We start from the raw sequence: 115,343 nt of genomic DNA, 5'->3' as shown, positions 1-115,343 counted from the left end.
TGGTGATGCCTCCTACAAAGGTAAGATTAAAGTGAACAGAAAAGGGTCTAACTGATTTGGCTTAACTGGATATCGCTGAATGTTCGGCGATTTATGTGTCGTTCTAGTGCTGTGCACCAGGTGTTGAAAAGATCTAAAACAGCAGGCTGTGAGAGATCAACAGTGCCAGCATCGGGCTGATAGCACCAATGGTTACGTAAGTGAAAGTACAGCTCGACATCAAGGGATTGGGCATTATCGCTTTGATAAGAAAAACTGGCGATAAACGCCAAGGACCAAGGTGCTAGATCTTTATCTCTGCTTAATTGTATTTCGACAGGATGTAGTCCCACTCTAGATTGATAGTATGTCGGATCTCTAAAGTTGAATACTAGGCGCTTTGCATCATCAGGAACCTCGAAACGTGTCAATAGGTTATCTATCGTCTCACAGAAACTGATTGGCAACCGGATACCTCTGTAATCATCAATGATCATAGCAACCCCCTCTCAGCAAATGAGATGCAACTGTCTCCCACAACGAAATGGTCAAGCACTCGAATGTCCACCAGCGAGAGCGCTTCTTTTAAACGTTCAGTGATCCGTTTGTCCGATTGTGATGGTTCAGGATCGCCGGAAGGATGGTTATGGGCGAAGATCACCGCAGCGGCGTTAACGTGCAGCGCTTCTTTTACTACTTCGCGAGGATAAACACTTGCGGAATCAACCGTGCCACGAAACAGCTCTTTGAACTCAATCAAGCGGTGCTGATTGTCTAAGAACATGACCGCGAAAACTTCATGTTCATACCCTGCCAATTTAAAGCGTAAGTAATCTGAGGTTGCCGTGGGACTTGAAAAAGCATCACCACGAACATAACGATCTTTGAGTATTTCAGCGGCTTCTTCGAGCACTTGGTGCTCATATTCTTTTTGAGGTAACAAACTACCGTAACGGGGAAAATGGGACATATTCAGGCTTCCTGTATCAGTCATGGAATGGATTCACAGAGATGACATATACCTGAAGAATTTTTGATTATACGTACTCTACGCCGATGCCACTTTTTTTTACCGAACCTGCTTATCCCATGAGGACCACAGCTATAGGAGGACGTCCCATGAGATTTCTAAAACTAAAAGAAGTAATGGAAAAAACAGCATTAAGCCGTTCAGCGATTTACCGCAAAATGAATGATGGTGAGTTTCCAAAATCCATCAGTTTAGGTGATAGGGCCGTGGCTTGGGTGGAAGGTGAGGTAGATGAGTGGATGGAGGAGTGCTTGATGGGGCGTTAATTGGCTCCTTACCGCCAGATAATATTGTTACTTGAAGAACACGTCGCTAAAAAGCAGGTATTTGAATTATGTCCTAGAGGATAGTCTTTGAGATGTACTGCAATTGTGCAGTTCTAATCAAAGGAGATACATTATGACAAAAAGCAAAGGTAGTCGCGGTCCATCAAGCCACCCTGGTCCAGGAGGAAACTGGCCGTCAACAACAGGGAATAAATCAGGTGGTAATCGCGGTGTTGCACCAAGCAAAAAGTAATGCTCTATGGGTCAGTAACATGGCCCATTACGAATGAGGAATGAATAATGAAACCAAGCTTCCCCTCTATAGGTGAGGTAGTTAAAGCTATACTTGACTGTTCCGGGATAATTGTTGGTGGCCTAGAGGATGAGAGCGGTAGTAACAGGAAAAGCCAGCAGAAAATGTTATCCAGGTTGGCTAGAGAAGAAGGTGATCTAAATGGTAATCTCAAAGCTATTTTTGAGTTAGTGCGAGAGTATTTAAAGCTATATCTTACTGAGCCCAAAGTCATCGATACCATAATGCTCTGTTTTGAGGAACTGGTTGGAGAGTATCGACGAGTTCAAACAACAGAGGGAACGTATCTAAGTAAAAAAGGCACGATTAGATGGCTCATTAAAGCCAGATTTATAGATATTTTTGTATATTCATTCCATCGAAATAGTCATTTTTACAACGTATCTTCTTTAAGCCTGAACTTACCAAGTGGGGCTTGGTGGCTGCCAAGTTCAAATGAGAGCTCTCTCACTAAAGCATGGAATTGGATTTACCAAAGATTTGGTTTATCTCAAACGAAATTCCATGACCCAAGCTTATCTTTTGCTGAGGAGGCAAAGTTACCTCCCAAGCTTCATTCTCATAGACGGAAGCAAAATTTAGAAAACGCACAACGTTGGACATCTAGTAAAGCGTTACCCAGTTTATCAAGTCTGATCACAAACCTAGAGCAATCTATAGAGGTGCACAGGTTAGTGTCTGGTATACATGTTTCGAAGGTGGAACGAGAGTCATATCTCCTGGTCTTGATGATTGCACGGTTATCAACATCGGCTTTCGGGCGGATTAATAACGCGTACGGCATTGAATTTTCAAAAACTCTATCAAGACACTTTTATGGGCAAGATCGTCGCCTTAGAGAAGAGCTAAGTTATTTCGTCAAGAACGTGCAACAGCAGATTATTGATGAAAATGTCACTGATCCAGATAGTAAAGATTGGGTGTGGAAAAATGAGACGGACTCTTTTTGGCGTTGTCGAGCTTCATGGGTCAGGAGTGGTATTGCCGAACTAAAGTCAATGCATAGACAATATGGTCCACAACTTAGTACGAATGAATGGATAAGGGCATCGTGCAATAAAATAACTCCATTTGTAACTTTCTCGGAAATTCAAGCTACAAAGGAGACAAATAAAAATGTGCCCCCGGATGATTTTTTTGAAATGATGGAAACTGGGTTCAAGCTTAAAAAGCGAATTAACTCGAAAAAAGACATAGCTATTTATGCGGCAAAGATAGGCGATATGGGTTTAGCTCCTTACTTGGGATGGCTTGTTGATTGGTGTTATGCAACATGGTATTACAGACTCGAACAAGACGATTTAGCTTATCCATTTTACAAATCTGCTTATGAAAGTGCGAGATACTCAGTGGGCCAGTCTCATTATGCGTTGGTCAATCAATATATTGAGAGTTGTGCAAAAAACGGTAAACGGAGAGAATTTAACAAAGTGGTTGCTTGGGCATATTACTTGGGTCTCAAGGTTCGATGGATTCGAGATGACTATTATAAGGATCAGAAAAATGCTATTGAGTTCGGGTACCAAATGTTTTCTAGAATTAATGCAAGATATGCGATTATTTGACACAGTGCTGCCATTGCGGCAGCACTGTAGTTTTTTTGTAGTCAACACTTCAGCTGATTGAAGCGTAAAGTAAAAAACCTTCAGAAAACCAAATACTGTTTTAGTTCCTCAAAGTTCGCCACAATAATCTGCTGACCTTTAGGATTCGAATCCAATACATTAATATCGATATTATAGGCATCGAGAACATAGCGAACCAACGCAGCATTGGTTGGTATTGTTAGGGAGCCTTCTTCCATACCGTAATCATGGGCTAAGACATTGGCTTGAGCTTCCGTTAGTCGTGGGTCAGGCATTAAATCAACTGTTAGGGGAGTATTCCACAACACGTCATGCTCTCTTCCTTTTACTCTTTTGGCCTCAAGCATTGGAATACCGCGTATTCGACTAAGCACAAAATCTCGATATCCTTTTGAATGTTCACAATAAGCCCGAACATGCCAGCGTAGAGGTGTGCAAACGAGAGTATGTGGAGAGATAATCCGTTCAACTTCAATACCGTCTTTGAGGGATGTGTAGCTTATGTCGACACGTTTTTTCTCTCTAATAGCTTGAACTAAAGGACGCAAGACTTGTGGTGATATATTGCGAGTCACAGGGCGGATCATTGAAACATTCTCAAACCCCATATCGAGTTCTTTAAATGTGATAGTCATATCTTCACTTCTTGAAAGAATGTGCAAATATTCATCAGCATGACCTTTTGTTACTTGTGGGATAAAGCTATCACTAGGCTTGTAGCCTTTCAGTTGTTTATCATAAACAAGGTTTCCTGGAGCGATATCGGCTAGATAGGTGTTGATGTCTTTCGATGCTTGCTGTCTGCCAATACCAAAGCTCTTAATCAGATGATTGGTTGTTAACCGTCCTTCCCACAGTGCGATGACTTCTATCATTCTGTAGCGGAACAGTAGATCCCAACGTATTGGCCATTTGCTCATCATCTAACTCCTGTCTATTTATGCGACGTGTGTATGTAATCAGTATTTACCTGTCGTTATTAGCGTCATATTATTTTAGGGGCGGTTTTAGGTCAAGGATCATCCCGGAGATGTCTATGAGTGAAATTCATATCACGCGTGCAGTGTATAAAGATACAAATGAACTGGTATCTATAGATGTTGTTGAAAGTGGGCTTCAAGATAATGTTGTGTGTGCATGCTGTGGAGCTAAGCTTATTGCGAATAAAGGAAAGAAGAAGGCTTGGCATTTCTCTCACTATGTTGATGAATCCTGCGCACTGGCATATGAGACTCAATTACATCTTACAGCAAAAGAGTATTTTACTAGAGTAGGGGTAATACCGGTTCCTATGGATGCCGGTTGGGTAACGCCTGACAGCTGCTCCGAGCTGAAAATTTCCGGTGTGCAAGTCGAAGTCTATATGGATGGTCGTCGACCAGACTTAGTTGTTGAAGTTGGAAGTGAACAATATTGGATTGAAATAGCTAACAAACATAGATGTGGCGGAGACAAGATTTGGGAATGCCGAGCTAACAACAAAAATGTAATTGAAATTGATGTTTCAGATTGTGGTCATTTAGATCAGTTCAATTCGTTAGATAACTGCGTGATTAAGTTTCAATCGATAAACATTTGTAATGATTATCTTGATGAGATTGCGAGCAGAACAGCTAGTAAGCATGAAACGGTGAGAAGACAATTTGAAGCATTGATGCGTTCTCAAAAACAGCTAGAGAAGGAATCTGACGAGCAGAAAAAAAACGAAAAAACATTAGAAGAACGTGTTAAGGCTCAACAGCAAAAGTATGAAGAACGATTAGAGAAGATGAGAGTACGGGAAAGTGCTCAAGATGAAATATTAGCCGAATTAGAACAAGCGGTGGGAGCTATTGAAGCTAGAAAATTGAATCTGGAAAATGAGATCAATGAACTCATTCAAAATAAGCTAGTCCAGTTGGATGAACAAAACACAATCAAGTTAAGAGATCTCCAGAGGGAGTTGGAATCAGACTGGCAGCGTGAGTTAGTCAATAGGCGAGATAAACTAGAGCATACTTTAGCTGATGAATTTCAACGAAGATTTCAGGAACAATTAGATGTAATGAATCGCAGGCAAGTAGAACATCAAAAACTCTGTGATGAGTTAAAGGTTTTCGAGCATGATAAAGACTTCTTGAATGATGAAATAGAATCTTTATTAGCTCGTAAGCAACAGCTCCAAGATCAGCAAGCTAAGCAAATAGAAGAGGAACTTAAGCCTTTAGCTGAACAAAGAGACACTTTATACAAAGAAGTAGATCAATTGACCTCTATCGTTAAAGAAAAGCTTGTTGAGTTAGATCTTGTTGATACGTACGCAGGAAACATTGCTGAAGTTAAGGAGTTCTGCCTCGCCCGTTCTGATTATAGAGAAACACTTAATCAACGAATGCAAGACCTTAAGTCTATTAAAGACCAATGCCAGTCGCTCAGAACGGAATATGAAAAAAAATCTGAGCAGTTGGATATTATGGTCAAACTTTCAAATGATTTTGCGCAAGCCTTTAAGAGTAGTTTTGATTTGCTAAAGAGAAAAGAGCTTATGGAGATGCTGCCAGATGTTTTGGTTAAGAGAGTTAGTAAAAATGTTCTCTTGCTACCAAGAAATGCCAAAGAAGAATTGGACGATTACGAACGATTGAATTAACCGTGTATTTATAATTTTAGTGCTACAAGTTTTAGATATAGCAGTCAACAGGATTAATTCTACGCAATTGAGAATAAATTACGGACAAAAGAGAGTCAGTATATGATGTCCAAAATATCGCTTCTTACATCGGGCGCCAAATTAAACAACACAGAGTTATGTGAAGTCTTCGGTTGCAGCCCGCAAGGTGGGATGCGTCGCTCACATAAAACCAATACATTGGTCATTGTATCGAACCACATCAAGTCTATTTATGATGATCGTTGGGTAGGTGACGTTCTCCACTATACAGGCATGGGCTCTAAAGGCGATCAAAGCCTAACGTTTCAGCAGAATAAAACGCTATCTGAATCAATGACTAACGGTATCACTGTTCACTTGTTTGAGGTATTTACGGACCAAGAATACACCTATGTTGGCGAAGTCGTTCTCGGCGGTGAACCGTACTCGGAAACGCAAGATGATGAACAAGGTAATCCAAGAAGAGCATATATCTTCCCTCTAAAGCTTGTAACGGGTGAGCGCCAGGTTAGAAAAGAAGATCGCGATAACGTTGAGAGCGTTCGAGTTCGTAAGGCCAAGAAATTGACTCTTGAGGAGCTTCAGTCTTTGGCGACAAAAGGTGGAAAAACCGCTACACGGTACCAACAACAATCCACCAGCTATGAGCGAAATATTTGGGTAGCAGAACTGGCTAAACGCCTTGCTAAAGGTCAGTGCCAACTTTGTCTACAACCGGCGCCATTTAAAAATGCGAAAGGTGAGCCATATCTCGAGACACACCATATTGTTTGGCTCGCCAAAGGTGGAGACGATACGGCTGAAAATACAGTCGCATTATGCCCCAATTGCCACAAGAAAATGCATATCGTAGATGACGCAAAGGATGTTGAGGTTTTAAAATCTCGTAGCAATAAATTGTTAGAAGAGCTAAATCAATGAGTAAGAAACGCATTGAAGTCGTTGCGGCTGTACTGAAAAATGAAGGTGAATTCCTAGCCGTACAAAGAGCGCCATCAAAGCTAGATTATGTTAGCGAAAAATGGGAGTTTCCAGGAGGTAAAGTAGAAGCAGGCGAAACGCTTGTTGCAGCTATTACCAGGGAGTTAGATGAAGAGTTAAGAATTGCCGTTACTGACCCACAGTTTTTGTTGACGATTGAGCATAGCTACCCTGATTTTGATATCACCATGCATTGTTTTGTTATTGAGGTACCAACGCGCGAACTTGAGCTTACTGAGCATATTGACTCTCGCTGGTTATCCAAAGACCAACTTTGGGATGTTGATTGGGCTGCGGCTGATATACCGGCCGTTGAAAAACTCCAGTCTACGTTCTGAAGGATAACGAAAATGGACCTAAAAGCAGGCTGGGATGGGACTTGGCAAGACTTTCTTTCTACAGACAGAGCTAGTTTTCTAGGGTCGTTAGTATCTTTCCATCGTAGTTTGAGTTGGACGCAAGATCTCGATCCTGCGCAACGCTACGCTTGGGAAACTGAATACGATGTAATGACGTCTACCCTTAATCACGTTATTACAGAAACTCAAGTGGAACCAGAGAAGTGCTGGATAGCCTTTGAACAAGAATTGATTGGTGAAGGCGGAAAACGAGCGGCGGATGTTAACCTAGTTACTCCAGCTGGCGAATTGTTTGTAGTCGAGTTCAAACATAAGCAAGAAGCCTCTGAATACGAGATTCTTCGAGCAAACTCTGATTTGCAAACAATGCGACGCTATCACAGTGAATCTATCGACCTAGTCGGTCATGGCTTTGTTGTTCTCACCAAACCTGGTGCTAAGCCGTTCCAACACCCAAACGTTGTGTGTGACATCGCAGATGATGGTCTGGCTCCCCAGTTAGCTTCACAGCTTATAACGTCATTAAGTAAACCTAGTTACTATAATGTACTCCAGTGGGCAAAAGGTGAGTTTTATCGCCAGCCAAGCATATTGCATGGCACTGCTCAGGTCTTTTTCGACGCTAAAATACCTACGCTAAAAACCTCAGCCGGTGAAAATATTGACCAGGCACGTGCGGCACTTTTAAAGCTTTATCAGCATGCTAGGGATAAGCAGCAAAGATATGTTGTTGTCGTTCATGGGCGCCCTGGTGCCGGTAAGACTCTACTGGGCATTAGTTCTGTTGCGGAAATTGCACGTAGTGAGAGCGCAAAGCAGAGTGAACCTATTTTTCTTTCTGGCAATGGACCTCTCGTTCAGGTGCTACAACATACGTTAGATTATAGTGGTAAGCAGTCAGTTGGCCGAACAGGAGATAAGGTCATTGATGGTCGAGTGATGATCCAAGATCTGCTCCCGTTCAAGAAGGATCTGAAGCGCTCACTAACATCACGCAGAGAGACTTTTGTCGTATTTGATGAAGCACAACGAGCGTGGGACAAAGCAAGCCCTAGAGAATCACAATCACCGTCTGAGTTAATGTTGTTTTGTAACTGGCTTGCTTGTCAACCGTTTGGAGTGTTGGTGCTTTTGGTAGGAGATGGTCAAGCGATCCATCGCAATGAGATGCAGTTAGATCAGATGCTAGCAGACCTAGATGCAGCAATAAGAGCGCAAAACGGCAAAGTCATCCCTATTATGCCATCGCTGCACGCCAGTAAAATGCAACTCGTTACGCCAATTAAGAAAGACGTGTATAACCTTAAAACGCCCATTCGGCAGGCCTATACAGAGAGTTTAGACAAGTGGATTGAAGCGGTTCTGTCTAACAATTCTGACCAAGCTCAAAAAGTCGCTTTGGATATTCAGGCTTACTACCCATTGCGACTGACTCAAAACCAGCAAACGGCTGAAACTTATGCTCTGGGTGTACAACAAACTATGCACGAAGGAAACAAGCTTCAAGATGCCTTTAGAACTGGCTGGTTGATGTCCAGCCAAGGTGGCAAGTTTATTGAGGAAGTCCAGAAAGATAAATACAAACCAGGTAAACATATTGGCCCTTGGTACGTTGAGCCACCAAGTTCTGAAAATTCATGTTGTCAATTTGAAGCGGCTTGTACTGAGTTTAGTTGTCAAGGTTTAGAATTATCACTTGCTCTGTTTAACTGGGGGCAGGATATGGTCTATCGCAACGGAAAGCTGGTGGTTGAAGACCGGCGCCAGTACGAACATTACACAGAGGGTAGTTATAGAGTGTTGCTCAGTCGTGGGCGTAGTGGTTTGGTCATAAAGTGTGATGACAAGGAAACGTTCGAATACCTGAAACAATGTGGTATGCAGGAGCTTTAAGTGGCTGTTGCTAGATAAAAATTAATATAAAAATGTGAGTGAGTCGTGAGCCGACAAAAAAGTCTAATTGGCTGGATAGATTTTTCATCCACAGAGCGAGAGCGTGTATCTCAAGTCTTATCCATGTTACAAGAGAAAGGTACACTTGATGAGTTGGGTATAGGACAAATCAGGGATGCCTTTGCCGATCAGCTTTTTCCGGGTTTTTCTACTATCCAAACCCGCGCTAAGTACTTTGTCACTATCCCATATATCTTTCATGACTACCGTAAGTTAGAGCCTAATGAACGGCCTCTTCTAGCTGAATACATTAGCCAGCAAGAAGATAAATTAGCTAGGTGCTTAGTCGAAAACCATCGACATGATATGCCTGATGGGATCATTGGAAAAGAAAGCCTAGAGAAAGGAGTAGCTCGTAAGCCTTCTTCCGTCTACTGGAATGGACTGCGCCAGTTATCCATCGCTAAAACAGAACTGTCGTTAAGAGAGTTTGTTAATCAGTACCAAGAGCTAGCAAACAATAAGAGCGAAGCCCATATCGATGACGATGGACAGCATTCTGATATTGCGCAACTGATGACGAAACCCGATGGTTACTGTGAATCTTGGTTAAACCAAGTGTCAATAAAACTTACACGTAAAGAAGCTGATTACCTCAAAAATAAACTACAGCTATCGAGTAAGGTTGAACATAGTGTCCCCGCTCAGTTATTCAAGCACAACCTTGTTGGTGAAGCTTTGCAAGTGGCTAATATGGATGTCCATAATGGTTGGCAGGCCGAAGCCCTTTATGAAAAGTTAAAAGACTCTCCTATTGCCGAGCAAACGAAAACATGTTTTGAAAACGCGCTGGAATTTAGTTTTGTTCTTGAAGGCGCCCATATTCGTTACAACATCCTCATAGCCCAACGTGCCAAGAATATCGAAATGATTGAACAGTGGAATGAAGAGTTTGATGTTTGGTTGAATCAAGCTCATAAACAGTCGACGAGCTTTGAACAGCAGAGCATCGATAACTGGTATGAGTTTGCTTTCGGACCACATAAAAGCGCAAACAATCGCACACGTCAGTTTATCGAAAACTGGTGTAGCTTGATTCGCGAGAATGCCTCTGTAGATAAGTTGGATGCATGTGTTAAGCAGCAAGCGATAGCAAATAAAGGGGCAAGGTGTTTGCTGAAAAAAGCCCTCAGTGATAATCAAAAGTGGGTTGGAATGCGCAAACTGGAGTTTCGTTGGCCTTCTGCCAGAGTCATTTTACAAGATATCCAGGAGGGGCTTGATGTTAGTGCCGGATAAAAATCGCTTAGATTATGGCGAACAGCTTATCGCTCCTGAAGGTTATGAGCTCACTCATGCTATTGCCACGACGTATAGCTTGGACTTGAATACTTTACTGACAGTGCCTATTGCCATGTGTTTTGGCCATACATTAGAAGGTTCGGTTGAGCACATGAGAATTGCGCTATTGGAAGCGTTAGGAATGTTGGGAGATAAACTCACGGTTTTCTACCAACAAGGCAATATTAAGTTGCCAGATAAGTACAACAGCTTATTTGGCTTGTTGGAACGCAGCCTCGTGCCCGTAGTTCCAAACGCAGGAGAGTCAAATTCAGCGTTTTCGTCGTTTCACCCGAAATTGTGGTTACTGCGATTCGAAAGCCCAGATGAAAACAAAAATGTGAAATACCGTTTGATAGTGTTGTCACGTAACTTAACGTTTGACCGCAGTTGGGATCTCAGCGCTGTCATTAACGGAGAATCAAGAGGGAAGCGCAAGCCAGCCAATCGTCCATTGATTGACTTTTTTGATGAGGTTTACCGTGGTTCTTCAACGCTTTCATTTGGTGATGTAATTGAGCCAGAAGAGCTAGTTAGGGTGCATTGGGATAAACCAGATAACATCACTGAACTTGGTTTTCTCTCTACTGTTTTTGATGATGACAATAAACGACAGCATCCAATTCGTTTAGAGCATGATAATCAAGCCATGCTTGCTGTATCACCTTTTATTCGAGGAGGTGGCAAAGTAGGAGCTTTAGATTGGCTCAGTACCTTTGCTCCTGATGAACAACGTTACTTATTTAGCCGTAAAGAAGAGCTTGATATGGCGGGCGAGAAAGCGCTGGACGGTTGGCACTGCTACGCACTTAACGAACACCTCGTCGATGCGGAAGAAAATGAGGAAATGGACCAGTCCCCATTTGTAGAAAACGACCTCAACTTGCATGCAAAGTTATTGGTTGTCGACGAAAGTGATTCCACTACCAGCTGGCACCTTGGTTCTGCGAATACAACTCAAGCAGCGATGGGAGACGCCTCCAATAACCCGAGAAATAGTGAATTCATGCTTCGTTTAACGGGCTCCAAAGATCACATTGGTGTTCATTCACTGATCAAGCAATGGGTTAATGAGCATGGCACCGGCTTATTTACAAAACATGAGTTCAGCGAATTAGAAGAAACTGAAGGTGAAGACTCTGATCGAGCACTTCGTCTATTAGAGTTCAGCCTAATTAGTACAGATTGGAAGCTCGAAGTTGATTTATGTGGTGATGACGAATACCAACTGACCTTGAATGGGGCTTTGGTTGAAATCCCGCCGAGTTTTGACGTTAAGGTTTCGATATTGAGTGCGTCACAGCCCCGTGCCCTAGCTCGAGAGGTTATTTGGGATAGCCTTAAACTCTCCCAGATTAGTGCACTAATTCACTTCGAAATATCAGAAAGTGATTCAGTGGTTAAGAATTTAGTCGTTAAAGCTGAAATAACGAATGATTTTGAATTGGCTCGAGGCAAGGCAATTACTAATGAATTGCTCGAAAACCGCTCACAGTTTATGAGTTATATCTCGATGTTGTTACATATCGACCCAAGTAAGCAAGATCTAATGAACGGTGTGGGTAAGGGAGACGGTGAAGGGGCTGGTGGTGTGTTCTTCACCAAAGACAGTGTGATCTACGAAAAATTGATGCGAGCGGCTGCGTTAAGTCCGGATTTGTTAGAAAGAATTGATCGTTTACAGGCGCAAGTCGATGAAAAGATCATTCCAGATGAATTCAAGACGTTATGGGGCGTCTTCTCGTCATTTGTACCATCTAAATAGTACTTCAAAAAACGTCGAAATAATAAGATAACTAGATAATGACACAAGCGATCCTAGAGCAACTAAACGGTGTATTGACTGGCCTTAAAGATTTTCAAAAGGCAACGGTAGACCTAGTTATAGATAAGTATCAAATACCCGAACATAGCCACAGAATACTTGTAGCTGATGAAGTGGGGTTAGGAAAAACTATCGTCGCGAAAGGTGTCATCGCTCAATTACTGAAAAGACATGTAGGGTCCAACACGACTACACCGATGCGTGTCATCTATATCTGTTCCAACCTTGCATTGGCAGATGAGAATCGCCAAAAGCTGGCGCTATTTAATGGTGAAGATGCAAAGCGATGGGTGAAACCATCAACATTTGGGCGCTTGGTTGAACTGGCTCTAAAGCCGAAAAAATCTGAAATAAACGATGAGCACGTCATTGAAGTTTGTACGTTAACCCCTTCGACTTCTTTTACGTTGACTGCTGGTTCGGGTAACTGCCGGGAAAGAGCGATCTTAGCGGTTCTATTGTCTCAAACGACGAATTTATGTGAAGTCGTGAAGCCAGTTCGTGAGCTATTTAAAACCAACCAGATTACCAAAGAGGGTCGATGGGAAGATGAATTGATGTATCTGGATCAATATTTTGATACAGATCCGTTAGTCGTTTCTCAGCTTGAAAGAAGTTTGAGCAAGCCTTGTGAATCTGATGTGTTAAGAGAACACTTTTCATCGCTACAAGATGCGGCGCTCTACCTAGCTAATTGTTGGAACAAAGACTCAGGGGAAACCGATGAAACTAGCCATCTATTTTACCATTTTAGAGTGGAAATTCGTCGACTGGTGGCGCGCTGTTGTGCTGGAAGCTTGCAAGCAGACTTGTTCATCCTAGATGAGTTTCAACGCTTTCAGTCGTTAACAGATCAAAGTTCCGATTCCGAAGAGTCGTTAATTGCTAGACAGGTATTTAGTGATAAGGGCAAAGCCAAAAAAGCAAAATCCAAAGTACTTTTGTTGTCGGCAACGCCTTTTAAAGCGATGACGACAATTAACGATGAGGACGATGAAAGCAGTCATCATGAACAATTGCATAAGTTACTCGATTTTCTATCGCACTATGACTTGGACTTTGTTTCTCAATACGAAATGAATCGTAATCTGCTTCATGGGGATATGTTAACCCTGTCGTCCGGCAATGCAGATTTTGAGTCTATCAGCGATACCAATGCGCGTTCAGTCGAAAAGTTACTGCGAGAATACATTGCCAGAACTGAGCGGAGCCAAATTAGCAAAGGCTTTGAGCAGCTTATTCATTCCAATGAACTATGTTGTGGTTCTGACTTTAGTGTTGAAGAAGTCCAAGGTTACCGAGCGATCGAAGCATTAAACGCAGTGCTACCTAAAGGGCGTGGAGGTGTATCTCTTATCGAGTTCGCTAAGTCAGCTCCTTGGGCTATATCTTTCTTAAATGGTTATGCTTTTAAGGAACTGTACCACCGTAATATCAATAGCCCTGATGTACGAAAGTTGCTTAGAAAGTCTAAAAGTAGCGAGCAAGCTCAGGCTTGGCTCTCTCATGCTAACATCCAAAACTATAGATTGAACGTTGAACAAAGTGCCCCGAATGCAAAGATCAAAGCATTAAGTAAAGTGATTTTCGAAGGTTCGCCGGAGAACTTGCTTTGGTCCCCACCTTGCAAACCTTACTACCAATTTGACGGTGTATTTAAAGGGAATGAACATTTTACTAAGACGCTGCTATTTTCATCGTGGGCGCTTGTGCCAAAGGCTTTAAGTTGCCTGTGGTCTTATGAGGCCGAACGTCGAGTAATAAAAGGGAAGGGTAAGAGGCCGCAGTACCATAGTGATAAAAACGCTTCACCTTTACTTCGGTTTGAAGGGAAATCAACTCTCAACGTATGGCATTTACTTTATCCTTGTAAGTCGCTAGCCGATGTGTCGTATTTGGGTGGGAGCCTAGATGAGGTATTGGCTCAACAAACCATGTTAATCCAGAGTAAATTAGCTTGTTTAAAGCAATATGAAAGCGAAGAAAGGACCAATAGAGATTGGTACGTGCTTGCTCCTATGCTGCTGGATCGACAAGCTGGGAAGGCAGGACATTTCGATCAATGGTTAGAGGTGATAGAGTCTCGCTTAAACACAGAAGGCCGTATTAAGCATTTTGCCAAAATTAAGCAGTACTTTGAGGGGAGTGAGCCATTCTCTCTAGGTAAAATGCCTGATGATTTAGCCAAAGTACTGGCATATTCAAGCTTAGCTAACCCTGCTACCTGCGCAATGAGGACCATTCAAGCGCTGTGGTCAGAAGGCATATCTGAATTCGATTTGGTAAGTTACTCTGTTCAATTTGCAGAGCTTACAACCAGACTGTTCAATCATGAATACGCTATTCCCATTGTGAAACGTAACGTTAAACACACTCTGCTATCTGGACAGACGGCATCACCCGCTTGGTATAAGGTCTTGGTCTATTGCGCACATGGCAATTACCAATCAATGCTTGATGAATACTGCCACTTACTTGCGACATCAGGCAGCGATGTACATGCCGCAACAAGTAAGCTAGAGCATGCCATGGGAATACGAAGTTCATCCGAGCAGGTTCACTTCTGGGAGAATAGAACAAAAGCGAAAGATAACTGTTCATCGTCTATGCGTTGTCATTTTGCTGTTCCGCTCGGTAATCAAAAACTCAATGATGATAGCGGCTTGAAACGAGTAGTGAGCGTACGTGACGCGTTTAACTCCCCATTCCGACCATTTGTGTTGAGTTCTACATCGATTGGTCAAGAAGGGCTTGATTTTCATTGGTATTGCCGTCGAGTCGTTCATTGGAACTTACCCAACAACCCCATCGATATTGAGCAACGAGAAGGGCGGGTGAACAGGTATAAGTCGCTTGTTGTTCGTCAACGTATAGCAGAAAACCACACTCCAGATTTTGGCAACAAAGCGGATGTTTGGGAGCAGCTATTCGCACAAGCAGCCAATGATGATGCGAATAAAACGAGTGACTTAGAGCCGTACTGGTTTACTCCTAATGGCAAGGCTCAAATTGAGCGAATTGTGCCGACTTACCCGATGAGTAAGGAAGTTGCGAAATATGCTGAAGTGAAAAAAATACTAGTGCTCTATCGCTTAGCGTTTGGACAACCGAGACAGCAAGAGCTCTTGGAAAGCTTTACAGCCTGCGATATAGAAAGTGAAGAATTTAATCGAGTGAAGGACTCGTTGATCATCGACCTTGCCCCTTTGAATGCTATTTGATTTATCCCCACCAGCTTTCACTGGTGGGGATTTGTATTTTTTCTATGCACTCAGTCTTGTATTGAATTATCTCACATTGCTGATTCCCCGATTTTCCCATATTCTCTCACCATTAATTCTGATGAATAAAACCAACATGAGATAACACTCTGAATGGTAGACCAAATTTTAACCTTGAAAGAGGTGGCTGCTTACCTAAAGTTGGCCGAAAAAACAGCATATAGATTAGCAAGCGAAGGAAAGCTTCCTGGTTTCAAAGTCGGCGGTTCTTGGCGCTTCAAACGTGAAGACCTTGAAGCGTGGATAGAAGAGAATAAGAGCAAGCAATGACATTAATAAAACTCAAAGATTTAGAAGCGCATCTTTGGCATGCGGCCCACATTATTACGGGTCCAATTGACGCTTCAGACTACAAAACCTACATCTTCCCGATCCTATTCTTCAAGCGTATTTGTGATGTTTACGATGAAGAGTTCGCAGACGCGATGGAACAAGTGGGTGATGAAGAGCTTGCTAAGGGTGATATGTTTCACCGTATCCAGATTCCAGCAGATTGCCATTGGAAAGATGTTTTCGCTGAAACTAAAGACATCGGCCAAGCCCTAAAAGATTCATTCCGTGGCATTGAGCTAGAAAACCCACAGCTGCATGGTATTTTTGGTGATGCGAGCTGGACCAACAAAGAGCGTCTATCAGACGAACTGCTATCGACACTACTCAACCATTTCAACAAGGTTAACCTTGGTGTATCGAGTGTACGTAATGATGACATGGGCCGTGCTTACGAATATCTCATCAAGCGCTTTGCTGATAAAGCAAACAAGAAAGCAGGTGAGTTCTACACACCGCGTACCATTGTTCGTCTTATGGTTAATATTCTAGACCCACAAGCTAACGAAAGCGTTTATGACCCGGCTTGTGGTACAGGCGGTATGCTGCTTGAAACCATCCACCATGTTAAAGAGAGTGGCGGCGACCCACGTCTTCTAAAAATCAAAGGTCAAGAGAAGAACCTGACTACCGAAGCGATTGCTCGAATGAACTTGTTCCTACACGGACAAGAAGACTTTGAAATCGTACGTGGTGACACACTTCGTGATCCTAAGTTTTTGCAAAATGACCAACTAGAAAATTTTGACTGCGTAATCGCAAACCCTCCATTTAGCTTAAAAGAGTGGGGGCATGATTATTGGACAAGTGATCCATACGGTCGTGCTAACTTTGGCCTAGCACCAAAAACTAACGGGGATTTTGCTTGGGTTCAGCATATGTTTGCTTCATTGAATGATGAAGGGCGAATGGCGGTAGTGCTGCCACATGGTGTGCTTTTCCGTGGTGGTGCAGAAGGTAAAATCAGAACCAAGCTATTAAAAGAAAACCGCATCGTGGCGGTAATCGGCGTGGCTTCAAACTTGTTCTACGGTACAGGCATCCCGGCTTGTATTCTCGTGTTGCGTAAAGCGAGACCAGAAGAGCATAAAGACCATGTGCTGATTGTGAATGCGGAAGAAATCTTTACCAAAGGTCGCGCGCAAAACACCTTGTCAGAGCCTCAAGCCGATGAGATTTACGACATCTATCAGAAGATGCGCACCAAAGGGCCTAAAGCAGACGACATTGAAGGTGTCGCACGTTGGGTGCCACATAGCGAGATTGAAGAGAACGATTTCAACTTGAACATTGCTCGTTATGTACAAAAGCCGCTAGAAGAAGAAACCATTACCGTAGAAGAAGCGTTGAAAGATTTCCAGCAAAAATTAGCAGCCTTAGAGGTCGCTGAACAAGAGTTAGAAGCCTTGTTAATCAAAGAGGGCTTTGAGCTATGAATAAAAACAAACTAGAAGACCTACTGTGGGGCGCTGCGGAGTTCCTGCGTGGCCAAATTGATGCGTCTGATTACAAGCAGTACGTATTCCCACTGCTATTCTTTAAGCGTCTATCGGATGTATATCTAGAAGAGTATAACGAAGCACTCGAGCTGCACGAAGGTGATGCAGAATATGCAGCGATGTCGATGTACCACCGTTTCGATATTCCAGAAGAAGCTAGCTGGGAGAAAGTTCGCAACACGAGCAAAGACATTGGTGAGGCGATTCAAAATGCACTGCGTTTAATTGAAGCGAAGAATGAACGACTGCACGGTGTATTTGGTGATGCGCAGTGGACCAACAAAGAACGCTTACCAGATCACTTGCTATCAGACCTTATTCAGCATTTCAGCAAAATTCCACTAGGCATTAAGTCTGTTGCTCAAGATGACTTGGGGGAAGCTTACGAGTACTTGATCAAAAAGTTTGCGGATGACTCAGGTCATACAGCTGCCGAGTTCTATACCAATCGTACCGTTGTGCATTTGATGACCCGTATCATGAAGCTTAAGCCTGGCGAGAGTGCGTATGACCCAACCTGTGGTACGGGCGGAATGCTGCTTAATGCGGTGATGGACCTGCGTTCTCTAGGTGAAGAGTGGCGCGGCGTTCACTTGTATGGTCAAGAAGTAAACCTGCTAACCTCTGCAATCGCACGTATGAACATGTTCCTGCATGACATTGAAGAGTTTGATGTTATGCGTGGTGATACCCTAGGCGACCCTAAGTTTATCGAAAACGATCAGCTCAAACAGTTTGATGTCATTTTTGCTAACCCCCCGTATTCCATTAAAAAGTGGAACCGTGAAAAGTTTGCGGCCGACCCGTATGGCCGCAATATGTACGGTGTGCCACCACAAGGTTGTGCTGATTACGGCTTCTATACCCATATCATCAAAAGCTTAAAACCCGATACGGGCCGTGCAGCCATGCTTTGGCCTCATGGGGTGCTGTTCCGCGATTCTGAGCAAGCGATCCGCAAGCAGGTGATTGAGTCTGACATAATTGAAGCGGTGATAGGGCTTGGACCAAATCTGTTCTACAACTCGCCAATGGAATCGTGCGTAGTGGTGCTCAACTGTAATAAGCCAGTTGAGCGTAAAAATAAGATTCTCTTTATCAATGGTGTAGAACATGTAACCCGCGAGCGTGCTCATAGCCGTTTATCTGATGATGATTTAGATGTGCTTTGTGACGCTTATTTCCAACCAGGCAACCAAAGTGATATTACTGCGCTGGTTGATTTAGACACTATCAGTGAAAACCAATACAACTTATCTATTCCACTTTATGTGAAGGCAAAGAGTAGTGGGGAAGTACATGATATCGAACATGCTATTGAGTCATGGAAAATGAGCCGAGTACAACTTAAGAAGCAAACCAACAAACTATTTAATAGCCTCGCGAAGTTAGGTTACGAGGTAAAGAGCGATGACTGATAATCAAACTATAAAATTCGGTGATATCTGTAAAGAAGTAAAGCTGACGACTAAAGACCCGATTGGTGATGGCTATGAGCGTTACATCGGTCTTGAACACTTAGATTCTGGTTCTTTAAAGATAAAGCGTTGGGGAATGATTGCAGAAGATTCTCCAAGTTTTACGCGTGTATTCAAAAAAGGTCAGATCTTGTTTGGTAAACGCCGACCTTATCTAAAGAAGGCTGCAATTGCAGAGTTTGATGGGATTTGTTCTGGAGATATTATCGTTCTAGAAGCTATTGAGGGTACTATCAAACAAGAAGATCTACCTTATATAGTTCAAACTGATGTTTTGTGGAACTGGGCAGTGAAAACATCTAGTGGCTCTCTTTCCCCTCGCACTAAGTTTAAAGACTTAGCAGAGTGCGTTTTTGAGTTTGGGGCTGAGATTAGTGATGTTTGTGAGCTTTTTAAAGCAATGCATAAGGTTTCTGCTTGTAAAAATGATGCTTATCATTCTTTAGTCGCTTTAGAAGATGCCGTGATTAAAGACGTACTGACAAATAGTACTAATCAAGTATTGGAAATGACAGGACAAGAGCTGTTGGACAATGGCTACCTAACGCTTTTACAGGATGGCAATCATGGGGCCCAGTATCCAAGGAAAAATGAATTTGTAGATAGTGGGCTTCCATACCTTTCTGCTCAAAATATAGATGATATGGGGAATGTATACATTGATGAATGTCCTCGATTAACTGAAGAAAGAGCTAGCAAACTGCGGATAAAACCTGCTCTTGGGGGAGATGTAATTTTGACCCATAACGCTACAGTTGGGCGTGTGGCTGTTTTAGATAAAAACCTAGGAACTGTGATAGGCAGCACTTCTACTACTTATTACCGTGTGAATCCAGAAAAACTCTCGGCTAGATATCTCGCAGCTTTTATGAGGTCTTCATTCTTTCAAAATCAATTGGCGCGTTTAATGAAACAAAGCACACGAAACCAAGTGCCAATTACAACACAGAAAAAACTCACATTTTTATTGCCAGGAATAGAAGTTCAAGAATTGATTGAGAAGATGAACTCTTGTTTCGATTTTAAAAGACAGGTTGCTGATGATGCGTGCGAAACACGATTGAAACAATGTATCGAGAAAGAATATTTTTGAGTAGGTGAGTATGTTTAACGAACAAACAGTCACAGAAAATGGAATTATTGACCGTTTAAAAGGCTTAAGCGGATTAAAGTGGAATTACTGCCATGGTGAGAGTTTACCCAAGCAAACTCACGATATCTTTATCGATACTTGGCTTAAAGACGCGCTTTGTTCGTTAAACCCTGATATTGGTAACAATCCCGATTATGCTGATGAAGTGATATACAAACTTCGTGGCTTGATGTTGGAAGCCAAGCACACGGGCTTGGTGAAAGCGAACGAGAATTTTCATGAATGGTTAATGGCAGAGAAAAGCCTACCGTTTGGTGAGAACGGCGACCATATTACTATCAAGCTAATTGACTTTGATACCCCTGAAAACAACCACTTTGTTGTTGCGCAGCAGGTTCATTTCATTGCTGCAACAGAAGTGTTTTTCGATATAGTTCTTTACGTGAACGGTATCCCGCTGGTGGTGGGGGAAGTGAAATCTGCCACTCGTCCAAGTGTGACTTGGCAAGATGGCGCTGCTGATTTTATGGGTGGTCAAAAGCATTATTGGAAAAATGTTGAGCCTTTTTTTGTACCAAACCTTCTGTGTTTTGCTTCTGAAGGTCGCACTTTTGCTTATGGTGCGATTAATGCCCGAGTCAAAGATTGGGGGCCTTGGCATAAAACCGACCAGCGAGATGAAATTCCAGCAAGTTTAGCTACCGTACTTGATAGCTGTGAAGGCTTACTGAACCCAGAAACCTTGCTGCAAATGCTAGAGTCTTTCGCACTGTTTTCAACGGTGAAGACAGGTAAAGACACGCCGCCTAAACGCATTAAAATTTTACCGCGTTATCCGCAATTTGAAGCGGCAAAGCAAATTGTTGAGCGTGTTAAAAAAGGTTATCCGAAAAAAGGACTTATCTGGCACTTCCAAGGTTCGGGTAAGTCCTTGCTTATGCTCTATGCGGCTCGCATGCTTCGTGCTGATAACAAGTTAAAAAATCCTACAGTACTCATTGTGGTAGACCGTCGAGATCTCGATAGCCAAATCAATGAAACCTTTGGTGGGGCTGATGTTAAAAACCTCATCAAAGTACAAAGCTGTAGAAAGCTCGGCGAGCATATAGAACAAGATAGTCGCGGCATTTTGATCACCACCGTCTTCAAGTTTAAAGATGTTGAAATTGATGAGAGCAATGGAAACGGCCTAAACAGTCGTGACAACATTATCGTGCTGGTGGATGAAGCGCACCGTACTCAAGAAGGTTCGCTCGGCGACAAGATGCGCTGGGCTTTGCCTCATGCTCACTTCTATGGATTAACAGGCACGCCGATTTCTGGTATCGACCGCAACACCTTCAAACTCTTTGGTGCCGAAGAGGATGAAGGGCGTTATATGAACCGCTACAGCTATAAGCAATCTATACGAGATAAAGCAACCAATGCGGTCAAGTTCGAGCCACGTTTGGCTGAGCTTCGTGTGGATCGTGCCGCTATCGATGAAGCCTTTGAACAAATGGTCAAAGACAACGATCTGGATGATGATGAGAAAATGGCATTGTCTAAACGTGCTGGCCGCTTAGCTATTATGTTGAAGGCGCCAAAGCGCATGGCGGCGGTAAGTGAAGATATTGCCAACCACTTTGTAAGCCATGTAAAGCCAAAGCAGATGAAAGGCATGGTTGTAGTCTATGACCGAGACGCTTGTGTGCAGATGTATTACTTACTTGGTAAAAAACTAGGTTTTGATGCGGTAGAAGTGGTCATGAACGTCGACCAAGCACCAATCAAAGATGAAGATGCAAGTAAGAAAGGCAAGGTTAACAAGGACTGGCGTAAATGGAAGCAAGATCTTGAGCTGCCAATCAAAGAGTCCGACTTTGAACGTTGGCAAGAGATTGATGGTAATGACCAAAAGCAGAAGAGCCTGATTGAGGATTACAAAGATCCTAAACAACCACTTCAATTGCTGGTTGTGACTGCAAAACTGTTAACTGGTTTTGATGCACCTATCTGTTACTGCATGTACTTAGATAAGCCATTACGTGACCATACCTTGTTGCAGGCAATGTGCCGTACTAACCGTTTGTACGAGACGGACAATGTTAGCAAGCAAATGGGCCTCATCATTGATTACCTTGGCGTGTTTGAAAATCTACGTACCGCACTCGCGTATGATCCTGAAGAGATCGACGGTGTGGTAGAAGGTATCGAGGCCTTTAAAGAGCTACTGCCAGCTCAGCTAGATAAGTGTTTAAGCTTCTTCCCTAACGTCGACAGAACCATCGACGGCTTTGAAGGTATTATGGCAGCGCAAGCTTGCTTACCGACTAACGAAAAGCGCGATGAGTTTGCAGCCTCTTTTGGTGTGTTAGCTAAGTTATGGTCTGCGATTAACCCAGATGCGTTCTTAACGCCTTATCGAGCTGATTATAAGTGGTTGGTTCAAATCTATGAATCAGTTCGCCCTGTAGGGCAGACAGGCTCTCTTGTTTGGGCAGCGCTAGGTCCAGAAACTATCAAGATGATTCACGAGCATACCGATATTAATCGCATTCGTGATGATATTGATGAGTTGGTTATGGATGAGCACGCTATCTTCACCTTGACTGAGAAAGAACAAGAGAAGCGCGCAAGCCAGTTAGAAATCGATCTAATGGGCCGCTTACGTGGTAGCGGTAATCCGAAGTTTATTGCTCTTGGTGAGCGCTTAGAGAAATTACGCCAGGATTATGAAGCCGGCGTAATCAAAGCAATAGACTGGTTAAAAGGGCTGCTTGATACTGCCAAAGACACGGTACAAGCGGAGCGTGAAACGGGGGATTCACCAGTAACCCAAGAAGATAACAAACAAGCATTAACGAAGTTGTTCTTAGAAACTCGCCCAGAAAGCACACCAAAGCTTATCGGTGATGTTGTCGAGCAGATAGACAAGATTGTAAAAGCCAAACGCTTCAAAGGCTGGCAAAGCTCGAACAGTGGCCCACGAGAGATTCAAAAGGCACTGCTACTGACGCTTGCTCAGTTTGGTTTAGGAAAAGACAAAGAGCTGTTCGCCAAGGCGTATGGTTATATTGAAGAGCATTATTAATGGCAACTATTTCACTTCCTCTACCACCTAATGTTCTTTATAAAGAAGCACAGCAGATCGAGTTTGATAAAATTGCTACATTCATCGGTGGGAATGGCTCAGGGAAGTCAACGATATTAAAGTCTATATTTGATGAAAAACTTAAAGGCTCGTTATACGAAGACTTTAAGGTTGTGTGTTTTTCGTCTGGTCAAAATGAAAGTTACTCTGAGCGCTTTGCTCACTACTTAAATAATGAGCGTAAAGACAAAAGAGCACTAAGTTTGGATTGTTTTTACTATGATAAGTCGTTGGCAAAATTACTGGTTTTTTTATCTACTACTGGTAACCAAAACGGTTTGGTCCGCAAATTCTTACGTCACAATGACTATGTTGTTGAAAATGAATTTGAAGAAGATGGTTCAACAAAAATTACTTTTGATATTAAAGTTGATAAAGCATATGTGAGCTTAGTAGAGCAAGCTCAAAAAGAAGAAGCTCAAGGCAACAGCGATGTCATGATCAACAAGGCCTATCATCTAACCCTGAGCAACTTTATTAACACATTAGTGGATGATAGTTACGATTTTAGTCAACCTCTAGAACTGAAAACGATTCAGTTGACTCAAAGCGGGTTATCCAATGTATCCTTTGAGACCGATGAACATACCTCTTTTGATTCAAAAATCATGTTTTTCACACAGGCTGCAGATAATGATTATTTTGTAGTTAAAAAAAGTTTAAACCTTGAATTTTTGAAGGTGAATGGCTCCTCAGGTGAAGAAAGTAAACCACTACGTTTGGAAGATTTGAGCGATGGTGAGTACCAACTACTTTTTCTATATGCTTTAGTTGATCTTTTTGACAGAGAAAATACTTTGTTTTTGTTTGATGAAGCAGATTCACATCTCCATTATAAAAATATTGACCATCTATGGGCCACATTTAATAAGATAAGTGGTAGAGCCCTTACAACAACTCACTTAATAGATTCAATTTCTAAATCTGGCATGGATAAGCTTAAGGTAATTGATAAAGGTGAAATAAAATCTGGAGAAAAAATAAGCTATCTTGCCTCGCGACTTAAAGAATTGTCAGAAATCAATAATACACAACTTAAAGCAATGTCGATCGCAGAAAATATTGTTTTTATGGATGATGAAGATGATTGGATTATTTTTAAACAACTAGCTATAAGAAAACTAGCTGAAACAGAAGAAATAAAAGCACAGATGATGTCTTTTCTTAATAAGTTCATTGTTATAAAGCAAGAATCTGGTTTTGAAAAAGATACTCAAGTATTTGGTCATGCAAAAATAAAACGGCTTGATAACTTTGTAGGATATTTAGAAGGACATTTACATAATACAAAGAATGTGTACCTAATATGTGACAGGGATGAATATCTTCTGAATAATATTGGTACTGAAAAATGTAAATTGTTAGTTCAAAACAATGGTACTCGAAAGTTCAATAAGAACAAATTAACATCCCATTTGCTTTCTTGGAAAAGAAGAGAAATCAAGCACTACCTGGTTAGCCCAACAGCTCTTGCGACCACCATTGATGATCTTAATGAGATATTTGATCTAGGTAGAAAAACGGGGTTATCTAAAGGAAATCCAGGCGATTATGATACTACTGGAAAATATAACGACAAGTTGGCATCAATTGAGTCTAATTTGGTTAAAGATTTAGTAGACCCTTATGTTAAAGATGAGGTTGGCTTTTGTTCTAATAAGACGCAAGCGTTTGTTAATCGAATACCTAAAGAAGAAATTAGTGAAGATATTGTAGAAATGTACAATTATTTGGTGAAAACTAATGAATAATAAATTGATAAATATTATTGATCTCATTAGAAAGGATACGGGAATAAATAACGCTATTGATGCGGTTGAGCAATTAGCTTTATTACTATTAGTTAGGTATACTCACGAAGTGGCCTCAAATGAGATATCAAAAGAAAATCACATAGAGTCATTTAAGAACTTATTTTTCGATCTAAATAATTTTTCAAAAGATAGTTTAGTGATTGATTTTTATGCATTAAGAGATAAATTAAATCATATAGTAGTTACCAGTCGTTTTAGTGAAAATGAATTGTCTCATAGTGTTTTCTCTCGTGAAAACTGGAAAAAAATCGAAAACATTTTAGATCAGATACCTTTTCGAATTAGGTCAAAAAAAATCTTAGATTTGGTTATACATAGATTGGAAGAGTTGGACTTATCCGAAGGTATTGAAGTAGATTTTGACCGTTTATTGCTCAATATGGTGAAAGATTCAGGTTCATCAGGTGCATATTATTCTCCAAGACCATTGATTAAGGCAATGGTCAGTGTTTTAAACCCTAAACCACTAGCTACTGTTTACGATCCAGCTATGGGAACTGGTGGGGTTTTTGTTGAGGCAAAAATACACGCGAAGGATAGGGGCTGCTTTAATGGTTTAAGGTTTATTGGTAATGATTTAAGTCCATTCGCGAATTTGATAGGGGCGTTGAATTTGCTTCTAAACGATATCGATATTAGTGGCGTATCGATATCTGACTCATTGTTAGATAGAGATTATCAGCAATACGATTTTGTCATATCGGGAGTGCCGTTCGGAAAAGTTAACGAGTTAACTAAGTATGAATATTACTATCACGGTTATAGTGGCAGTCTTGAAGCAATGTTTCTTAAGCATACGATGGATAAGCTGGCAAAAGGGGGCCGGGCCGCAATAATTATTCCAGATGGCATTTTATTCGGTAATGCACCACATCTAGAAGAACTAAAGCGACAGCTGCTAACTCAATTTGATTTACATACGGTACTGAGCCTTCCCAAAGGTACGTTAGCGCCATACTCTGGAGTTAAAGTTAGTGTTTTGTTTTTTGATAATACCTTGTCGGATAAAGACATATGGTTTTATGAGCTAAGAACGGACAAGCCTTTGACTAAGTTAAACTCAATTACTGAGTCTGACTTTGAGGACTTTATGTCATTGTACGAACGTAGAGAAGTTAGTGAGCATTCTTGTTTAATCAGTAAGGAGCCTTTACTAAAGGATAAGACACTTAACCTTTCATTTTCTTTACCTAAGACAGAAGCGGGCCTGAAGTTCGACAAACAGGAAATGATCGCTTCATTAAAAAGCGAACAGTTATCTTTGGTGACATCAATTGAAAATCACTTCGACTATATGTCTCTAAACCTCGAGTGTAAGTATATACATCAGGTTAAGTTAAAAGATATTTGCAAACTTAGGTCTGGAGACAAACTCAATAAATCAGAAGTAATGGATAGTGGTGAGTTTCCTGTATACGGTGGTAACGGAGTAATAGGCTTTAACGTAGAACCAAATAGGCATGGAGACTCAATCGTCATTGGAAAGGTAGGAGCCCACTGCGGAAACATACACTTTTCAACTCAACCCTATTGGTTAACCAGTAATGCCATGAGTTTGGAATTATTGGATACCACTAAGGTATATTTACCCTACCTGGCTCATGTTTTAAAAAGCTTAGAATTAAACAATTTGGCAACAGGAACTGCACAAAAGTTCATCTCTATCAATAAATTATATGAAGTAGAAGTTTCTTTACCTAGTCTCGAAAAACAAAGGGAATTGAGTGAGTGGTTTACTTCTATTGAAGAAAGTAAGAGTAAGATACAAAGCCTGTTAGCCGATTTTAGCCGAAATCTTGGAACCATCTCAACGGAGTCAATTACTGAAAAGGCTCTTAAAGGATAGAAAGCTTTAGCTATTCATAACATGAAATACCAGGTTTAGGGTCGAGTAACTAGGCTTAAAAGTAATGGAAGGGTACTTTATCGATACCTTTCTATTCAATGGATTTCATTAAGTAATACCTGTAGTAATACTTTTAAATCTTAGATTTGTAATTTGTTTTTTAAATCAAGCTCTTGGTTCGCTAATCCTGCCGCCTCACTCCCGCCACATTCTAAGCCCCAGCAGAAATGCTGGGGCTTTTTCGTTGGATCTCATAAGAGAATAAAAGCAATTAAGCGTTGTGTAAGTAGAGGTACTGCGAATGTCCTCTCTACACCAATCAGCTTATAGATTTGAATCTCTCATCGAGCCTCTATGCGATTGAAACTCCTCCAGATCAATAAATTCATCTTGGTTGATGTCAATTCGCTCAAACATGCCGTCACTATTGGCTGAGTTTCTTAGTAGACGCCCTTCAGATCGACGAAGCTCCTGTCGCGCCTTTTGAAAGTCAGTAAATTCCTCTGCAGAGATTAACCCATCCATATTTGTATCGATATCCTCAAAAACAGGGGGTTGTTGCATACCTGCTCGGCCAGTTCCTTTTGTTGTCGCATCCACGGAAAGAGAAAGTGATAGGCAACCCAGTAGTATAGGAACAATACACTTATTCATAACTGCCTCCTTGTTACTAGTTCCCAACAAAATTATACGCCTTAAAAACCATGATAATTGTGTGGTTTTGGTTGGTGACAGGGAGAATATTCAAAATCCTAATCATGAGACTTAAAGTTAGTGGTAAATAAAGATACCGCCATTGCGGCGGTATCTATACAAATCCCAAGCCGGAACGTTTTAAACTTTAAAATACTTCAGCTGATCATTGAGGTGTTCTGCGGTGTTGGCCATGGCTTGGCTATCTTGTGCGAGCGATTGTGACGCTTGGAGCACTTCGTTTGCGGCGAGGTGGATGCCTGTCACGTTTTCATTCATCTCTGTGGCAACAGCGCTTTGCTGTTCTGAGGCGGCGGCGATTTGTGCCACCATATCGTTGGCGTTTTGCATTTCAACCACAATTAAATCTAACTGCTTACGAGTATTTTCTGACGATTCAACGCTTTGAGCGACATTTTCATTACTTGTTTGCATTGCTTCGAAGGTTTTGTTTGCTTGTTCAGTGAGTTTCTCGATGGTGTGCTGAACCTCATTGGTCGAGTTTTGCGTGCGGCTCGCGAGATTGCGGACTTCATCTGCGACAACGGCGAAACCTCGGCCTTGTTCACCTGCACGCGCCGCTTCAATCGCCGCATTGAGTGCGAGTAGGTTGGTTTGCTCAGAGACGTCACGGATGACTTCAACCACATTGCTGATTTCATTAACCCCTGCCTGCAAACCGCGAACCAAATCATTGGCGAGAGAGATGTTGTCAGAAACATGCGCAATCGACTTTGATGTAACCTTCATTGCTTCATCGTTGACTTGAACGTGGTTGACCACTTTACCTGTACTTTCTGAGGTGTTTTCAGCATTCGTCGCAACATCCGAAATTGTTGCGCTCATCTCGGTCATTGCGGTTGAGAGCAACTCTAGCTGGCTATGCTGAGAGTTGACGCTAGTGGCAGCTTCTTCACTGGCTTGAGCAATTTGACTCGCCATGGTACTTGATTGAATCGCCGAGTCATGGGCGGTGCTGAGGGTGGTTTGAAGCTTATCGAGCATCTTGTCCATTTGCTTACCCATATCACCTAACTCATCTTTACGTGTAAGGTTAAGACGACCTCGCAAATCACCATCGGCGATGTTGTGCATGTGGGTGATGAGTTTTTCTAGAGGGGTAAGGATATTATTTGAAATCACGTAACCCATCGCGAACAGAAGCCCAGTGAGGATAAGTGCTACGACGGTCTCTTTGATTGCCAGTGCGTAAAACGCCTCCTGAATGTCAGAGACCAGAATGCCAGAGCCAATAACCCACCCCCATTCAGGAAAAAGTTGCACGTAAGAGATCTTATCTTTCAGCGCGCCTTGAGGGCTTTTCCATTGATAGTCTAGGAAACCTTTCTGCGCTGGCCTGTTTGAAATGGCCACCATTTCCTGCCAGTGGTGCTTGCCCGCCCCATCGGTAAAGTCTTTGGCTGTTTGGCCATTCAACTCAGGTTTGAGCGGGTGCTGAACGACACGTGTTTGCTGGTCAACAATCCAGAAATAATTATTGCCATCGTATCGGATGGCTTCAATCGCTTTGAGCGCTTGCTGTTTAGCGGTCTCGTCTCCAAGGGTTTGACGTTGATTGTAGTAATGCTGAGTCAAACTGAGCACAGATTCGACCTGCGCTTGAAGTTTGTCTTGGCGCTCCAGCATCGAGGAGTCACGTTGTTGCAGTAGGTTGTAGGCGCAAGCCATCGCGATAAGAATTGCCGACAATAAGACAATCGATGCGAGTTTGGATTTTATTGTTAGGTTACTTAGTTTCATTATTGATCCGATATTATTGTTCTGACGTCACCGCGAACTTTAACAAGGATCCGTTTTCTTTGAGCGACTGAGTTCATAAAACCACACTGTTCATAAGTTTTCATATCAGTAAGGTGCATTTGATCAAACAATGCGCAAAATGAATAAAATACGGTAAATTTTCATGGTGTTAGGCACAATTTGCTTCGGTAGGAGGGCTGTGAGAGATGACTAAAAGATATGGTGAAGGAGAGTGCGGTAGGTTTGTTAGCGTCCGTTTGTACAACTGTCTAACGTCAGCGTGAATGTCATCCCTGACTCCGTGTTGAGCGAGGCGTGAATGGTGCCTCGCATGTCTCTGACATTATTGGCGGTGATGGCAAGACCCAAGCCAAGACCTTCGCCAATTTTTTTATTGGTTTGGAATGGTTCAAAGATGGAGCCCAGTTGGTCAGGGTCAATGCCGCAGCCATTATCGGAAACATCGAGAGTGACCTTATCACCGATGCGCTTGGCGTTGATGCTAATGGTTGGATTAGCGCGACCTTTGAGCGCATCAATCGCGTTGCGAATCAGGTTACCTAGCACTTGACGCAGGCGTACCTCTTCTCCCAACACCCAGTCCACATCTTGCGCCACCCGCACTCGAACATCGATTGATTTGAGGGCGTCTTGCTCTAGCCGCAGTACTTCTTCTAGGGCCAAGGTTAGAGAGACGGGTTCAGGCTTTTCCAGCTTCTGAAAGGCAAAGGATTTCAACTGAGAGGTCATGTTAGCCATCCGATCAATTAGGGTGTTGACCAGTTCTAAATTGGCTTGGGCGAGTTTCGTTTCACCCCGTTCGATAAGCAGTTGATTACTGGATAATAGCGTTCTCAATCCTGTCAGCGGCTGGTTGATCTCATGAGTAATCGCGCTCGACATTCGACCTAATGCTGCCAATTTACTGGTTTCGATAAGCTCCTTCTGCGCTTCCTCTAGCGCTTGGCTTCGCTCTTCAACTCGTTGTTGCAGCAGTCGGTTTGCCGATTCCAATGCGATTTCCGCCTTCTTACGTTTACTGATGTCCATGATGGTACATAAGTAGTAGGAGTGTGCATCCCAGCGGAACTGGCTGATTGAAAATAGGACCGGGAAATGACTGCCATCACTGCGTCGGGCGAAGGTTTCGACGCTACTCAATTCAGCGACTTCTCGATGTTGGGAAAGGTTTTTGAGCAACCTAAGTGTGGTTGAGTTTGGATTTCCCGTATCGAACAGCTGCCAAGCATCCACTGAACCAATCATGGAATCGGCGAGGTTAAAGTAGCGTTTTGCCATCGAGTTAATGTCGGTGATCAAGCCGTCTTTATTGACTAATAGGATCCCTACGTGGGTTTTGTTGATCATGGCATTGAGCCGCTTTTCAGACTCGACTAATAATTTCTGAATTCTCACTTGGCTCAAGGCTTTTTGATGCTTCTGATAGCGAATGATGAGTAGTAAACAGACCACCACACAAGCCGCGGCAATGCTCCAGCTTAACCAGGCAACATTGTTTTCCATTGTACTGATTGGGGTGAGATAGGTGAGCTCCCATTGCAGATCGTCTAGCAAGACAGATTGCGCGAGGTAACGCGTTTTACCGAGCGGCCAAATTGAAAAACGTGTGTCATCGAACAAAGTGGTTGGCTCGCTCATTTGTTGTTTGTCGAACGCATCATTAAACCAGTCAGCGGTGAAAGTCTTGCTACTAGAGAGAAAAACGTGGCTGTTGGGTTTCTCTGCCAAAATGATTTCTTCACTGGTAAGCCACTGTTCGGTGAGTAAGCTCAGATCGATCTGGACGACGACAATGCCAGCAATATCGAGCCCCAAGTACATCGGTGCGGCGAGGAAATACTCAGCAAAGGTTCCCTTGTTTTTGGTGACGACCGCCACGCCTTCACGCTGTCTATGGATTTGCTTAACAATGGATTCGATATCTGTGGGGGGGAGTTGGTATTGCTTTGAGCTTGATGCCAACACATCCCCGCTAGATGAGAGAATCGACCAACCGAGCGTATTGGCGGCTTTGTCGAGCTTGGCCAGTTGCTCTTCGATATCAGGTTGTAATGTTAGGTTGCCTTTGAGGTAGTCGAGGCTTTGCGAGTCGTTAGTCACAAGGTAAGGCAAATGGTAGAAACGTTGCAACGAGCGGCGAGCATCACCGATGTAGTCGAGCAAGCGCTGCTCGGTTTGGCTTTGAATTGCGCTTAAGCTCCATTGAGTGGCGATCTCTCTGCTGGCGATCTGAATGGCGCTGATGGCCGAGATCACGAGAATCAATAGCCAATAACGATGACCTCTACTCATTGGCGTTTCCTAACTCAAACGGATGGGCTTCTCATTGGTGTTACCGTCAACACGCTAGCAAATTCCCAATTTTTTGTTAAGAACTTGTAGATGAAAATTGGGAGCTAGCTCCTTTCCGTTGTTGACTTTTTCTCATACCGTTGCCGAAGGAGGAATACATCGTATGGAAGAAGTTATGGAAGCATGTGTCGCACTGGTGGAAGATGACGCCATTGTTCGTCAAGCGACCAGTCAGTGGCTGCAGCTCGCTGGGTTTGAAGTGAGCCCTTTTGATGATGGTGAGCAGTTGATGGCCTCGCTCCAGCACAGTGAATTTGACGTAATCGTCAGTGATGTAAGACTGCCCGGCATAGATGGCGTCGATCTGCTGAGCCAAGTTAAGCAGCGATTTCCAACTATTCCCGTGATATTGATTACCGGCCATGGTGATGTGGATATGGCGGTGAAAGCGCTGCAAATGGGCGCTTATGACTTTATAGAAAAGCCGTTTGATCCTCAGCGTTTGTCCGATACCGTGTTAGCCGCGGCTGCCCACTATCAACACGGCAAAGAGCGAGAAGATAGACGCTCTTATCTTGAGAGCGTCGACGGGATTGAAGAAATCATCATTGGTCGTAGTCAGGTGATGTGTGATCTACGGGAGCAAATCGCCAAAGTGGCGACCATCGATACCAATGTGATCATATACGGCGATACGGGATGTGGTAAGGAGTTGGTTGCGACATGTTTGCATCAGTTCAGTCGCCGGCAGAGTCATCCTTTCGTTCCCCTCAATTGCGGAGCGATTCCAGAAAACCTATTTGAGAGCGAGCTGTTTGGTCATGAGGCAGGGGCGTTTACAGGAGCGACCAAACGTCGCGTTGGAAAGCTGGAGTATGCCAACAAAGGGACCCTGTTTTTTGATGAAATCGAGAGTATGCCGCTCGCGATGCAAGTGAAAGTATTGCGCTCTTTGCAAGACCATATGGTTGAGCGAGTGGGAGGCAATCAGCCAATCTCAGTCGATTTGCGCGTTGTGGCCGCCGCCAAACACGATCTGATGAACCATCCTGATTTTCGCCAAGATCTTTACTATCGACTGAACGTCGCTCAGCTTTATCTTCCGCCCCTTTGCGAACGCGAAGATGACGCCTTGCTGCTGTTTGAGCACTTTTCCCATCAAGCCAATCAGAATACGCGTTTAGCCAGTGAAGCAGACAGGCAAGCCCTATTGACCTACTCGTGGCCTGGCAATGTTCGTGAACTGCGCAATGTCGCGATCCGGTTTGCACTCGATGAATCGGTCACGGTGGGTGAGATTCTCTCTTCTCGACCGAATACTTTAAGCGAAACCTCCAACGCCGGAATTCCGTTAGCGATTCAGGTCCAGAGCTTTGAACGTAAAGTGATTCATGATGCGCTGGTACGTCACAACGGCAAAATTACCCAAGTGATGCAAGAGCTGGATCTTCCACGGCGCACGCTCAACCAAAAAATGGCGCGCTATGCTTTGAATCGCAGTGACTATGTGAGTGGCGATTGAGACAAATTTGTGGCGGGATAAGCAAAATTTTGCTCACCACAAATTTGCTGCGGTTTGTTTGAATGATCACATTTCTTTAACTTTTGAGTCATTAACAAGGGGTATATGGCCAATATGACCCTGTGAAATGAGCCATTTTTTGCTCATCGCCCTCTTTGCAAATGAGCAAGATTTTGCTCATTTACGTCACCATATGAGTTTCTATCTAAATAATTCAATAACTTATGATTTGGCACCGCTTTTGCTCTTACAGATTTGATTTAACAAAATAATAACGTGAACAACTCTACATGGAGAGTAAAGATGAAATACAACAAACTGGTGAAAACCCTAGCGGTCGCGATGGCTTCTTTTGGTTTGGTATCGAATGCGGTAGCAGAAGATCGCAGCTACATCCTTGCAACGGCATCGACAGGGGGAACGTATTATCCAGTGGGGGTTGCTTTGGCGACCTTGAGCAAAGTGAAACTGGCACCTAAGCATCACTTCTCTTTGTCAGCGATCAGCTCAGCGGGATCTGGTGAGAACGTTAAGCTGCTGAATGAAAACGAAGCGCAATTTGCCATCCTTCAGGGGTTGTACGGCGCTTGGGCTTGGTCTGGTCAAGGTCCTTACGAGAAAAGTGGTCGCCAAGAAGGGCTACGCTCTGTGTCTATGCTTTGGCAAAACGTTGAGCACTTCATTGTCCGTTCAGACCTTGTGGAAAGTGGGACGGTAAGCGATCTGAACAATCTAGATGGCAAGAAGTTTTCCATCGGTAAGAAGAACTCAGGAACAGAGAATTCTGGTCGTCAAATTATGAAAGGCTTAGAGGTCGACCCAGACAAGTTTAATCTTGCGTACATGGGCTATGGCGGTAGTGCGAGTGCACTGCAAAATGGCACCATTGATGGCATGAACACGCCAGCGGGTGTTCCTGTCGGTGCGGTAACTCAAGCATTTGCCGCACTGGGTGATGATATCCAAATCCTGTCGTTTACCGATCAGCAGATCAAAATGGCGAATGGCAAATACAATCTTTGGACGAAATATGAAATCCCAGCCAACACCTACCCAGGTGTCGACAAGCCGATCACAACCATTGCTCAACCTAACTTCTTAGCGGTTCGACAAGACATTTCTGAAGAAGATGTTTACCAACTAACCAAAACGATTTACGAAAACCTACCATTCCTACAAGGCATTCACAAAGCAACAAAAGCGATGGCGATTGAAAAAGCGATCGCGGGTTTGCCACTTCCTCTTCATCCGGGAGCTGCTCGTTACTACAAAGAAGTGGGTGTCGAGATCCCGTCTGAACTATTGATCAACTGATCACCTGATAACGCGCACCCGATGAGCGGTGCGCGCTTCAATTATTATTTGTTTTGCTCTACTGAGAAGTTGGAGTGCGTTGGAGTGGATTATGAGCGATTCGATGCAAGAGGAATTGCAAAAATTTGAGCTACCTACCCGAACGGATTTTCCGTGGGTGGGCAAAGTCATTACCGCGTTTGGTGTGGTGCTATCGCTGTTACATATTTGGTTCAATACCTTGTCGACCTTACCCGAGTTATGGATTTCAGCAACGCACTTTGCGGGTTTTGCTGTGATTTGTGCGCTGTGGTACCCAGCACATATTTCGTTAAAAAAGAGTAAGTTCGCGCTTGGGGTCGATGTGCTGATTGCGATTGCGGCGCTTGCTTGTCTGGTGTACATCCCGTTTGCGGAAGATGCGCTGTATGAGCGAGGAGTTAAGTTTGTCGCCAGTGATTGGTTTTTTGCCATTCTTGCTATTGCTATTGTTATCGAATTGATTCGCCGAACCATGGGTTGGTTTATTCCCATGCTGATCTTGGTGTGTTTAAGCTACGTGGTGGTGTGGGGACAGTGGGCAACTGGCATTTTCCATTTCCCGGGTTTAAGCCTTGAAACTTTGCTGTACCGCAGCTTTTACTCTTCTGAAGGTATGTTTGGCTCGATTTCTCGGATCAGCTGGACCTTCGTTTTCATGTTCATCTTGTTTGGCGCCTTCTTAGTGCGTTCTGGGGTGGGCGATTACATTATTGATGTTGCTCGCGCGGCCGCGGGTAAAATCATTGGTGGCCCTGGGTTTATCGCCGTGATCGGCTCTGGTTTAATGGGGTCTGTCTCTGGCTCGAGTGTCGCGAACACAGTGTCTACTGGCGTTATTAGTATCCCTTTAATGCAAAAAGCGGGCTTTCCATCTCGATTTGCTGCAGGGGTTGAAGCCGCTGCATCCACTGGTGGGCAACTGATGCCTCCTGTTATGGGGGCGGGTGCCTTCATTATGGCCTCTTACACGCAGATTCCTTATGTCGACATCATCGCGGTGTCGTTTATTCCTGCGCTGATTTACTTTCTATCCGTAGCGTTTTTTGTCCGTATCGAAGCAAAGCGCAGCGGGGTACAAAAAGTAACGACGAGCGATGAGTCTCTGTTTAAGGTGCTGATTTCCGGTTGGCACAATCTGATTCCATTGGCTGTGTTAGTTACCTTGTTGGTGCAAGGCTTCACGCCCACCTATGCAGCTGGCCTGTCTATCATTTCAGTGGTTGTCGCGTCGTGGTTTTCCAAAAATCACAAAATGGGTCCTAGAGCGATCATTGAAGCGCTTTCCCAAGGGGCGAAAAACATGGCAACGACGGCGGTGTTACTGGTGGGAATTGGCTTGGTCATTAACGTTATCAGTACCACGGGGATCGGAAACACCTTCTCGCTTATGATTGATGGCTGGGCGAATGGTGATTTGTTTACCATGATCGTGTTGATTGCACTTGCTTCATTGGTACTCGGTATGGGGCTTCCTGTTACCGCAGCGTATATTGTGCTGGGTACGCTTTCTGCTCCAGCGTTGTACAAGTTGCTGGCTGAGAATCAGCTACTTGATCTGCTTGTGGCTGGTCAACTGCCTGAACAAGCTAAAGCGATCTTTATGCTCGCCGCGCCTGATAAGCTGGCGCTCTTGAGTGCACCTATGACCCTTGAAACGGCAAAAGAGATGATAGCGCTAGTCCCTGCCGATTTCATGGAAACGTTACTAGAGCAAAGCCTTGGTTTAGAAGCGGTTGGCCTTGCGCTGCTGTCGGCCCACTTAATCATTTTCTGGCTTTCTCAAGACAGTAACGTGACACCGCCAGTATGTTTGACCGCGTTTGCGGCGGCGACCATCGCTAAAACGCCACCAATGCGAACAGGCTTGATGGCATGGAAAATTGCCAAAGGGCTTTACTTGGTGCCTTTGCTGATTGCGTATACCGGATTGGTTAGTTGGGATGTGACGTCAGTGCTTGTCACGGGTGTGTTTGCCATTGTCGGCACTTACGCATTTATCGGCGCAATCGAAGGATACCTAGAGGGAGAGCTCAATGTGCTGGTTCGTATTGGGTTGGTTGCGATTGGTTTGGCGCTCGTTTGGCCTGATGTATCGATCTGGATCCGCTTAGTGTTAAGTGGGACGTTCATTGCGATTTTCCTTCACAGTGGTCGCCAATCTTCGACATTGAGCGAGAAGGGACCAGCGGACAAGGTGGCCAATTAACATGAATATGGAAAGAGTGTACGACTATGTGGTTGTAGGTGGCGGGATCGTCGGTGTGTCTACCGCTTGGCAACTCAAACAAGCCCAGCCAGATAAAACCATCCTATTGATTGAAAAAGAGTCGGGATTTGCCCATCACCAAACGGGGCATAACAGCGGTGTTATTCACGCGGGTGTCTATTATCAACCGGGAAGCCTCAAAGCTGAGTTTTGTAAACGAGGGGTAGAGCGGACGATCGATTTCTGCCGTCAACACAATATAGCGGTCGAGAACTGCGGTAAATTGTTGGTCGCGACAAATGATGTGGAGCTGCAACGGATGCATGCCCTCTACCAACGCTGTGATGAGAATGGGATTGAGGTTGAGCTGTTGGACCAAGCTCAGCTAAGTTTGGCTGAGCCGAATATCACAGGGCTTGGCGCCATTTACGTTAAATCGACCAGCATAGTGGATTACAAACAAGTCACCGCTCAGATGGCCAAGGCGTTTGTCGAACTCGGTGGAGAGGTGCAACTTGAATCGGAAGTGATTGCGGCTCAAGAGACCAGTGATGACATCTATCTCACTTGTATGAGCAAAGGCGAAAGCTCGGTGGTGGTGGGTAAGTTCTTAATCACGTGTTCAGGTCTGATGGCCGATCGAATGACCAAGATGCTATCTATTGAGACTGACTTTCAAATCGTGCCTTATCGCGGGGAGTATTATCGACTTGATTCCAAGCATAATGGCATAGTGAACCATCTTATATACCCCATTCCTGACCCTGATTTACCATTTCTTGGCGTGCACCTCACCAGAATGATTGATGGTTCGGTGACGGTGGGGCCTAATGCCGTTCAGGGTTGGAAGCGGGAAGGGTATGGGGCGGTCAATTTTAGCCTCAAAGACACTATGCAGATGCTGCGTTTCAGTGGCTTTTGGAAAGTGACGGCGAAACACCTCAAAACTGGGCTGGTGGAATTTAAAAACTCATGGTGGAAGCCCGGCTACTTGAAGTTGGTTAACAAATATTGTCCTAAGATAGAACTCGCAGATTTAAAGCCTTATCCTGCCGGCATTCGCGCTCAGGCGGTGATGAAAGACGGTACGCTCGTTCATGACTTTCTGTTTGCCGAAAGCCCTCGCAGTTTGCATGTTTGCAACGCACCATCTCCTGCTGCGACTTCAGCGATGCCTATTGGTGAATATATCTGCCAAAAGGTCATCGCGAAAGTGGGGTAAGTGAAGTTAAGGGGTTGGAATGGTGTTGAAGGTTGCGTCAAATACGCTTCTATCACCTTCTGACAACTTAGCCTGATAATTAACTGCTTGCTGGTAGTGCTCTGCGGCTTGCGCTTTGTGATCGGATATAGATAACGCGTGGCTTAATACCGCGTTGGTGAATGCTTGAATCCAGTCTGCTCCTTCGCCGTCAAAGTGTTCAAACGCGTTTTGGGCAAATGACAGGCTTAGCTCTGATCCGCTGATACAAAGCGCTCTAGCAACGGCGAGCTCAGCAAGATGAATGTTGTCTGCCGTGCCTACGCTTGACCAATGATAGAGCGACGAAAATGCAACCGTGAGTAATCGTTGCTGCTCTTGTGTTGTACTGGCTTTTTCAGACAAGCTCCAAAACTCATTATTACTTTCAATCGCGAAGTAGCGGTTTAGGCGAGTGATGTCATCCTGTGTCGGTTTTGCCATGAGACGTCCTTTTGTTATTTTTGGATTGATAGATATAGGCTGAACTTCCATGGTATTTATCATTAATTAAAAAGTACGATTGCAGAATAAGTTATTGGAAACACGTTAGGTTTTTAATGCAAGAGAGTTGCAAACGATGGAACGAAAAAAGCCCGAGCATCTATTTGCTCGGGCTTAGTTTGTATAGCTAAATTTAAGCTTGAATTAACTCTGCGGCTTTCTTCATTGCTTCTTTGGTTGAGCACTCAACCACGTTCGCGTTAGCAAAACGCTGTGCATCTTTGACTTGAATGTCGTGAGCGAGAACTACCAGCTTCGCGTTTGCAACATCTAGGTCAGTGATGCGGTTCTGGATACCGTTTTGACCTTGAGTTTCTACCTTTATCTTAATGCCTGCTGCGGCGCCTGCTTTCTCTAGCGCTTTCGCTGCCATGAAAGTGTGTGCTACGCCAGATGGGCAACACGTTACCGCTACTACGTCGTACTCGCCTTCGCCTGCTGCTGGAGCCGCTTGAGCTTGCACAGGTGCTGCTGGTTCGAGTTCTTCTTCTGATTCTTCAGCCACTGGTTTCCAGAAGCCTACGATAAGAGCAGTCGTTAGTGAGCCTAGCGCAATACCCACCACGTACATTGGTATGTTGCTTGATACTGGCGCCGTGATTAGACCACCCCATGGTGCATGTAGTAGAACGTCTGTAAGGAAGCCGAATACACAGCCCACGATACCACCGGCAACGATTGAAGGAAGTACGCGCACTGGGTCATTCGCTGCGAATGGAATCGCGCCTTCAGAGATACCGATAGAGCCCATGATTGCGGCAGCTTTACCTGCCTCTTGCTCTTGCTTAGTGAACTTCTTCTTGAATAGGAAGGTTGCTAGTGCCATGCCTAGAGGAGGCGTACAGATTGCGATGCCCACACCGCCCATTAGCCATGGTTGAGTGTCTACTTGAGTTTGAGCGAATAGCGTCGCGACTTTGTTGATTGGACCGCCCATATCGAACGCCGTCATACCACCAAGAATCGTACCTAGAACTACTTTAGACGCGCCAGCCATTGAAGCTAGGAACTCGTTCATAGACGCCATGAACAGTTTGATTGGCTCACCGATACCCCATAAAACGATACCTGCGGAGATAAGCGTACCGATAAGTGGGTAGATGAAATAAGCGCCGAGTGCCGTCATGTTAGCAGAAAGAGGGATTTTCTTAAGTTGGAAAACTACGCCACCAGCAATGAAACCTGCCACGATACAACCTAAGAAACCGCCGCCCATATCCGCCATAATGCCAGAAGAGATCATCGCTGGTGCAAGCGCTGGTTTGTCAGCGATAGAGTAACCAATGAAGCCGCCAAGGATGATAGGGAAAAGCACTAGGCCTTTAATACCGATATTGGAAATATCCGCCAGTAAGCCATCAGCCGGAACCGCACCTTTACCTGATGCCATTACCGCTAATGCTAGAAGTACACCACCCGCAACAATAAATGGAAGCATATGAGAAGTACCAAATAAAAGGTGTCCTTTCATGGTGCCGAGTAGTTTTTTAAAATCGCTATTGTTAGTAGCTTGAGTTGTTAGGGTACTCATAATTACTACGCCTTATGAATTAGTTAAAATATTAAGGATTTGTTGTTCGTCTTTTGCATTTTGGACCTCTTCAATAAACTCTTCGCTGAATTTTCCGAACAGTTCTTGAAGAACATAAATATGATGATCGGCGCCGTTATCCGGTGATGCGATCATAAAAAATAGGCTGGGTTTGATGCCGTCTTCATCGCCGTACTCAAGGCCTTCACGCTTTACGCCAACAGCAATGGCAGGGTTAGTGACGGCTTGGCTTTTGGCATGTGGGTAAGCAATGCCATCCATAGAGGTGACGCTTAAGGATTCACGCGTTTCAATATCATTCAAGAATGCGGATTTGTTATTAATACGCTCGTTGTTGAATAACATTTCTGCAAGCTCTTCGAAGGCTTCTTTTTTATTATTTGCTTGAAGGTTGACTTTAATTAAATTGACGTTGGTTAGTTCGGTAATCATTTATTTTACTCATCAGTGCTTATGCAATGGAGTTAATTTAATCCTTGCCGCTAAACTCGGAAATAGTAAAAAAAATCCAACTACTAGACTTTTGTATCCGCTAATTTTAAGTGTGATAGGCGTCATTTTTAGCCTGTGTTAACGGTCACAAAATAAACGCGAATCACGAAATAGAAAGAGATAAAAAAGCCCCGCATAAGCAGGGCAATAAACGAGTGCTGACCTTGGGGGAAGGCAGGAGCACAGTCGTTAACTGTATGCGCGAGCGACTCGACCTGCGCAGGCTATGGTGTATTGCTGAGCGTAAGCAGGAATAAATACCGACTTGCCCTTTTCGATGACGCACTGCTCACCGCAAATGTGGGTTAGGAGCATGGCTTCATCCAGAGGAAGCAGTATTTCAGCGCCTTGTGTTTTAATTTCTCGCCGTTCAGAGTGTTCAATAATCGCGAATTTAAAATCTTCGACCGGAATCGGGTATTCGAGCATACCGTTGTTTTGTGTCGGCTCTAACAACAGGCTATCGAGTCGCTTTTCGTTAAAGCGAGTGCAAGAAACCAGCTCTTTCACATCCATGTATTTTGGCGTGAGCCCGGCGCGCAGCACATTGTCGGAGTTTGCCATGATCTCAAGCCCAGTACCTTTGATATAGGCATGAGGCGTTTCGGCATCTAAATACATTGCTTGGCCAGGTTTTAAAACGATCACATTGAGGATCAATGGAGCAAATAGACCCACATCGCCCGGATACTGCTCTTCAAGCTCCACAATCAGGTTAAATAGTGGCGTTGGCGACTGCTTGGCTTTTATGATCAGCTTCATTAGTGCGACTTCTCTCTGCTCACCTTGCAGTGATAACAAGGCTGAGAAGAAGTTTGCTAAACCATTAGGGCTTTGATCGCCTGACAGATCGTTCACCAGCGAATTGAGTTCAGGAATATCAAGGTAGTTGAAATGGGCAAGGATCTCGTTAATCGGTCTAAAGCCATTCATCGCCGTGTAGTCGGTTAACGCGTAAACAAGCTCAGGTTTGTGGTTGGCATCTTTGTAGTTGCGCTGGCTTGCAGAAAGTGGAATACCTTGCTGCTCTTCGCGCTTAAACCCAAACTCCGCCTGATGTTTGTTCGGGTGGACTTGAATCGAGAGCGCTTTTTCGGCCGCGAGCACTTTAAACAGGTAAGGTAGTTCACCAAAGCGGCGAGCAATCTTATCACTCAAAAACAGATTAAGGTTTTGGCCGATTAGATTAGACAGTTTGGTCTGCTTGGTTCCAGTATCAACCAGTGAGCAGCCATTTGGGTGTGCGCCCATCCAGATCTCGGCTTGTGGCTCACCTGACGCGTTTGCAGTGCCGAACAGTTGAGTAAACGAAGATGGGCTGCCCCATGCGTAGTTTTGAATCACGTTTGTCATCGGGTAAAACACACGCTCAAACAACGATTCAGTATTGATAGGTAGTTCAGACATAGAGATCACCATAAAGAGAAAAGTGGCTTGGACGTGTTGCCCAAGCCAATATCAAAGGGAAGAGTTAAGCCGCAGCAGCGGTGTATTTCGCTTTGCGAAGGTTCTTTAAGGTGATGCAAGTTAGAGCGGTTACGCCCGCACCTGCTGCCATACAAACAAGGGCGAGCAGTGGGTAGTTCATTGCACCAAGCAGAGCGACAACTGGGCCACCGTGAGCAACGCTGTTCGTAATGCCGAATGAGAACGCCATCACGGCAGCAACCATAGAGCCCAATACATTGGCAGGAATTACCGACATAGGATCTTGCGCCGCAAATGGAATCGCACCTTCAGAGATACCAACTAAGCCCATTGCGCCTGCCGCTTTACCTGCTTCAATTTCAGAAGATTCAAACAGCTCAAACTTGCGACCAAGTACCGTTGCTAGAGCCATACCTAATGGCGCGACAGGGATTGCACATGCCATTGCACCCATAAATTGAGTTTGGCCGCTCGCAATCATGCCGACAGAGAATAGGAACGCGACCTTGTTAAATGGACCGCCCATATCAAAGCCAGCCATGCCGCCGAGTACGATACCCAGTAGAACCACGTTGCCTGTGCTCATGCTAGTAAGTAGTGCGGTCAAACTGTCCATCAATCCTGCGATTGGAGCGCCAATAACAAAGATAAACAGACCAGCAATAAACAGTGAGCCTGTGATCGGGGCGATCATGATTGGCACAAGAGGTTGAATGAACTTGTGGTAGTTAATGGAAGTAATGAACTTAACGAAGTAGCCCACTAGTAAACCTGCAACGATAGCACCAATAAAGCCTGTTCCAGCTTCAGCGCCATAAAATGATCCGTTGTTGGCAATCCAGCCACCAATCAGACCAGGTGCGAGTGCTGGGCGATCGGCAATGGCGTAGGCGATGTAACCGGCAAGAATCGGGATCATCAAGGTGAAGGCCACCACGCCGACCTCTAAGATTTGATTCCACATGCTGCCTGCAGGAATTGCCATACCCGCTTCGGTTGGTTCACCACCAACAGCGAGAGCAAGAGCAATTAGAAGACCACCCGTTACCACGAATGGGATCATGTGTGATACGCCGTTCATGAGGTACCGGTAAAGATCAGAACGTGCTTGAGACGCTTTATCAGAGACTGATTGCCCAGTGCTGGTGGCTTCGGCTTGGTAAGCTGGAGCATTCAGCGCTTGCGTAATCAAACCTTGCGCGTCACGAATCGGCGCTTTTACGTTCGTTTTGATGACTCGTTTACCAGCGAAGCGTGCCATATCCACTTGTTTATCACAGGCGACAACAATCGCATCCGCGCGAGCAATCTCTTCTTCGGTAGGGCTATTTTTCACGCCGATAGAGCCGTTGGTTTCGACTTTGACCTCAAAGCCCATAGCATGTGCGCCTTTTTCTAACGCTTCCGCTGCGAGGTAAGTGTGAGCAACGCCTGCGGGGCAGCCAGTGACGCCAATGATAAAGCCTTTGGAGTTATCTAAAGGTTGCGCCTGTTCGGTTTGCGGTTTTTGAAGCAGCAACTCAAGTGCTTGCTGAGGGGAGGTTGCATTGATAAAGCGTTCAACAAAGCCATCTTCAATCAGCTTGGATGAGAGTTCCGCCAACACTTGAATATGGTGATCATCGCCGCCATCAGGAGAAGCAATCATAAAAAAGAGTGTTGATGGCTGGCCGTCATCTGCGCCGTATTCGATACCTGCTTTGCGAACGCCGATAACGACGGCAGGTTCAAGCACGGCTGCACTTTTGGCGTGCGGGATGGCAATGCCTTCCTCAAAGCCCGTGTTACCCTCAGCTTCGCGTTTTAGAATGTCTGCCAAAAAATCGCTTTTATTGGAAATTCGACCTTGTTGGTATAGCACCTCGACAAGCTCTTCAAACACCTCTTGTTTTGAGGTGGCCTCAAGCTCAAGCTTAATTAGATTTTCATTGATTAATTTGGTGATCATAGTGGACCCCTAGTGCGTTTCTTGTTTTGTTAGGGGTATTTTGAAATCTATCAGCAGTGCTCTGTAGTGAAGAAAAAACGCATTTACTGGAGGATTGTTGCGTCCCTTTTAGAGTGTGATTTCGATCGTTTCAGAGTGGTGATTGGTAAGGGTGTTGACAGTAGTTAACCTTCCTTAATGCCTTTATTTATGGGGAGTTTGGCAAACTGTTTAGCTCGACTTCTTGTCGATTTAAGGCTTTTTAATACTGGAAATTTATTGCTATTACTGGATTTTTGTAACCCAGATCTCGAATTGTGATTTTGCTCAATAGCGCTACTCTTCACTAAAGAGTATACCTAGGCTTCCAGCACGCAGGGTGCAGTTTGAGTTGATGCTACGATGGTATTTCATGATTTAATTTCGTCCGTACTTAACGAGCGAGAGCCTTTCCACAACATCTGGTTTGCCGGAGATTTTCATACGCCTCCGGCGTTTAGCTATCAGGTTAACTTTCCGCGTTTAGAACTGGTGTTGGATGGGGAATACGTCAATGAAATGGAAACCCACGAACGTAAAGTGACGAACATTGTCGCGAAAGCGGGCGATGCGATTTTCATCCCGCCCAACTGCTGGAACAAGCCTGACTGGGATACCGACTGCTCGGTATTGAGTATGTTGTTTGGGCGGCGTCAGTTAGGGTTAAGTTTGGTCAGTAAACGCAAGGGAGAAGCGAGTTTTTATGATATTCAAAAACACAGCATTCAAACCCGATCAGGTTTTGCCATCGATAATATTTTAGAAGCGCTCAGTTCATTGGCGAGAGAGAACAATAAGAAGCCGATGGATGAGCTATTGCTACAAGCGTTGTTGCAATACAGCAAAACCATGCTTGATGCACCAATTGAGCAATCACACAGTCGTGTGCAAGATCTCTATCAGGGGATTTGTATCTATATCCAAGAGAACTTCCACCGCCAGATTACCCGAGACAGTATCGCGACACGCTTTAGTATCTCATCCAATCATCTTTCTCGACTGTTTCGCCAGCAAGGGCATATGACGTTGGCGGACTATATTACTTGGGTGCGTATTGACCGCGCTAAGTTCATGCTCAAAAAGTACAACTTTAAGCTCAATGAAGTCGCGATGCGCTGTGGTTTTAAAGACGTGAACTACTTCTGCCGCGTGTTTAAAAATCGAACCGGAAGAACCCCAACCGAGTATCGTGGCTCTGTTTGAGTTCAGGACAACAGTTGCGACATGGAGTACATCAGCAGCGCTTGAAGATCGACGCTGCTACGTGTCAGCCTTAGGCGTTGAGAAAGTTGATCACAAAGAAGATTACGAGTCAGATTGGTTGCGGCAATGATCTGCTCTCTCGTTGGTTTGGCAGGCATCACCAGTGCTATTGCAAGATGCACATTGCCCATTTGCGATGCCCAATCAATCGGGGTGTCACTGGCAATGACAGCAATAGCGATATGATCGATATCGTCAAACATGACATGAGGCAGCGCAATTCCCGGCGTGACACAGGTTGATGAGCGCTCTTCTCGTTTAATAAAGGCGAGGAGCAGTTCGTCTGGATGGTCGGGGTGGATTAGCTGGGCGAGCCCTTTTAAACATTCGAACTTGGTTAATTCAGTATGCGCTTTCGCATAGTGCCATTTGGTTTCACTGGCAGGGCAGAGCTGCGGCAATCGCGTCGCAAGTTCGCTAGAAAACTCATAGTTAATCTTCGAACCAATAAGCGTGTAGTGCTCCGCAATCACATCTTTGAGGACAAAGCAGGCAAGCTCAGCATCCATACCCATTGCGGTAATCTGGCACAGGTCACCCTCGACCAATCCGACCTGTAACATGGCGACCGCTTTGGTAAGGTCGGCGCGACGATCTCGGGTGATGTTAATGATTTGAAGGGTACTTTTGAACTTTTTGGCTAGCACCCGAAGCGGCTGTGCTGCGAGGGCGTTGGCGTCTGAATTTTCGACTAAGAAGGTCAGCTGGTATTCGTTCATAGGTACCTGTTGTTTTGTTTGAGGTTAAGAGCGACAGTGCAAGAGAAACACTTTGTCGACATTAACCAGTACATCCTCAATTGACACTCTAATCGCGTTGCAACCTTCAAAGCGAGCTGCTTGGTCAATTTCAATATCAGAGACGATAAGTACTCTATCGGCTAGGGTTATGTCTTGTGGTGTCAGTTGATTTTCAATCCCCATTGCGCCTTGGGTTTCGACTTTGATTTGGACCTGATATTTAGGGGCAGCTTTGATGAGTGCATCTGCTGCCATATAGGTATGTGCAATGCCTGTTGGACAGGCGGTGACAGCGACTATTTTCACGACGTTTCTCAGTTTATAACGTTGCAGACATTAGCACAGCATACGGGGGAATCAGTGATTTGGCATCAGGATTTGAAAGACGCGCTTCACAGTTTGCTTTGGATGTTACAATAATCCAGTTAATGGTGTTTTCGTCCTATATCTAACACCATGGTCGGTGGTTAATCTATGTTCGAGCGCGAATCATTCAAGGCAGAGAAAATGGACATTACGACTCTCATTGAGCCAGACACAATCTGTTTGGATCTAAAGGCAACCACCAAAGAGGGAGTGCTCAAAGAGTTGGTCGATATTCTTGACACGGCAGGAAAGCTCGCTGATAAGACGCAATTTCTCGACGATATCTGGCAACGCGAACAGATTGGGAATACCGGCTTTGAAGATGGTGTCGCGATCCCTCATGCAAAAAGTGATGCGGTCACAAAACCTGCGATCGTCGTAGGTATCAGTCGAACAGGTATCGATTATGGTGCCGAAGATGGGGAACTGTCCGATGTGTTTTTCATGTTGGCCTCACCGGATGGCGGCGATCATCATCACATTGAAGTGCTTGCCCAGCTCTCAACCAAGCTCATCGAAGAAGAGTTTATTAGCCAACTGAAAGCGGCGCAAAATATCGAAGAGGCACGCGCTCTGCTCACCGATATTCAACAACCCTCGCATGAATTTTGGGATGAGCCGTCTATACCTCACCCAACACCACTAAGCCCTTGGAAACTCCATCTCGCAAGGGCTAAAGAGCATCTGTTGTTTGGCACCTCTCACATGATTCCATTCATCGTTGCGGGAGGCGTCCTGCTTTCTCTCTCAGTGATGATCTCCGGCCATGGCGCCGTTCCAGAGACAGGAGTACTCGCGGATATCGCCAAAATGGGTATTGCAGGTTTGACTCTGTTTACCGCAGTGCTCGGTGGCTACATCGCGTATTCCATTGCCGACAAACCTGGATTAGCTCCGGGCATGATTGGTTCTTGGGTAGCAATAGAGCAATATCATACCGGTTTTTTAGGCGCGATTGTGGTGGGTTTTTTCGCGGGCATTGTCGTGCGGATGCTAAAGAAGATCCCGTTGCCAGATAGCATGACGTCGCTAGGTTCGATTTTTATCTATCCACTGGTTGGCACGTTTGCGACCTGTGGCTTAGTGATGTGGCTAATTGGCGCACCAATTTCCGCAGCCATGGCGGCGCTCAATGAATGGCTTACTGGTATGGCGGGAGCGAGTAAAGTGATGCTTGGTACGGTATTGGGCGCCATGACGGCGTTTGATATGGGGGGGCCAATTAATAAAGTGGCGACCTTATTTGCTCAAACTCAGGTCAATACTCAACCGTGGCTGATGGGCGGTGTTGGGATAGCCATCTGTACACCACCTCTGGGTTTAGCATTAGCAACCTTTTTGTCGCCGAAAAAGTTTAAACGGGACGAGCGTGAAGCGGGTAAAGCGGCAGGCATTATGGGCATGATTGGCATCAGTGAAGGTGCGATCCCGTTTGCTGCAGCCGACCCTGCCCGAGTATTACCGGCTATTGTGCTTGGTGGCATTGTCGGTAACGTTGTCGGTTTTATGTTTCATGTGATTAACCATGCCCCGTGGGGAGGCTGGATTGTTCTTCCGGTCGTCGATGGCAAAATTGGCTACATCATTGGAACGCTCGCAGGAGCGCTGACCACCGCATTAGTGGTTATTCTCCTAAAGAAAAATGTCCTTGATGAAGAACAAGAGGCGGCACTTGCGCGGGCTTATCACGCGATGGAAGGCGAGGGGGAGGCGGAAATACTTGCTGTCACGTCTTGCCCTTCTGGCGTAGCACACACCTTTTTAGCAGCAAAATCGCTAGAGAAAGCCGCCTATACCATGGGTGTAAAAATCAAAGTCGAGACCCAAGGTGCAAACGGGATAAACAACCGATTGACCGAGAAGGACATTCAACATGCCAGGCTGGTGATATTTGCCCACGATGTGGCGATTAAAGAGCCTGAACGCTTCAAAGGGTTAACGGTCATTGATGTACCCACCCGAGATGCGATATTGAACCCACGCGCTGTGCTTTACAGTCGCAAATAGTGTGATTTGTTGGCGTGTTTGCATTGCCTTAATCGCTAATACTCATCTTAATTAATCATCAGAGAACTCACTGGCGATTTTAATAAAGAGATCTTCCTGCGCGAGAAACGCTTCAATCACTAGCGGATCGAAATGCTGGCCATCGCCTTCCAATATGATGCTTTTTGCCTCTTCGTGAGTCATTGCGTCTTTATAAACCCTTTTACAGATAAGCGCATCATACACGTCTGCCACCGCCATTAAACGAGCACTGAGCGGAATATCATCGCCTGCATAGCCATTTGGGTAGCCAGAACCGTCCCATTTTTCATGATGCCCGTATGCGATCTCTTTTGCGGCGCTGATCAGATCGTTATGCGCCCCTGAGAGTTGTTCCGCCCGCTCAAGCGCCTGCAATCCCAAGGTAGTGTGAGATTTCATGATCTCAAACTCCTCTTTAGTCAGTTTTCCAGGTTTAAGTAAGATCGAATCGATGATGCCGACTTTGCCAATATCGTGCAGTGGCGCAGCTTTGAAGTAAGTATCGATCTTTTTCGGGGTGAGTAACTCGCGGTACTTTTCATTTTCGGCCAAGTATTCAGCAAGCAGCTTCACGTAATGTTGAGTCCGCAATATGTGGTTGCCGGTTTCTGGATCGCGAGTTTCCGCGAGGCTAGCAAGTGCAAACACTACCGCGTCCTGCATTCGATCCAGTTCACTCGAACGTTTGAGCACTTCCGTTTCTAGATAGCCGTTTTGATCGCGCAAAAAATCTTTGGATCGTTTGTTCTGCAAATGGGTCCTGACCCGAGAGCGAAGAAGCGGAATACTGACAGGTTTGTGGATGTAGTCCGCCGCGCCTAACTCGAATCCCAGCTTTTCATCCTCTTGCGAATCTTTCCCGGTTAAGAAGACCACTGGGATATGGCGTGTTTTGGGGTTGCTCGTGACAAAGCGAATGACGTCATAGCCGGACATTTCGGGCATCACCACGTCGAGCAAGATCAGATCAACATCGAACTGTTCAAGAACATGCAGTGCCATTTGGCCCGATTTGGCAGCCTTAATCTGGTAGCGGCCTGCTAATCCTTGCGCCATAAACGCTAAGTTGTCCGGGGAGTCATCCACCAACAAGACGGTGCAATCATCTAATTTCTCAATCGGCATCGCTTAATCTCTTATAAAGTTTTTCGGCATCTTGTTAAGTACTTACTAAACTATAGTCAAGTAGTGCTGAAAATCACCTTAACTCATTAGTATTAGAAGATATCGATGCCATCAATCCGAATTTTATTTACCGTACTGTTTTTGGCGATGGGCTTGTGCTCGGTGGCGATGTTTGCTGTCTCAGTAAAGTTGTCTGATTTGCATGTTGACAGTCGTAATCATCAAACACAGTTGTTTCAGTTTTATCGACTCTCCCAAGAGTTGAAGCAAAGCTCTGACAATTTGACTAAGTTTGCGCGGGCATACAGCGTGACCGGTGATGAGCATTGGGAAACCTTGTTCAATCGGGTATTGAGTGTACGGACTGGCCAAGCTCCCATACCTGAGGGTAACGAATATGAGTACTGGGATGTGGTTGCCAATGCGGATCTCGATTTAACCATCTTGACCCTAGGTAGCAGTAAACCGCTGTTAGATCGAATCAGAGACTCAGGGATCAGTGCGGTCGAGTTTTTTGAGCTCAAAAATGCGCTGGCGTTGTCAGACTCTTTAGTTCAGCTCGAACGTGAAGCATTTCTGGCTATTAGAGGGTATCAGCAAGTTGATGATGGAAAATTGGTTTACATGGGGGAGCCCGACCTCGAAAAGGCGCAATCACTGCTTTATGGCAAAGAGTACTTCGCCGAGAAAGAAAGAATCATGAAAGCCATCGCGTCGGCAAATCAGTCGATTCTAGACCGTATTGAAGGACAAATCGCTGAGGCAAACCTTCTTGCCGATAAGTATGAAGCGATCAAGCGCGCCATATTGGGCATCCTCTTGCTCTCTATTGCAGTCTCGTTTTTGTTGCTTTGGCGACTCTACATTAGCCCGCTAAGTCAATTGCTGCGCACCGTTGTTGGTCAAGTGAAACGCAAAGACTACGCGTTTACGATTACCCAAACTGCCTATGCGGAACTGCAAAAATTTATCGATAGCTTGAATGTGGTGTTCCATCACATATCCGAGCAATTGAGCCACAATACCTTGGTCAAAGATTTCAATATTGTTCTGCGTACCAGTCAATCGACGCAAGCCCTAGCACGAGAGGTGACTCAGTTCCTCCTCCACCAATTTCCTGTTCAGCAGATTGGGGTCTATATCCACCAAGATGACGTGTTAAAACGCATTGCGGGAGTTGGTTTTGGTGAAGGAAGTGCCAATGTTATTCGAGATGATTCTGCAACTGAAATGAGTGTTTTGTTGTCAGGGGAGCCGTATAGCATGAAGTCTTTGAAAGGCAAATACGCTATGCAGGTGAATGGCGCGTCGTTGGAGTTGAACGAGATTTACTACTTCCCTCTTTGCGTCAATGGTAAGCCAGTGGCGCTTCTTGAACTTGGGACAGTCGATGTCTTAACCCCGCAGCAATACCAATGGCTGATTCAAATGCTCGACGATTTGTCTGTCAGTATTCAATTGAGCCAAAACGTGGAGTTGCAAAGAAAAGCAGAGAAAAAAGTGCTTGAGCAGTCCCAGCTCAATCAAGAGATTTTGAATGCGACACCAAACCCAATGTATTGCTTATCGCCTCAGGGCAAATATCTCACCGTAAACGCGAAATTTTGTGAAATGTTTGGTTTGACGATGCAGGAGATCGTTGGCCGAACGCCCAATGATGTGTTCAGTGCCAGTACTGGTCAGGTGTTTACGACCGTTCATCAAGAGCTTCGCCAAACAAAAGGCAGTCGAAACTACGAGCTCTCTCTTTGTGATGGCAGTAGTCAAAACCGCGAAATGCTGGTGTATGAAGCGTCTTTCAGCAATGGGGATGGCGAGATTTCGGGCATTGTCGGCATTCTGCTCGACCTGACAGAGCGCAAGCAGTTTGAAAATGAGTTGCGAGAAGCAAAAGAACTGGCCGATGCCATGAGCCAAGCGAAAGGGGATTTCTTGGCCAATATGAGTCACGAGATACGAACGCCAATGAACGCTATCCTTGGCATGGCACATTTAGCACTCAATACAGAACTTGATCCTTCGCAGAAAAAGTATCTCACACGGATTAATGAATCGGCCAAAAACCTGCTCGGTATTATCAACGACATTCTCGACTTTTCTAAAATTGAAGCCGGTAAGCTCACCGTCGAGTCAATCGACTTCAGTCTTGATGAGGTGTTTGACAACCTTGTTAATGTCGTTTCCTACAAAGCCCATGAGAAAGGGGTCGAGTTCTTGCTCGATATTGACCCTAAAGTCCCGATCGGCTTGGTCGGAGATCCACTTCGCCTAGGCCAGGTATTGGTTAACTTGTGCAGTAATGCGGTGAAGTTTACCGAAAAAGGCGAAATCGTTGTCTCTGCTTTGGTCGAGCAATTGGATGAGAATCGAGCAACGATCCGATTCTCAGTGAAAGATACCGGAATTGGCATCGCGAAAGAGAAAATTGAGCATCTATTTAGGGCATTTTCTCAAGCTGACAGCAGCATCACGCGTCAATTTGGTGGAACGGGGCTTGGGCTGAGCATCAGTAAACAGCTTGTCGAGCTTATGGGGGGCGAGCTTGTGGTATCGAGTTCAGAAGGCACTGGGTCGGTATTTAGTTTCACCATCGATTGTGGTCTGCAAGAAGCCAAAATGCGTGACCTTTCTGAGCCCGTAAATGCACTCGCGGGTAAGCGTGCGCTAATCGTTGATGACAATGATTCTGCACGCAGTATTTTGCGAACATTACTCACCGCCATGCACTTTGATGCCAAGGCAGTCAGCAATGCTTATGAAGCGCTCGATGAACTTAAGGTGTGCACTTATGACATGCTATTTGTTGATTGGACTATGCCGGGTATGAATGGCCTAGAACTGCTGCAAAAGGCCCACGATGAGCGCCTCCTACCGGATTGTAAAGTCTTCCTGGTTACCGCATATGGGCGCGAGCTTTCATTGACCGAGCAGAGCAGCAAACTTATCGATGCGCTTATCGTTAAGCCGGTCAATCCATCCAACTTGCTTGACGCTGTAATGGACAGCTTTGGCATTGAACACGTCACCAGCAAGGTCACCCCTTCTGATAATGTTCGACCTCGTTTCGAGAAGCAGACCGTGTTGCTCGTCGAAGATAACGAAGTCAATCAAGAAGTGGCACTCGGATTATTGAGCGATACAAACCTAGACGTTTTGGTGGCCAATCACGGCCAAGAAGCGATAAAAATGCTTGGCCATCATAAGGTCAGTTTAGTGCTGATGGATATGCAAATGCCGGTGATGGATGGCATTACAGCGTGTCAAGAAATTCGCAAAAAAGACGAATGGCAAGAACTGCCCATTGTCGCCATGACGGCCAATGCCATGCAAAGCGATGTCGAACGCTGCATCAACGCCGGAATGAATGGCCACATAGCGAAGCCAATCAATGTCGCCAACCTTTACCAAACGTTGCAGCAATATTTACCGCTTGAGGGCGCGCAGCCGCCAAGTGTATCTCCACCTCAAGACAAAGAGTCTTCGACTGAATCCTACCCAGAGCTCACAGGGGTGGATGTTGCCCAAGCGATCTTCGACACGGGGGGGAACGCCGACTCATATTTCTCCATATTGGAACGCTTTTTAGACGCTCAAAAAATAGACACGCACTCACTGCGAGCGATCATCGCCAAAGAAGATTGGGAAGGCGCTGAAAGAATGGCGCATACCCTGAAGGGAGCCTCAGCAAACTTAGGGATCCATGATTTGACCGACTTAGCGATAAAAATTGAAAAACGAGTGAAAGCGTGTGATGGCAGTGCCATTGAAGTGGTGGATCAAGCTCAGCAAATGGTTCTTATGCTCAGAGGGCAAATGCAAGCGTGGCGCGGTAAACACACCACGTCTGATCAACCATCATGTGATGAGATGAAAGCAATGTACCTGAGCTTGGTGGATAAAGTTGAGAATTATGATGTGACAGCATTGGATATTATCAATCAGGCTAAACATTGTGATTTATGGAATGACAAAGAGAAACAACAGCTTATCGAACTCATAGAGAACTTTGAGTTTGAGCAAGCGAAACAATTACTAGATAAGCTACCACAGCCAGAATGAAGTAGGCACACCGAGTAGCTCCAAGATAAATAGACAACGTTAGGCGGTTTTCTTTAAGGATAGGGGAAACGATATGAATATTAACAACACTATGAAATTGGTGTTTGTTGTAATAGGCCTCGGTATCATCATTAGTGTGGTTACGGTGTTACAGCTCAATGGTCTACTGCAGCAAGTGGATACAATGGCTAAGGTGCGGTATCAATCGTATCAAGCGGCGGATGAGCTCAGACAGAGTTCGGATGACTTAACACGTCTGGGTAGGACCTACGTACTGACAGGCGATGAGACCTACGAAAAAATGTACATGGACATCCTCGCGATTCGAAATGGGGATAAGCCGAGACCACAAAACTATCACACCATCTACTGGGATTTGGTTCTAAATTATGGTGAAAAGCCCAAGCCAGATGGCAAGCGAGTCTCGCTTCAAGCCATGATGGAAGAACTCGGCTTCACTGACAAAGAGTTTCGGTTGCTGAAAGAAGCGCAAGGTAACTCTGATGCTTTGGTGAACATGGAAGTCAAAGCGATGAATGCGGTAAAAGGGCTCTATCCTGACGCCAGTGGCAACTACACCAAGCGGGGCGAGCCCGATTTGGCGATGGCAGCGCAGTTACTCCATAGTAAGCAATACCATCAAGAGAAAGCTAAAATCATGGCGCCGATTGATGAGTTTTTTACCGCTCTAGAAGCGCGGACCTCTTCTCAGTTCAACAGCGCGGCTCAAGATGTGAGAACAACCGTGTTGATCGGTAACATCTCTTTGATTGCTGTTTTTGTTATTGCGATTGTGGGATACGTCATTGTCAATCGCAAAGTAGTAAAACCAATTGATGAGATGGCGAAAGTCCTCAAGCAAGTTGATGTGGATTCCGATCTGACCTTGAGGGTCGCCGATGGAAGCCAAAATGAACTCGGCGTGATTGGCACGACCATCAATAAAGTACTCGTTAGTTACGCCACGACCATCACTAAGATCAACCAAGTGAATTCGACGATATCTCAGATTTCTGAAGCGATCCAAGGCATCACCCAGCGCAACATCACTATGGCGAATCAGCAGAACCAAGAGATGGAAATGGCCGCTACAGCAATGGAAGAGATGACAGCAGCGCTTTCGAATGTTGCCCAAAGCACCAATATGGCGGAGGAGTATGCGGGCAGCGCAGAAAAAGAAGCCTCCACCAGTAAGCAAGTGTTTGATAAAACCACCTCAGAGTTTGGACAGCTTGAGGGCGAGTTCCTCAACACCGCAGAGATCATTCAACAATTGGCTGAAGAATCGAACAATGTTGGTAACGTGTTGGATGTGATTAAAGCCATTGCCGAACAAACTAACTTGTTGGCACTGAATGCGGCGATAGAGGCAGCCCGTGCGGGTGAACAAGGTCGAGGATTCGCCGTGGTTGCTGATGAAGTTCGTTCCTTAGCGCAAAGAACCCAAGATTCAACGGGTGAGATTGAAGGCATTATTCAAACGCTGCAAGAAAAAGCGAAGCAGTCGACGGTGACGATTCAAAGCAGCTCGGAAAAAATGCAGTCAACGCGAGAAAATATGGGCGTTGCGAATGATGCGCTTGGCACCATCCAAGGCTCTGCAATTGAAATTCATAAACTGAATACGTCAATCGCCGCGGCGACTGAAGAGCAATTGACGGTCAGTGATGAGATCTCAGGTAACCTATCTAATATCAAGAACTTGTCGTCGGATATGAACGAGGCCATCAATCAGCTGGAACCGATTGTTCTCGACCTAAAACGCAATGTCGACGATCTAAATGGTGCGATTCACCATATTCGTACTTAGCGTTTGTTGGCTGGCTCGGTTTGCTGTGGGGTGTAAGGCTCCCACAGTAAACTGCCATTGGTTTCGAACTTATTGGCTGCTTGGCAGATCAGATAGTGCTCACCAACTTGCAAAATAGCGCCAAGTGAGTAGGTCTGATCTTGATAGTAGCAGACTCGTTTACTTACTTGGCTGGCATCAACGCCGATGCCAATCACCGGTTTGGTCGCATCGGACTGGCTCGGTAGCCCCACCACTTTTTCTGCTTGTGCGCCACTCGCGACACACAGTAGGAGACTGAGCATGCAAATGTTTGATTTCATGGCCTTACCACTCCTCATGTTGTGAGAAGACTCCGTATTTTCGCTCGTATCGCGGCAGCATACTTTCATTGCCAAGTAGCCCTCCTTGATGAACGTAAATCAGTTTCTTGTCGAGATTCTCTGGATACCAATAGTGTAGACATTGCCACATCATCGGATCGTATAGCAGGTCAAACTCGATGTGGGTTTGCTGTTTTAATTCATGCCAGATTTCATAGTCTCGTTGGTACAACTTACCAAAGTGGTGCTTAAACGGAAGCTCCAAAATGGTCGGGAAACTGGTTTCACCAAGATCCACAAATTGCTGCTTAAGATATTCCTTACCGCCGACGCAAGGGCAAGTAATCACTTCTATTCCATGAGCTGCCAAATGCTTGTGAAGGTAGAGCGCAGTGGTGCCCGTTCCGGAGGGGAGCGCGACAACAAACTTTTGCCCGGCTTCAAACCGAGTCCAAGAAAGGATCTCTCGTGCTAACTGAGCGATGCCATGTTCAGCCTGTGCGAAACGCCCACCTTCTGGGACGATAAGGCAATGCTCATCTGGTTGACGAACCTGCTTAATGTAAGTTTCAGGATGAAGATCAGACTGGCCAGTAACATGAATATTCGCCCCAAGTTCAAGTGCTGCGCGATAGTTTCCGCGCGGGTGATCGGCGAGCCATTGCGGCATATGGTCGACGTAGAATTCAAACTGCCACCCTTTGATTGCGCAAAGCGCCGACAAGGAGTACATCGCATTCGACTGTGCGCTTCCATAGCTGATGAGTGTCTTTATCTGTTCATGCGGTTGTTCAAGTAGCGCCATAAACTTTCGCGCTTTGTTTCCTGAAAAGTGGCTGTGCAGTTGGTCATCTCGCTTTAGATAAAACTCGATATCGTCAAATTGGTGTTGGGTTATTGGAGTGTCAGCTAATTTCATAAATCGAAGCCGTCGAGGGTAAGCGGCCCGCTATTTTAGCTAAATCGGGCTAGTGGACCAAATGATCCTAATCATGAAGATAAAAAAAGCCCAGAGCAATGGTGCTCTGGGCGGATACAAACATAGGAGTTAATAAGAAAAAGCAGCGTAAATTAGTAGCTTCAGTAAGAAAACAAGTTCGACGGCCTGTCAACTTAGGAAATGCTCTGCTAACTACAATTAATCAGACTGGCGTAATTCAAAACAGTTCAATAAAAAACGGAAAAATTTTAATTTTTTTCTTTCAGCGGCTTAGTTGCTTGAAAAATGTTCTGGTCGGACCAATGCGCAAAAATGTGATGTTAACAGCTTGTTGATTATTTGTGTCAGGTGTATATTTCAAACAGTTGTTTAATACGAGTGATTGAAATGGCAGGCAGAAACAGTACCAAAGAAAAAATCCTTGATGTCGCCGAAGCGCTTTTTGCAGAGCACGGGTTTAATGATACTTCTCTACGTACGATAACCAGTAAAGCTGGGGTTAACCTTGCTTCGGTGAACTACCATTTCGGAGATAAGAAAACGTTAGTTCGAGCGGTACTTAATCGATACCTAGAAGCGTTTATGCCAGCGGTGCAGGATGCGCTGATTACGCTGAACTTGAACGATCACTATGAAATGTCGGATGTGTTTGAGTCGCTCAGAGCACCGCTGCGCAACTTAAATGATGTCAGACCGAATGGGACAAGCCGTTTTATGTTGCTGATTGGCCGCGGGTACACCGATGTTCAAGGTCATTTACGCTGGTTTATAACTACCCGTTATCAAGACACCTTGTCTCTATTTACGGATTCAGTGATGAAAGCCAACCCTAAATTGACTCAAGAAGATTTGTTTTGGCGGCTGCATTTTACGCTCGGAACTTGTGTTTTCACCATGGCTTCGAGCCAAGCTCTGCTTGAAATCGCAGAAAATGATTATGGCAAATCGATGGATGCAAAATCGGTTGTCGACCAACTTATTCCATTTTTAGCAGCAGGCGTCGCTGCGGAATAACGCACTAAAACTCTACGAATACATATAAGAAAAATATTGGAACACCTACAGTGAACAAAAGGATCGGATTATGAGCTCTCTAAGACAAAAATGGATCAGTGACCCAGCTTTCAAAATGTTTAAGAAAGTGCTACCACCACTATCCAGCACCGAAAAGGAAGCAATGGAAGCGGGTAGCGTTTGGTGGGATGGAGAGTTGTTCTCTGGTCGTCCTGATTTCACCAAACTGCACCAATACCCAACACCAACGTTGACCGCAGAAGAGCAGTCGTTCATGGACAATGAACTGGAAACACTGCTGGCAATGCTGGATGACCATAAAATCGTGAAAGAAGATCGCGACTTACCGCCAGAGGTATGGGAATACCTACGTAAAGAACGTTTCTTTTCACTGATCATTTCCAAAGAATACGGTGGGCGTGAGTTCTCATCATTGGCGAACTCGACCATCGTATCGCGTATAGCAACACGCAGTATCAGTACCGCGGTTTCGGTGATGGTACCGAACTCGCTCGGCCCAGGTGAACTTCTTTCGCACTATGGTACCCAAGAGCAAAAAGACTACTGGCTACCGCGTTTAGCAGACGGGACTGACATTCCTTGTTTTGCCTTGACGGGGCCGGAAGCAGGCTCAGATGCAGGCGGTATCCCAGACGAAGGCATTGTGTGTTACGGCGAGCATGAAGGCGAAGAAGTCCTTGGTATTCGTTTGAACTGGAACAAGCGTTACATCACGCTAGCACCGGTTGCGACGGTTCTTGGTCTTGCATTTAAAATGTACGACCCTGACGGTTTGATGGGCGAGAAAAAAGAGCTCGGCATTACTTGTGCGTTGATTCCAGCAGACCATACCGGCGTGGAAATCGGTGAGCGTCATGACCCACTAGGTCTTGCGTTCATGAATGGTCCAACGCGCGGTAACGATGTGTTCATTCCAATGGAATGGTTAATCGGTGGCCAAGAATACGCAGGCAAAGGTTGGCGTATGCTGGTGGAGTGTCTATCAGCAGGTCGTGGTATTTCACTGCCGGCGCTAGGCACGGCAATGGGCCACTTAACAGCACGTACGACGGGTGCTTATGCTTATGTTCGCAAACAGTTCGGTATGTCGATTGGTAAGTTTGAAGGCGTGGCTGAATCGCTTGGTCGTATCGGTGGATTAACGTACCTGCTTGAAGCGAGCCGCACATTAACGACAACGTCGCTCGACCTGAAAGAAAAACCAGGCATTGTCACCGCAATTGCCAAATACCACATGACCGAAATGGCGAGAACGATCCTTAATGACTCGATGGATATCCACTCCGGTCGTGCTATTCAAGATGGACCAATGAACTACTTGGCAGCGCCTTACCTCGGTATCCCAGTTGCTATTACGGTCGAAGGGGCAAACATTCTGACCCGCAACCTGATGATCTTTGGTCAGGGCGCGACACGCTGTCATCCATACGTCCTTAAGGAGATGGAAGCGGCGGCAAATCCAGATGAGAAGCAGGGCGCGAAAGAGTTTGATGATCTGCTGTTTAAGCACATTGGTCACGCAATGAAGAACACCTTCGGTGCATTTGGTGCAGCATTGACGGGCTCTCGCTTTATCAAAGCGAACATGAGCGGTCCAACTCAGACGTACTACAAAGAGATGACTCGCCTAAGCCGTGCTTTGGCGGTGAGTGCAGATATCGCGATGGCAACTTTGGGTGGCGATCTGAAACGTAAAGAGATGATCTCAGCACGTTTAGGTGATGTGCTTGCTTACCTGTACATGGCATCAGCGGCACTGAAGAAGTATGAAGACGAAGGGCGTCAGCAACAAGACTTAGACTATGTTCACTACGCAGTGCAGCACTGTTTGTTCCATGCTGCTCAGTCACTTCAAGAAGCGTTTACTAACTACCCACAGAAAGCGGTCGGTCGCCTATTGAAAGTGTTGGTATTCCCACTTGGTAATCACTATCAGAAACCAAGCGATACCCTAACCGTCAAGTTGGCGGAAAGCTTAATGACTCCGGGCGCGCACCGTGACCGTCTGACTCATCTTTGCTACATCGGCGCGGATGAAAACGACAGCGTAGGCTTAATGGAAAATGCTTTCTTGGCTATGTATGGCGTGAAGAGCTTGGAGCGTAAACTGATGCGAGCTGCCAAAGAGGGTAAAGTCGCGCGTAAAGGGTTACTGAAAGACCGCTTGGCGCAAGCTTTGGAAGCGAATGTCTTAACGCAAGAGGAAGTGGATCAAATTGTCGAAGCGGACAAACTGCGCTACAAAGCGATTCAAGTTGACCACTTTAGCCATGATTTCAGCGAAGTTCGCACGCATGGTGAGCAAAAAAAGCGTAAAGCGAAGCTAGATAGCGCAGCGTAATATCGCGATTTTTGGTCAAAACTGTGCTTAACCAGCACACTAATAAGGCATCTCAATGAGGTGCCTTTGTTTTGCGTGGAATCTAGCAGGAGCGCTTGAAAGTGCTCCAACCACTTGCATTTTAGCGACATTTTTACAGAAATTAGATGCGATTTTATGTTGAACCTTTTATCCTAGCGGGGTTTTGTTAAGGAAGTTGAATATGATCATCAAACCTAGAATTCGCGGATTTATCTGTACTACTACGCATCCTGTAGGCTGTGAAGCTAACGTAAAAGAACAAATTGCTTACACTAAAGCGCAAGGCCCAATCAAAAATGCACCTAAACGTGTGCTTGTTGTTGGTGCTTCAAGTGGCTACGGTCTATCTTCTCGTATCGCTGCGGCATTTGGTGGCGGTGCTTCAACCATTGGTGTTTTCTTCGAAAAAGAAGGCACAGAGAAAAAGCCAGGCACAGCGGGTTTCTACAACTCGGTTGCCTTTGAAAAGCTTGCGCGTGAAGAGGGCCTTTATGCGAAAAGCCTTAACGGCGATGCGTTCTCAAACGAAGCAAAAGAAAAGACAATTGAGCTGATCAAACAAGATCTTGGTCAGATTGATATGGTGGTTTACTCACTGGCGTCCCCAGTACGTAAAATGCCTGAAACTGGTGAGCTTGTTCGTTCATCTCTAAAACCTATCGGTGAGACTTACACTTCAACAGCAGTAGACACCAACAAAGATGTCATCATCGAAGCAAGCGTTGAACCTGCAACGGAAGAAGAGATCAAAGACACTGTTACTGTAATGGGCGGTGAAGATTGGGAACTTTGGATCAATGCATTATCTGAAGCAGGTGTACTGGCTGACGGTTGTAAGACTGTGGCATACAGCTACATCGGTACTGAGCTAACTTGGCCAATCTACTGGGATGGTGCGCTAGGTAAAGCGAAGATGGACCTAGATCGCGCAGCAACGGCTCTTAACGAGAAACTAGCAGCAACTGGCGGCACAGCAAACGTTGCTGTTCTTAAGTCTGTAGTGACTCAAGCAAGTTCTGCAATTCCTGTAATGCCACTGTACATTGCAATGGTATTTAAGAAGATGCGTGAAGAAGGCGTTCATGAAGGTTGTATGGAGCAAATCTACCGTATGTTCAGCCAGCGTCTGTACAAAGAAGATGGCAGCGCAGCAGAGGTGGATGAGAAAAACCGCCTACGTCTAGATGACTGGGAACTGCGTGATGACATCCAACAGCACTGTCGTGATCTGTGGCCACAAATCACTTCTGAAAACCTAAAAGAGCTTACTGATTACGTTGAGTACAAAGAAGAGTTCTTGAAGCTGTTTGGTTTCGGTGTGGAAGGTGTTGACTACGAAGCGGACGTTAACCCAGACTACAAAGCAGATTTCATCGCTATCTAATCTAGATTAGCAACGCGAGAAGTGAAAAAATCCGGAGTATGACTCCGGATTTTTTGTATTTGTCACTTTGAAAAACTATTTAAACGTTGACCAAATTGGCGCATGGTCAGACGGTTTTTCAATGCCACGCAATTCGTAATCGATATCGGCTTCGATACATTTCGCTGCGAGCTTAGGTGTTGCCAATACCACATCAATGCGCAGACCGCGATTATCAGGGAAACCTTTAGAGCGGTAATCAAACCACGAGAAACGATCGTTTACGTCAGGGTGGATCTGACGGAAGGTATCGACAAATCCCCAATCTAGCAGTTGCTTTAACCACTCTCGTTCTTCAGGTTGGAACGAGCATTTACCCGTTTTCAGCCAGCGCTTGCGGTTTGGTTCACCGATACCGATATCGGCATCGATCGGGCTAATGTTAATGTCACCCATCACGATCAACTGCTCATCGTTGTTGTGATGATCGTTTAGGTAAGTCATCAAGTCTTTGTAAAACTGACGCTTATACGGGAACTTTGTCTCGTGACCGATGTTGTCGCCTTGAGGAAAGTAACCGTTCAGTACGGTGACTTTCTCACCGTTGTCATCTTCTAACGTCACCATAATCATGCGCTTTTGGTGCTCATCATTATCGGTCGGAAAGCCTTTCTGTACCGAAATAGGCTCCTTCTTACACAGCATCGCGACACCGTAATGGGCTTTTTGACCATGGAAGTAGACTTTGTAACCCATCGCCTCGACGTCTTCGAGAGGGAAGGCTTCATCGTGCACTTTGATTTCCTGTAAACCAATCACATCAGGCTGATGTTTATCAATGACCGCTTGCAGTTGGTGAAGTCTGGCGCGAAGCCCGTTGATGTTGAAGGAGATGACTTTCATCCGGATTCCTTTTTATTTTTCTGTGACGAAATTTATTCGATGTTATCACTTTCTTTCTAAGGATACGAAAGTAACGCGAACGTTTGATTCGTATTAACACATTTGTAAACTTTTAATTGATATATCAGTGCATTGTGTTGTAATTAAATTGTTAATATTTTGCTCGCTGTGGTGTGGATGCACAAAGTATCCGCTAAAAAGGATGTAATATGCGAACTCTATCTGTTCAATGGAAAATCTCTTTATTAGCAGGGTGCTGCCTGCTCCTCACATCGTTATCTCTAATTGGATTCTCAATCTATAACGCGGTCACCAATCAACAATTGATCAAGCAACAGAGCTCTCAATCGGTACTCAAGAAATCAGAGCAACTGATTGAGACACAAGCGCGCTTGAATGCGACGGTGGTGGCAGAATATCTGAATGAAGCGCTTTACCGCGCAGAAATGCTCGCGGCGAGCGCTCTATTTCAAAAGACCAATAGCGAAGAAAATTTTGGTGATAGTGAAGAGCTCAGAACGGCGTTGGATGAGATGGTCAGAAAGTCGGTGCTTAACTTTGACTCGATTCAAGGTGCGTTTTTGGTGTTTGAACCCAACATGCTCGACAATGAAGATGCCAATTATGAAGGGGCGGAATATGTGGGTTCGAATGAAAAAGGACGCTTTGCTCCGTACTGGGTGACCGCCGAGAATGGCGAAAACATCATCCCTAATGTGTTGAGTGAGTCCACCCTTGCTGCGAACGAAAACAGTGAACGTTTCTTTTGCCCGATTTCCAGTGGCGCATCGTGTATTTCCTCACCCAAACAGGTTAATCATCAAGGCAGTTCATTTCTTGCCTCTTCGCTTTCCGTTCCTATTTTGATCGATGATATGGCCGTGGGCTTTTTTGGTATCGATTTGCGCCTGGACCCGCTTAAAGCGTTGGCGGTTGAATCGGATGCAAAGCTGTTTGAAGGGCAGGGCTCGGTATCTATTGTCAGTCTCGATGGCACTTTGATCGCCAGTGATGATAGCAGCAAAACGCTTGGTCAGCCGTTTAATAGCGCTAATGTAACGGGCGATCAGCTGACCGATCTTCTCTTTGGACAATCGGTAGAAACTCATTGGAGTAGCGATGGCGAGCGCTTGACCGTATTTGCACCTATCGTGGTTGCCAACCAAACATGGGGCGTGCTGTTTGATATGCCAAGAAGCAGCGTTTTAAGGGATGCAGTACAACTGGATAGCATTATCAGCGAGCAGGTGAGCGCCAGTATTCAGACTGAAATATTGGCAGGCTCGGCTTTGGTTATTTTCGGTTTGCTCACCGTGGCATTTATGGCGTCTCGTTTGGTTATGCCGATACGCGAAGTGGTTGCAAGACTCGACGATATTGCGTCTGGCGAGGGCGACCTTACTCAAAGGATTGAAGTAAAATCAGGCGATGAAATTGGCCAGTTAGCCAACGGTTTCAACCTCTTTTTAGGTAAGCTGCAAGTAACAATTAAAGATATTATCGACAACACAATGCAGGTTGCGACAACTTCAGAGCAATCAAAAGTCGCGGCGCAAAATACCAGTAGCAGCAGTGACGCTCAGTTTAAAGAGGTCGATTTAGTCGCGACCGCGGCCGAGGAAATGACTCAGACCGCTGGACTTGTCGTACAAAACGCGCAAGTGGCTGTGAGAGAAGCGGAAAGAGCCAACGACGCAGCATCTGTTGGGCAACAGGTTATCGAGAAGTCACAACATGAAATGGAACGTTTGGTAGAGAGAATGACCTCGGCAGTCCCAGTGGTTGAAGACCTCGCTAAAAATAACGCGAATATCACCGAGATATTAACGGTGATTGAAGGCATTTCTGAGCAAACAAATCTCCTTGCCCTCAATGCTGCAATTGAAGCGGCGCGAGCTGGCGACCAAGGCCGTGGTTTCGCGGTGGTTGCTGAAGAAGTGAGAAACTTGGCAAGCCGCACACAATCTTCTGTGGGTGAAATTCGAGAAGTGATCGCCAGCGTTCAAACGGGCACCCAAGATGTGGTGTCAGCCATCCAAGAAGGGAATGAACTGGCGCAGCATTCGTCAAATCAAGTCGAACAAGCGGTGGGTGAACTTAACCATATATTTGAGTCGATTGCTTCGATTAATGATATGAACAGCCAAATCGTTAAGGCAGCTGAAGAGCAGCAGTCGGTGTCTGGAGAGGTTAACCAAAGCGTCAGTAATATCAGAGATCTCAGCGCGCAGATATTATCGCAAGCCGAAGAGTCTGAGACGGTCAGTGTGCAGATTGGCGAGCTCTCGAAAAACCAACAACAGCTCGTTAATCAGTTTAAAGTGTAATGAAAAGCCGCAGTGTTGCGGCTTTTTTGATCTTGAGGCAGTCAGATGCTCAGTCGAGTTAATCTAAATACCAGTACCCTAGGTTAACTAAGCGTGTCAGTAACGCGAGCCAAGACGGACATTCAATTGAATAGCTATCAAGCGTGATAGACGCTTGGTCGCAAAGAATAGGCGCAAACGCGGGCTCCGCAACAGAAAACTCTTCACCATTGATGAATACATGATTCGCGTCATTGGCGTGGTACAGCGCTCTCAAGCCCGAAACTTTAACCACATGACCGAGCGCTTCTAAGTGAGCGTATACTTGCTCTTGCGATATGATTTCTTCAGGTTCGACAATATCAAGTTGGTGACGAGATTGGCTCAAGTTGATGGCTAAGAAGTTTTCAATATCTTGCTTGGATTCAAGCGCAGACTGCAGCATTTGCGTCAGCAGGGTAAGATCAGAGCGTAAAATTTCACCATGATTGCGTTGAGTTTGCATTTGAGGGTTATGCAGATGCACATCGCCTTTTTCTTTGGCGAGGACATAATCAGCAAAATGGCTCAGCAATTCTTGCTCTTTAGGTGAGCGAAAACCCATTGAATAGCTCATGCTCGGCTCAATGGTATTACCCTCGTGTGGGAATCCGGGGGGAATGTAAAGAATGTCTCCAGGTTCCAAGACTTCGTCGATTATTGCGTCAAAGCTCTCGATTTGGCGCAGGGCACCTTGGATGGATTCGCGGTATTGACCTTCGTCGGCAGCGCCTACGCGCCAACGTCGTTTCCCGCTGCCTTGTATGATAAATACATCATATTGATCGATATGCGGTCCAACGCCACCTTGAGGAGCGGAATAGCAGACCATCAAGTCGTCAAACAACCATTGAGGCAGCGCTTTAAATGGAGCGACTAACTCTGCTGCGCCCAGATGCCAGTGATTACACGCTTGAACAATCAATTGCCAGTGGCTTTCCTCAAGTTGAGAAAAGAGTGACTCGGGCAGCGGACCATGTTGGGCTCGCCAATGACCGTTCTTATTGGTGACAAATCTAGAATCAACTTCTTCTTCCATCGCCAAGCCGGCAAGTTCTTCTGGCGAAATAGGATCGATAAAGTTGGCAATACCATGCTTTATAACGGTCGGTCGCTTGTGCCAATATTTGGCTAAAAAAGAGTCGAGATCAAAAGAGAGTTGATACATTACTCTGCCTGTTCCAATTTGCTTTCTAAATCAGACTTAACGATCTTGATCGCTTCAAGCGCGACTTTTGGATCGACTTCGTTGCTTTCCAATAAGTAAATCAGATCAACAGCGAGTTTGATTTCGTCAGGGGCATTATCGAGTCCGGAAGACATTTATTGATTTCTCTCACGGTAAGTTATTTGGTTTTCAATTTTCAGCTTCGCCTCTTGGCAACGTTTTAAGCGTTGCTCGGTGGCGAGCAATTCCTGTTGAGCCGCTTGTTGCTGAAAGGGCGGGGCATACTGAAGTGCGAGCTCTTTGTCTCGTACCATTTCCATTAAACGCCGCTCCCACTCTTGATGCTGAGATAGGTGTTGATAAAGCTCGTTGATGGGCTTTTGGAAGTAGCTTCGGTGCTTTGGCTCGTTCTTGCGTATTGTTACCGTCGCAAGTTCTCGCTGAATCGCACTTATTTGAGATAAGAGGCGCTCGGTTAAGTATTCGGCACGTAAGGCGGTGAGTTTCCCTGCCGCTTCTTCGCGAATGATGCTATCTAGGGTAGATTGGGTCTCTTTGACGCAAGGGACCAAAAGCTTGGACCGACCTTTGAATAGGCGTTCGTCGAAAAGAGGCAAATGGTGCTCGCCCCTTTTTCTATCGACCGCGGCTGCTTGTTGTGTTAACTCATCGAGAGTATTGGAGAGTTGACTAATCCGGCTCATAAATTAACAAACCACGCTTCGTAGGCCAGTTTTACTGCAAGGATGCTGACAACAGTAACAAAGACTGGGCGAATAAACTTTGCGCCAAATCGGATTGCTGAGTGTGCGCCCACGAAGGCACCAGCCATCAAACACAGACCCATGGTTAAGCCCAATACCCAATCGATATGGCCAAGAATGGCAAACGTCACCAAAGAAGTGAAGTTGCTGGTAAAGTTCATTGCTTTTGATAGACCAGAAGCGAGCAAAATATTGAGCTTATAGAGTGCCATTGAGCTGACTGTCCAAAAAGCACCGGTTCCGGGCCCTGCGACACCATCATAAAAACCGAGAATAAGGCCTTGTCCATACTGTTTCTTGTTTAGTACAGGGCATGGTTCTGGCATCTCGTTTTTAACTGCATTTGGTGTTTTATGCCAAATGGTGTAGACGGCAGCGGCTAATATGATCAGTGGAAGGATTTTCTCTAGCCACTCTGTCGAAATCAAATCGACAAACAAGGTACCAAGGGTGGCACCGATTAGCGTAGAGACAAATGCCCGTTTCCAGCAGCGCGGCTTGAATAAGCGTTTGCGGTAATAAGTAAATGCCGCCGTTGAAGACGCGAAGGTAGCAGCAAGTTTATTGGTGCCGAGTGCGATATGCGGGGGTAAACCCAGTGATAGCAGTGCAGGGACAGTGAGCATCCCACCTCCACCAGCTACCGCATCAATGAATCCAGCAGCAAAAGCAACAAGGGCCAACACCAACAGCACGGTTGGCTCAAACAATTCCATAGAGTTATCTTTTTATAGTTGTTTTTGGTCAACGGACCTTAGTATTCAATCACACGTTTAAACGGTGGTAGGGAGTCTAGCAATGATTTCCCATATCGTTTGGTTACAATACGGCGATCAAGGATGATGACTTTACCAGAATCCCTCTCTTTACGCAGCAAGCGTCCCACTGATTGAATCAGTTTTTTGCTTGCCTCTGGTACCGTGATTTGCATAAAAGGGTTGCCGCCACGGTTTTCAATATATTCTGCATGTGCTTGCTCTACCGGCGAGGTCGGAACACCAAAGGGAATCTTGGTGATGATTAAGTTCTCTAATAGCTCTCCCGGTAAGTCGAGCCCCTCAGAAAAGCTCCCAGTCCCAAACAGCACACTGGTTTTTTGGCATTGAACGAGTGTTTTATGTTTTTTTAGTATTTCCGCTCTCGACTCTTGGCCTTGAACTTGAAGCGTCCATCCTTTTTTAACGAAATATGTTGAGAGCGCTTCAGCAACCTGATTCATTTGCCAATAGGATGAGAATAAAACTAAATTGGCCTGTTTGTCCTCGATTAAGTTAGGCAAAATATCGATAAGATATTCCGTAAACTGAGGAGCCTGCGGTTCATATTTCATTTTAGGCACGCGAAGCTCAGCTTGATGTTGATAATCAAATGGAGACGCGAGGGCTAAGAAACGTACGCCATCTTCCGGTTTTTCGCTGATGCCTGCTTGGCGGCAAAAAAAACTAAATGAGTTGAGTGCACGCATTGTCGCTGAGGTGAGTACCGCACCAATACAGCGACTCCATAGCTGTTGATCGAGCTGCCAGCCCACTTCAAGAGGCGAAACATTGACAACAAAATCGCCTTCGCGTTCTGGGCTTACTTCAAGCCATCTTGCAAGCGGAGCGCCTTTTTCCCGTTGAGGCTCTGCCATAAGGTTCCAGACGGCTGCAAGGTTGTCCATCCTCTGAATATAGAAACCTAACTCCGCCAATGCTGGCTCAGCCAACCGATTGGTGAGTTCGCCATCTTTAACTCGCTCGGCAATCAAATCCGCAATTTTCCCGACGGCTTGAGCTCCTTTTTGAGAGAGCTTCTTTAGTTCCTTAGACTCTTCATCAAGCCATGATGGCAGCTCGCCATTTTCAAATCGATAGATATTTTCTTCAAAATGAGCAGGATCAAATCGGGTGGCGAGTTGAGATAAAGAGGGAATCAACTGTTGAATCGCATCCTGTAGTTCGTTGCGAAATCGGCTGACTCGTTTTTCATCGGCGAGATTGGCAAACTTGGTCACGGACTGGTTCAAACGCTCTAGCCAACTCGCAGCGCCTTTCAAGCTTGCAGCGGCGGAAGAGTGATCCCGAGCGACATGGGGTAGGTGATGCGCTTCATCGAATACATAGATAGTGTTTTCTGGCTCAGGAAGTATGATGCCGCCACCAAGATCTGCGTCCGCCATTACCAAACTATGATTGGCAATGATGATGTCGGCTTTATCCATTTCAGAACGCGCTTTCTGGAATGGACAACCTCTGTGAGCAGACATACTCCCATTGCAGCTGTGCTTGTCACTGACGATGAGCTGCCAAATGGCATCATCAATAGGCTTTGGCCAAGAGTCTCTGTCTCCGTCCCATTTGTTTTCGGCGAGTCTCTTATACATCAACTCCAGCTGATCGATCTCTTTCTTTTTTGGCTTGGTCTCAAACATCGCCAGTTGACCGCCGTCCACGCCCGAGGCTGCTGCCAGCTTTTCTGCGCAGCAATAACGTTGTCTGCCTTTGGCGAGTATAAAAGAGAACTCACGATCCGTGATGCGTCTATATAAAGGAAGGTCTTTATTCACCAACTGTTCTTGCAGCGCGACAGTAGCGGTCGATATGACAACCTTTCTGTTGTTGTGCAAGGCGACAGGAATCGTTGCCATCAAATAAGAAAGCGATTTACCGATTCCCGTACCTGCTTCTGCGACAATCATCCGAGTTGATTTGTGATACTCACCACACAGTGTCTTTGTTATCTCTGCGACAAGGTAGTTCTGGGCACGTCGAGGTACAAAGTTATCTAACTGGAATTGGAGGTTTTGATAGCTGTTGCGAATGGATTGTTGGATTTTACTGATTGTCATACGGAGTTCTCTAAAACGGGATGAGGATGATAGCACACTTCTCTAAGCGCTACTCAGCTCACGAAATAGAATCCTTAATCCGCAAATGTGGATCTTGTTCACAAAAAAAAACTGAACCATCAGCGACTTAGATTAATTTCTAAATGTAAAAAATATATAACTCTATCTCATATAATATCGTGGTGATAAATATCATGAATTTTACTTAAATGTCATTTGTTTGGTGTTTTATTCTGTTTTTTATTTTTGTGCTTTTACGGATATTTGTCGGGTTTAGGGTATGAACTTGGTCGTAAAATACACGCAAAACAATGTAAGTTGCTGTTATTAAATGTTTTTATGTTTTTTTACGTGAGATTTTTAGAACATTTGACACGCAGGGGATTCTTTTGCAATCTAGACCCCGCAATTTAGATGGCGATGACATCAAACCCAATTAGAGGTGAGAGTCATCATCAAAAAACATAAAGGGAACCGGATAAGGATTTCCCAGTTTTAAGAAAAGGCAGTGGATTATTATGAAAAAGACTCTAGTAGCTCTTTCAGTACTTATGGCAGCAACGTCTGCTCAAGCAATTGAACTATACAACCAAGATGGCGCGACTGTTAACATGGGCGGTGACATCGAAGTTCGTTACAAGAAAGACAAAGCAGACGGCTCTGAATTCAAACAAGAGATCGACGATTCAGATCTTAACTTTGACATCCGTTACGCAGTAAACGACAGCCTAAGCGTTGGTGGTTACTGGGAAATTAATGACCTATCAACTAAAGACGGTAAAGGCGGTGATGCATACGTTTCTTTCATCTCTGCTGACTACGGTACAGTAAAAGTTGGTAAAACATGTACTCAACTAGATGACTCAGGTATCGGTTCAGATTTTGCTTTCGGTATCTCTTCTTTCATCAATGACTCTGAAGTATTCTGTTCAGACGAGATTGTTCGTTACGACCTAGACAAAGGCAACTTCTACGGTGGTTTCGCTCTAGCTCAAGACAAAAACGGCAACACAAACCTAAACGACGATTCAACTTACTTTGACGGTAAAATCGGTTACCGCGTAGCTGATTTTGATTTCACAGGTTTCTACGGTTCAGGTGAAGTTGACAAGACTGTAGGTGCTACAACTACAAAAGTTGATGAGAAAGCATGGTCACTACAAGCTAAATTCTCAGGTGTTGAAAACCTAGAGCTAGCTGCTGCATTCTACAACCTAGATGTAGAAGGAGAGACAGTAGACACTATCGCAGTTGCTGCAACTTACGCTCTTGAAACTGTTGAACTTGCTGCTGGTTTCAGCAACTCAAAAGTTAAAGATGCAGACGATTTCAACGCATGGTACGTTAATGCTGCTTACCCTCTAGCTCCAAACACTAAAGTTTACGCTGAAGTTGGTGGTGATAACGGTGAGACTAACGTAGGTACTGATGCTGCTCCAGAATTCAAGGATACTGAAGTAGGTATGGTTGTAGGTATCAAAGCTTCTTTCTAAGAAGTTTATGCTATAACATTTCAAAACCACCCTATTTGGGTGGTTTTTTTGATCTGGAGGGACAATATGAAAGCTTTAATTGCAATAACTATGTTATTGGTTTCGAATTGTTTGTATGCGGCCACGTTGATGCCGAAAAAAGGTACAAGTATCTTGTTTATAGACGGTGTTAAGGTCGAGGAAAAACGTGATAAAAACACGATTGAGCCTGGCAGAGTCCAAGTTGTAATCGACTACAATCAGAAGTTGAAGGATTCAAGTAAAGACCGAGTATTTAACTCTAGCCCATTTGTTGTTAGTTTCGATGCTCCGAATACGGATATCGTCATAACACCACCTAAGATGTATACCTACGATCAGGCTTCTCAAGCGTTCCAAAAGCAACCTAAGTGGAGAATTGAAACTGTCGATGGTAAGGCAATTCCTTATACTCAAGAAGTGCTTGATCGCGCTGACGGTTTTATGCCGTACTTTGATATGCCAGAGCGAGTAGCAAAACACAATGAGGCGCGAGGCATTGTGTTTGGAGCTTCGGCTGCACTTGCGGCAAAAGCGGCCGTTGCAGAGCAAGCTGCGTCTGCGCAGGTAAATGAAAAAGTTAAGTCAGAGGCAATCAAGCCCCTAGACACCAATAACCTTGAACAACTGAAGGCTTGGTACGTTAAAGCGTCTAAGCAAGAGCGAAAAGAATTCCGACGTTGGATGATTGACCAAGAGTAGTCAGTCGCTGACGTTTATCATAAGAAAGGCTTCCGTTGCGGAAGCCTTTTTGCGTATCAGCGCTTTAATACTGAAAACAATCGGGAGAGGTTAACGCTGACTCAATTGCGGCAATGAGCTTCTCAATATCCGCAGGTTGGCTAATAAACGGAGGCATTATGTAGATGAGTTTACCAAATGGCCGTATCCAAACGCCTTGCTTAACAAAGTGTGCTTGAATGGCATCCATACTGACGGGGTGGGTGGTTTCAACAACTCCTATCGCGCCTAACCAGCGAACGTCTTTCACTAGAGAGTATTTCATCAGGTCAGGTAATAGCTCTGAAAAAATACCTTCGATCTGTTTGGTTTGCTTTTGCCAATTATCGCTTTCTAATATCTCCATGCTCGCCGTAGCAACAGCGCACGCTAACGGGTTGCCCATAAAGGTCGGTCCATGCATAAAACATCCTGCCTCACCACCACATACCGTATCTGCGACCTCTTTTGATGCTAGGGTCGCCGATAATGTCATGTAGCCCCCAGTTAAGGCTTTACCGACGCAAAGTATGTCTGGCTGGATGTTGGCGTGTTCGCAAGCAAACATCTTCCCAGTTCTGCCAAATCCAGTCGCAATCTCGTCCAAGATCAAAAGTAATCCATATTGATCACACAGATCTCTAACTCCTTTTAAGAACTCAGGGTGATAGATTCGCATTCCTCCAGCACCTTGTACTATCGGTTCTAAAATGACAGCTGCGATGTCCTTATGATTCTCCTCAACTTTACGTGTGATATCGTCAAGGTCACTTGGTTGAAACGCCTGCCAGAAACCGGACTTTGGTGATGACGCAAAGATATGTTCAGGCAAGAAGCCTTTGTAAAGTGAGTGCATTGAATTATCGGGATCAGTGACAGACATTGCTGCAAAAGTATCACCGTGGTAACCGTCTCGTAAGGTAAGGAATTTTGCTCGCCTCTCACCCTTAGCATGCCAATACTGGAGCGCCATCTTTAAACTTACTTCGACCGCAACCGAGCCAGAATCGGCTAAAAATACGTGTTCTAAGTTATCTGGTGCAAAGTTGAGCAGTTTTTTGCAAAGCTCAATAGCTGGCTCGTGAGTGATTCCCCCAAACATAACATGTGACACCGTATCGATTTGGCGGTGCGCAGCCGCGTTGAGCTGAGGGTGGTTATACCCATGTATCGCACTCCACCATGACGACATTCCGTCAACGAGTTGATTTCCGTCTTCCAATTGAATCAATACACCATTAGCAGAGACAACAGGGTAGCAGGTCAGAGGTGTTAGCGTTGATGTGTAGGGATGCCAGATATGACGGCGGTCAAAGGCGAGATCCATAGATGTGCGTCCTATTTTGTTGGTTAAAAAATAACCATCTGTAAACTTTTAATTTTCTTAATTGTTGACAGTCTACCTGCCGAGGTTAGACTAGCCAAGTAACAAATCTAATAACTAAAGGAATGCACGTGGAAGTACGTCACAACTGGACTGTTGCAGAAGTTCGTGAGCTTATGGAAAAACCATTTATGGACCTCCTCTTCGAAGCGCAACTGGTTCACCGTCAATACCAGCAACACAACCATGTTCAAGTCAGCACACTGCTGTCGATCAAAACAGGAGCATGTCCAGAAGACTGTAAGTACTGTCCGCAAAGTGCGCGCTACAAAACCGACGTAGAAAAAGAGCGCCTGATGGAAGTCGAGCGTGTTTTAGACGCTGCGCAAAAAGCGAAAAGTGCGGGGTCAACACGTTTCTGCATGGGGGCGGCTTGGAAGAATCCTAAAGAGCGTGATATGCCACACCTTAAAAAGATGATTGAAGGTGTTAAAGGCATGGGGCTGGAAACCTGTATGACGCTTGGTATGCTTACGCCAGATCAGGCAAACGAGCTAGCCGATGCGGGTTTGGATTACTACAACCATAACCTAGATACGTCACCAGAGTTCTACGGCAACATCATTACCACTCGTACTTACCAAGATCGCCTTGATACTTTGTCTCATGTCCGTGATGCCGGCATGAAGATTTGTTCGGGTGGCATCATTGGCATGGGTGAAAGCGTCAATGACCGAGCGGGTCTTTTTGTAGAATTGGCAAACTTGCCGGTTCACCCAGAAAGCGTGCCGATCAACATGTTAGTAAAGGTGAAAGGCACACCACTTGAAGAGGTAGATGATGTTGAGCCTTTCGACTTTATTCGCTTGATTGCCATTGCACGTATCATGATGCCAAAGTCGGCGGTTCGCCTTTCTGCTGGCCGTGAGAACATGAATGAACAGATGCAGGCGCTCTGTTTTATGGCTGGAGCCAACTCGGTATTTTATGGCTGCAAACTGCTCACTACACCAAACCCTTCCGAAGACAAAGATATGCTGCTGTTTGATAAGTTAGGAATCAATAGTCAGCAGGTTTCTCAAAAACCAGATGAGATACAAGAAAATGACCTTTTAGACCGAGTTGTCGAGCGCGTAGCTGCAAGACCGGCTAAAGATGATTTGTTCTACGATGCCAGCGTTTAAAGCGCGTATAAAGCGCGAGTTGCAGCGTCGTCAAGAACTCGGGCTTTCTCGTCAAGTCAAAGAGGTCAATTTTGGCAACTGCCCCGTGCTTGAGCATGGGGGGGAGACGTTCTTAAATTTTTCGAGTAATGATTATTTGGGCTTGGCTTGCGACGATGAACTGCGCAGGGCTTGGCAAAAAGGGCTTGAGATCTATGGCTGCGGAAGTGGTGCGTCGCCACTGGTTACGGGTTTTAGTTCTGCCCATGCGGGGTTGAAGTCCGCGTTATGTGAATGGTTGGGCTTTGAGAGCGCAGTACTATTTGGTTCGGGCTTTGCGGCAAATCAGGCATTGATTTTTGGCTTATTAGAAAAGGGCGATTTATTGCTGCAAGATAAGCTCAATCACGCTTCTTTGATGGAAGCGGGTATGCTTTCCCCTGCAACAATGAAACGCTTTAAGCACAATGATGTTGCATCGCTTAAGGCATTCCTGACCGACGATGCGTTTGTCATCACAGAGGGGGTCTTCAGCATGGATGGTGATCTGTCACCACTTGCAGATATCCGTGCTGTGGTAAAGGAGGACTCCTTGCTGGCGGTCGATGATGCTCATGGCATCGGTGTACTGGGGAGTGAAGGCCAAGGCAGTTGTCATTTGGCTCAAATCACTCCTGACGTTTTGGTTGTCACGTTTGGTAAAGCATTTGGCCTTTCGGGCGCGGCAATTCTATGCAGTGAAGAAATGGGCGACTACCTAACTCAATTTGCTCGTCACCACGTTTACTCAACGGCGATTCCGCCTTCACAAGCGTATGCCTTAACCCACGCAGTGACCATGCTGCAAACTCAGCATTGGCGTCGAGAAAAGCTTGCGGAGTTACAACATAGCTTCAAAGAGAACTTTAGCCGTTTTCCAGGTTATGTAGAAACAGTAACCCCCATAAAACCGGTGCTACTTGGTGACAGTCACTTTGCTGTGGAAGTCTCACAGGCTTTGAAAAGTAAAGGGTTATGGACCACCGCCATCCGTCCACCAACTGTGCCGCAAGGTACGGCGAGACTGCGAATCACGTTGACGGCTAATCATGAGTTGTCGCACGTCGTGTCTTTGGTTGAGAACTTAGAACAACTACTTGAGAATGGAAGTATAGGGTGATTGGATGGAACAAGCGTTAGCGGTACACGGGTCGTCATCCAATGATAAAACGGCCATAGCTGAGGCGTTTGGCAAAGCGGCTCAAACTTATGATGCTCACGCGGCTTTCCAGCGTGACGTCGGCCATCGGTTACTCGATTTGATGCCCGCAAACCTGACGGGGCGAGTTGTGCTCGACCTTGGTTGTGGCACTGGGTATTTTTCGCAGATGCTACAGCAAAGGGGCGCTCATGTTGTTTGTTGTGATTTATCGCAGCAGATGCTCGACACTGCTCGAAAACGCTGTGGCGAGCGGAATATGAGTTACCACTTGGGAGACGCAGAGAAGCTGCCATTTGAGGTTGAGCAGTTTGATTTGGTGTTTTCGAGCTTGGCACTGCAATGGTGTGATGATCTCGCTGAACCACTTAGAGAGATTCGCCGCGTACTAAAACATAACGGACATGCCTATTTCTCTACGTTGCTGGATGGCTCATTGAGCGAGCTTAAGCAGTCTTGGGCGAAAATTGACTCATATCAACACGTGAATGACTTTATCAGTATCAATCAGGTAAAAATTGCGTTAGCGCAATCCGGCTGCGTAAACCATCGACTAGACTTGCCCTCGATCACAGTTTGGTACACGACGGCTTTTTCTCTCATGCGTGATTTAAAAGGCATTGGAGCAACTCATGTTCACGGTCGCTCTCATGGCTTGACAAGCCGTACAGCGCTTCGCCAAGTCGAGCAAGCATACCAGACGTTCAAAAACCATCAGGGTCTTCTTCCTGCCACTTATCAGGTTTGTTTAGGGGTTATTCATCGATGATTGATGCATTTTTTATAGCTGGTACGGATACCGATGTTGGAAAAACAGTTGCTTCAAAAGCAATTTTAAACGCGCTTGCTGAAAATGGCTTAAATACTATTGGCTACAAACCAGTAGCAGCAGGCAGTGAACGAACAGAGCAAGGCTTTCGCAACTCTGATGCACTGTATTTGCAAAGTGCAGCGACAGTTGATGTCGCCTACGATGATGTGAACCCTTATGCGTTAGAATTACCGGCGTCTCCGCATATTGCAGCGCGTCGTGAAGGGGTCGAAATCAATTACTCAGTGTTGAGTGCAAAGTTAGCTGAGCACAAAGCGAATTCGGATATTGTTTTAGTCGAGGGGGCAGGCGGTTGGCGCGTTCCTGTATCAGACAGCGACTGCCTTTCTACATGGGTACAACAAGAAAAGCTGCCTGTCGTGTTGGTCGTCGGGATTAAGCTAGGCTGTTTGAGCCACGCAATGCTTACGCTAGATGCGATCAAAGCAGATGGCTTAGAAGTAGTCGGTTGGGTTGCAAACCGCGTAAACCCAGGCACAGAACACTACGCTGAAATTATTGAAATGCTAGAGCAAAAAATTGATGCGCCAAAAATCGGAGAGATTCCTTATGTTCCTAGTGTCAAACGTAAGGGATTAGCAAAGTACATTAATGTCGAACCATTAATTAAACGCAATTAATACAAAAAGGGCAGCCAAGTGGCTGCCCTTTGACTTTTAGAGGGTCGAGCTATTTCTCGTTGCTCAATCCAATCATCGCTTGCTGCATTTCATTAACATGAGTTTGAGCGCCCTGTTCGGATGAAATGCCAAGTTGCTGTTTTGCTTCTTCCTCTGAAATACCAAGGTGACAGCAAAGTAAATCAATAGCCATTTGATAGTTGCTAGTTTCAACCATGATGTTATCCCTTATTCCCATGGATTTATTATCTAAACAAAAGTTAGCATGTTTCGCTAATTAGACAATAAGACCAAAGTCTAAAGTTAGATTTGAACGCTTATCTCTCGCTGAGTAAGTATAATCTTGCTGAATGTGAACTGTAGTTAAATGGCATTGACGAGAGATGGAAAACAAATGTTTCAATTTGAGACTTAACCTTGTTTTTAAAGCCGTTAGACTATATCTATATGTTAACTCTGCTGATGCCATCAATCGTGGCACTTAGGGCCAATAATAATAAGCTTCCAGTTTCGGAGAAAAGTCATGAAGCGTGTAATGTTGTTTCTCGCAACCAACTTAGCCGTTGTACTCGTGCTAAGTGTTGTACTAAATATTGTTTATGCTGTAACGGGGATGCAGCCTGGTAGCCTTTCTGGCCTACTTCTTATGGCTGCAGTGTTTGGTTTCGGCGGTTCTTTTATCTCTTTGATGATGTCAAAGAGTATGGCTCTGCGCTCAGTTGGCGGTATGGTCATTGAAAGTCCTCGCAATGAGACCGAGCATTGGCTACTAGAGACGGTTCGTCGCCAATCAGAGCAAGTGGGCATTGGTATGCCTACGGTCGCGATCTATGACTCGGCTGATATCAACGCTTTTGCAACAGGCGCAAAGCGAGATGACTCTTTGGTTGCAGTGTCAACGGGCTTGCTACACAACATGAGTCGAGATGAGGCGGAAGCGGTGCTTGCACATGAGGTTAGCCACATTGCAAATGGTGATATGGTCACTATGACGTTGATGCAAGGTGTAGTGAACACCTTCGTAATTTTCTTATCTCGTTTCATTGCTAACATTGTTTCTTCTAACAGTGACGAGGAAGAAGGCGGCAGCAACATGATGGTCTACTTCGGTGTTTCTATTGTACTTGAGCTTGTATTTGGCTTCTTGGCAAGCTTCATCACCATGTGGTACAGCCGTCATCGTGAGTTCCACGCAGATGCAGGTGCAGCAAGACTAGTCGGTAAGCATAAGATGATCGCGGCGCTAGAGCGTTTGAAAGTGAGTCACGAATCTCAGCTTGAAGGCTCAATGATGGCGTTTGGTATTAATGGTAAACGTTCAATGACGGAATTGCTGATGAGTCACCCGCCACTCGATAAACGTATCGCAGCACTTAGAAATTCTTAACAGGTCTACAATGTATTGAAAAGGCTTGGCTTTATGCCAAGCCTTTTTTGATCCAAATTTTTGAGTATTACGTAACAAATTAAGCAAGTGTATGCATTTTAATTTGTACAACGTTCTCTAATGTTCTAAGCTGAATTTGTTGTACAAAAATATCACTTGTATAACAAATTGAGAGGTAACGATGAACGTAGAGTCTGTTGGCAACATTTATCAGTGTCTAAATAAAGCGAATTTGCACCTGCTAGAAGGTGTCTATCATCAGGACGTTGTTTTTGAGGATGCTGCCCATCGATTGGAAGGCTGGGATGCGTTGCAAAAATACTTTGTCTCATTATACGAGAACGTAAAGCGCTGCGATTTCGACATTGAGGAACACCAACAGGTCGGGGATGCTGGCTTTCTGACGTGGACGATGACGCTCGAACACCCGAAGTTGCAGCGGGGAAGTAAGGTCGAGGTGAAAGGAGTAAGTCACCTCAAGTTCGCCGACGGTAGAGTCGTCTACCACAGGGACTACTTTGATCTCGGTGAGATGCTTTATGAAAACTTGCCACTTCTTGGTTCTGTCATCAAGACCATCAAGCAGAGGTTAGGGCAATGAACCGAGTATTGATTACAGGCGCAACATCGGGCATCGGCCAGCGTTTGGCTCGAGATTATGCCGATGATGGCTGGGAGGTGGTTGCTTGTGGCAGAAACAAAGCCAAGCTTTCCGAGCTGGAAGTGTACTCTGACCGGATTCATTCTGTCGCCTTTGACGTAACAGATCTTGAAAGCTCTCGCGACGCTCTCGCTACTTTACCCTTTACTCCCACCCTTTGGATTATGAACGCCGGAGATTGCGAATACATTGACGACGGACATGTTGACGCCTCTCTCGTGAAGCGAGTATTCGATATCAACGTTGTGGGATTAGCGAACGTGATCGAAGCGTGTCAGCATCACTTTGAATCTGGCCATCGTGTGGCAGTCGTTGGATCCATCGCGAGTGAGTTGGCGCTCCCTCGAGCCGAAGCCTATGGCGCGTCTAAAGCCGCGGTAAGTTATTTCGCTCGCGCTTTACAAGTCGATTTAAAAAGCAAGTCAATTGACGTTTCTGTTATCTATCCGGGGTTTGTTGAAACCCCCCTCACTGACAAAAACACATTTCCTATGCCTATGCTTGTAAGTGTCGAATACGCCTCGAAAGCGATACGATTCGGGCTGGCTAAGGGCAAATCATATATCTACTTCCCAAGTAGATTTACCTCCATTTTAAGGTTACTTGGGTTACTGCCATACAGTTGGCAAAACAAACTGACATCAAAGCTCATTTCTGGTTAAGGAGTCCAAAGTGAAAATTGCGATTATTGGTACAGGTATTTCAGGGCTTACTTGTGGTTACCATCTACATAAAGAGCATGATGTTACCGTGTTTGAGGCCAACGACTACATTGGCGGTCATACTGCGACGATCGATGTCCAACTCGAAAATAAAACCTACGCCGTCGATACTGGTTTTATTGTTTACAACGACCGAACGTACCCAAATTTTATTCAAATGATGAATGAAATCGGTGTAAAAGGTTTGCCGACGCAAATGAGCTTTAGTGTTCGCAATGATGCCACTGGACTCGAGTACAACGGCCACACGGTGACAACCCTTTTTGCGCAAAAACGAAACTGGTTCAACCCTAAATTCTACGCATTTATCTTTGAAATCCTTAAGTTTAATAAAGCAGTAAAACAGGTTGTGGAGCTTAATCAAGGCCAGCAACAGACGCTGGGTGAGTTCTTAAACACTCAAGGCTTTAGTGACTATTTTTGCGATAACTACATTCTACCAATGGGGGCGGCGATATGGTCGTCAACGTTAGCCGATATGCGCGCCTTTCCTCTCGACTTCTTTGCGCGTTTCTTCCTAAATCATGGTCTGCTTGATGTTACCAATCGACCGCAATGGTATGTCATTGAAGGGGGCTCTCGAGCCTATGTCGAGCCGCTGATTTCCGGTTTTAAAGATCGTATTCGCCTGTCGACGCCTGTCGAGTCAGTAACAAGAGATTCATCTGGTGTTGTGATTAAAGCAAATGGAAGCGTGGAGCGTTTCGATCACGTTATTTTTGCTTGTCACAGTGACCAAGCAATGGCTCTGTTGCAAGATGCCAGTTTAACGGAAACCGATATATTGACAGGGTTGGAGTATCAAGAGAACGAAGTGATTCTTCATTACGATGAAAAACTGCTCCCCAAATCGAGAGCAGCATGGGCTTCTTGGAACTATCGATTGAGTGGCGGTCAAGATGAGCAAGAGAGAAGGCCAACACTCACTTACAACATGAACATACTCCAACATATTGAATCACCAAAAACCTTCTGCGTGTCGCTGAATAGTTCAGAGCAAATTTCTCCAGATAAGATACTGCGTACCTTCCACTACGATCATCCGGTGTTTAATCAAAAGTCTCTGGCTTCCCAGAAGCGCCGTAATGAAATCAATGGTATCAATCAAACCTGGTTCTGCGGGGCATACTGGTATAACGGGTTCCATGAAGATGGTGTTCGAAGCGCGTTGGATGTGGTGAAAGGTCTACAATCTCAAACTGCTGCGGTGCCTCAAAAAGGGGCAGCTTAATGAAGACAGATACACGGTCCACAAGCGCATTGCTCGTCGGCAGCGTCAGGCACCGTCGATTTTCGCCAATCAAACACCAGCTCAGTTATCCACTGTTTATGCCTTGCTTAGATCTTGATGGCTTGGCAGAGCTAGAAAAGGATGTGTGGTGTTTTGGTCAGCGCTGGTGGCACTGGGCACGGTTTAAGCGCGAGGACTACCTAGGCTCAGGTTGCCTAAAAACGGCCGTTCAAGACAAAGTGTACGAGCTTACTGGAGAGCGGGTCGATGGTAAGGTCGAGGCCGTGGTTCACCTAAGATATCTAGGTATTTACTTCAGCCCGGTAAACTTCTACTACCTTTATAACAAACATGGGCAGTGGTGCTACTTGCTGGCTGAAGTGAGTAACACACCTTGGAACGAGAGACACTACTATGCCGTTCCAGCATCGAGCACGCAGGGTTTTGAACAAGATAAGGCTTTCCATGTCTCTCCTTTCAATCCCATCGAACAAAAGTATCAATGGCGAGTAAAACCTTTAGATAGCCGACTGTTTGTACATTTGGAATGTCACCGAGAAAACAAAGAGTTTGACGCGACGTTGACGATGAAAAAGCATCCGTTGTCGTCTAAATTTTTACTTAAGCAACTGATCGTGACACCGATTATGGCAGTAAAAGTAGTTATTGGAATTTACTGGCATGCGCTAAAGCTATGGTTAAAAGGGGCGCCGTTCTATTCACACCCCAAATATCAGTCTGGCGATGACAAACAGGATAAGAGAAAAGAAGTCGAGGAGAATCGAACATGATCAACTCTCAAGCAATACCTTTTAATGGGACACTGACGACTGGGCAAAAAACGGCAAGGTCTATCGCGTTTACTTGTTTATACAAAATATCTAAGGGCTGCCTCACCGTTGTCGAGTCATTTGATGGCGCTGAGAGCAACCAAAGAACAATGTTTGGTCGTCCGAAAAATGGTGAGCCAAGTGCGCTTATTGAAGTAAAAAATCCTGCATTTTATTCGCGTTTGTTAACGGGTGGCAGTATTGCGGCCGGTGAAGCTTACATGGAAGCTTGGTGGGACAGCCCAGACTTGACCGCGCTTATGGAGCTGATGGCACTGAATATGTCAGCGCTGGATTCGATTGAAAACCGCACCAGTTTTATCTCCAAACTCTCTTACAAAGTAGGGCACTGGCTCAACCGTAATACGGTCGCCAACTCTCAGAAAAACATACACGCGCATTACGATTTAAGTAATGACCTTTACGACACCTTCCTCGATGAAAACATGTTGTATTCATCGGCGATTTTCTCATCTCCCAACGATACGTTGGAGCAGGCGCAAATCAATAAGATGGAGCGCTTGTGTCAGCAACTAAAGTTGCAATCTTCCGATCGCGTCGTTGAGATCGGTACGGGGTGGGGTGCAATGGCTATCTACATGGCAGAGAAGTATGGCTGTCATGTTACAACAACGACCATCTCTGAACAGCAATTTGACTATGCCCAAGCCCAAGTTAAAGCTCGAGGATTAGAAGACAAAATAACGTTACTCAAAGAAGATTATCGCAACTTAACGGGTGAGTTCGATAAACTCGTGTCGATTGAAATGATTGAAGCGGTTGGCAAAGAGTACCTCAATTCATACATTCAGAAATGCCAGTCCCTACTTAAACCAAAGGGCTTAATGGCGATACAAGCAATTACCATTGCTGACCAACGTTACGATTACTACAGCAACAACGTCGATTTTATCCAAAAGTATATTTTCCCGGGGGGATTTCTACCTTCAATTACGGCGCTAACACAAGCCGCGACCAAGCAGAGTGACCTCGTGTTGCGAGATTTGTTCGATATCGGTGAGGACTACGCTCATACATTGCGCCAGTGGTACCTCCGCTTCAATGCTGCGGAGGCGCGGGTTAGAGAGCTTGGCTTTGATGATACTTTCATTCGAATGTGGAACTATTATTTCTGTTATTGTGAGGGTGGCTTTAAAGCGAAAAGTATCAGCACAGTACATATGACATTTGAAAGACCCTAATATGAGTGCTCGACGTTTAATCCTCTTATCCACATGGTTTCAGCTCATCTGGTTCCTTGCCATATTGGGTAGAGAAGAGTGGCTATGGCTGACGTTGAGCCTTGTGCTTGTTACTCAAGTATTGACCGTTGGGCTCAGCCAAATTCGATTGGGGGCATGGTTAGGATTACTAGGTCTTGGCGTGTGTATAGACTACGCCAACTACTATTTTGGCTTGTTTCAGTTTGAACCAAGCCGTTTTCCAATCTGGCTCATTCTTCTTTGGGCTATCTTCCTCTGGTATGCCAACTATTTAGCGCCAATTCTGAACCAATACCACCCAGTACTCGTATCACTAGTCAGTGGGATAGCTGGCGCAATGAGTTACTTTGCAGGCATGAAACTCCAAGCGGTGGCCTTCCCACATGGTAACGTGACGACTCTATTGGTTCTGTTCATCGAGTGGTCACTCCTTATTATTGTGATTAAGAAGGTGTATAGCCATGAGCCGAGTCTTTCAGTTGATCAAAAGGGGGCTAACTTTTAGCCTGCTAGTCTCATCCACGAGCTATGCGGTACCAGTAGACAGCGAAACTGAATGGAACACTTGGCCTGCTGTGGGAGAAGCTCAGTTGTCGGTATTTATTTTTGATGTCTATCAGTCACGGCTCCAAACGCCCAATGGAACCTATTCTGTTGATGCTGACATTACGCCTCATCCTCTAGCACTTTCGATCGATTACCAAAGAGATATAAGCCAGCAGCAATTGCTTGATGCAACCGAAGACCAGTGGGAAGAAATGGGTTTCGACAAGCAACTCTCACAGAGATGGATTCAAGAGTTGGTGACCATCTTCCCAAATATCGAGAAAGGACAAAACCTCACTTACGTGACCGATGGCCAAAGCGGACACTTTTATTTTCGTTCGAATGAAATGGCATCGCCGACACGTATCGGCTCAATCACCGACGAGAGCTTGAATGACGCCTTTCTCGCTATCTGGCTTTCACCCAAAACTACGTACCCTAAACTGCGAGCACAACTGATAGGACTTAGCCAATAATGAAACTTTTGAAAACCTTTCTTCTAACGTTAGTTTTTGCCGTCACGGGGTGTTCCGCTGACTTAGACAGCTACCAAGCATCAAATCCACGCTTTGACCTTTTCGACTATTTTGAAGGTAAAGTGACCGCTTGGGGTATGGTTCAAGATTACACCGACAAGCAAACCCGTCGTTTTACGGTTGAGATTATTGGCAGCGTTGAAGGTGACACGCTCACACTGGTTGAAGATTTCGTGTTTGATGACGGAGAGATAGACCAGCGAATTTGGGTGATTAATCGAGATGGTGAAGGCAGTTATGTCGGTGAAGCAGATGACATCATCGGACAGGCAACGGGCAAAGAAGTCGGCAACGCACTTCAATGGCGGTACGACTTTGAACTAAAAATGGATGATTCATCCGTGGTGGTTGGGTTTGATGATTGGTTATATCGCCAAGATGAAAAGCACGTATTCAATTTAACTAAAATCAAAAAGTTTGGCATTGAGGTTGGAACGATAACCCTCTTCTTTCAAAAACAATAACGCTCAACTTAATCACACTGACAAACAAAAAGGGCTGATGTGTTTACATCAGCCCTTTGCTATTTAACAGTGGAGAGGATTACAGCTTATCTGTCAGCTCGATTGCTTGACCGATGTAGTTCGCTGGCGTCATCTCTTTCAGACGTGCTTTCTCGTGCTCAGGAAGCTCAAGACCGTCGATGAAGTTACGCATTGCTTCGCCGTCTACACGCTTACCACGAGTCAGTTCTTTTAGCTTCTCGTATGGTTTTTCGATGCCGTAACGACGCATTACCGTTTGTACAGGCTCTGCCAATACTTCCCAGTTTTGGTCTAGTTCAGCAAGAAGCGCTTCACGGTTAACTTCTAGCTTGCTGATACCTTTAAGCGTAGAAGTATAAGCGATGATAGCGTAGCCCACACCCACACCTAGGTTGCGTAGAACCGTTGAGTCAGTAAGGTCACGCTGCCAGCGAGAGATAGGCAGTTTTTGTGCTAGGTGGCCGAATACAGCGTTCGCAAGACCTAGGTTACCTTCTGAGTTTTCAAAGTCGATTGGGTTAACTTTGTGAGGCATGGTTGAAGAACCGATCTCACCAGCAATAGTTTTTTGCTTGAAGTGGCCTAGCGCAATGTAACCCCAAACGTCACGGTCGAAGTCAATCAGGATAGTGTTGAAACGAGCGATTGCGTCGAACAGTTCAGCGATGTAATCGTGTGGTTCGATCTGAGTTGTGTAAGGGTTCCAAGTAACGCCTAGAGATTCAGTGATGAACTCTTCAGAGAACTTATGCCAATCTAGCTCTGGGTAAGCAGAAAGGTGTGCGTTGTAGTTACCTACTGCACCGTTGATTTTCGCTAGGATCTCAACGTTTTCGATTTGCTTGAATTGACGCTCCATACGGTACGCCACGTTTGCCATTTCTTTACCCATAGTAGATGGAGAAGCAGGCTGACCGTGTGTACGAGATAGAAGAGGAATGTCGCGGTATTCCACTGCTAGCGCTTTGATTGCGTCGATTAGGTTACGGATTTCTGGAAGAATCACATTCTCACGCGCTTCTTTAAGCATTAGAGCGTGTGATGTGTTGTTGATGTCTTCAGAAGTACAGGCAAAGTGGAAGAACTCGTTTACTGCGTGCAGTTCAGGAACGTCTGCTACTTTCTCTTTTAGGAAGTACTCAACCGCTTTTACGTCGTGGTTAGTTGTACGCTCGATCTCTTTGATACGGCGTGCATCTTCTTCTGAGAAGTTTGCAGCAAGGTCGTCTAGGAATTGGTTTGCTTCAGCGCTAAATGCTGGTACTTCAGCGATTTCAGCCGTTGCAGCAAGCTTTTGTAACCAGCGGACTTCAACGATAGTACGGTACTTAAGTAGACCATATTCACTGAAGATTTCGCGCAACGCAATTGTCTTGCTTCCGTAACGACCGTCTACTGGTGAAACAGCAGTCAATGCTGACAGTTCCATGATGTTCTCCTGAATTGAGTTTCTAAATTTCGTGAGCTTTATACCAATATCGAAAGCGTTTGTCACTAGCATTGCGCAAACGTTTGCTTTGGTTGTCTTTGATACGAAGTTTTTTGGTATAAACGAAGAGCTCGCGACAAGTCGCGAGCTCATAGTGATTATTGCATTCTTGCTAACAGGATTTGAGCTTGTTCGACCATCTTCTTACGCCCAAAAATCAGGTGGCGGCGTTTGCCTCCAACTTGACGCCAAAGGACAGAGCAGCGAATACCGGAAAGAAGCAGCGCTCTTACTTTGTGTTGGTTGGTCGTCTGTTGTAGTACAGATGGGGTGCCCGTAACTTGAATTCGGGGGCCAATAGGGCTCACTACATCAAGATAGACACTCGCGAGATTACTGAGCATTTGCTCGTCGAGTAGCTCGAAATGGTCAAGTTGGCGCTCTAGCATTTGGATGCGATCACCTAGCTGTGCCATAGCATCATTACGGCCGCTTAGCTTGCGTTCCAATGCCATCAAGCTAATGATGTAACGGGTAATTTCGCTGCCAGTTGGCGTACTATCAATGCCCTTAACTAAACATTCCAAACCCAGTTTAAGATCTGACTCGCGGCCAAATACACTCACCGTATTGCTCGGGTTCGTGTTCATGATCGCTTTGAGAGACGTTTCAAACGCGTCGTTGTCGCAGTGACCGTTTTTCGCTACTTGTTGGACCAAAGCAACGGCTTGGCAAATTCCTGCGAATGCGATGGTGCGGTCATATAATGCGTTAGCCACGTAGTCATACTCCTAAATGTAAGCGTAAATTAAATGCGTTTTTCGATAATTCCACCACCAAGACACACTTCGCCTTGGTAGAATACCGCAGATTGACCAGGGGTGACGGCGATCTGAGGCTCATCAAAAATAACTTTAATGTTTTCATCATCAATTGGGATGATTGTACAAGGTATATCTGTTTGACGGTAACGTGTTTTTACTGTGCACTTCAAAACATCAGTAATTGGTGTGCGATCTACCCAGTGGAGTTGGGAAGCGATCAAGCCTTCTGATTTAAGAAGAGGGTGATCTTTACCCTGAACGGCAATCAATACGTTGCGTTTTAGGTCTTTGTCGCCAACAAACCAAGGCTCTTCATTACCACCGCCGCCTTTTTGACCACCGATGTGAAGGCCTTTACGTTGACCCAAAGTATGGTACATCAACCCTTGGTGTTTACCGATAACTTTGCCTTCAGGCGTTTCGATGTTGCCTGGCTGCGCGGGTAGGTATTTGCCAAGGAATTCAGTAAACTTACGTTCACCGATGAAGCAGATACCTGTTGAGTCTTTTTTCTTCGCGGTGATGAGATCTTGCTCTTCCGCGATGCGTCGAACTTCAGGCTTTTCAAGCTCACCAACAGGGAACAGACTACGGGCAACTTGGTCACTGCTTAGTGTATATAGGAAGTAACTTTGGTCTTTGTTACTGTCCAGACCACGCAGCATCTCAGGTTTTGCTCCCGCCTCAAGCTCTTCCTGAGTTGGGAAAGTGCGGCGAACATAGTGCCCCATGGCGATATAATCCGCATCGAGTACTTCATCTGCAAACTCTAGGAAGGCTTTAAACTTGATTTCTTTGTTACAAAGAATGTCTGGGTTTGGCGTACGTCCTGCTTTGTATTCCGCAAGGAAATATTCGAATACATTATCCCAGTACTCAGCCGCAAAGTTGATGGTGTGAAGATGAATGCCTAACTTGTCACACACTGCTTGAGCATCAGCTAGATCTTCAGCTGCCGTGCAATACTCCTCATTGTCATCTTCTTCCCAGTTCTTCATGAACAGGCCTTCTACTTGGTAACCTTGCTGTTGTAGCAGGTACGCAGAAACAGATGAATCAACGCCGCCGGACATACCGACGATGACTTTCTTTTGGCTGTTGTCAGACATTACTTAACACCACTTAAATTAACTGGACGCAGATTCTAACAGAAAGCCGTTCGAGGTGACAGATCCGAGATCGGACTCACACTTCGAAAACAGAGCGAATTTTGTTCTGTTAATCACTATATCTGCGCTTTTTTAACAATAGAGTGTCTATATATGGCATAGTTGCCGAAAATCAAGCCTAACGGGTTAAACAAATGAGTGAAGAAAACCAAGTTTTAGAAGAATCCCATTTGATCGAAGTGGTCGAGAATCAATTGGAAGATGGCAACCCTATTAAAGTCAAAGAGACCCTCATGCGGTTGATGATGACAGGAACCCCGCGTGATGAAGCCGTAGCAATGATGGCCTGTGCCATGTCGATTGAAATATTCGATGTAATGAAAAACGACGGGGAATTTAATCTTAAACGCTACTCTGAAAACCTAGATCGCTTACCTGATTTGAGCTTCATGGAAGGGGAATAACTTCCTCTTATTTAAAACGTCCTGAATCGTTCGTAAATTAATTATGCCTGCAAACGTTTGCTATACTTGCGATTGTTGCCGCGCCTAATTGTGCGCGGTAGAATCCGGCATCCTTTCATCCCTTACTCGAATCCTTTACCACAGAATATAGCTATGAAATTTCCTGGCCAACGTAAATCGAAACACTACTTTCCCGTACACGCACGCGATCCTTTGGTGAGCCAAGCACAAGAAAGCAAGAAAATGTCTCGCACCCACATTATCGGTATTGATCAAACCTTGGTTGATATTGAAGCAAAGGTGAGTTCAGAGCTAATCGAAAAATATAACTTGAGTAAGGGACACTCATTAGTTATCGACGATGTCACGGCAGAAGCTTTATATGTTGAGTTGAAACAAAACGAGCTTATCACCAATGAATATGCAGGCGGCACCATTGGTAATACGCTACACAACTATTCTGTTCTTGCTGATGATCGTTCAACATTACTAGGGGTGATGAGTCAAGATATTAAAATTGGCAGCTATGGCTATCGTTATCTGTGTAATACATCCAGCCGAATGGATTTGAATTACCTGCAAGGGGTTGAGGGCGCGATTGGACGTTGCTTCGCACTCATTACAGAAGATGGTGAGCGTACTTTTGCGATCAGTGAAGGCCAGATGAACCAACTTCACCCTGATAGCATTCCTGAAAAAATTTTTAAAAACGCGTCTGCGCTGGTATTAACGGCCTATTTGGTACGTTGTAAAGAGGGCGACCCGATGCCAGAAGCGACAATGCGCGCGATTGAGTACGCTAAAAAGCATGACGTGCCGGTAGTGCTTACATTAGGTACCAAATTTGTCATTCAAGACGATCCTCAATTTTGGCAAGCATTCTTGCGTGACCACGTTTCTGTTGTGGCCATGAATGAAGATGAAGCTGAAGCTCTGACGGGCGAGTCTGACCCATTGGCCGCGTCTGATAAAGCGCTTGATTGGGTGGACTTGGTGCTATGTACCGCTGGTCCTGTTGGCTTGTTTATGGCTGGCTATACTGAAGAAGCGGCTAAGCGCGAGACTTCTCTACCTTTATTGCCAGGCAGTATCGCAGAATTTAACCGTTTTGAATTTAGTCGGCCAGCAGTAAAAGATAACTGTGAAAATCCAATTAAAGTGTATTCGCATATTTCACCTTATATGGGCGGGCCTGAGAAGATTAAAAATACAAATGGTGCAGGGGATGCAGCGTTATCTGCCTTACTGCACGACATGGCGGCAAACAAGTATCACAAAGAAAACGTGCCTAACTCAAGCAAACATGCCCATGCTTATTTGACTTACTCGTCGTTTTCTCAGGTATGTAAGTATTCAAACCGTGCTAGTTATGAAGTTCTGGTACAACACTCACCACGTTTGTCTAAAGGCTTGCCTGAAAGAGAAGACAGCTTGGAAGAAGCGTATTGGGAACGATAGAAAAGAAAACCTCAAAATTATGAGGTTTTTGACTTATAAAAAAAGCGCCATGAAGGCGCTTTTTTGTTGTTACTTATTTTAGATTAGGAAATCGTCTAGTGATTTACCTGCATCTAATTGTTCTTGAATTGCTGAAGGTGTACGACCTTGGCCAGTCCAAGTTTTTTCTTCGCCATTCGCATCGGTGTATTTGTACTTCGCAGGGCGAGGCGCACGCTTTGATTTCGCTTTAGTTTTTGCTTTTGAGTCACCAGCAAGCGCAGAAATCAATGCTTCTACATCGATGCCATCTTTTGCGATTTGCTCTGCAATAGCCGACAGTTTAGCTTCTTGCTCAGCTGCTGCCGCACGTTCTGCTTCTTCTGCTTCTCGGCGTTCTTCTACAACTGTCGTCAATTTTTCTAGTGCTTCTTCCAATTGTTCCAGTGTTAATTCACGAGAGAAAGCACGCAAGCTGCGAATGTTTAATAGTGTTTTTGTTAGTTCCGACATATTTAAATCTCACTTTTATAAGGAGTGCCTAATATGAAAGATAATAATCCTGAAAAATGGATATTACAATATATAGAATGTAAATTTAGTTAAATCCTGACAAATATAATTCATCGCAGAAGATTTGTATTTTTTTACGCAAGTTTTCGTGACCTAGTTTAGTTTTTACTGGCTGGTTTAGACCATATTGATAAATAATCAACTCATGATTAAGTATTTAGTTTCATATATTGAAAACTGTTTCTAATTTAAGAATAAACAAATCGTCAAAAAATAGTCGGCGACAAACATTTGAATTTTTAGGTGCCACATTATTAATGTCTATTTTAGATACTTACCAAGGTCGTCATTCTTTAGTTGTATGAGATGGTATGCAAAGAATGTCTATGCACAAAAGTTGGAAGGTTAATCTTTCCGGCATAAAAATATTTTTAACAATAAATCTGGCACGATGTATTGAAAAGAAGTGTGACTTAAGTACAATAAGCGGAACCTAATGCATTATGCTGGTTAAATTATTGTTAAAATGACTTTTCGATAGTTTAAAGTTTCAGCATGTGCGGTAGAGGCGCGGAATAAATAAGTAATGCTTGTTGGGGTGATGCCAATGAACAAGTAGGAAAGGTTATTTCGCCGAAGTGGGCTATCAAATCAAAGATGCTTGCTGGGGTTACACTCGAAAGGGGTAACACTGCCATAGTCTATAATTTGTAAAACTATGGAGCGCTACTGTAGGGCTGGGTAAGCATTCGCTTGCCTGTCGCTTATTTTTAGTTAATTGTTTGGAAATGAGTTCCATCAATTAGTCTGCAGTAGATCTCTAACCATTTATTACTGGTTTTTGAAGATCATGAATTTAATTGATTTTGCATCATCTCCTTTATCTCTTTTGCCTCCTTTAGTGGCGTTGAGTCTTGCTATTGTTACGCGTCGCGTACTTGTTTCTCTAGGTGTCGGTATTGTTCTTGGTGCTGTCTTGCTTAATGACTACTCATTAGGTAATGCGCTTGGATATGTTGGCTCTACTGTATCTAGTGTGTTCATCGAAGACGGTGGGATTAACACTTGGAACATGAGTATTGTCGGCTTCCTATTGTTGCTCGGTATGATGACTGCGCTGTTAACACTGTCGGGTGGTACTCGCGCTTTTGCTGAGTGGGCGCAGACACGCGTGAAAAGCAAACGTGGTTCTAAGCTTTTGGCTGCGTTTCTTGGCGTGTTCATCTTCGTCGATGACTACTTTAATAGTTTAGCGGTAGGGGCAATCTCTCGACCTGTTACTGACCGTTTCTACGTGTCTCGCGCTAAGCTCGCTTATATCCTCGATTCTACAGCGGCACCTATGTGTGTGATCATGCCTGCGTCTAGCTGGGGTGCTTACATCATGACAATCATTGGCGGCATTCTTGTCTCACACGGCATTACAGAATACTCGGCATTGGGCGCATACTTGCGTTTGGTTCCGATGAACTTCTACGCAATCTTTGCGCTATTGATGGTATTCGCTGTGGCTTGGTTTGGCTTAGATATTGGCAAGATGCGTGACCACGAGATCGCTGCGTCTCAGGGCCGAGGTTTTGACAAAGACCAAGAAAATGATACCGAAGAAGCTCATGAGCTGAACGAAGAGCTAGATATCCGTGAAAGCGAAGGCGGCAAAGTGTCTGATCTTGTTTTGCCGATCGTTTTCCTAATTATTGCGACGGTTGCGTCAATGCTTTATACCGGTGGTCAAGCGTTGGCTTCAGACGGTATTGAGTTCAATCTATTGGGTGCGTTTGAGAATACTGATGTTGGTACCTCTTTAATTTACGGTGGTTTGGTTGGCCTAGCGGTTGCTCTATTCACGGTATTCAAACAAGGTATCGCCGCATCGGAAATTGGCCGTACACTTTGGATCGGTGCTAAATCAATGTTTGGCGCAATTCTTATCCTAGTCTTCGCATGGACAATTGGTTCTGTTATCGGCGACATGAACACAGGTAAATATCTGTCAACGCTTGCGCAAGGCAATATTAACCCACATTGGTTACCTGTAATCTTGTTCCTATTGTCTGGCTTGATGGCATTCTCGACGGGCACATCATGGGGTACGTTTGGTATCATGTTACCAATCGCGGGTGATATGGCTGGCGCAACCGATCTTGCGTTAATGCTTCCGATGCTCAGTGCTGTTTTAGCTGGTTCGGTATTTGGTGATCACTGTTCACCAATCTCAGATACGACCATTCTGTCTTCGACAGGCGCACGTTGTAATCACATTGATCACGTTGCGACTCAGCTACCTTACGCGTTGTCTGTTGCAGCCGTATCCTGCATTGGTTTCATCACATTGGGTATGACGGCATCGGTCGGTATTTCGTTTGCCGTCTCGTCTGTGGCGTTTGTAGCGGTTTGTGTATTGCTATCTGTCCTGTCCAAATCGAAAATGGCCAGTTGTCAAAATGCTTAACTGAGCAATAGTGCATCATGTTTAAAAGGGAGCTTCGGCTCCTTTTTTAATTGTCATATACAAATGGAAAAAAGTTTAAATAAATGGTTGAAAAATGTTTACACCTTAGTTAGTGTGGATATCAACAAAGCGAACACGAAGAGCTATATAAGTATGCGTCCAACAGTAATGAACATTCATCACCATCATCACCCAGTCTAGTCTTTCGGGAGATGCGCGCATACCCGGGAGGCAGGAAACTCCCGGAGGCTAAAATCGTAAACTACAAGATTTAGAACCCTCGGGAGACCAACTCTTCCGAGGGTTTTTTAGTATTCGATTAACGTAAAATTTCATAAATTTCAAATATTTGCACAGGGATTACAGCAATGCAAACACAACGCCTAAGAATCGCAATTCAGAAAAAAGGTCGCCTCAGCAAAGAGAGCCAAGCTCTACTTAAAAAATGTGGCGTGAAGTTCAATGTTATGGGTGAGCGATTAGTTGTTCATTCAGAAAATATGCCAATTGACTTGCTGTTAGTTCGTGACGACGATATTCCAGGTCTGATTATGGATGGCGTGGTTGACCTAGGCTTCATTGGCGAAAACGAACTGGAAGAAGTTCGTCTCGATCGTAAAGCGTTGGGTGAGCCGTCTGAATTTGTTCAACTTCGTCGTCTTGATTTCGGTGGCTGCCGTTTGTCTATCGCAATCGACAAAGACGAAGAGTACAACGGCCCTCAAGACTTAGCTGGTAAACGTATTGCCACAACTTACCCGCAGCTATTAAAAGCTTACATGGATGAAGCGGGCGTTCCATTCTCAACATGTATGCTGACAGGTTCAGTAGAAGTTGCCCCTCGCGCGGGTCTTGCTGATGCCATTGCTGACTTAGTTTCTACTGGTGCAACGTTGGAAGCGAATGGCCTTAAAGAAGCTGAGATCATCTTCAAATCAAAAGCGACACTGATTCAACGTACTGGTGAGTTCGACGCAGACAAAGTCGCGCTAATTGAAAAGCTCCTGACTCGTATGCAGGGCGTACAGCAAGCAAAAGAGTCTAAGTACATCATGCTACACGCGCCAGCTGAGAAGTTAGACCAAATCAAAGCATTGCTTCCTGGCGCAGAAGACCCAACGGTATTACCGTTGTCTGCTGACAAGCAAAAAGTTGCGGTTCATTTGGTAAGTACTGAAAACCTGTTCTGGGAAACCATGGAACAACTGAAAGAACTGGGTGCGAGCTCAATTCTAGTACTACCAATTGACAAAATGATGGAGTAACGGCAATGAGAACTGTTGTATGGCAATCACTCAGTGAAACGCAACAAGACGCGATTTTGGAACGCCCAGCGATTAGCGAAGGGGCAAATATTACCGCGTCAGTTGCCGAAGTTATTGCGAAGGTTCGCGAAGAAGGTGACGCTGCGCTTTTTGAGCTGACTGAAAAGTTTGACCGTGTAACTCCAGATTCGCTAAGAGTCTCTGAGCAAGATGTGACAGCGGCCTGTGGTCGTTTGTCTGACAATATGAAAAAGGCGTTGGATCAAGCGTACTCAAACATTGCTAAGTTTCACAAAGCGCAGAAGCCACAGCCAATCAAGGTAGAAACTCAACCGGGTGTACTTTGTGAACAGGTAACACGCCCAATACAAAAAGTGGGTTTGTATATTCCTGGTGGCAGTGCGCCACTGCCATCAACGGTTTTAATGCTTGGTGTTCCGGCAAAAATTGCAGGTTGTCGTAAAGTAGTCTTGTGCTCACCACCACCAATTGCCGATGAAATTTTATATGTTGCAAGACTGTGCGGCATTGATGAAGTGTACAATGTCGGTGGTGGACAGGCGGTTGCTGCGATGGCTTACGGTACAGAGACCGTATCGAAAGTCGACAAGATCTTTGGCCCGGGCAACGCTTACGTGACGGAAGCAAAACGTCAGGTAAGTAATGATTTCCGTGGCGCAGCCATTGATATGCCTGCAGGTCCATCAGAAGTGCTAGTGATTGCCGACGAAACCGCAGATGCAGACTTCATAGCGGCGGACCTTCTAAGCCAAGCAGAGCATGGCCCTGATTCTCAAGTGGTGTTGGTCACACCTTCTCCTGTGATTGCCGATCAAGTGACAGACGCGGTTCAACGCCAGCTTAAAGAACTGTCTCGTGCAGATATTGCTGAAAAGGCGTTGGCATCGAGTTTGATCATTATCTCTGAATCTCTGACTCAAGCGGTTTCTATCTCGAATTACTACGGTCCTGAGCACTTAATTGTTCAAACTAAGAACCCACGCGAGCTTCTACCTTTATTAGATAACGCAGGTTCTATCTTCCTTGGTGATTGGTCGCCTGAATCAGCAGGTGATTATGCATCGGGCACCAACCACGTTCTTCCTACTTACGGTTACACACGCACGTATTCAAGCTTAGGTTTGGCGGACTTCTCGAAACGTATGACGGTTCAAGAGCTGTCTGCTGATGGCCTAAAGAACCTTGCACCAACGGTGGTCACCATGGCGGAAGCGGAAGGCTTGGATGCACACAAACGTGCAGTGACTATTCGTACTGAAAAATTAACCCGCGTAGAAAAATTGGCAGCGAAGTAAGAGGGTAATGAGATGGAAAAGCTAGCGCGTAAACAAGTCCAAAAACTTACCCCTTATTTATCGGCTCGCCGAATCGGTGGTACCGGTGATGTCTGGCTAAATGCCAACGAATCACCATTCAACAATGAATATACAACAGACTTTGCCCGTCTTAATCGTTACAGCGAATGTCAGCCAAAAGAGTTGATTTCCGCTTACGCAGCGTATGCGGGTGTGAAACCAGAACAAACGCTGACTTCTCGCGGGGCAGATGAAGGCATTGAACTACTTATTCGTGCATTCTGTGAGCCGGGGGAAGATGCGATTCTTTACTGTCCACCAACTTACGGTATGTACGCCATTAGTGCCGAAACCATCGGTGTTGAGCGCAAAACCGTACCACTGACGTCAGATTGGCAACTAGACCTTGCAGGTATCGAAGCCAATCTGGATAACGTGAAACTGGTTTTTGTATGTTCGCCAAACAATCCAACAGGTAACTTAGTTAAGCGTGAGGACATTGTGTCTCTGCTTGAGATGACAAAAGACCGTGCAATCGTGGTGATGGATGAAGCGTACATCGATTTTTGTCCAGAAGCGTCAACGGTAGACCTACTGGCGCAATACCCGAATCTTGCGATTCTGCGTACTCTGTCGAAAGCTTTCGCGCTTGCTGGTCTGCGTTGTGGATTTACGCTTGCGAACGAAGAGCTGATTAATGTACTTCTTAAAGTTATCGCACCTTACCCAGTCCCGGTTCCAGTGGCAGAAATTGCGACTCAGGCGCTTTCGGAAGCTGGTTTAGCGCGAGCGAAGTTCCAAGTTCTTGATCTGAATGCAAACCGTGCTTACTTGCAAGTTGGTCTTTCAATGATTCCGGGTTTGGAAGTGTTTGAAGGGTGGGGGAACTACCTATTGGTGAAATTCCCAGATGGCGATGATCTTTTCAAAGCGGCTTGGGATACGGGCATTATTTTGCGTAACTCGCCAATTGAGAACTGTGTACGTATCAGTGTTGGTAACCGCGACGAGTGTGAAAAAACGCTTGGATTTATTAGAAACTACTACGCATAAGTAGAGACAAATTAATCGCTCTCGCTTAATTGCGGGAGCGCCAGAAGAATAGCAATAAGGAAGTTCCCGAGTGAGCAAACAACAAAAAATCCTTTTTATTGATCGTGATGGCACCTTAATTGTTGAGCCGCCGATTGATTTTCAAGTAGATCGTTTAGACAAACTAAAACTAGAGCCATTTGTTATCCCAAGCCTGTTGTCGTTGCAGGATGCAGGATACCGCTTAGTGATGGTAACGAACCAAGATGGTTTGGGTACCGACAGCTACCCACAAGAAGATTTTGATGCACCACACAACATGATGATGGAGATCTTTGAATCTCAAGGTGTGAAGTTTGATGACGTGCTGATTTGTCCTCACTTCGATGAAGATAACTGCTCTTGCCGTAAGCCTAAACTGGGCTTGGTAAAAGAGTACCTTCAAGGTGGCAAAGTTGATTTTCAAAACTCCGTTGTGATTGGCGATCGTCAAACCGATCTTCAACTTGCAGAAAACATGGCAATTCGTGGCATTCAATACAACCCAGAAACCATGGGTTGGAAACAGATCCTAAAAGATCTCACGGTGAAGGCTCGCGGTGCTGAAGTGGTTCGCACCACAAAAGAAACAGACATCAAAGTATTCGTTAATCTTGACGAGCAAGGCGGTAATGACATCTCAACGGGTCTTGGTTTCTTCGACCACATGCTGGATCAAATTGCGACGCACGGTGGATTCCAAATGGTGTGCAAAGTGGAAGGAGACCTTCACATTGATGATCACCACACTGTAGAAGATACCGCTCTTGCTTTGGGTCAGGCATTGAAAGAAGCACTGGGTGACAAACGTGGTATTGGTCGCTTTGGTTTCAGCCTGCCAATGGATGAGTGCTTGGCACAATGTGCACTGGACCTATCTGGTCGTCCTTACCTTAAGTTCGACGCGCAGTTTAGCCGTGAGCAAGTGGGTGACCTTTCAACAGAGATGGTGGTTCACTTCTTCCGTTCTTTGACTGACACATTAGCGTGTACGCTGCACCTGTCTTCTGCGGGCAACAATGATCACCACATCATTGAAAGCTTGTTTAAAGCGTTTGGCCGTACGCTACGCCAAGCAATCAAAGTAGAAGGCACTGAGCTACCAAGTAGTAAAGGCGTACTTTAAGGCTAACGTTAGCAAGGAGAAAAACAGTGACAGAACAGAAAGTTGTCATTATCGATACTGGCTGTGCCAACGTCTCTTCGGTGAAGTTTGCTATTGAACGCCTAGGTTATGACGTAACGATTTCAAAAGATCCACAAGTTGTATTGGCGGCTGACAAGCTATTCCTACCGGGCGTGGGAACCGCCAGTGAAGCGATGAAAAACCTAGAAGAGCGTGACCTAATCAGCTTAGTAAAACAGGTAGAGAAGCCGCTACTAGGTATCTGTTTAGGCATGCAACTGTTGGGCAAAGTGTCTCAAGAAAAAGGCCAGAAAGCCGACGAGTTAGTCGAGTGTCTTGGACTTTGTGACGGTGAAGTGAAGTTGCTACAGACTGGCGACTTACCGCTGCCGCATATGGGCTGGAACACGGTGTCTGCAAAAGCAGGTAACCCACTATTCAAAGGTATTGAAGAAGGTGAGTACTTCTACTTCGTGCACAGCTTTGCGATGCCAGTTGGGGATTACACGATTGCTGAATGTGAATACGGCAACCCGTTCACAGCCGCAGTACAAAGTGGCAACTACTACGGTGTGCAGTTCCACCCTGAGCGTTCTTCAAAAGCGGGCGCGAAGCTTATTCAAAACTTCTTAGAATTATAAAAGGGATTTAGTGTGATTATTCCAGCTCTTGATTTAATTGAAGGACAGGTGGTTCGCCTTTATCAAGGTGATTACGGCCAAGTAACCGAGTACAAAGTCGACCCAGCAGAGCAGTTCAACTTGTACCATCAAGCGGGTGCAAACTGGCTACACCTAGTGGATTTGACTGGCGCGAAAGACACAACAGCGCGTCAGCTTGATTTGATTGCAAAGCTACTAGCAAGCACGCCAGCGAACATCCAAATCGGTGGTGGTGTGCGTACAGAGCAAGACGTGATTGATCTGTTAGAAGCCGGTGCACAGCGTGTTGTAGTCGGTTCTACAGCAGTAAAACAACCAGAGCTTGTGAAAGGTTGGATGGAAAAATACGGCGCAGAGAAAATCGTTCTCGCGCTAGACATCAACATCGACCAAGACGGCACGCGTAAAGTGGCGATCTCTGGTTGGCAAGAAGACTCAGGCGTGACCATCGAAGCTCTAATCAACGATTACTTAACGGTAGGTTTGCAGCACGTGCTTTGTACGGACATTTCTCGTGACGGTACGCTAGAAGGCTCAAACGTAGAGCTTTACGCCGACCTATGTAAACAGTACCCACAAGTGCAGTTTCAATCTTCAGGTGGCATCGGTTCATTAGCAGATATCGAAGCGCTAAAAGGCAGCGGTGTGGCTGGTGTGATTGTTGGTCGTGCGCTGTTAGATGGTAAGTTCACAGCAGAGGAGGCATTTGCATGTTGGCAAAGCGAATAATTCCATGTCTTGATGTTCGTGATGGACAAGTAGTGAAGGGCGTGCAGTTCCGTAATCACGAGATCATTGGCGACATCGTTCCTCTTGCGCAGCGTTATGCTGAAGAAGGCGCTGACGAGCTTGTGTTCTACGATATTACCGCTTCAAGTGATGGTCGTGTCGTCGATAAAAGTTGGGTCGCTCGCGTTGCAGAAGTGATTGATATTCCGTTCTGTGTGGCTGGTGGTATTAAATCAGCGGAAGACGCAGCGCGCATTCTTGAGTTTGGTGCAGACAAAGTGTCTATCAACTCACCTGCACTGGCGAATCCTCAGTTGATTACTGACCTTGCTGATAAGTTTGGTGTGCAATGTATCGTAGTTGGTATCGATTCATACTACGACAAAGAGACAGGTAAGTATCAGGTTTACCAGTTTACTGGCGATGAAGAACGCACCAAAGCAACCCAATGGGAAACGCGTGATTGGGTGCAAGAAGTACAAAAACGCGGCGCTGGTGAAATCGTGCTGAACATGATGAACCAAGACGGCGTGCGTAACGGCTACGACATCGAACAACTGAATATGGTGCGCGAAGTATGTAATGTACCGCTGATTGCATCGGGTGGCGCGGGTGCCATGGAGCACTTTGCGGAAGCCTACCAAAAAGCCAATGTGGATGGTGCGCTTGCCGCGTCGGTATTCCACAAACAAGTCATCAATATTGGTGAACTAAAGCAGTATTTGAAACAACAAGGCATTGAGGTACGACTATGAGTGTGAAAGCCGCCGAAGTAAGTTCGCTAGCTGAGCGAATCAACTGGGAAAAGGTGGATGGTCTGGTACCTGCCATCGTACAAGATTTCCAATCAAGCCAAGTGCTGATGATGGGTTACATGAACCAAGATGCGTTGGCAAAAACGGGCGAAACAGGTCAAGTGACGTTTTTCTCTCGTACCAAAGAGCGCCTTTGGACCAAAGGGGAAACTTCAGGCAACGTATTGCAATTGGTGAACATTCAGCTTGATTGCGACAACGATACGCTATTGGTGAAGGTGAATCCCATTGGTCCAACTTGCCACACTGGAACGACGACTTGTTGGGATGGAGATCCGCAAGAGGAGTCACAAATGGTGTGGCTTCATCAACTTGAGCAGCTATTGGCTGCCCGCAAGAGTGCCGACCCAGATTCCTCTTATACTGCCAGTCTTTATGCCCGTGGCACCAAGCGTATTTCGCAAAAAGTGGGCGAAGAAGGCGTTGAAGTCGCGCTTGCGGCGACGTCGGGCGATAAGGCGGAGTTAGTGTGTGAATCGGCAGACTTGATTTATCACTTAATGGTATTGCTTCAAGACCAAGGCCTATCGATGAATGACGTAGTGAATAAACTGAAAGAGCGTCATAAATAACCACGTTTAAAGCAACTACTCATAGAGTACGAATGCGTCATTAGATATGTAAACGCCCTCAGTTGAGGGCGTTTGATTTTAATGCTTTACAATAAACTTGCGTTATATTTCGAATAAGAAGTAGTAGCCGTAGCCAACGATAAAAGCAGGTATAGCGGAATAAATTGTCGCGACAAGTGCTGCTTTAGGGGCAAGAGCTATAGCTGGGAATAAGGCGTCACCATCATTTGAAATGGCGTTGGCAAGTTGTGCCGAGAGAGGGGCAGCGCCTGCAATATAAAGACTGGTGACCAATATTTGAGGGCCACAGCCAGGTAACAGGCCAATAGCAACGCCCATTAGAGGCATCCACATTCCCCATCCTGAGAAGCTCGCTGCCAAGTCGATGTGCCCAAAGAAAGCAATCAGTTCAAAAGCCATAAAGGCGAGGATTACCCATGCTGTGACGAAGTTTGTGTCTTGCGCGGCTTTTTGTAACGGGTGAGAAGAAACTTGCTTAGTATCCTCAGAAACAGTCGATTCGTAGTCCTTGATCTCTTTGGTCAGCGACCAAAGCAGCATGCTCGTGATGATTAAAACTGCGCCAATCCATTCAATTGTCCCGGCTGGAAGTGATAGTAGTTCGTTTACATCCACTTGGAATGACCCAAGCGCGGCGATGATAGTCGCGGGAACGATCAACCATTTCCAAAATGCGCCTTGGAGATTAATCGCCTTTCTCTCTAGCTTGTTTTGTTCACTGGCGTTTTGACATGAAAATCGCTCACTAATAGATTTCAACTCTGGGCGTAAAAAGTCATCGTTGTGGATAGCGTTGACGGCCCAACCAGATACACATCCGACAATAACGCCAAGACCAACGACGGCAAATCCCACGTCAGGTTTGCTTGCCAGCAACAAGAAGGCCGCGTCGCCCATTGTGGAAGTTAACACCGCTACAATTGCGCCAAATCCGACTCGACCACTTACAAACTGGGTGGTCACAATGATCGCACCGCCACACCCGGGTAAGGCCCCGAGTAACGCAGCAAACATAACCTGGTATCGTCGAGAGCTTTGATAAAGAGTCACCACCTTGCTTTCTTTACTCATTAAAAGCGATAAGTAATGGTAAAGGGTTAGGGTAAAGGCGACATACGCGGAAACGGCCCAAAACGCGTCAGAAAGTGTGTTGACGGTCAGTTCGCTTGTTGTCCCATTTGCGACAAGGGCAATCAACGCAACCGGCAAGAATAAGCGTTTGTAAGCGGGCTTAAACTGTGAAAACGAAAGCCAGGCAGGGGCAATTTGAGAGAGTCTAAGTGAGTCCATAGTGATATCAATGCAAATGATAATGATTCTCAAATATAGTTAAGTGAGAATTATTTGCAACAAAAAGTTGAAAGAAACAGTTTTCTTTTTGCTAACCCATGACAAATCTCAAAATTCAGGTAAAGTAACGCCTTCGTGAGTAATTTGCCCTGAACGGGCCTATTTTAGTCGTATAGGAAATAAGATGATTCTAGTTGTAGGTCACAAGAACCCTGATAGTGATAGTATCTGTAGTGCGCTTGTAGCAACTGAGCTACTGAAAGCGCGTGGTGTTGAAGCAATGCCAATTCGCCAAGGCGAAATCAACCGTGAAACGCAACACATTCTAGAAGTTGCGGGCGCTGAAGTTCCTGAACTTCGCACGTCTGTAGCGGGTGAGAAAATTTGGTTGGTAGACTACTCAGATCTTGCACAAGCTCCGGATGATGTGGCTGAAGCTGAAATCCTAGGCATTGTTGACCACCACCGTCTGGGTGACGTTATGACTGTTAACCCAATGGAAGCTTGGATTTGGCCTGTTGGCTGTACAAACACTGTACTATTCAACATGTTCAAAATTGAAGGTCACGAGATTACGCCTCAGATCGCTAAACTAATGATGTCTGCAATCCTTTCAGACACAGTAGGTTTTGCATCTCCGACTTGTACTCAAAAAGACAAAGATGCGGTTGAAGAACTCGCTAAAATCGCTGACGTGTGCGATGTTGACGCCTTCATCAAAGATCTTCTCATCGCAAAAACAAACATCGAAGGTCTATCAGCTGCTGAACTAGTAGAAAAAGACCTGAAAGGCTACCCATTCAACGGCCGCGATGTTGTTGTAGGCCAAGTTGAACTTGCAACTCTTGAGCAAGTAGATGGCATGATTGATGCACTTGAAGCAGACCTAGAGCGCCGCTGTGCTGAAGAAGGTTTAGCGTTTGCTGCTGTTATGCTAACAGACATCACTACGGCGCAAACTCGTCTACTATACAAAGGTGAGTGGGCTGAGAAGCTAGTGAAGCATGAAAAAGATGGCATGCTTATGATGGAAAACACACTAAGCCGTAAGAAACAAGGTTGGCCTTGGCTACAAGGTGAGCTTGCATAAGCTGGCTATTGTTTGAATTACTCAAACGCCCACAGTTTCATACTGTGGGCGTTTGTTTTTTTAGCTAATCAATTCGTGGAGAGGCTGATGTCTGAATCACTTTCACAAGATCAAATCGCAACAGTTAATAAAATGCGCGCGGAAGAGCGTTTCAGCTACTGCATTAAAGAAATCGCTAAGCATCGCAAAGTATGGATCCTTATTGATGAACATGGCTGTGTGATGCTTAACACGGAAGATGAAGACTGTGTACCTGTGTGGCCACATGAAGAGTTTGCAAATCAGTGGGCAACAGGTGAATGGGAGCATTGCAAAGCGGAGTCTATCTCTACAGCAAAATGGTTCAGTCGCTGGACTTACGGCTTAGAAGACGATGAGCTTGCTGTTGCTGTTTTTCCAAACAACGAGGAAGAAGGTGTCGTTCTTTATCCTGACGAGTTTGAATTCGAACTCAAAAAGCGCGGTTAATCTTCCCTTAGACCAAGTAACAGTCAACTTGGTCTAACTCTTTTCTCTTCTCACATAAACAGTCCAGTTGCTCTCGGGCGTGGTATAGGTGTTATCGCGTTCGTAATGTTGAAAAGCGTCCGCGAATTCCGGGTATTGACTAAAGTGTTCGATAAAATCAAAGCCTTTAGGGTAGCGCAGCAGCTGTTCTGACTCTTCTACCAAAATGACTTTAGGCTGATTGCGTTGGATATCTTCCGTCACGATTTGGCTAACCAATTGTAAACGTTGTTGGTTCTCTTCACTTTCTGGGTGCTTTAGCGATTCGGGTAACGGCCAAAGAACGGGGAAGCGACCTGCCCACTTTTGTTCAAGATGGATCGCAATCGGGTGTCCGACAAATAATCGAGCGCTAAATGCGTACAACTGTTCACCTGGCTGCGTCACTTCGCTGACCGCGTTGTAAACCACGTGATAGGGGTTATGCTCAATGACTTTTTCAGGTGCGTAGCTGTGCTTGGCTAGGAGTTGTGTTGCCGCCGTTTCATAGTCCACTCTATCGATATCAATAAAATGAAATTGTCTCAAGAACACTAGGATGGCGCTAAAAAATAGAAACTGAGCGAGGCGCTTTGTCGAAAATCTTTGACTTAACTCGCCAGCCGCATAGAGCCAACTGCTGATAGAGACAATACCAAGCAGAGCAAATACCAGAACTAAGTGATAGCTGAATCCAGCTCGGCCAAGCACGTAGGCAACAAACGCGGCTGCCAATGTGACATAGAGACAATCTATGGTTTGGGGCGATTGAGTTGCGTGTCGTAAGTAACGATAGGGTAAGTAGGAGACCACGGCCAAAAGAGCCACACGAGTGAGCAGGCTATAAATCGGCTCAAAATAGGCAATGTAAGTCTGTTTAGCGAGGGGGGCGACGTTATCGAAATAACTCGGGTGGGCAAAGTATACGTAAGTTATGTACGTAGCGCCCAGCAAGCCTAGGTACAGGTTTTGCCATCGAAACAGCAAGGACAATCGACGTACCGTCCATAGGTAGTAGATATCGAGCAACACAAAAATAGTCACATACTGAGGTTTCAAGCAGACACTAAGACCTGCGAGCGTCAATGTTAGCCATTGGATGGCAACAGAGCACGATTGATTCTGTATGCGGCACAAAATCATGCACAAGTATGCGATCATTGCTGCGGCGATGATGTGTTCGCGCTGCAAGAATGCTGCTGGTAGGACAAAAACAAGGCTTAGTCCTATTGCTGCTATCCAGATGTATGGCTGACGAATGGGCAGCTTAACCACGTAATAGTGGCAGAGTGCGGTTATCCCAAGTAAGTAACCAATCATCGATATCCGCAGTGAAGAGACAACGCTCCAATCGCCCAAATAATAAGGTACTAAGAAAAGCCGATAGATATATACGATCAACGGCGGATTGATTTCAAAGTATTGAGTATACAGGTCACCGGGTTGGCCATAGAGTGCCATCTGCGTCAGAAAGGCAACATCTGCATTTAAGAAATAATGCGTCTGGCTAATAAGTGAATGCAGCGCCCCAACAAGAATTACGCTCCAAGCAAGGATTGACCATACCTTGTAATTCGGTTGCGACTGATGATTAGTTTCCAACAAGCTGATAAAGCTCCCCTGAATTAGCTGTAGCGACGGCTTTGCCCAAGACGCCCTGTTTTTGATAGCGGCGCAGTATTTTTCTGACGATAGGTCTGGCTTGCTCAGCGTTCATCCCGACGGTTAACTCTGGTTCGTACAGCAATTGAAGTAAGACAACATCTAACGGCGACAGTAAGTCTTCGGGTGTTTCGTCATTGAAGATTGATGGGAATGCACTCTCTGCATCATTTGGAAGCCCCATCACTTGGGTTATCTCCTCAACAATACAGGCAAGCAGTTTGCCGTGGTTGCGAGCTTGATCGACGGGAATGATAATAGCTGCTGACGTGATAGCGCCAGAGCGAGAATCTAGGCGATAACCTGCTTTGCATATCGCGCCATGCATATTGTTTAATGCAGATTTGCCAAGCTCTTTTTCAACATCTTTACGCCACTGAGACTCGCGAGTGAATATCCAGCTAACATTCGCTTGGCTACGAATGCTGACTCTAGTTATTGGAACGCCAGTCAGCTGAGAAAGGTGCGTTAAGTGTGCGTTGGTAAGCAGGTCATGAAGTTCTTGATCGCCAACTTGATGGTTAACCCAAATCTTGATTGGTTGGTTCCATTTAACCAGTTGCCAATTGCCAGAGTTGTACTCGCGCTTTAGTGCTACATCGACAAAAGCGCGTTCCACAAATTCAGGATCAAGCCAAGTGCGATTTTGAGGGTAATTCGCGTACACGCTGCACGCGAACACACCACATATCAAGAGAGCTATCCTTAGCATAATCGTGCTACTTAAAGCAGGTCGATTTATTGAAATGGCTTTCTACAAGTCGTTGGGTGACGATGTGTTCAGGGCAAGAGAGTACCTGCTGAGTATCGCCACTTTCCACCACTTCACCCTCATGCATCACCATTATTTTATCCGTGATGTGTTTCATGATTCCAATGTGCTGCGAAACGTAAACGAAGGAGACACCCATCTCTTCTTGTAGCTCAAGGAACAGGTTAATGATCTGCGAACGCATCGCCATATCCAATCCGTTTAGCGCTTCGTCGGCGACAATAATGGAAGGTTGCAGAATGAGTGCCCGCGCCAAACAGACCCTCTGTTTTTGGCCCGTTGCCAACATTTGTGGGTAAAAATAGGCGTGCTCAGGGAGTAAGCCGACGCGAAGTAAGGTGTCCTTAACGCGTTTCATGCGTGCTTCGGGAGGCATGCTGGTGTTTCGTTTTAGAGGGCCTTCCAGAATTCGCCCAATTTGAATTCTCGGGTTGAGCGACGTGTTCGGGTCTTGGAAGATCATTCGAATCAACTTGCAGCGCGTTTCGTAATCTTTGTGCGACAGAAGCTCACCATTGACTCGGATCTCGCCCTGAGTGGGTTCCACTACACCTGCAAGCATTCTTGCTAACGTCGACTTTCCAGAACCGTTTTGGCCAATAAAACCAATGGTTTGTCCTGCCTCTAAGTCAAAACTGACAGGCTTAACCGCTTGGTGAACTTTTTTACGAAACAATCCAGAGCGCGTAGTAAACACTTTGGAAAGATCAGTGACTTCTAATAGAGCACTCATGCTTTTTTCTTCTCCCTCTCTTTTGGAGAGTGATTGAGTGGGAAGTGACAAGCAAATTTATGATTTTTGATTCGTCTCGTCATAGGGATTTCGACACATTGTCGCTGTGCATACGGGCAGCGGGGACCCAAACGACACCCAATGGGTAAATGCTGCAGTGGAGGTATGGAGCCCGGCAACGACTGTAGCTTCTCTTTGTGAGGAATCCAGTCGTTAAAGTCAGGCATCGCTTTCAGTAGTGCAACAGTATAAGGGTGTTTGGGTTTTTCGAGAATCTTCTTCGTGTCAGCAGATTCAACGGATTGGCCGCAGTACATCACCGTGATTCGATTTGCCCACTGAGTGATCGTTGTCAGGTCATGACCGATTAGCATGATCGACGTGTTGTGAACCTGATTCATTCGACTCAGCAGACGCAGAATTTGCGATTGAGTAATCGGGTCTAAATCGTTTGTCGGTTCATCCGCGATCAGCAGTTTAGGTTTCGCTGCGATGGCCATCGCAATCATCACCTTTTGACACTCACCGTCGGTCAGTTCATAGGGGTAGCTACTCATCAACTGACGGTGGTTTTTGATACCGACTTTATGCAGTAGGGCAATCGCTTGTTTTTTACGCCACTTAAAACGCTCCCACCATTTCCCTTCGAATGATTTCGATGGTATGGCCTCGATAAGCTGCTTTCCAACTTCCTCAGACGGATCTAAACAAGTGGAAGGCTCTTGGAAAATCATGGCAATATCACGCGCAATGACGCGTCTGCGTTCTCGTGGGGTGAGTTGCAATAAGTCAATGTTGCCAAGTCGCATACGATCGGCTGTCACTTTCCAGTTGTCCTTACAGACGCCAACAATGGCTTTCGCGACTAAGCTTTTGCCTGAGCCCGACTCGCCTACAAGACCGCGAATTTCGCCTTCATTTAAGGTCAGGCTCATGCGATCGACCGCTTTCATCATCCCTTGCGGGGTTTCGATTTCTATCGTCAGATGTCGAATATCAAGTAAAGGCATTATTCGATTCCTGCATTAAGGGCTTGGCGAACACCTTCACCTACAAGGTTGATGGCAATCACTGTAAACATAATCGCAAGTCCGGGTAAGGTCACGGTCCAAGGCGCAAGGTAAATCAACTCAACAGAGTCTCCAAGTATTGCGCCCCATTCGGTACTTGGTGCCTGCGCACCAAGGCCTAAGAAGCCTAGCGCGGTAATATCTAAGATAGCAATTGATAGCGCGAGGGTGACCTCTGATGCAATGACCACCAATATATTTGGCAGTATTGAGTTCCACAGCAAGTAGAAGTCGTTGGCGCCATCAAGTCTCGCCGCCATGATGTAGTCTTTTTCTACTTCTGTATGAACCGCGATATAGACGGAGCGAACAAAACGTGGAATGAGTGCCAAGCAGATGGCGAGCAGAATATTGAACTCACCGAACCCCAAAAAGGCGACAAAGATGATCGCTAGCAAGAGTGAAGGGATCGACATCACCGTATCCAACAGGTGGTTCAAAATGCTCGAAACCAGACCTTTTGTCATCCCGGCAAGAATACCGATCAAACAGCCGACAGTACCCGCAATCAAGGTGATAATCACCGCCGCTCCGAAGGTGAGCTGCGAACCGCCAATCAGGCGCGAGAGAATATCTCTACCGAGATCGTCAGTCCCTAAAAAGTACTCGACGGTGCCCGCTGGGTTCCAAGAGGGTGGAATGAGTAGTTCGCCCGATTGCGCTTGCGGATCGTGCGGGGTGATCCAAGGTGCAATTATGGTAATGATGACAATCAATCCCAAGCACCACAGACCAAACATCGCAAGATTGTTGGATCGATAGCTTCTCCAGAACCGCTCAAATTGAGTCGGGACCTGCTCTTCCTGATAAATGTTATCGGTTAGCATACCATTCCTTCCTCACTAACGGGTTGATCATCGCGCCGATCAAGTCAGACAAGATATTTGCGGTCAAGACTAGCGTGGCCACGACAATTACGCCGGCTTGAATGGCGACGTAATCTTGATTTGAGAGCGCATCGAGCAGCCAGCGTCCGATACCTGGCCAGTTGAAAATAGACTCGGTAATGATTGCCAAGGTCAACATACTTGATAGCTGCACGCCAATCTTGGGAATAATGGGTGGAATGGCATTTCTCATCACATGCTGAGTGACGATTTCTCGCGTCGATAAACCTTTGATTCGGGCTGCGCGAATGTAGTTTTGCCCCATCACTTCTGCTACTGAAGTACGCATTAAGCCGATGACCTGAGTGGTCGGCGCGAGCGCAAGCACTAGGCAAGGTAGAATCAGATGCTCTATGACACTCTGTAATGCGTGGGCACGGTATGGACCCTCGGCAAAGAACGCGTCGATGATGGCGAAGCCCGTCACGTGATCAATTTGATACAGCAAGTCATAACGGCCAGCGACAGGAAACAACTCAAAATGGAGTGAAAACGCCATAATCATCAGCAGTGCGACCCAAAATAGAGGCGCAGAGTACCCAGACATCGAGGTGAATGAGATAAGCGTATCAACCCATTTTCCTTGTTTCATGCCCGCGATAGTGCCAATAGGGATGCCAATTAGCAGCGAAATAACAAACGCGATAAAGCACAGCTCAAGGGTAGCAGGAAACACGACCGCGAGCTCATCAGCGATCGGAACGCCATAGTGATTGACGCCGAAATTTAGCTGCATCAACTCACCTAGGTAGGTTAACCAACCCGGCCAAAAATCTTGCAGTGCCCAAACCGAATCTGGAGCTAAACGTAAAATGCTAAAACCAACCATGGTCAGAATTAACATTGTAATAATGAAAAGGTTAAGTCGCCTTACGGTGTAAAGAAACATTATCTGACCCTCTCTACATTATCGAAAGGCTGCGCGTTAAACGGGCTCACTTTAAATCCTTGCAATGAATGATGCTGCGCCTGCAGTTGCATTCCGTGATTGAGTGGAATGACAGGGACTTCTTCACTCAAAATATTTTGGGCTTGTTTGTATAGGTTTAAGCGGTATCGCTTCTTATCGACTTCTAGTGCGAGGTCGAGTAAAAAATCGAAATCTGGATTACACCAACTCGAGACATTGAGCCCGACACGTTTTGAGTCACATGAGAGCAATGGTCGGAAAAAACTGTCAGGGTCACCCGTATTGGCAATCCAACCCGTTAAATAGAGATCCACGCTCTCATCGAGTTCAGTACGATTAAATCTGTCATCGGTCATAAGGTTCAGCTTTATACCCACATCCGCGAGGTTAGCTTGAATAAGTTCGGCTGTTTTGCGTGGGCTAGGGTTGTAAGCTCTTGGCTCTAAAGGTACCGACATGGTTAGCTCTAAGCCCTTGCTGTATCCTGCCTCGCGAAGCAATGCGATTGCGTAATTGCGGTCATAGCGAAGCTGGGTGGTATCTTTTTGATACGCCCACGATGAAGGTGGAAGCACAGAATAGGCTTGGCTGCCTGTACCGTAATAAACGGAATCGAGGATGTTTTGCCTGTTAATCGCGTAACTGAGTGCTTTACGGACTCTTGAATCATTCAGCGCAGGATGAAGGGTATTGATGGCCACAAATGAAATGTTCATCGCAGGTTTAGCCGTCAGCTTAATATCATCTCGTTGCTCAATGACAGGCAGTTGGCTTGATAACGGCGCGTTGAGAATATCGCACTCTTCCCTAAGCATCTTGGCTAATGTGCCAGTTCCGCGATTTGAGATATCAAATACGACTTGCTTCATTTTGGCTTTGCCTTGCCAATAGTCGTTGTGTCTTTTTAGTCGAATCAAGTCATTAATTTGGTACTCGGACAGGTAAAACGGACCGGTACCAATCGGGTGAGAGTCCATCATCCCTTTCTCGTCACGCAGCTCTAACTGGCTGCCATATTCTTTTGAGTGAATCACCGCGTGGCTGGTTGCGATGTTGGACAAAAAAGAGTTATCTGGTCTACTCAGAGTGAAACGGACTTGGTTACGAGACAAGGCAACAACATCAACCAATAAGTTTTGAAAATCGATGCCATTGAACCAAGGGTATAACCCACCGCCTACGTAATGAAAGGGGTGACTAGAATCGATAATGCGACGAAAGCTGAAGACCACATCATCTGCGGTTAATGGACGAGATGGTGTAAACCATGCTGCGGACTGGAACGCAATGTTGTCTTGAAGTGTAAACGTATACTCCGTCCCAGATTTATTTACTGTCCAACTCTTAGCGATGTTTGGAACGGGCTCGAACGTTTCAGGATCAAGGGTAAGCAAGGTGTCGAAAAGTTGTGGACTGAGAGTCTCAGGTGTTATGCCACTGTCAATCAATTGCGGGTTAAATGTCTCCGGCCCGCCTTGACCACAATAGACAAACCCTTGTTGTCGAATTTTATTGTGGTCGATGGCTTCGCCACAGCCAGGTAACAGGCTGAAGCTAAATATACCAAGTGTAAGTTGTAAGAATGCTTTCATAGAAAGATTAACTGCTGAAGACAAGCACAAAGGGATCTCCAATTGTGCCTTATTCTGCCACCCGTTTACCATCAATAATTACGTTAAACCTCAGTAAACCTTAACTTATGTCATGTTACTCAGACTGAGTTAGGTTGTATTTGCGCACCATGCCTCTTAGCTGGTGATAACTTAAGTCTAGCAATTGAGCCGCTTTCCTTTGATTGAATTTCGCTTCTTCCATGGCAGCATTGAGAATTTTCAAGTCTTGTTCTTCTTGCCATTGCTTGTAATTAAGCGGAAAGGTTATGGTGTCACTGCTTATTGATAGCTCGCTCTCCGAGCCCGATTCTGGCTCTGACCAAGTATTGGCGAAGGGGTCGAAAATCATGTGAGAGATAGGCTCGTCTTGCTGCCCATGTTGATAGACGGCTCGCTCGATAACGTTTTTTAGCTCACGGACGTTACCTGGCCACGCGTAGTCTAATAAGCTCTGCTTTGCATCTTCACTAAACCCGACAAAATACTCGAACCCGAGTTCACGACACATTTTAATTGCGTAGTATTCGGCGAGAAGCAAGATGTCTTCCGTTCGTTCGCGCAGAGGTGGAAGTTGAATGACATCGAAAGCAAGCCTGTCGAGAAGGTCGGCACGAAACTCCCCGTTGGTAGCCATTTCTGGAAGGTTGGCATTGGTGGCACACACCAAACGTACATTCGCGTTGAGCAACTGGTGCCCACCAACCCGCTCATATTGACCATATTCAATCACTCGCAACAATTTTTCTTGAACGAGAAGTGGGGCGGTTGCGAGCTCGTCTAGGAACAAAGTGCCATTTTCTGCGCGCTCAAAGCGACCTTTATGCCTGCCTTTTGAGCCTGTAAAGGCGCCTTGTTCATGACCGAACAACTCAGAGTCAATAAGCCCCTCACTCAATGTTGAACAGTTCAAAGAGATAAGAGGCTGATCCCAACGTTTAGATAAATAATGCAGACGCTGTGCGATGAGTTCTTTTCCTGTTCCGCGCTCTCCAATAATCAGGATAGGGCGCTCAATCGCTGCAAGTTTTGATACTTTATCCAGTACCGCAAGGAAAGCGGGAGACTCACCAATCAGGTTTTGTTGCATGACTTCACTCCGTTGGTCAAATTTACCTAAAGTTGGCTAAATTCATCATACATTGAATCAGGTTGCAAGTTGATATTTGTTAAGTTTATGATTTTTAATGAATAAAAAGTTGGCACACATATTGGAATAGCTAAACCAACATACAGAGTTCGATGATGACTCAAACCCCAATGACCACTATCGGCCTAAGTGCCAACATATAAAATGAGGAGCTGTGCTATGGGTATTTTTTCTCGATTCGCAGATATTGTAAATTCAAACATCAGCGCACTACTGGATAAAGCGGAAGATCCAGAAAAGATGATTCGCCTTATCATTCAAGAAATGGAAGACACCTTGGTTGAAGTGCGTACTAACTCGGCAAAAGCGATTGCAGATAAAAAAGAGTTGGCACGTAAAGTGGAAACTTTGGAAGATCAAATTACGCAATGGCAAACCAAAGCGACATTGGCGTTGACCAAAGAGCGTGAGGACTTGGCTCGTGCAGCATTGATCGAGAAGCAAAAGCTGCAAGATGTCTTAAAGGGTCTACATACTGAGCAAACGCTTGTTGAAGAAACTATCGATAAGCTAACGGGTGAAATTGGTAAGCTAGAAACTAAGATCACGGAAACCCGAGCTAAGCAGCAAGCATTGGCTATTCGCTCTCAAGCTGCGTCAAATCGTCGCGATGTGCAAAAGCACCTTCATACTGCTCGTACGTCAGAAGCGATGGCGAAATTCGAGCAGTACTCGAGAAAGATTGACGAGCTTGAGGCGGAAGCGGACGTTTATTCCAAAACCGGCAATGCGAAATCGCTTGATCAAGAGTTCGCAGAACTTCAAGCTCAAGATGAAATTGAACAAGAACTGGCCAAGTTAAAAGAGCAGATGGGCGAGAAGAAATAATCCGTCGCATTCTTTAACTCAAATAAATGTGCACCGATCTCGGTATTGAGGTTTCACTGCCTGAGCTTGATACTTAGATTGGTGACTTAGGCTTAATTGTTTTATCTAAATTGTCAGTCGGTTGTCTATGGAATCAATCTGATTGAGCGCTATCAGTAGGAGTTGTTTATGTCGACATTTATTATTGCCGGGCCATTGATTGTTTTTTTGATCTTTGTCGCCCCCTTGTGGCTCATCTTACACTATCGCAGTAAGAAGAAAGCGGCAGGTGGATTATCAGAAGATGATTTCCAACGCTTGCAATCTTTGTCAGAGAAAGCTGATCAGATGCAAGATCGTGTTAACACGCTAGAAAGAATTTTAGATTCAGAGGCGCCTGAATGGAGACGTCGCTATGAGTAAACAAGAGCTTTATCGTGATACTGATAATGGAAAAATTGCTGGTGTTTGCGCAGGGTTGGCCAATTACTTCGGATTGGAGGTATGGTTAGTACGAATCTTAGTCATATCCGCCGCGTTACTTGGTGGTAGTTTTCTTGTGTTACTCGCGTACGTTGCATTTGCATTTATGATCGAGAAACAGCCGCCAAACTACGTAGAAGCGATGAAAAGCAAACAAGAACACAAGTTGAAAAGTAAACCTTGGACTCAGGGTCAAGCGCCTGATGCGTTGCTGACGACGCTCGAAAATGATTTTTCAACGCTTGAAACTCGAATTCGCGCCATCGAGGCGTATGTCACATCCGATACGTTTAAGGTAAATCGCGAGTTCAACAAGCTGTAAGTCGTTTATGAGACTTAGTCGCGTTTTCTTTTAGCAAATTATTAATTTTAATAAGTTTTTACCACCCCTACTGTGGAAGTCATCAATCCAATCATCTATCTTTGTTGTAAATTGTGATAACTGGATGATTGGACATGCAAAAATCAATGCTGCTTCTCGCCATAGCTGCGTCACTCAGTGGCTGTGGTAAGGAGCTTCCACCCGTACCTGAGCCGGATTCTCGGCCTGCGAAACTCTTCACTATTTCAGTCGGCAATGCCACTTTTGAACGCCATTTTCCAGCCACTTCTGAAGCCGGTGATAAAGCAGTTCTTGCATTTAGAGTACCTGGTCAGCTTCAAACCATTGATGTTGTTGCCGGGCAACGGGTCAAAAAAGGGGATGTGCTTGCGTCTCTAAACCCTGATGAGTACACCCTGTTGGCGAAGCAGGCAGAGGCTCAATTTAAACTTGCCGATGTTCAATACCAACGCTACAAAAAGTTAAGAAAAGATAAAGTGGTTTCCGAGCAAGATTTTGATCAAGCTAAAGCCAACCACAATTCCGCGCGAGCAACCCTTGAGCAAGCAAAAGCGAACCTCAGATACACCAAGTTGGTCGCGCCGTATGATGGGACAATCTCACTCGTTCCCGCAGAGAATCACGAATACATAGCCGCGAAGTCTGGCGTGTTAAACATTCAAACCAATCAGTTGATGAAGGTGATTTTCCAGCTCCCCGATCACTTGTTAAGCCGATTTTCTACTGGGATTAACCTAACGGCGACAATGACTTTTGATGCCTTTCCGCAAAATACCTACGATCTGACCTTCCAAGAGGTTGATACTGAAGCCGATCCCAAAACTGGCTCTTACAAAGTCACCATGATCATGGAGCGTCCTGAAGATACTGGGATCCTACCTGGTATGGCAGGGTCGGTTCACGTCGCGGTCGAATCTACAGGCGCGACTCGTATTCCGGAAGCCGCTTTGTTTGAAGAGCAAGGAGACACCTTTGTTTGGCGTGTTGACGACCAAGGTATTGTTTCCAAAGCGGCGGTTGAACTGAACGATAAGCGACAAGTGGAAAGCGGTTTAGCCGATGGCGAGAGAATTGTCGTGTCCGGAGTGAGTGGTATTGAACCGGGAATTAAAGTTCGCGAATGGATCAAAGAGCGAGGTCTGTAAGATGAAGCAATGGTTAGGGATAAGTGTGTTATCCACGGCAGCGTTCTTAGCGGGCTGTAGCGGTGAGGCAGAATATGTCGATTTTGGTCTTGCCAAAGTAAAAGTGTTGGAGTTGTCGAATCACGAAGTGAGCGAGGACAGATTGTATTTTCCCGCTGTTGCCAATGCAGCGGAACGCTCACACCTCAGCTTTAGGGTGGCGGGTGAAATTAGCAAGATTTACGTCAAGGAAGGGGATCAAGTTAAGCAAGGAGACCTGATTGCCGAGGTTGAACCAACGGATTACAAACTTGACGTTGATAACGCAAGTGCTCGTTATTCGGTCGTCGACAGTCAGTATAAGCGCTCCAAGCCTTTGGTCGACAAAGGCTTACTTGCCAAGTCTCAGTTCGACGAAATAGCGGCTAATCGTCAAATTGCCTACGCAGAGTTGCAGTTAGCGAAGCTACGATTGTCTTTTACTCAACTGAAAGCGCCTGTTGACGGGATCATATCCCGTGTGAGTGCGGATCAGTTTGAGAACATTCAAGTTGGCCAGCAAATCGTCAATATTCACAGTCTAGATAACGTAGAGATCCTGATTCAATTGCCTGATCGCCTCTACACCAATCAGCCTAGCCAAGAGGTTTTGGAAAAAGTAGATGCTGTGGTTAAAGTGCCAAGTGGTAATGAATACAGCGCAAAAATCAAAGAATTTACTACAGAGCCGGATCCGGCGACGGGGACGTTCACTGTGACCCTGTCGATGCCGATGCCAGAGCAAGAGTACATCTTGGATGGTATGGCGGTCGAAGTGACCTCCAGAGGAGAAGACATTGGATTAGAGCTGAATACCGGTGTCCAAGTCCCGATTGAGTCAATATTCAATGCAGATGGCGATGACTTAGCGCGTGAAAACAAGTACGTGTGGACGGTAGAGTCTGACAACACGGTTACGAAGAGAAAAGTCGTTGTTGGTAAGGCAAATAAGGAAACCGTTCAGGTTCTTGAAGGGCTAGA

The 115,343-nt window shown here is 45.3% G+C and carries 99 protein-coding genes, 1 riboswitch and 1 other annotated feature (2 of these 101 only partly in view); of the genes, 61 read left to right on the top strand and 38 right to left on the bottom strand.

Annotated features, from left to right (window positions below; genetic code table 11):
• The 3 genes in view from RJ47_RS16165 to radC are tightly spaced (at most 46 nt apart) and all read right to left on the bottom strand, a layout consistent with a single transcriptional unit that may run on beyond the window.
• On the bottom strand, nucleotide 1 holds a 1-nt sliver of the coding sequence (locus RJ47_RS16165; RefSeq protein WP_039485191.1) for a DUF2787 domain-containing protein. 443 nt of this gene lie to the left of the window's left edge; a 1-nt sliver of its 444-nt coding sequence is all that appears in the window; the start codon is cut by the window's left edge — 1 of its three bases falls inside, at nucleotide 1; the stop codon falls past the left edge of the window.
• A gap of 46 nt (nucleotides 2-47) precedes the next feature.
• Nucleotides 48-476 carry a DUF2787 family protein gene (locus RJ47_RS16160; protein ID WP_039485189.1) on the bottom strand — a complete coding sequence of 143 codons (429 nt, stop codon included), beginning with the start codon at nucleotides 474-476 and terminating at the stop codon, nucleotides 48-50.
• Entirely contained in the window at nucleotides 473-949 is a 477-nt protein-coding gene (gene radC / locus RJ47_RS16155) for a RadC family protein (RefSeq protein WP_039485187.1), read from the bottom strand. Before radC ends, RJ47_RS16160 begins: the two co-directional genes overlap by 4 nt.
• 149 nt (nucleotides 950-1,098) lie before the next feature.
• Between radC and RJ47_RS16150 the strand changes: the two genes are divergently transcribed.
• Together RJ47_RS16150 and RJ47_RS16145 are read left to right on the top strand one after the other, a co-directional pair.
• Nucleotides 1,099-1,275: an AlpA family transcriptional regulator gene (locus RJ47_RS16150; RefSeq protein WP_029834119.1), complete on the top strand. Its 177-nt coding sequence runs from the start codon at nucleotides 1,099-1,101 to the stop codon at nucleotides 1,273-1,275.
• Nucleotides 1,276-1,575: 300 nt separating this feature from the next.
• Entirely contained in the window at nucleotides 1,576-3,153 is a 1,578-nt protein-coding gene (locus tag RJ47_RS16145; protein WP_039485182.1) for a hypothetical protein, read from the top strand.
• Between the two features lie 80 nt (nucleotides 3,154-3,233).
• On the opposite strand, the gene RJ47_RS16140 is transcribed toward RJ47_RS16145, so the two are convergent.
• Complete coding sequence (locus RJ47_RS16140) at nucleotides 3,234-4,094, bottom strand: helix-turn-helix transcriptional regulator (protein WP_039485179.1); 861 nt, start codon at nucleotides 4,092-4,094, stop codon at nucleotides 3,234-3,236.
• A gap of 116 nt (nucleotides 4,095-4,210) precedes the next feature.
• Here RJ47_RS16140 and RJ47_RS16135 point away from each other — a divergent pair, with 116 nt between their 5' ends.
• The 14 genes from RJ47_RS16135 (at nucleotide 4,211) to RJ47_RS16065 (ending at nucleotide 26,697) form a co-directional block, all read left to right on the top strand.
• A complete protein-coding gene (locus RJ47_RS16135; protein ID WP_039485284.1) occupies nucleotides 4,211-5,803 on the top strand; it encodes a competence protein CoiA family protein in 1,593 nt (530 codons plus the stop codon).
• A 102-nt stretch (nucleotides 5,804-5,905) separates the two neighbouring features.
• Nucleotides 5,906-6,745 (top strand): HNH endonuclease, encoded by an 840-nt coding sequence (locus RJ47_RS16130; protein WP_039485176.1) that lies wholly within the window; start codon nucleotides 5,906-5,908, stop codon nucleotides 6,743-6,745.
• The gene (locus RJ47_RS16125) at nucleotides 6,742-7,143 is read left to right on the top strand and encodes a (deoxy)nucleoside triphosphate pyrophosphohydrolase (protein WP_039485173.1); all 402 of its coding nucleotides are present in this window, start codon (nucleotides 6,742-6,744) and stop codon (nucleotides 7,141-7,143) included. The genes RJ47_RS16130 and RJ47_RS16125 overlap by 4 nt, the downstream gene beginning before the upstream one ends.
• Before the next feature lie 12 nt (nucleotides 7,144-7,155).
• Nucleotides 7,156-9,057, top strand: coding sequence for a DNA/RNA helicase domain-containing protein (locus RJ47_RS16120; RefSeq protein ID WP_039485169.1), 1,902 nt, complete (start codon nucleotides 7,156-7,158; stop codon nucleotides 9,055-9,057).
• A gap of 45 nt (nucleotides 9,058-9,102) precedes the next feature.
• On the top strand, nucleotides 9,103-10,356 hold the full coding sequence (locus RJ47_RS16115) for a DUF6361 family protein (protein WP_039485166.1): 1,254 nt from the start codon (nucleotides 9,103-9,105) through the stop codon (nucleotides 10,354-10,356).
• On the top strand, nucleotides 10,340-12,163 hold the full coding sequence (locus RJ47_RS16110) for a phospholipase D family protein (protein WP_039485162.1): 1,824 nt from the start codon (nucleotides 10,340-10,342) through the stop codon (nucleotides 12,161-12,163). Before RJ47_RS16115 ends, RJ47_RS16110 begins: the two co-directional genes overlap by 17 nt.
• A gap of 38 nt (nucleotides 12,164-12,201) precedes the next feature.
• On the top strand, nucleotides 12,202-15,444 hold the full coding sequence (locus RJ47_RS16105; RefSeq protein WP_039485160.1) for a DEAD/DEAH box helicase: 3,243 nt from the start codon (nucleotides 12,202-12,204) through the stop codon (nucleotides 15,442-15,444).
• A gap of 153 nt (nucleotides 15,445-15,597) precedes the next feature.
• On the top strand, nucleotides 15,598-15,774 hold the full coding sequence (mads1, locus tag RJ47_RS16100) for a methylation-associated defense system helix-turn-helix domain-containing protein MAD1 (RefSeq protein WP_009842282.1): 177 nt from the start codon (nucleotides 15,598-15,600) through the stop codon (nucleotides 15,772-15,774).
• Nucleotides 15,771-17,270: a type I restriction-modification system subunit M gene (locus tag RJ47_RS16095; protein WP_039485155.1), complete on the top strand. Its 1,500-nt coding sequence runs from the start codon at nucleotides 15,771-15,773 to the stop codon at nucleotides 17,268-17,270. Before mads1 ends, RJ47_RS16095 begins: the two co-directional genes overlap by 4 nt.
• Nucleotides 17,267-18,751, top strand: a complete 1,485-nt coding sequence (locus RJ47_RS16090) for a type I restriction-modification system subunit M (protein WP_039485153.1) — start codon at nucleotides 17,267-17,269, stop codon at nucleotides 18,749-18,751. Before RJ47_RS16095 ends, RJ47_RS16090 begins: the two co-directional genes overlap by 4 nt.
• On the top strand, nucleotides 18,744-19,904 hold the full coding sequence (locus RJ47_RS21270) for a restriction endonuclease subunit S (protein ID WP_156143331.1): 1,161 nt from the start codon (nucleotides 18,744-18,746) through the stop codon (nucleotides 19,902-19,904). The genes RJ47_RS16090 and RJ47_RS21270 overlap by 8 nt, the downstream gene beginning before the upstream one ends.
• Nucleotides 19,905-19,914: 10 nt before the next feature.
• A complete protein-coding gene (locus RJ47_RS16075; protein ID WP_039485152.1) occupies nucleotides 19,915-22,977 on the top strand; it encodes a type I restriction endonuclease subunit R in 3,063 nt (1,020 codons plus the stop codon).
• Entirely contained in the window at nucleotides 22,977-24,788 is a 1,812-nt protein-coding gene (locus RJ47_RS16070; RefSeq protein WP_039485149.1) for an AAA family ATPase, read from the top strand. The genes RJ47_RS16075 and RJ47_RS16070 overlap by 1 nt, the downstream gene beginning before the upstream one ends.
• The gene (locus RJ47_RS16065; protein ID WP_039485146.1) at nucleotides 24,781-26,697 is read left to right on the top strand and encodes an N-6 DNA methylase; all 1,917 of its coding nucleotides are present in this window, start codon (nucleotides 24,781-24,783) and stop codon (nucleotides 26,695-26,697) included. Before RJ47_RS16070 ends, RJ47_RS16065 begins: the two co-directional genes overlap by 8 nt.
• A 324-nt stretch (nucleotides 26,698-27,021) precedes the next feature.
• On the opposite strand, the gene RJ47_RS16060 is transcribed toward RJ47_RS16065, so the two are convergent.
• From RJ47_RS16060 to RJ47_RS16050, 3 genes are all read right to left on the bottom strand, one after another.
• Nucleotides 27,022-27,351 carry a hypothetical protein gene (locus RJ47_RS16060; RefSeq protein ID WP_039478520.1) on the bottom strand — a complete coding sequence of 110 codons (330 nt, stop codon included), beginning with the start codon at nucleotides 27,349-27,351 and terminating at the stop codon, nucleotides 27,022-27,024.
• Between the two features lie 180 nt (nucleotides 27,352-27,531).
• Nucleotides 27,532-29,151 (bottom strand): methyl-accepting chemotaxis protein, encoded by a 1,620-nt coding sequence (locus RJ47_RS16055; protein WP_039485144.1) that lies wholly within the window; start codon nucleotides 29,149-29,151, stop codon nucleotides 27,532-27,534.
• A 246-nt stretch (nucleotides 29,152-29,397) separates the two neighbouring features.
• Nucleotides 29,398-31,464, bottom strand: coding sequence for a PAS domain-containing sensor histidine kinase (locus tag RJ47_RS16050; RefSeq protein ID WP_039485142.1), 2,067 nt, complete (start codon nucleotides 31,462-31,464; stop codon nucleotides 29,398-29,400).
• A gap of 163 nt (nucleotides 31,465-31,627) precedes the next feature.
• Here RJ47_RS16050 and RJ47_RS16045 point away from each other — a divergent pair, with 163 nt between their 5' ends.
• From RJ47_RS16045 to lhgO, 4 genes are all read left to right on the top strand, one after another.
• Entirely contained in the window at nucleotides 31,628-32,986 is a 1,359-nt protein-coding gene (locus RJ47_RS16045; protein ID WP_419831546.1) for a sigma-54-dependent transcriptional regulator, read from the top strand.
• 303 nt (nucleotides 32,987-33,289) lie between these two features.
• Nucleotides 33,290-34,300 (top strand): TAXI family TRAP transporter solute-binding subunit, encoded by a 1,011-nt coding sequence (locus tag RJ47_RS16040; protein ID WP_005470334.1) that lies wholly within the window; start codon nucleotides 33,290-33,292, stop codon nucleotides 34,298-34,300.
• A 91-nt stretch (nucleotides 34,301-34,391) separates the two neighbouring features.
• Nucleotides 34,392-36,527, top strand: coding sequence for a TRAP transporter permease (locus RJ47_RS16035; RefSeq protein ID WP_039485140.1), 2,136 nt, complete (start codon nucleotides 34,392-34,394; stop codon nucleotides 36,525-36,527).
• A 7-nt stretch (nucleotides 36,528-36,534) separates the two neighbouring features.
• Nucleotides 36,535-37,749 carry an L-2-hydroxyglutarate oxidase gene (gene lhgO / locus RJ47_RS16030; protein ID WP_038189604.1) on the top strand — a complete coding sequence of 405 codons (1,215 nt, stop codon included), beginning with the start codon at nucleotides 36,535-36,537 and terminating at the stop codon, nucleotides 37,747-37,749.
• 6 nt (nucleotides 37,750-37,755) lie between these two features.
• On the opposite strand, the gene RJ47_RS16025 is transcribed toward lhgO, so the two are convergent.
• The 5 genes from RJ47_RS16025 to RJ47_RS16005 all read right to left on the bottom strand — a co-directional run bounded on the left by RJ47_RS16025 (nucleotide 37,756) and on the right by RJ47_RS16005 (nucleotide 43,691).
• Complete coding sequence (locus tag RJ47_RS16025) at nucleotides 37,756-38,211, bottom strand: hypothetical protein (protein WP_038189511.1); 456 nt, start codon at nucleotides 38,209-38,211, stop codon at nucleotides 37,756-37,758.
• Nucleotides 38,212-38,404: 193 nt separating this feature from the next.
• Nucleotides 38,405-39,802 (bottom strand): fructose-specific PTS transporter subunit EIIC, encoded by a 1,398-nt coding sequence (locus RJ47_RS16020; RefSeq protein WP_039485139.1) that lies wholly within the window; start codon nucleotides 39,800-39,802, stop codon nucleotides 38,405-38,407.
• Nucleotides 39,803-39,814: 12 nt separating this feature from the next.
• Complete coding sequence (locus RJ47_RS16015; RefSeq protein ID WP_038138760.1) at nucleotides 39,815-40,255, bottom strand: PTS sugar transporter subunit IIA; 441 nt, start codon at nucleotides 40,253-40,255, stop codon at nucleotides 39,815-39,817.
• Nucleotides 40,256-40,504: 249 nt separating this feature from the next.
• A complete protein-coding gene (manA, locus tag RJ47_RS16010; protein ID WP_039485136.1) occupies nucleotides 40,505-41,722 on the bottom strand; it encodes a mannose-6-phosphate isomerase, class I in 1,218 nt (405 codons plus the stop codon).
• A 64-nt stretch (nucleotides 41,723-41,786) separates the two neighbouring features.
• Nucleotides 41,787-43,691 carry a PTS fructose transporter subunit IIABC gene (locus tag RJ47_RS16005; protein WP_039485135.1) on the bottom strand — a complete coding sequence of 635 codons (1,905 nt, stop codon included), beginning with the start codon at nucleotides 43,689-43,691 and terminating at the stop codon, nucleotides 41,787-41,789.
• Nucleotides 43,692-44,072: 381 nt separating this feature from the next.
• On the opposite strand from RJ47_RS16005, the gene RJ47_RS16000 reads away from it, so the two are divergent.
• On the top strand, nucleotides 44,073-44,912 hold the full coding sequence (locus tag RJ47_RS16000) for a helix-turn-helix transcriptional regulator (protein WP_039485133.1): 840 nt from the start codon (nucleotides 44,073-44,075) through the stop codon (nucleotides 44,910-44,912).
• A gap of 2 nt (nucleotides 44,913-44,914) precedes the next feature.
• Here the strand turns inward: RJ47_RS16000 and RJ47_RS15995 are convergent, their stop codons facing one another.
• Both RJ47_RS15995 and RJ47_RS15990 read right to left on the bottom strand, forming a co-directional pair.
• Nucleotides 44,915-45,691, bottom strand: coding sequence for a PTS sugar transporter subunit IIA (locus tag RJ47_RS15995; RefSeq protein ID WP_039485131.1), 777 nt, complete (start codon nucleotides 45,689-45,691; stop codon nucleotides 44,915-44,917).
• A gap of 24 nt (nucleotides 45,692-45,715) precedes the next feature.
• Nucleotides 45,716-46,018, bottom strand: a complete 303-nt coding sequence (locus RJ47_RS15990; RefSeq protein ID WP_038138747.1) for a PTS fructose transporter subunit IIB — start codon at nucleotides 46,016-46,018, stop codon at nucleotides 45,716-45,718.
• 201 nt (nucleotides 46,019-46,219) lie between these two features.
• On the opposite strand from RJ47_RS15990, the gene RJ47_RS15985 reads away from it, so the two are divergent.
• The gene (locus RJ47_RS15985) at nucleotides 46,220-48,085 is read left to right on the top strand and encodes a fructose-specific PTS transporter subunit EIIC (RefSeq protein ID WP_039485276.1); all 1,866 of its coding nucleotides are present in this window, start codon (nucleotides 46,220-46,222) and stop codon (nucleotides 48,083-48,085) included.
• A 51-nt stretch (nucleotides 48,086-48,136) separates the two neighbouring features.
• On the opposite strand, the gene RJ47_RS15980 is transcribed toward RJ47_RS15985, so the two are convergent.
• On the bottom strand, nucleotides 48,137-49,231 hold the full coding sequence (locus tag RJ47_RS15980; protein WP_039485124.1) for an HD-GYP domain-containing protein: 1,095 nt from the start codon (nucleotides 49,229-49,231) through the stop codon (nucleotides 48,137-48,139).
• 105 nt (nucleotides 49,232-49,336) lie between these two features.
• Between RJ47_RS15980 and RJ47_RS15975 the strand changes: the two genes are divergently transcribed.
• Together RJ47_RS15975 and RJ47_RS15970 are read left to right on the top strand one after the other, a co-directional pair.
• Complete coding sequence (locus RJ47_RS15975; protein ID WP_039485122.1) at nucleotides 49,337-53,290, top strand: PAS domain-containing hybrid sensor histidine kinase/response regulator; 3,954 nt, start codon at nucleotides 49,337-49,339, stop codon at nucleotides 53,288-53,290.
• A 73-nt stretch (nucleotides 53,291-53,363) separates the two neighbouring features.
• Nucleotides 53,364-55,100 carry a methyl-accepting chemotaxis protein gene (locus RJ47_RS15970; RefSeq protein WP_039485119.1) on the top strand — a complete coding sequence of 579 codons (1,737 nt, stop codon included), beginning with the start codon at nucleotides 53,364-53,366 and terminating at the stop codon, nucleotides 55,098-55,100.
• On the opposite strand, the gene RJ47_RS15965 is transcribed toward RJ47_RS15970, so the two are convergent.
• Together RJ47_RS15965 and RJ47_RS15960 are read right to left on the bottom strand one after the other, a co-directional pair.
• Nucleotides 55,097-55,402: a DUF1496 domain-containing protein gene (locus RJ47_RS15965; protein ID WP_156143330.1), complete on the bottom strand. Its 306-nt coding sequence runs from the start codon at nucleotides 55,400-55,402 to the stop codon at nucleotides 55,097-55,099. The two genes, RJ47_RS15970 and RJ47_RS15965, sit on opposite strands and share 4 nt — an antisense overlap.
• Before the next feature lie 4 nt (nucleotides 55,403-55,406).
• Nucleotides 55,407-56,321, bottom strand: coding sequence for a pyridoxal-phosphate dependent enzyme (locus RJ47_RS15960; RefSeq protein ID WP_039485116.1), 915 nt, complete (start codon nucleotides 56,319-56,321; stop codon nucleotides 55,407-55,409).
• Between the two features lie 408 nt (nucleotides 56,322-56,729).
• On the opposite strand from RJ47_RS15960, the gene RJ47_RS15950 reads away from it, so the two are divergent.
• The 3 genes from RJ47_RS15950 (at nucleotide 56,730) to fabV (ending at nucleotide 61,123) form a co-directional block, all read left to right on the top strand.
• Complete coding sequence (locus RJ47_RS15950; RefSeq protein WP_038138730.1) at nucleotides 56,730-57,356, top strand: TetR/AcrR family transcriptional regulator; 627 nt, start codon at nucleotides 56,730-56,732, stop codon at nucleotides 57,354-57,356.
• Nucleotides 57,357-57,426: 70 nt separating this feature from the next.
• Entirely contained in the window at nucleotides 57,427-59,718 is a 2,292-nt protein-coding gene (locus RJ47_RS15945; protein ID WP_038189484.1) for an acyl-CoA dehydrogenase, read from the top strand.
• A 202-nt stretch (nucleotides 59,719-59,920) separates the two neighbouring features.
• Nucleotides 59,921-61,123: an enoyl-ACP reductase FabV gene (gene fabV / locus RJ47_RS15940; protein ID WP_005470337.1), complete on the top strand. Its 1,203-nt coding sequence runs from the start codon at nucleotides 59,921-59,923 to the stop codon at nucleotides 61,121-61,123.
• 75 nt (nucleotides 61,124-61,198) lie between these two features.
• Here fabV and xthA read toward each other — a convergent pair whose 3' ends face one another.
• Nucleotides 61,199-62,005 (bottom strand): exodeoxyribonuclease III, encoded by an 807-nt coding sequence (xthA, locus tag RJ47_RS15935; protein WP_039485110.1) that lies wholly within the window; start codon nucleotides 62,003-62,005, stop codon nucleotides 61,199-61,201.
• Between the two features lie 209 nt (nucleotides 62,006-62,214).
• On the opposite strand from xthA, the gene RJ47_RS15930 reads away from it, so the two are divergent.
• Nucleotides 62,215-64,332 carry a methyl-accepting chemotaxis protein gene (locus tag RJ47_RS15930; protein WP_039485108.1) on the top strand — a complete coding sequence of 706 codons (2,118 nt, stop codon included), beginning with the start codon at nucleotides 62,215-62,217 and terminating at the stop codon, nucleotides 64,330-64,332.
• A 58-nt stretch (nucleotides 64,333-64,390) separates the two neighbouring features.
• Here RJ47_RS15930 and RJ47_RS15925 read toward each other — a convergent pair whose 3' ends face one another.
• The 5 genes from RJ47_RS15925 to dinG are packed head-to-tail and all read right to left on the bottom strand — an operon-like array spanning nucleotide 64,391 to nucleotide 69,112.
• A complete protein-coding gene (locus RJ47_RS15925) occupies nucleotides 64,391-65,518 on the bottom strand; it encodes a cupin domain-containing protein (RefSeq protein WP_039485107.1) in 1,128 nt (375 codons plus the stop codon).
• Nucleotides 65,518-65,673: a pleiotropic regulatory protein RsmS gene (gene rsmS, locus RJ47_RS15920; RefSeq protein ID WP_038138717.1), complete on the bottom strand. Its 156-nt coding sequence runs from the start codon at nucleotides 65,671-65,673 to the stop codon at nucleotides 65,518-65,520. Before rsmS ends, RJ47_RS15925 begins: the two co-directional genes overlap by 1 nt.
• A complete protein-coding gene (locus RJ47_RS15915; protein WP_039485106.1) occupies nucleotides 65,674-66,222 on the bottom strand; it encodes a primosomal replication protein in 549 nt (182 codons plus the stop codon).
• Entirely contained in the window at nucleotides 66,219-66,998 is a 780-nt protein-coding gene (locus tag RJ47_RS15910; protein ID WP_005470518.1) for a sulfite exporter TauE/SafE family protein, read from the bottom strand. The genes RJ47_RS15915 and RJ47_RS15910 overlap by 4 nt, the downstream gene beginning before the upstream one ends.
• Nucleotides 66,999-67,036: 38 nt before the next feature.
• Nucleotides 67,037-69,112, bottom strand: a complete 2,076-nt coding sequence (gene dinG, locus RJ47_RS15905; RefSeq protein ID WP_039485104.1) for an ATP-dependent DNA helicase DinG — start codon at nucleotides 69,110-69,112, stop codon at nucleotides 67,037-67,039.
• A gap of 518 nt (nucleotides 69,113-69,630) precedes the next feature.
• Here dinG and RJ47_RS15900 point away from each other — a divergent pair.
• Together RJ47_RS15900 and RJ47_RS15895 are read left to right on the top strand one after the other, a co-directional pair.
• Nucleotides 69,631-70,605, top strand: coding sequence for a porin (locus tag RJ47_RS15900; RefSeq protein WP_039485100.1), 975 nt, complete (start codon nucleotides 69,631-69,633; stop codon nucleotides 70,603-70,605).
• Nucleotides 70,606-70,671: 66 nt separating this feature from the next.
• Nucleotides 70,672-71,325, top strand: a complete 654-nt coding sequence (locus tag RJ47_RS15895; RefSeq protein ID WP_038138705.1) for a DUF2057 domain-containing protein — start codon at nucleotides 70,672-70,674, stop codon at nucleotides 71,323-71,325.
• A 64-nt stretch (nucleotides 71,326-71,389) separates the two neighbouring features.
• Here RJ47_RS15895 and bioA read toward each other — a convergent pair whose 3' ends face one another.
• A complete protein-coding gene (gene bioA / locus RJ47_RS15890) occupies nucleotides 71,390-72,670 on the bottom strand; it encodes an adenosylmethionine--8-amino-7-oxononanoate transaminase (RefSeq protein WP_039485097.1) in 1,281 nt (426 codons plus the stop codon).
• A 128-nt stretch (nucleotides 72,671-72,798) separates the two neighbouring features.
• Here bioA and bioB point away from each other — a divergent pair, with 128 nt between their 5' ends.
• Genes bioB through bioD form a run of 4 tightly spaced genes read left to right on the top strand, consistent with a single transcriptional unit; the run spans nucleotide 72,799 to nucleotide 76,480 of the window.
• Entirely contained in the window at nucleotides 72,799-73,851 is a 1,053-nt protein-coding gene (gene bioB, locus RJ47_RS15885) for a biotin synthase BioB (RefSeq protein WP_038138701.1), read from the top strand.
• A complete protein-coding gene (locus tag RJ47_RS15880; RefSeq protein ID WP_197058144.1) occupies nucleotides 73,823-74,989 on the top strand; it encodes an 8-amino-7-oxononanoate synthase in 1,167 nt (388 codons plus the stop codon). The genes bioB and RJ47_RS15880 overlap by 29 nt, the downstream gene beginning before the upstream one ends.
• Nucleotides 74,990-74,993: 4 nt before the next feature.
• Nucleotides 74,994-75,797 carry a malonyl-ACP O-methyltransferase BioC gene (bioC, locus tag RJ47_RS15875; protein ID WP_039485092.1) on the top strand — a complete coding sequence of 268 codons (804 nt, stop codon included), beginning with the start codon at nucleotides 74,994-74,996 and terminating at the stop codon, nucleotides 75,795-75,797.
• Nucleotides 75,794-76,480 (top strand): dethiobiotin synthase, encoded by a 687-nt coding sequence (gene bioD, locus RJ47_RS15870; RefSeq protein WP_038138694.1) that lies wholly within the window; start codon nucleotides 75,794-75,796, stop codon nucleotides 76,478-76,480. The genes bioC and bioD overlap by 4 nt, the downstream gene beginning before the upstream one ends.
• Before the next feature lie 49 nt (nucleotides 76,481-76,529).
• Here the strand turns inward: bioD and RJ47_RS21470 are convergent, their stop codons facing one another.
• Entirely contained in the window at nucleotides 76,530-76,697 is a 168-nt protein-coding gene (locus tag RJ47_RS21470) for a hypothetical protein (RefSeq protein WP_005470396.1), read from the bottom strand.
• Between the two features lie 306 nt (nucleotides 76,698-77,003).
• Between RJ47_RS21470 and htpX the strand changes: the two genes are divergently transcribed.
• From htpX to RJ47_RS15825, 9 genes are all read left to right on the top strand, one after another.
• Nucleotides 77,004-77,867, top strand: coding sequence for a protease HtpX (gene htpX / locus RJ47_RS15865; RefSeq protein WP_005470593.1), 864 nt, complete (start codon nucleotides 77,004-77,006; stop codon nucleotides 77,865-77,867).
• A 181-nt stretch (nucleotides 77,868-78,048) separates the two neighbouring features.
• A complete protein-coding gene (locus RJ47_RS15860) occupies nucleotides 78,049-78,468 on the top strand; it encodes a nuclear transport factor 2 family protein (RefSeq protein WP_038138692.1) in 420 nt (139 codons plus the stop codon).
• Nucleotides 78,465-79,190 carry an SDR family oxidoreductase gene (locus RJ47_RS15855; protein ID WP_039485089.1) on the top strand — a complete coding sequence of 242 codons (726 nt, stop codon included), beginning with the start codon at nucleotides 78,465-78,467 and terminating at the stop codon, nucleotides 79,188-79,190. The genes RJ47_RS15860 and RJ47_RS15855 overlap by 4 nt, the downstream gene beginning before the upstream one ends.
• Before the next feature lie 10 nt (nucleotides 79,191-79,200).
• Complete coding sequence (locus RJ47_RS15850) at nucleotides 79,201-80,481, top strand: NAD(P)/FAD-dependent oxidoreductase (RefSeq protein WP_039485085.1); 1,281 nt, start codon at nucleotides 79,201-79,203, stop codon at nucleotides 80,479-80,481.
• Nucleotides 80,481-81,272, top strand: coding sequence for a DUF1365 domain-containing protein (locus RJ47_RS15845; RefSeq protein ID WP_039485080.1), 792 nt, complete (start codon nucleotides 80,481-80,483; stop codon nucleotides 81,270-81,272). The genes RJ47_RS15850 and RJ47_RS15845 overlap by 1 nt, the downstream gene beginning before the upstream one ends.
• Nucleotides 81,269-82,513 (top strand): SAM-dependent methyltransferase, encoded by a 1,245-nt coding sequence (locus RJ47_RS15840; protein ID WP_039485077.1) that lies wholly within the window; start codon nucleotides 81,269-81,271, stop codon nucleotides 82,511-82,513. The genes RJ47_RS15845 and RJ47_RS15840 overlap by 4 nt, the downstream gene beginning before the upstream one ends.
• Before the next feature lies 1 nt (nucleotide 82,514).
• Nucleotides 82,515-83,039, top strand: coding sequence for a DUF2878 domain-containing protein (locus tag RJ47_RS15835; RefSeq protein ID WP_039485074.1), 525 nt, complete (start codon nucleotides 82,515-82,517; stop codon nucleotides 83,037-83,039).
• On the top strand, nucleotides 82,996-83,556 hold the full coding sequence (locus RJ47_RS15830; RefSeq protein WP_038214819.1) for a chalcone isomerase family protein: 561 nt from the start codon (nucleotides 82,996-82,998) through the stop codon (nucleotides 83,554-83,556). Before RJ47_RS15835 ends, RJ47_RS15830 begins: the two co-directional genes overlap by 44 nt.
• Complete coding sequence (locus RJ47_RS15825; RefSeq protein ID WP_039485070.1) at nucleotides 83,556-84,080, top strand: DUF3833 domain-containing protein; 525 nt, start codon at nucleotides 83,556-83,558, stop codon at nucleotides 84,078-84,080. The genes RJ47_RS15830 and RJ47_RS15825 overlap by 1 nt, the downstream gene beginning before the upstream one ends.
• Nucleotides 84,081-84,159: 79 nt before the next feature.
• Here the strand turns inward: RJ47_RS15825 and purB are convergent, their stop codons facing one another.
• The 3 genes from purB to mnmA form a co-directional block, all read right to left on the bottom strand.
• Nucleotides 84,160-85,530, bottom strand: coding sequence for an adenylosuccinate lyase (purB, locus tag RJ47_RS15820; RefSeq protein ID WP_039485274.1), 1,371 nt, complete (start codon nucleotides 85,528-85,530; stop codon nucleotides 84,160-84,162).
• A gap of 158 nt (nucleotides 85,531-85,688) precedes the next feature.
• On the bottom strand, nucleotides 85,689-86,309 hold the full coding sequence (hflD, locus tag RJ47_RS15815; protein ID WP_005470549.1) for a high frequency lysogenization protein HflD: 621 nt from the start codon (nucleotides 86,307-86,309) through the stop codon (nucleotides 85,689-85,691).
• 29 nt (nucleotides 86,310-86,338) lie between these two features.
• Nucleotides 86,339-87,463, bottom strand: a complete 1,125-nt coding sequence (gene mnmA / locus RJ47_RS15810; RefSeq protein WP_038138671.1) for a tRNA 2-thiouridine(34) synthase MnmA — start codon at nucleotides 87,461-87,463, stop codon at nucleotides 86,339-86,341.
• Between the two features lie 194 nt (nucleotides 87,464-87,657).
• Here mnmA and RJ47_RS15805 point away from each other — a divergent pair, with 194 nt between their 5' ends.
• Nucleotides 87,658-87,927 carry a hypothetical protein gene (locus RJ47_RS15805; RefSeq protein ID WP_005470329.1) on the top strand — a complete coding sequence of 90 codons (270 nt, stop codon included), beginning with the start codon at nucleotides 87,658-87,660 and terminating at the stop codon, nucleotides 87,925-87,927.
• A gap of 153 nt (nucleotides 87,928-88,080) precedes the next feature.
• Nucleotides 88,081-89,385, top strand: a complete 1,305-nt coding sequence (locus RJ47_RS15800) for an inosine/guanosine kinase (protein ID WP_005470588.1) — start codon at nucleotides 88,081-88,083, stop codon at nucleotides 89,383-89,385.
• 78 nt (nucleotides 89,386-89,463) lie between these two features.
• On the opposite strand, the gene RJ47_RS15795 is transcribed toward RJ47_RS15800, so the two are convergent.
• Complete coding sequence (locus tag RJ47_RS15795) at nucleotides 89,464-89,877, bottom strand: H-NS family nucleoid-associated regulatory protein (protein WP_005470435.1); 414 nt, start codon at nucleotides 89,875-89,877, stop codon at nucleotides 89,464-89,466.
• A 555-nt stretch (nucleotides 89,878-90,432) separates the two neighbouring features.
• A riboswitch (Lysine riboswitch) is annotated at nucleotides 90,433-90,614 on the top strand.
• A gap of 113 nt (nucleotides 90,615-90,727) precedes the next feature.
• On the opposite strand from RJ47_RS15795, the gene tet(35) reads away from it, so the two are divergent.
• The 9 genes from tet(35) (at nucleotide 90,728) to hisIE (ending at nucleotide 99,885) form a co-directional block, all read left to right on the top strand.
• The gene (gene tet(35) / locus RJ47_RS15790; RefSeq protein ID WP_005470493.1) at nucleotides 90,728-92,329 is read left to right on the top strand and encodes a tetracycline efflux Na+/H+ antiporter family transporter Tet(35); all 1,602 of its coding nucleotides are present in this window, start codon (nucleotides 90,728-90,730) and stop codon (nucleotides 92,327-92,329) included.
• Between the two features lie 176 nt (nucleotides 92,330-92,505).
• Nucleotides 92,506-92,642: a sequence feature (His leader region), on the top strand.
• A 55-nt stretch (nucleotides 92,643-92,697) separates the two neighbouring features.
• Nucleotides 92,698-93,594 carry an ATP phosphoribosyltransferase gene (hisG, locus tag RJ47_RS15785; RefSeq protein ID WP_038189418.1) on the top strand — a complete coding sequence of 299 codons (897 nt, stop codon included), beginning with the start codon at nucleotides 92,698-92,700 and terminating at the stop codon, nucleotides 93,592-93,594.
• Nucleotides 93,595-93,599: 5 nt separating this feature from the next.
• A complete protein-coding gene (gene hisD, locus RJ47_RS15780; protein WP_039485067.1) occupies nucleotides 93,600-94,910 on the top strand; it encodes a histidinol dehydrogenase in 1,311 nt (436 codons plus the stop codon).
• A 12-nt stretch (nucleotides 94,911-94,922) separates the two neighbouring features.
• Nucleotides 94,923-95,963 carry a histidinol-phosphate transaminase gene (gene hisC / locus RJ47_RS15775; protein WP_039485064.1) on the top strand — a complete coding sequence of 347 codons (1,041 nt, stop codon included), beginning with the start codon at nucleotides 94,923-94,925 and terminating at the stop codon, nucleotides 95,961-95,963.
• Nucleotides 95,964-96,033: 70 nt separating this feature from the next.
• A complete protein-coding gene (gene hisB, locus RJ47_RS15770; RefSeq protein ID WP_039485061.1) occupies nucleotides 96,034-97,107 on the top strand; it encodes a bifunctional histidinol-phosphatase/imidazoleglycerol-phosphate dehydratase HisB in 1,074 nt (357 codons plus the stop codon).
• A gap of 26 nt (nucleotides 97,108-97,133) precedes the next feature.
• Nucleotides 97,134-97,748, top strand: a complete 615-nt coding sequence (gene hisH, locus RJ47_RS15765) for an imidazole glycerol phosphate synthase subunit HisH (RefSeq protein WP_005450758.1) — start codon at nucleotides 97,134-97,136, stop codon at nucleotides 97,746-97,748.
• Nucleotides 97,749-97,760: 12 nt separating this feature from the next.
• A complete protein-coding gene (gene hisA / locus RJ47_RS15760; RefSeq protein WP_039485059.1) occupies nucleotides 97,761-98,498 on the top strand; it encodes a 1-(5-phosphoribosyl)-5-[(5-phosphoribosylamino)methylideneamino]imidazole-4-carboxamide isomerase in 738 nt (245 codons plus the stop codon).
• Nucleotides 98,480-99,253: an imidazole glycerol phosphate synthase subunit HisF gene (gene hisF / locus RJ47_RS15755; RefSeq protein WP_004749837.1), complete on the top strand. Its 774-nt coding sequence runs from the start codon at nucleotides 98,480-98,482 to the stop codon at nucleotides 99,251-99,253. Before hisA ends, hisF begins: the two co-directional genes overlap by 19 nt.
• Complete coding sequence (hisIE, locus tag RJ47_RS15750) at nucleotides 99,250-99,885, top strand: bifunctional phosphoribosyl-AMP cyclohydrolase/phosphoribosyl-ATP diphosphatase HisIE (RefSeq protein ID WP_038214838.1); 636 nt, start codon at nucleotides 99,250-99,252, stop codon at nucleotides 99,883-99,885. Before hisF ends, hisIE begins: the two co-directional genes overlap by 4 nt.
• Nucleotides 99,886-99,987: 102 nt before the next feature.
• On the opposite strand, the gene RJ47_RS15745 is transcribed toward hisIE, so the two are convergent.
• On the bottom strand, nucleotides 99,988-101,196 hold the full coding sequence (locus RJ47_RS15745) for a putative manganese transporter (RefSeq protein ID WP_039485047.1): 1,209 nt from the start codon (nucleotides 101,194-101,196) through the stop codon (nucleotides 99,988-99,990).
• Between the two features lie 184 nt (nucleotides 101,197-101,380).
• Here RJ47_RS15745 and RJ47_RS15740 point away from each other — a divergent pair, with 184 nt between their 5' ends.
• On the top strand, nucleotides 101,381-102,286 hold the full coding sequence (locus RJ47_RS15740; RefSeq protein ID WP_038189393.1) for a manganese-dependent inorganic pyrophosphatase: 906 nt from the start codon (nucleotides 101,381-101,383) through the stop codon (nucleotides 102,284-102,286).
• Nucleotides 102,287-102,373: 87 nt separating this feature from the next.
• Nucleotides 102,374-102,754, top strand: coding sequence for a DUF2750 domain-containing protein (locus RJ47_RS15735; protein ID WP_039485045.1), 381 nt, complete (start codon nucleotides 102,374-102,376; stop codon nucleotides 102,752-102,754).
• Nucleotides 102,755-102,787: 33 nt separating this feature from the next.
• On the opposite strand, the gene RJ47_RS15730 is transcribed toward RJ47_RS15735, so the two are convergent.
• The 8 genes from RJ47_RS15730 to pspF form a co-directional block, all read right to left on the bottom strand.
• Nucleotides 102,788-104,377, bottom strand: coding sequence for a hypothetical protein (locus tag RJ47_RS15730; RefSeq protein WP_231565964.1), 1,590 nt, complete (start codon nucleotides 104,375-104,377; stop codon nucleotides 102,788-102,790).
• On the bottom strand, nucleotides 104,364-105,146 hold the full coding sequence (locus tag RJ47_RS15725; RefSeq protein ID WP_039485042.1) for a DUF2927 domain-containing protein: 783 nt from the start codon (nucleotides 105,144-105,146) through the stop codon (nucleotides 104,364-104,366). Before RJ47_RS15725 ends, RJ47_RS15730 begins: the two co-directional genes overlap by 14 nt.
• Before the next feature lie 7 nt (nucleotides 105,147-105,153).
• Nucleotides 105,154-105,939: an ATP-binding cassette domain-containing protein gene (locus RJ47_RS15720; RefSeq protein ID WP_005470433.1), complete on the bottom strand. Its 786-nt coding sequence runs from the start codon at nucleotides 105,937-105,939 to the stop codon at nucleotides 105,154-105,156.
• Nucleotides 105,936-106,949 (bottom strand): oligopeptide/dipeptide ABC transporter ATP-binding protein, encoded by a 1,014-nt coding sequence (locus RJ47_RS15715; protein WP_005470366.1) that lies wholly within the window; start codon nucleotides 106,947-106,949, stop codon nucleotides 105,936-105,938. Before RJ47_RS15715 ends, RJ47_RS15720 begins: the two co-directional genes overlap by 4 nt.
• Nucleotides 106,949-107,836, bottom strand: a complete 888-nt coding sequence (gene sapC, locus RJ47_RS15710; protein ID WP_038189384.1) for a putrescine export ABC transporter permease SapC — start codon at nucleotides 107,834-107,836, stop codon at nucleotides 106,949-106,951. The genes RJ47_RS15715 and sapC overlap by 1 nt, the downstream gene beginning before the upstream one ends.
• Nucleotides 107,823-108,785, bottom strand: a complete 963-nt coding sequence (locus RJ47_RS15705) for an ABC transporter permease (RefSeq protein ID WP_038138643.1) — start codon at nucleotides 108,783-108,785, stop codon at nucleotides 107,823-107,825. Before RJ47_RS15705 ends, sapC begins: the two co-directional genes overlap by 14 nt.
• Complete coding sequence (gene sapA / locus RJ47_RS15700; protein WP_039485269.1) at nucleotides 108,785-110,398, bottom strand: ABC transporter substrate-binding protein SapA; 1,614 nt, start codon at nucleotides 110,396-110,398, stop codon at nucleotides 108,785-108,787. Before sapA ends, RJ47_RS15705 begins: the two co-directional genes overlap by 1 nt.
• Nucleotides 110,399-110,513: 115 nt before the next feature.
• A complete protein-coding gene (gene pspF / locus RJ47_RS15695; RefSeq protein WP_039485040.1) occupies nucleotides 110,514-111,506 on the bottom strand; it encodes a phage shock protein operon transcriptional activator in 993 nt (330 codons plus the stop codon).
• 219 nt (nucleotides 111,507-111,725) lie between these two features.
• Here pspF and pspA point away from each other — a divergent pair, with 219 nt between their 5' ends.
• The 5 genes from pspA to RJ47_RS15670 form a co-directional block, all read left to right on the top strand.
• Nucleotides 111,726-112,394, top strand: coding sequence for a phage shock protein PspA (gene pspA, locus RJ47_RS15690; protein ID WP_005470571.1), 669 nt, complete (start codon nucleotides 111,726-111,728; stop codon nucleotides 112,392-112,394).
• A gap of 168 nt (nucleotides 112,395-112,562) precedes the next feature.
• Nucleotides 112,563-112,796 (top strand): envelope stress response membrane protein PspB, encoded by a 234-nt coding sequence (gene pspB, locus RJ47_RS15685; RefSeq protein ID WP_005470370.1) that lies wholly within the window; start codon nucleotides 112,563-112,565, stop codon nucleotides 112,794-112,796.
• Nucleotides 112,789-113,178, top strand: coding sequence for an envelope stress response membrane protein PspC (gene pspC, locus RJ47_RS15680; protein ID WP_005470343.1), 390 nt, complete (start codon nucleotides 112,789-112,791; stop codon nucleotides 113,176-113,178). The genes pspB and pspC overlap by 8 nt, the downstream gene beginning before the upstream one ends.
• Nucleotides 113,179-113,312: 134 nt before the next feature.
• Complete coding sequence (locus RJ47_RS15675) at nucleotides 113,313-114,344, top strand: efflux RND transporter periplasmic adaptor subunit (RefSeq protein WP_038138639.1); 1,032 nt, start codon at nucleotides 113,313-113,315, stop codon at nucleotides 114,342-114,344.
• 1 nt (nucleotide 114,345) lies between these two features.
• Nucleotides 114,346-115,343, top strand: partial view of an efflux RND transporter periplasmic adaptor subunit gene (locus RJ47_RS15670; protein ID WP_039485035.1) — the 5' portion only. It continues 91 nt past the right edge of the window; only the first 998 of its 1,089 coding nucleotides appear in the window; it begins with the start codon at nucleotides 114,346-114,348; its stop codon lies beyond the right edge, outside the window.

The organism is Vibrio sinaloensis, assembly GCF_000808535.1.
GTDB classification, from domain to species: Bacteria; Pseudomonadota; Gammaproteobacteria; order Enterobacterales; family Vibrionaceae; genus Vibrio; species Vibrio sinaloensis_D.
Note: the sequence above shows the minus strand (reverse complement) of the source record. Positions and strands in the feature narration are given on the sequence as shown.

Bases quoted from the DNA above. Each gene is read 5' to 3' on its own strand.
- RJ47_RS16160 (WP_039485189.1), bottom strand. From the start codon at position 476: ATGATCATTGATGATTACAGAGGTATCCGGTTGCCAATCAGTTTCTGT.
- radC (WP_039485187.1), bottom strand. From the start codon at position 949: ATGTCCCATTTTCCCCGTTACGGTAGTTTGTTACCTCAAAAAGAATAT.
- RJ47_RS16150 (WP_029834119.1), top strand. From the start codon at position 1,099: ATGAGATTTCTAAAACTAAAAGAAGTAATGGAAAAAACAGCATTAAGC.
- RJ47_RS16145 (WP_039485182.1), top strand. From the start codon at position 1,576: ATGAAACCAAGCTTCCCCTCTATAGGTGAGGTAGTTAAAGCTATACTT.
- RJ47_RS16140 (WP_039485179.1), bottom strand. From the start codon at position 4,094: ATGAGCAAATGGCCAATACGTTGGGATCTACTGTTCCGCTACAGAATG.
- RJ47_RS16135 (WP_039485284.1), top strand. From the start codon at position 4,211: ATGAGTGAAATTCATATCACGCGTGCAGTGTATAAAGATACAAATGAA.
- RJ47_RS16130 (WP_039485176.1), top strand. From the start codon at position 5,906: ATGATGTCCAAAATATCGCTTCTTACATCGGGCGCCAAATTAAACAAC.
- RJ47_RS16125 (WP_039485173.1), top strand. From the start codon at position 6,742: ATGAGTAAGAAACGCATTGAAGTCGTTGCGGCTGTACTGAAAAATGAA.
- RJ47_RS16120 (WP_039485169.1), top strand. From the start codon at position 7,156: ATGGACCTAAAAGCAGGCTGGGATGGGACTTGGCAAGACTTTCTTTCT.
- RJ47_RS16110 (WP_039485162.1), top strand. From the start codon at position 10,340: ATGTTAGTGCCGGATAAAAATCGCTTAGATTATGGCGAACAGCTTATC.
- RJ47_RS16105 (WP_039485160.1), top strand. From the start codon at position 12,202: ATGACACAAGCGATCCTAGAGCAACTAAACGGTGTATTGACTGGCCTT.
- mads1 (WP_009842282.1), top strand. From the start codon at position 15,598: ATGGTAGACCAAATTTTAACCTTGAAAGAGGTGGCTGCTTACCTAAAG.
- RJ47_RS16095 (WP_039485155.1), top strand. From the start codon at position 15,771: ATGACATTAATAAAACTCAAAGATTTAGAAGCGCATCTTTGGCATGCG.
- RJ47_RS16090 (WP_039485153.1), top strand. From the start codon at position 17,267: ATGAATAAAAACAAACTAGAAGACCTACTGTGGGGCGCTGCGGAGTTC.
- RJ47_RS21270 (WP_156143331.1), top strand. From the start codon at position 18,744: ATGACTGATAATCAAACTATAAAATTCGGTGATATCTGTAAAGAAGTA.
- RJ47_RS16075 (WP_039485152.1), top strand. From the start codon at position 19,915: ATGTTTAACGAACAAACAGTCACAGAAAATGGAATTATTGACCGTTTA.
- RJ47_RS16070 (WP_039485149.1), top strand. From the start codon at position 22,977: ATGGCAACTATTTCACTTCCTCTACCACCTAATGTTCTTTATAAAGAA.
- RJ47_RS16065 (WP_039485146.1), top strand. From the start codon at position 24,781: ATGAATAATAAATTGATAAATATTATTGATCTCATTAGAAAGGATACG.
- RJ47_RS16060 (WP_039478520.1), bottom strand. From the start codon at position 27,351: ATGAATAAGTGTATTGTTCCTATACTACTGGGTTGCCTATCACTTTCT.
- RJ47_RS16055 (WP_039485144.1), bottom strand. From the start codon at position 29,151: ATGAAACTAAGTAACCTAACAATAAAATCCAAACTCGCATCGATTGTC.
- RJ47_RS16050 (WP_039485142.1), bottom strand. From the start codon at position 31,464: ATGAGTAGAGGTCATCGTTATTGGCTATTGATTCTCGTGATCTCGGCC.
- RJ47_RS16045 (WP_419831546.1), top strand. From the start codon at position 31,628: ATGGAAGAAGTTATGGAAGCATGTGTCGCACTGGTGGAAGATGACGCC.
- RJ47_RS16040 (WP_005470334.1), top strand. From the start codon at position 33,290: ATGAAATACAACAAACTGGTGAAAACCCTAGCGGTCGCGATGGCTTCT.
- RJ47_RS16035 (WP_039485140.1), top strand. From the start codon at position 34,392: ATGAGCGATTCGATGCAAGAGGAATTGCAAAAATTTGAGCTACCTACC.
- lhgO (WP_038189604.1), top strand. From the start codon at position 36,535: ATGGAAAGAGTGTACGACTATGTGGTTGTAGGTGGCGGGATCGTCGGT.
- RJ47_RS16025 (WP_038189511.1), bottom strand. From the start codon at position 38,211: ATGGCAAAACCGACACAGGATGACATCACTCGCCTAAACCGCTACTTC.
- RJ47_RS16020 (WP_039485139.1), bottom strand. From the start codon at position 39,802: ATGAGTACCCTAACAACTCAAGCTACTAACAATAGCGATTTTAAAAAA.
- RJ47_RS16015 (WP_038138760.1), bottom strand. From the start codon at position 40,255: ATGATTACCGAACTAACCAACGTCAATTTAATTAAAGTCAACCTTCAA.
- manA (WP_039485136.1), bottom strand. From the start codon at position 41,722: ATGTCTGAACTACCTATCAATACTGAATCGTTGTTTGAGCGTGTGTTT.
- RJ47_RS16005 (WP_039485135.1), bottom strand. From the start codon at position 43,691: ATGATCACCAAATTAATCAATGAAAATCTAATTAAGCTTGAGCTTGAG.
- RJ47_RS16000 (WP_039485133.1), top strand. From the start codon at position 44,073: ATGGTATTTCATGATTTAATTTCGTCCGTACTTAACGAGCGAGAGCCT.
- RJ47_RS15995 (WP_039485131.1), bottom strand. From the start codon at position 45,691: ATGAACGAATACCAGCTGACCTTCTTAGTCGAAAATTCAGACGCCAAC.
- RJ47_RS15985 (WP_039485276.1), top strand. From the start codon at position 46,220: ATGGACATTACGACTCTCATTGAGCCAGACACAATCTGTTTGGATCTA.
- RJ47_RS15980 (WP_039485124.1), bottom strand. From the start codon at position 49,231: ATGCCGATTGAGAAATTAGATGATTGCACCGTCTTGTTGGTGGATGAC.
- RJ47_RS15975 (WP_039485122.1), top strand. From the start codon at position 49,337: ATGCCATCAATCCGAATTTTATTTACCGTACTGTTTTTGGCGATGGGC.
- RJ47_RS15970 (WP_039485119.1), top strand. From the start codon at position 53,364: ATGAATATTAACAACACTATGAAATTGGTGTTTGTTGTAATAGGCCTC.
- RJ47_RS15965 (WP_156143330.1), bottom strand. From the start codon at position 55,402: ATGAAATCAAACATTTGCATGCTCAGTCTCCTACTGTGTGTCGCGAGT.
- RJ47_RS15960 (WP_039485116.1), bottom strand. From the start codon at position 56,321: ATGAAATTAGCTGACACTCCAATAACCCAACACCAATTTGACGATATC.
- RJ47_RS15950 (WP_038138730.1), top strand. From the start codon at position 56,730: ATGGCAGGCAGAAACAGTACCAAAGAAAAAATCCTTGATGTCGCCGAA.
- RJ47_RS15945 (WP_038189484.1), top strand. From the start codon at position 57,427: ATGAGCTCTCTAAGACAAAAATGGATCAGTGACCCAGCTTTCAAAATG.
- fabV (WP_005470337.1), top strand. From the start codon at position 59,921: ATGATCATCAAACCTAGAATTCGCGGATTTATCTGTACTACTACGCAT.
- xthA (WP_039485110.1), bottom strand. From the start codon at position 62,005: ATGAAAGTCATCTCCTTCAACATCAACGGGCTTCGCGCCAGACTTCAC.
- RJ47_RS15930 (WP_039485108.1), top strand. From the start codon at position 62,215: ATGCGAACTCTATCTGTTCAATGGAAAATCTCTTTATTAGCAGGGTGC.
- RJ47_RS15925 (WP_039485107.1), bottom strand. From the start codon at position 65,518: ATGTATCAACTCTCTTTTGATCTCGACTCTTTTTTAGCCAAATATTGG.
- rsmS (WP_038138717.1), bottom strand. From the start codon at position 65,673: ATGTCTTCCGGACTCGATAATGCCCCTGACGAAATCAAACTCGCTGTT.
- RJ47_RS15915 (WP_039485106.1), bottom strand. From the start codon at position 66,222: ATGAGCCGGATTAGTCAACTCTCCAATACTCTCGATGAGTTAACACAA.
- RJ47_RS15910 (WP_005470518.1), bottom strand. From the start codon at position 66,998: ATGGAATTGTTTGAGCCAACCGTGCTGTTGGTGTTGGCCCTTGTTGCT.
- dinG (WP_039485104.1), bottom strand. From the start codon at position 69,112: ATGACAATCAGTAAAATCCAACAATCCATTCGCAACAGCTATCAAAAC.
- RJ47_RS15900 (WP_039485100.1), top strand. From the start codon at position 69,631: ATGAAAAAGACTCTAGTAGCTCTTTCAGTACTTATGGCAGCAACGTCT.
- RJ47_RS15895 (WP_038138705.1), top strand. From the start codon at position 70,672: ATGAAAGCTTTAATTGCAATAACTATGTTATTGGTTTCGAATTGTTTG.
- bioA (WP_039485097.1), bottom strand. From the start codon at position 72,670: ATGGATCTCGCCTTTGACCGCCGTCATATCTGGCATCCCTACACATCA.
- RJ47_RS15880 (WP_197058144.1), top strand. From the start codon at position 73,823: ATGATTTGTTCTACGATGCCAGCGTTTAAAGCGCGTATAAAGCGCGAG.
- bioC (WP_039485092.1), top strand. From the start codon at position 74,994: ATGGAACAAGCGTTAGCGGTACACGGGTCGTCATCCAATGATAAAACG.
- bioD (WP_038138694.1), top strand. From the start codon at position 75,794: ATGATTGATGCATTTTTTATAGCTGGTACGGATACCGATGTTGGAAAA.
- RJ47_RS21470 (WP_005470396.1), bottom strand. From the start codon at position 76,697: ATGGTTGAAACTAGCAACTATCAAATGGCTATTGATTTACTTTGCTGT.
- htpX (WP_005470593.1), top strand. From the start codon at position 77,004: ATGAAGCGTGTAATGTTGTTTCTCGCAACCAACTTAGCCGTTGTACTC.
- RJ47_RS15860 (WP_038138692.1), top strand. From the start codon at position 78,049: ATGAACGTAGAGTCTGTTGGCAACATTTATCAGTGTCTAAATAAAGCG.
- RJ47_RS15855 (WP_039485089.1), top strand. From the start codon at position 78,465: ATGAACCGAGTATTGATTACAGGCGCAACATCGGGCATCGGCCAGCGT.
- RJ47_RS15845 (WP_039485080.1), top strand. From the start codon at position 80,481: ATGAAGACAGATACACGGTCCACAAGCGCATTGCTCGTCGGCAGCGTC.
- RJ47_RS15840 (WP_039485077.1), top strand. From the start codon at position 81,269: ATGATCAACTCTCAAGCAATACCTTTTAATGGGACACTGACGACTGGG.
- RJ47_RS15835 (WP_039485074.1), top strand. From the start codon at position 82,515: ATGAGTGCTCGACGTTTAATCCTCTTATCCACATGGTTTCAGCTCATC.
- RJ47_RS15830 (WP_038214819.1), top strand. From the start codon at position 82,996: ATGAGCCGAGTCTTTCAGTTGATCAAAAGGGGGCTAACTTTTAGCCTG.
- RJ47_RS15825 (WP_039485070.1), top strand. From the start codon at position 83,556: ATGAAACTTTTGAAAACCTTTCTTCTAACGTTAGTTTTTGCCGTCACG.
- purB (WP_039485274.1), bottom strand. From the start codon at position 85,530: ATGGAACTGTCAGCATTGACTGCTGTTTCACCAGTAGACGGTCGTTAC.
- mnmA (WP_038138671.1), bottom strand. From the start codon at position 87,463: ATGTCTGACAACAGCCAAAAGAAAGTCATCGTCGGTATGTCCGGCGGC.
- RJ47_RS15805 (WP_005470329.1), top strand. From the start codon at position 87,658: ATGAGTGAAGAAAACCAAGTTTTAGAAGAATCCCATTTGATCGAAGTG.
- RJ47_RS15800 (WP_005470588.1), top strand. From the start codon at position 88,081: ATGAAATTTCCTGGCCAACGTAAATCGAAACACTACTTTCCCGTACAC.
- RJ47_RS15795 (WP_005470435.1), bottom strand. From the start codon at position 89,877: ATGTCGGAACTAACAAAAACACTATTAAACATTCGCAGCTTGCGTGCT.
- hisG (WP_038189418.1), top strand. From the start codon at position 92,698: ATGCAAACACAACGCCTAAGAATCGCAATTCAGAAAAAAGGTCGCCTC.
- hisD (WP_039485067.1), top strand. From the start codon at position 93,600: ATGAGAACTGTTGTATGGCAATCACTCAGTGAAACGCAACAAGACGCG.
- hisC (WP_039485064.1), top strand. From the start codon at position 94,923: ATGGAAAAGCTAGCGCGTAAACAAGTCCAAAAACTTACCCCTTATTTA.
- hisF (WP_004749837.1), top strand. From the start codon at position 98,480: ATGTTGGCAAAGCGAATAATTCCATGTCTTGATGTTCGTGATGGACAA.
- hisIE (WP_038214838.1), top strand. From the start codon at position 99,250: ATGAGTGTGAAAGCCGCCGAAGTAAGTTCGCTAGCTGAGCGAATCAAC.
- RJ47_RS15745 (WP_039485047.1), bottom strand. From the start codon at position 101,196: ATGGACTCACTTAGACTCTCTCAAATTGCCCCTGCCTGGCTTTCGTTT.
- RJ47_RS15740 (WP_038189393.1), top strand. From the start codon at position 101,381: ATGATTCTAGTTGTAGGTCACAAGAACCCTGATAGTGATAGTATCTGT.
- RJ47_RS15735 (WP_039485045.1), top strand. From the start codon at position 102,374: ATGTCTGAATCACTTTCACAAGATCAAATCGCAACAGTTAATAAAATG.
- RJ47_RS15725 (WP_039485042.1), bottom strand. From the start codon at position 105,146: ATGCTAAGGATAGCTCTCTTGATATGTGGTGTGTTCGCGTGCAGCGTG.
- RJ47_RS15720 (WP_005470433.1), bottom strand. From the start codon at position 105,939: ATGAGTGCTCTATTAGAAGTCACTGATCTTTCCAAAGTGTTTACTACG.
- RJ47_RS15715 (WP_005470366.1), bottom strand. From the start codon at position 106,949: ATGCCTTTACTTGATATTCGACATCTGACGATAGAAATCGAAACCCCG.
- sapC (WP_038189384.1), bottom strand. From the start codon at position 107,836: ATGCTAACCGATAACATTTATCAGGAAGAGCAGGTCCCGACTCAATTT.
- RJ47_RS15705 (WP_038138643.1), bottom strand. From the start codon at position 108,785: ATGTTTCTTTACACCGTAAGGCGACTTAACCTTTTCATTATTACAATG.
- sapA (WP_039485269.1), bottom strand. From the start codon at position 110,398: ATGAAAGCATTCTTACAACTTACACTTGGTATATTTAGCTTCAGCCTG.
- pspF (WP_039485040.1), bottom strand. From the start codon at position 111,506: ATGCAACAAAACCTGATTGGTGAGTCTCCCGCTTTCCTTGCGGTACTG.
- pspA (WP_005470571.1), top strand. From the start codon at position 111,726: ATGGGTATTTTTTCTCGATTCGCAGATATTGTAAATTCAAACATCAGC.
- pspB (WP_005470370.1), top strand. From the start codon at position 112,563: ATGTCGACATTTATTATTGCCGGGCCATTGATTGTTTTTTTGATCTTT.
- pspC (WP_005470343.1), top strand. From the start codon at position 112,789: ATGAGTAAACAAGAGCTTTATCGTGATACTGATAATGGAAAAATTGCT.
- RJ47_RS15675 (WP_038138639.1), top strand. From the start codon at position 113,313: ATGCAAAAATCAATGCTGCTTCTCGCCATAGCTGCGTCACTCAGTGGC.